This window comes from Labilibacter marinus, assembly GCF_001659685.2.
Classification (GTDB): domain Bacteria; phylum Bacteroidota; class Bacteroidia; order Bacteroidales; family Marinilabiliaceae; genus Saccharicrinis; species Saccharicrinis marinus.
This window is the reverse complement of record NZ_LXYE02000010.1, coordinates 115,343-201,367: the sequence shown is the minus strand read 5'-3', so window position 1 is coordinate 201,367 and position 86,025 is coordinate 115,343. Positions and strand designations below refer to the sequence as shown.

The window sequence follows — 86,025 nt, the reverse complement described above, 5'->3', positions numbered from 1 at the left end:
AACAACAAATGGAATCATAACAGATCCAACTTTCACTCCTATTAATGAAGCTACAGACATCACTCTCAAACCAACTTTAACCATGGTATTTGATGCGCACACGACAGCTATAATTGAAGAAAATGAAACCATCATAAGCATAGTAGATATTAATAATACATCAAACAAGATTGAATTAAAAACAGGTGGTGGAATTGACACCCAGGACACACGCATTTCTTTCTCTGGTAGTACTATAGCAATAGACCTTTCTAAAGGAAGTGAATCGCTAGTATCAAATACAAATTATGCAGTATACATTAAAGATAACACTATACAAGTAGACGGCGGCCTATATTATAATCAACTTGAAAACCTAACAACTTGGACTTTCACCACAGGAGAATACAGACAATGGGTTGGAACAACTTCTGATTTTAATGAACCAACGAACTGGTTGGGCAACGGAACCAACTACATCATAACAACAAGTGGCCTTAGTCCTATTGTGTCTGAAGACATCGTCACAGATATTATTATCATTAATGCTGGTGCTTCATTAACAATCCCTTCAGGAATAACATTAACTGTTAATGCATCTCTCACAATAGAATCCTCTACAAACTCAAGTATAGGTAACGGAAATTTACTTGAAGAGGGAATATTGAATTCAACAGGAGCAACTATCAATATTGAACAAAATATCGAAAGAGATTTAGAAGGACTTTATATATCTAGCCCTGTTATTGGCGCAACCCAAAATAACTCAAATATTTCATCTGGCATGTACAGACGAAACACTAGTGCCTCAGGATGGGAAGTTCATGGAACAACAGAAGAGCTGGAAGCAGGAATTGGATACCTTGCATATGGATATGCTCACGAAGTTATAAAATTCAACGGTGTACCTAATAGTAGTGATGTAGGTCCACTACCAACCATCAACTCGGCAGATCCTATCAATTATGGATGGAACCTAGTTGGAAACCCCTTCCCTTGTAGTATAGATTGGCTAGATATCATAACAAACAACATGGATGACGAATTCCAAATCTTAAATCAAGACACGGAAATATACGGTGTTTATAATTCAGGAATTGGAGTTAACCTTAATCCAGACCCAGACAAACTAACTCACATACCTTCGTGTCACTCATTCTGGGTTCAGGTAGCTAAAGAACAAACAAATGGTAACATTACAATACCAGCCGAAGCAAGAGTAACCTCAAATTACACATACTTAAAGAGTGCATCTGCAACTCAAAAAACAAAAATTAGATTTTCAGGAATTAACGAAAGTAACATAGAGGACGAGCTATTATTATCATTTAATCCCGATGCTAATGACGGAGATGATGTACGCGATTCTGAAAAACGCTTCTCGTACAACAATAAAATCATACAGCTATACACCATTCACTCAAACAGAAAGTATGTTATTGATTCATATGAGAATTATACTGATGCCAAAACCATTAAACTTGGATACAAAACAGGTATAGCTGGAACATATAAAATTAGATTAAAAGAGTTCGTTAATGATGATGAAGATATCACCATACAGCTAGAAGATCTCACAAATACGGATCCTGCTAAAACAATGAACATCGATGATGAATATAGCTTCACAACAGCAGCTGGTTCTTTTGAAGAGAGATTTTTGATACATATCTTACCATCTGGAACAACCGATATGACAAATACAGATAACGATAACTTACAGATAAATATTCACGCATTTGAATCGTACATCTATATTAAAATCCCTGAACTAACGAAACCTTTATATAAAATATACTCCACCACAGGAAAAATTTTACAAACAGGAACATTAAGTGCAGGCTTTACGAATAAAGTTCTTTCACAAAACGAAGGGATAGTTATTGTTCAGATTATTTCAGATGAAAAAACGACAAGTCAAAAGGTTTTTATAAAAAAATAGTATATTTGCTGTGACTATGGAGAAGAGAATATACACTAGACCTGAGCTTTCTACAACTTCTATTGATAATGAAATTTCTCTTATCATGATGACAGATTGGGAAACACCTCCTGATAAGCCTACGGGGCCACCTTCAGCAACTCAACAGAGTGGGGAATCTAGTCCTACTCAACAGAACAATTTTAACGATAATCCTTTTGGAGAATAAAATACAAAGACCGTCAAATTAATGACGGTCTTTTTTTTATCTTTGCAGCCTGACCGGTACATCCGGAGCAAATCATAAAACACTATTGTCAAGCTAAGTTTATCAACAAACATGCTTGTTTTTTTTACACTTTTAGTTGAGTTATCGTGGGAAGATCCAGAAAAAGAAAACCTCTGTTTGAGGAAGTTGAAATAATAGATGTGGCAGCTGAAGGCAAAGCTCTTGCCAAAATAGAAGATAAGGTACTATTTGTTCAAAATGCAGTTCCTGGAGACATTGTTGATGTTCAAGTAAATAAGAAGAGGAAAAATTATTTTGAAGGGTACGTAACAAAATACCACAAATTATCTGACATACGTGTAGAACCTTTTTGTGAGCATTTTGGAAAATGTGGAGGCTGTAAATGGCAGGCATTACCTTATAGCGAACAACTTAAGTTCAAACAAAACGAAGTGGAGAATAACCTTAAACGATTAGGTAAGGTTGAACTTCCTGAAATTGCCACAATTATTCCTTCTGAAAAAGATCAGTACTACAGAAATAAACTGGAATATACTTTCTCGAACAAGCGATGGCTAGAACCTGAAGAAATGCAAATAGAAGATGGCTCTATTGAACGTTACGGCCTAGGTTTTCACATTCCTCGTATGTTTGACAAGGTGATTGACATCAAAAAATGTTACTTACAAGAAGAACCATCTAATAGTATTCGCTTAGCCATTAGAAAGTATGCATTAGAAAACGAATTAAGTTTTTTTGACATCAGAAATCAAGAAGGTTTTTTAAGAACTCTAATCATTCGAACCACTTCTACAGGAGAGATAATGGTGATTGTTTCTTTTTATCATGAGGATGTTGAAAAACGAGAAGGTTTATTAAATCACCTGAAAGATACATTTCCTGAAATAACTGCATTAATGTATGTTATCAACGAAAAAGGAAATGACACTATTGGCGACCAAGATATCATTTGTTTTAATGGTCGTGAGTTTATTGAAGAAGAAATGGAAGGCCTTAAATTTAGAATTGGTCCTAAATCCTTTTATCAAACCAACTCTGAGCAGGCTTACGAGCTTTATAAAATAACCAGAGACTTTGCTGGACTTACAGGAGATGAGATTGTATATGATTTATATACAGGTACAGGTACCATAGCAAACTTTGTCGCTTCAAAAGCAAAAAAAGTAGTGGGCGTTGAATACGTACCTGAGGCTATTGAAGATGCAAAAATCAACTCAAATAATAATAAGATCACCAATACAAGCTTTTATGCTGGAGACATGAAGGATGTGCTTAATCCTATTTTTATTGAAGAAAATGGCACTCCTGATGTAATGATTGTTGATCCCCCAAGAGCTGGTATGCACGAGGATGTAGTTAAGACTATCTTAAAAACAGATGTTAATAGGATTGTATACGTCAGCTGTAACTCTGCCACTCAGGCCAGAGACTTAAACATCTTAGATGAAAAATATAAGGTAACTAAAGTTCAACCTGTAGATATGTTTCCACATACACATCACGTTGAAAACGTAGTACTTTTAGAACTTAAATAGAACGGAGCAACCATGGAAAATTTTGACCAATTAGGTGTAAGAAGGAAATTTGTTAGTGCCATTAAGGAAATGGGCATTAATACACCCACAGAAATACAAGCTCAGGTAATCCCTTTGCTATTAAAAAGCAATACCGATTTAATTGCTCAAGCACAAACAGGAACAGGAAAAACTGCAGCTTTTGGATTACCTCTATTACACAAAATTGATCCAAAAAGAAAAGAAGTACAAGGATTGATTCTTTGTCCCACAAGGGAACTAGGGCAGCAAATTGCCAAACAGATATTTAAATTCACAAAGCACTCGGACAAGATATTTACAGAAGCTGTTTTTGGAGGTGCTCAGATAGAGCCTCAGATGAGCGCCCTACGTCGACCAACTCACATTGTTGTAGCCACTCCCGGACGTTTAATTGACTTGATAAAAAGAAAAGCTGTTGATTTACGCAAAGTAAGAACTGTTATTTTAGATGAAGCAGATGAGATGTTAAGCATGGGATTCAAAAAGGAATTGGATGAAATACTTAGTTCACTTCCTGCAATTCAAAACAAATGGTTATTCTCAGCAACCATGCCCAATGGAATTAAAAACATTGTTCAAAAACACCTTTCTGCTAAAGCAATAAAAATAGAGGTCAGTAAAAAGAAACAGGTTAATAAGAACATTGACCACCAGTTTTTAATCTGTGAAGAAAAAGAAAAACTTCACGTATTGATTCAAATGCTTAATTCGGATCCTACCGCTAGAGGTGTTGTTTTTTGCAAGACAAAAGCTACAGCTCAAACTCTAGCCAAACAATTACAAGCTAAAAACATTCCTACGGATGCCATTCAAGGTGACTTGAAACAAATTGAGCGTGATAAAGTAATGCGTGCTTTTAAGAATGAGAGTTTAAGAATTTTGGTTGCCACCGACCTAGCAGCCAGAGGCATTGACGTAGAGGGTTTATCTTTTGTAGTGCACTATCAACTTCCAGATAAGGATGAGTATTACACACACCGAAGCGGTAGAACTGCCAGGGCTGGTAACAGAGGAATATCTTTGGCGCTAATCACTTCACCTGAAATTAAACAAATCAGATGGTTTGAAAAAACTTTAGGCATTAGCTTTAAGCAAATTAGAAGATCGAAATAATGAACAAAGGAGAGCTGGCTGAGAAGTTATACCATGGGGAAGAAGGATACAATTGTGCTCAAGCCATTTTTAAAACCTTTCAAAGCGAACTTAAAATTGATGAGCAAACCATCTTAGAAGCTAAAAATAGCGGAAGAGGAAAAGCTGATGGAGGAACCTGTGGTGCACTTTATGCAGCCCTAAAACTAACAACATCTGACGAAGTCAGAAAGAAGCTAGAATCAACCTTTATTAGCAAAGCAGGCAGTACGTTATGCAAAACAATAAGAGCAAACAGAAGACTAAGCTGTAAAGGTTGCGTAAGAGTAGCGGCAGAGACTACCCATCAGAACTTTTAAGTACTTCCTGAATTATTCGTATTTAAATCACCTATATTCTATAAAACACAAAAGGGTCGGCAAATTGCCGACCCTTTCTTATATATCTGTACTTAATACTAGCAGTTAAATAATAACTCACGGTATTTTGGTAACGGCCAGATTTCATCATCAACGATCAACTCTAATTTGTCGATATGGTAACGAATCTTATCTAAATATGGACGAACCTCGATATCATAAGCCTTAGCCTTATCAAATCCATCATCCATTTTGTTACACTTCTTACGAGCATCAATCATTTCTTTTCTCATTGACTTAATAGCCGATGTATGTTCAGAAATTTCTTTGATTAACTCAAGACGAGAACCTGCCATAGTTTTGTACTCGTCATCAGAAAATAAATCTTTTAAGCCTTGTACGTTTTGGATTAATTGAGTTTGATACTTAACCGCAGTTGGAACAATGTGGTTAATAGCAAGATCTCCAAGAACACGAGCTTCGATTTGAATTTTGTAAACGAATTTCTCTAAGTCAACTTCAACACGAGCTTCAAGCTCTTTTTCACTCATGATACCACCATCAACTAATACTTTTTTAGCTGGAGCATCAAGATATGTTGCTAATGACTCAGGTACACTAGTGATGTTAGTCAAGCCACGCTTAGCAGCTTCAACTTGCCATTCATCAGAGTAACCATCACCGTTAAAACGGATAGGCTCACAAGCAATGATATATTTCTTAAGTACTTGGAAGATAGCTTCATCTTTCTTAACACCTGTTTCGATGATAGCGTCAACCTCTACTTTAAATTCTTTTAATTGATCCGCAACTGCAGCACTCAACATAGTTGTTGAAACGGCAGCATTTGAAGCCGAACCTACAGCACGGAACTCAAAACGGTTTCCAGTAAATGCAAACGGAGAAGTACGGTTACGGTCAGTATTATCTAAAATAATTTCAGGAATACGTCCGATACCTAACTTAAGCGCTGTTTTCTCATCTGGAGTCATTTTGTGATCTGGTACCTCAGCAACAATTTTATCTAACATTGCAGAAACTTCAGTTCCTAAGAATGCAGAGATAATTGCAGGAGGAGCCTCATTAGCACCTAAACGGTGACTGTTAGAAGCTGTAAGGATAGATGCACGTAATAAATCCTGATTTTTATATACAGCCATTAATGTGTTAATCACAAAAGTTAAGAACTGTAAGTTTGATTTAGGATTTTTTCCTGGAGCATATAATACAACACCAGTATCAGTACCTAAAGACCAGTTATTGTGCTTACCAGAACCATTGATTCCTGCATATGGCTTTTCGTGAAACAATACACGGAACTTATGACGACCAGCTACACGCTTCATCAAGTCCATCATAACTTGGTTATGATCGTTACCTAAGTTAGCCTCTTCATAAATTGGAGCCAACTCAAACTGAGAAGGAGCTACCTCGTTATGACGAGTTTTAATAGGCATACCTAATTTATGCGCTTCAATTTCAAGCTCAATCATAAATTTAGCTACACGCTCTGGAATAGAACCAAAGTAGTGGTCATCTAATTGTTGATCTTTTGAAGAAGAGTGTCCCATTAAAGTACGACCTGTTAAAGCAAGGTCTGGGCGAGCTTGATAAAGAGCTTCATCAATTAAGAAATACTCTTGCTCCCAACCCATGTTGGTGTGTACTTTAGTAACATTTTTATCAAAATACTGACAAACAGCTGTAGCAGCTTCATCAATAGCAGCTAACGATCTTAATAAAGGAGTTTTATAATCAAGTGCTTCGCCTGTATAAGAAATAAATACAGTAGGAATACATAAAGTAGTACCTACGATAAACGCTGGAGAAGAAGTATCCCAAGCAGTATATCCACGAGCTTCAAATGTTTGACGAATTCCACCATTAGGGAAAGAAGATGCATCTGGCTCTTGCTGAGCTAATAACTTACCTTCAAAGTTTTCGATGATACTTCCATCATCACCATAATCGATAAAACCATCATGCTTTTCAGCTGTTCCATCAGTTAATGGTTGAAACCAGTGCGTGTAGTGGGTAGCACCGTTTTCAATAGCCCATGTCTTCATTCCAGAAGCAACACCATCAGCCTCTTTGCGGTCAATACTTCCACCTTTTTTGCTGGCAGCTTTTACTGCTTTAAAAGCATCTGAAGAAAGATACTTTCTCATCGTGTCTTCGTTGAAAACACTTTGTCCGTAATAATCAGTTACCTTGTTTGATGGTAACGTAACATCTTTAGGTGCTCTTGAAAGCAACTCATTTAATGCTTGAAATCTTAATGTTGCCATAATAGTATAAAATATTTATGTTTTTTCTTTCGAGTTAGCGGCTCAAAAATAAGTAATTCTAAATTAAAACCTCAAAAAAAGATGATTTTTTTCATAATTTTAAGAGTTACTCCACCAAAAGTCCACTTTTCAGCAACAAACAGCAGTTTTTTTACACCAAACCCCTACAATTTTCAACTTTTCATAACTTTATATACCAAAAGACACATCAAGACTGTTTTAATTGAAAGTATTTTCAATATTTAAATAACAATTCGTAAGCTCTCACGGGTAGTTTTGTTTTTATTTTCAGCCTCCATCGAATATTTAACCCAATTCCCAACTAAAACCCAACAAAAAAGCCAGCCTTATTTTAAAGCTGGCTATATATATATTATAAATAAATGATACTACTTTTTCAATTCTACATAGTTCTCGTAAAAATATGGAATTGCTTCAATACCCGTGAAGAATTGCTCTAAAGGATAGTTCTCGTTTGGTGAATGAATAGCATCCGACTCTAAACCAAAACCCATTAGAATGGATTTTACACCCAATATATCTTCGAAAGTAGAAATAATAGGAATAGAACCTCCACTACGAACAGGCACAGGCTTTCGATTAAAGACTGTTTCATAAGCTTTTTCAGCAGCTTGATATTCTGGTAAATCAATCGGACAAACATATCCTTGTCCTCCATGAAGACTTTTCACCTCTACCTTAACACTACCTGGAGCGATTGATTCAAAATGTGTTTTAAATAAATCTGCAATTTTATGATGGTCTTGATTAGGAACTAACCTCGATGAAATTTTAGCATAAGCTTTTGATGGCAATACCGTCTTTGCTCCTTCGCCTGTATATCCTCCCCAGATTCCGCAAATATCAAACGATGGACGAATACCCGTTCTTTCACTCGTAGTATAACCTTTTTCACCAGATAGCTCTTTTACATCCAATGCTTCTTTGTAATTTTCCTCATCAAATGGAGCCTGAGCCATTTTTTGGCGTTCTGCAGGTGTTACCTCAATCACATCATCATAAAAACCAGGAACAGTAATTTTCCCTTCCTCATCCGTCATTTGAGCAATCATCTTGGTCAGTACATTAATTGGATTAGCTACTGCCCCTCCAAATAAACCTGAATGTAAATCGCGGTTTGGTCCAGTAACTTCAACCTCCCAATAAGCCAACCCTCTTAAACCAGTAGTAATAGATGGAATGCCCGGAGCAATCATAGAGGTATCTGAAACCAAAATCACATCACTCTTCAACATCTCTTTATGTTCTTCGCAAAACTGAGGTAGATGAACAGATCCTACTTCTTCTTCCCCTTCAATTAAAAACTTAACGTTACAAGGAAGCTGATTAGTTTTTACCATAAACTCAAAAGCCTTGGCATGCATGAAACTTTGCCCCTTATCATCATCGGCACCTCGGCCAAATATTTTACCATCTTTAATAGTAGGTTCGAAAGGTTTTGAATCCCACAATTCAATCGGATCAACTGGCATTACATCCATATGTGCATAAACCATTACCGTTGGCAACTTAGGATCAATAATCTTTTCTCCATAAGTAATTGGATTGCCTGCCGTTTCAAAAATTTCAGCTTTATCTACTCCCCCATCAACCAATATCTTCTTCCACATTTCTGCAGCTTTGTACATATCAGGCTTATGTGATTCAATACTACTGATAGATGGAATGCGAAGTAAATCGAATAACTCCGCTAAAAATCTATCTTTATTTTCACTTATATATGTCTTTAATCCTTCCATATTCTATTTTATTATCATTTGTAGAAAAACGATACAAGATACAAAAGGTTTATAGGGGAAAGCATGAAGCATATCAGTATTTAGGGTTGGTCTTTCAATACAACACCAATATCAAGTGATTACTACTTAAAGTTTACCACAAAGCTACGTTGAGAATCTCTGCCTGGCGATAATTTTTCTTTGAATGGACTTGTACGCTTTAAATAATCAATGATATCAAAAACATTGTTTGCGTTGGCCATTTTACTATGCATCAAATAGCTTCCTGCCACAGTACCCGTTCTGCCAACTCCTCCAACGCAATGAAAATAAACAGGTTTATCCTGAGCTAAACTATCATCAATAATTTGGGCTATTTCACGCATGGTTTCAACGGTAGGAATTGACGCATCTTCCACTGCTTTTCTATGCATCGTGGCATTTTCCTTTTTTAACCTCTCGTTATAATTAAAAATGGCAGAACCATCTTTTTGCGTTTCATTTTCCTTGGTAAGATTCACAAAGGTTTTAATACCCAATTTTACTAAGGCATCAATATCTTCCTGTGTATTCGGATACCTTCCTGCCAATAACTTACCCGGAATAATCCAATAACTATGTTCAAACGGTAATATATTCATCAGTTTAGATTTTATAATGCACAAAAAAACGGTTTAATAGTTAATTACTCACTACAACTAAACCGTTCTTAATAAATTAATAAGGTAAATGCTTTTTATTAAAGCATACCCTTTTCTTCTAATATCTTTTCTGCTTCCTCCATTTCATGATAAAAAGCTTCTCCGTATTTTCTGATTAAAGGTTCCTTTAAAAATTTATATACAGAAACACCTTCTTTTTCACCTAAAGTACGCGCATCATTACAAATAGGCCAAACATCATAATTCAAGGCCTCTCCCTGACTCAGCTTTTTGGTTCTAATAGGATATAAATGACAAGAAATAGGTTTTCTGAAATCGACCAAGCCTTGCTTCCAAGCCATTTCTATAGCACAATGTACACCACCCTTATTATCGAAGTAAGTATAAACACATTCTTTACCATGAATGATTGGCGTGACTAACTCATCTTCAAAGTCAATAACCGAAGTTCCTTCCTCCTCAATTGTTTTAATAGCTTCTGGTGATAAAAGATGTTTTACCTTAGGGTATATCTTTTCAATCTCCTTGGCCTCATCTTCTTCTAAGGGAGCACCGGAATCACCTTCAACACAACAAACACCATGACATTTAGCTATATTACAAATAAACTTATTTTGGAATAACTCCAGACTTAATATTTTATCATCAATTTGAATCATCTTATACGGCGTAGACTATTTATAAAATTTGGTACAACAGAAAAAAAGCAGCAACCCCAGAAGGATTACTGCTCCATAATTATTGTGAGAAACAATTATTTTAGATCAATTAAGCACTTTCCAGTCATATCAGCTGGTTGCGCAACACCCATTAATTTTAAAATAGATGGAGCTACATCTGCTAACACACCATTATTAACCTCACCATTTTGCTCAGTTACCCAAACAAATGGAACTGGATTAAGTGAGTGTGCAGTATTTGGAGAACCGTCGCTATTCACAGCATTATCAGCATTACCGTGGTCAGCAATAATGATAACCTCGTAATCATTAGCTTTAGCTGCTTCAACAACACCTTCTACACAAGTATCAACTGTAGCAACTGCTTTTTCAATCGCTTCGTAAATACCAGTATGTCCTACCATATCACCGTTAGCAAAGTTTAACGCGATAAAGTCATATTTTTTATCGCTTAATTCTGCAACTACTTTATCTTTTACTTCAAAAGCACTCATTTCAGGTTGTAAATCATAGGTAGCCACCTTTGGAGAGTTTACTAAGATACGATCTTCACCTTCGAATACTTCCTCGCGACCTCCTGAAAAGAAGAAAGTTACGTGAGCATACTTTTCAGTTTCTGCAATTCTCAACTGCTTAAGTCCTGCATTTGCAACTACTTCACCAATAGTATTCTGAACATTTGCTTTATCAAAAAGAATGTGCATGCCTTCAAACTTAGCATCGTAAGGAGTCATTGTACAGTAGTGTAAAGGAATAGTTTTCATTCCTTCTTCTGGCATATCTTGTTGCGTTAACACTTGCGTTAACTCTTTAGCTCTATCATTACGGTAGTTGAAGAATACGATTACATCACCTTCTTCAATTTTACCTACTGGATTTCCTGCAGCATCCACTTTTACAATTGGCTTGATAAACTCATCAGTTACATCAGCATCGTATGAAGCTTGAATAGCAGCAGTTACATCAGTAGTAGACTCTTCGCCTTGACCAGCAACCATAGCATCGTAAGCTATTTTAATACGCTCCCAACGTTTATCACGATCCATTGCATAGTAACGACCAGTTGCAGTAGCTACCTGACCAACAGATTTAGCCATGTGCGCTTCTAACTCAGTCATAAAACCTAAGCCACTCTTAGGGTCAGTATCTCTACCATCCATAAAAGCATGTACAAATACATCTTTTAATCCACTGTTGTTAGCCACATCTAATAAGGCATGAATATGTGCCTGGCTACTATGAACACCACCTTGAGACATTAATCCAAGAAGATGAACTTTTTTATTATTTTCTTTAGCGTATGCGTAAGCTTTTATAAGCTCAGGATTTTCTGCAAGAGAACCATCTTCGCACGCTTTGTTAATTTTTACAAGGTCTTGAAAAACCACTCTACCCGCACCAATGTTAAGGTGACCTACTTCAGAGTTACCCATTTGCCCATCAGGCAAACCAACAAACTCTCCAGAAGCCTCTAACTGAGAAGTTGGATACTTAGCAACTAAGCTATCCCAATAAGGAGTATCAACATTAGAAATTACATCAGATTTTGATTTGTCTCCAAATCCCCATCCATCAAGAATAACAAGAATCGTTTTCTTATCCATGGTTTAATATATTTTGTTTTTATTATAAACTATTTTGACTTATTCTAAATTAAGGCGCAAAAATATCTATTTAAAAGCTAAAAAAAAAGTTTATACTCTTATAGTTAGGTTAAACTAAGCTTATATTTTAACGATTATTTGTGAAATTTTATCTGAACATTAAGTATATTGCTGATTCAAGTGATAAACTGTAAGCTACCTTAGCCATCATATTTTAGTGTTTATTAAGCTTCCTTAAATAAGCTAAACAAATTACTATTGGTTTGAGTTATAGATTTGTGGAGCAATAAGCATATATGCATCATCAACATGGAACAAAACAACGACTATATACAATCTCAGAATAAGTATCTATTACAATCACTGCACGATAGCGAGGATAAGTACAAAATTCTATCTGAAACCATTTTTGAAGGCATCTTTATTACCAAAGATGGTCATTGTATCGAAGCCAGTGAGTATGGGTGTGAAATGTTAGGTTATACACGAGAAGAAATAATCGGTATTTTTTCTCTTGACGTAATAGCTGAAGAACATAAAGAAATTGCCTTAGAAAGACTTCAAAATCCGAGCGATTCTCCTATAGAAGTATCTATGATTAGGAAAGATGGCTCTAAGTTTCAGGCACAGATAAGAGCAAAAACACAGGTTAAAGATGGAGATAACCTAAGAATTGTTGTGATTCGAGATATTTCTGATTTTAAAAAATCGATTAACCGCGTTGTTGAAAGTGAGCATAAATACCGCGCCATTATTGAGAATGCTGCCGATGGAATTTTAATTGGCAACACCAAAGGCGAAATGATTGAAATAAATAATGGCTTTTGCCAGATGACAGGATTTTCGCAAGAGGAGCTACTCAACAAACATATTTCAAGCATTTTTGATCCTGAATCGCTGAAGGAAAGACCGCTACGATTCGACTTAGTTAACGTTGGTCAAAATGTAATTATTGAAAGAGATATTGTGGCTAAAAATGGAGAACTCATCCCCATTGAAATGAACTCTAAACGTCCTGCGGAGGAATATTACCTTGCCGTTGTTAGAGATTTAAGAGAAAGGCACCAAGCGGAGGAAGAATTGAAAAGAAGAAATGAAGAACTGGAGCTGGCGAAAGAAAAAGCGGAGGAAAGTGATCGTCTGAAATCATCTTTTTTGGCTAATATGAGTCATGAGATACGGACTCCAATGAACGGTATCATTGGCTTTGCCGAACTATTAAAAACAGCAAGCCTTACCCCAGATCAACGTCAGGACTACTTAAATGTAATTCTATCGAGCGGACAGCAATTGCTGAATATCATTAATGATGTACTTGAAATTTCGAAGATAGAAACTGGCCAAATAAAAGTTGAATCTGTTCCGTTTGACATATTGAGTATGCTTAGGGAAATCATCACATTTTTTACGCCAGTAGCCGAAAGAAGCAACAATAAAATCACCTTAAACACTTCTAAATGTAATTTTGCCATACTGAGTGGCGATCCTGCTAAAATTCAGCAAGTATTAACCAACCTTATCAACAACAGTTTAAAGTTTACCGAATCAGGTGAGGTAGAAATTGGTGTAATTACCTACTCTTCTGAAACACAATTTTACGTTAGAGATACAGGCATTGGTATTCCTGATCAATATATGCATACTATATTCGATCGCTTTACGCAAGCTCAGCACGACGGCGTAAACAAGCAAAAAGGTACTGGCCTCGGGTTATCTATCTGCAAAAAACTAGTCGATATCATGAATGGTTCCATCTGGGTAGAATCTGAAGTTGGCAAAGGTTCTACCTTTTATTTTGAGGTTCCGTATTTGATTTACTAAGCAACATACCTAGCGCCGACTTCGCAATCACAAAACCATTCCCAATGGTGTCTTTGAATGCATCATCCTTTATAATAAAGGGGAAGATAAGATAATGTGTTCTTGTAATTTCAACATAATTTAAGCAAATAAATTTGTCTGCTTCAATACCATAGCTTACTTTTGCGGGCTGAAATATTAAATATCACACAAAATGAAAAACGGAAACCCCGCGGTAGTTGGTTTAGCAGGATTTGGCTTAACAACTCTTTTATTACAATTCCATAACCTAGGATGGATGGGAATTGGACCTGTATTAGCTATGGGAATTATCTTTGGAGGACTTGCACAAATGATTGCTGGATTCCAAGAGCAAAAAATGGGTAACAACTTTGGTTACAGCGCCTTTGTAGGATACGGTTCTTTCTGGATTGGTTTAGGAATTATCTGGCTAATCAATCACTTTGGCATCTACAAAGCTTCCCATACTGATGTTGGCTTTTTCTTAGTAGCATGGACACTTTACACTGTTATTTTATTCATTGCTTCTTTCAGAGTTCACACAGCTATGACTTTTACTTTTGCTACTTTATTAATTGGATTTATCCTTTTAGATTTAGCTCACTTCGGATTTCCGCAATTAACTAAAGCTGCTGCATGGGATTTAATTATCTGCGCAGGTGCTGCTTGGTATATGATGGCTGGAATCATCATTAACGATTTAGCTGGAAAAACTGTTTTACCAATGGGTAAAAGAATTATAGAATAGTTTTTACACTATAAGATATATAGGTTTACTGACCTACCATTAAAGCTGCTAAATGTACTAGCAGCTTTTTTTGTACCCTAATGTGTATACTTTTCAACTCCGACTAAACAATAACAGCATCATTTACTGTACTAAAGCCACAAAGGCTTCCGTTTTGACCCGAAACAAGTCCTTCCTTTTTCTTCAGTAAAAAAGGAAGCAAAAAATCCGTTGGCTAATGCCGAGAATAAACAATAAAGACCTATCATTTATGGGAAAATATCTAGAGTGCGATTAATTTAAAAAGAAAATACGACTACTTTAAGATAAAAGCGTATGTATTTATCCAAGAAGAATGATCTCATTATTAAAATTTATAAGCTATTATTACTATTATTTATCTCCATAACTAAATGAATTTATAGAGATTTAAATAATAGTAATTGTATGTACTTACACTAAATTCATATTATAACCACACTACTTCTGCTTATCAATAATGCTTTTCTTATTTTCTGATGTATTCCTACAATTATATAATAGATTAATCATTTTATTTTATAGATACCTACTTTAATAATATAGAATACTACTTTCTAGATTAAGATACCTACTATTAACTTTACTCTAACATCATTTATATTACAGATAAAATCATTTATATTTTATAAATCTATTATTCATATAACGATAATAAAAAAGGCTCTGTATCGCGTTCGATACAGAGCCTTTACGTTTGGAACTCCTAGAATAAATCTAGGTACTCATCAAGTATTAATGAATTACTTTAACTTTTATAACTGCCTTAGTCGCTTCTCCTTTAAACTTTAAGATATATAAACCAACTGGCACTTCTTCCAGATGAAGAACTCCGTTGCTTTGATACACCTCTTGAGATAACACCAAAGTTCCTACTGCATTGTATAAATTAACTACACCAGCCTCCTGATTACTCATATAAAGCACATCAGAAGCAGGGTTTGGATATACACTAAATTCGTGCGACACTTCCTCATCCTCTACAACATCCGTTGTGAGGTTATTGATAGAAACCACATATTCTTTATATGTCGATTCATCTTCAGACACCACCATGTAGCTCACATCACCCATAAAATCAACATTATCAACACCTGAATGCTGCATTCTATCTTCAATAGTAATTGCAGCACCTGCAGACATAGAAAACGAAGGAATTAAATTAGTCACACCAAATGGCACATCATCCACTACAATAGCGCTTCCATTAATCACACCCACTAAATCATCAGTAAGTTGAGGATTTAAAGCGGCTTCAATCAAGAAATAAGTAATTTCTGCCTCGTTGTTGGCATTGCGCGTCACTTCTACCATATAATAGTTCACCGTTACACCATCTTCGGCCACCACTTTTAGCATAAATGGTTTTGAATGATCCAGTTTAGATACACCAGAGCTCAACATTTCATCTCCCACATAAGCTTTCGCTCTAGCGGATAATTCAAATTCTACCTGTAGCGCTTTAAAAGGAGCTTGTGGTGCAACACTAGCCGACACAGCAAATCCATCTAAATCAGAAGTCTCCTCTTCAATACTATACGAAAGCAATAATGCTTCAGTATTAATTGGGTCCTGAACAACAATAGTATAATTCTCTGTTACCAATCCATCCATAGACACAACGGTAAAAGTAGAATTGGCGACTAAATCCACTACCTGACCATTAGAAACACTACTCCTAGCAAATTGAGCCGAAGCTCCTGGTGATAAAGCAAAACTAATTGACACATTAGATACATCTGTTCCCACAGCAATAGGAAGACTAATTACTTTATTCGCTTCATCAATTTCTGCCTGCATAAAGCTACCCGTAACATTAAAAGCCGTTACTCTAGCTAAAGATTTAGAAGTAGCTTCAGAATATTCAACTGCATAACACAAGGAACGACGCAAATCATTATTCATCTTAACCAAGGTAGAAACACCCGTTGAGGTATTGATTTTTCTGACTTCGTAATCGTCAGTTGTAGCCGTCACATTACACGAAGCCAAGTATAACTCTCCATTATTATGATCGAAGAACATCGCTGGATGCGGCGTACTTCCAGGTAATATTCCCACATTACCAATTTCGGTAGCTTCCCAGGTGGTTTTATCAACATGATATAACATACCTACATTATCGATACCGTACATCTTACCTGTAATATCACAGGCTATTGTTTGAATAGCTGGCACAGAAATATTACCTACCAATACAGCTGTTCCTGTTTGTACATTAATTTGGTACACTTGCGACACAGGCGTAAATCCATCGCTTAACATCCTACCATAAATAACATCCTCTGCAGGATCGTAGGCCATATCTCTGATAATATATCCTGAAGCACCAATATAAGTCACCTCTCCCGTTTCTTTATCAATTGAAGATAAAGTACCGCCTGAACTTTGCACTAGCCATCTATCGCCAGCCATGGTACCGCAATAAGGGTAAAAACCACTCATTTCTAACACCATGTTAGTCTGTGCAACATTTTCTAAATTAAATTTAAAAGAACCCGAAGCTACTCCGCCAGAACCAATAATGCTATAGGCATATACAGGAGTAATTGGCATAGCTTGTATTTGCATAGCGTAGGTATTGTTAGCAAGTAATTCATCACTTGCTAAAGTAGCTTCAACTGAAACCTCATATTCTCCTTTCGCTAAAACAACATCGTTAAATGTAACTGTAGTGGATGCTCCTGCAGCTAAATCAACTACTTGCTGAATACCCGAATACACATTTCCGATTTGCATACTCACCGGGAACGACTGTGTAGTTGTTGAACCATTAGTAACGAATACACCAATAGTATTTGCACCTTCATTAACCACATTATTAATATCTAATCCATCAATGGCAATATCAATACTTGGAGGTGTACCCACTAAGTTGATGGTATAATCTTCAACCTCACCAGAAATATGGAAACCAGTAGGATCCATCTCACCAAAAGTAGTCACACGAATTCTGATTCTCTTTTTTCCTGGCGAAACATGGTTTGGCGGTGTAATAACACTTTTGGCCATTGCTCCATCAGCACCCTCAAATAAATAAGCTTCATCCTCACTAAAGGTGCCATCATAATTCCAGTCAACCCAATATTTACCGCTACCAATCACATCGTTTTTAGTTACATATAAGATGTACGACTCGCCATACTCCATGGTAGCCTCTAAATCTGAATGATTTTCGTACATATTATCACCAGAGCTGTAGTTAATATCACCCAGCGTTACATTGGCAATATGCAATCCATATCCCATTCCACTTGCACTTGTGTAATCTGATTTTACTGTAACAGATGCACTGTTATTATATTCAACTTCATCTCCATCAAGTACAATATAAGCCTCTACTAAATATTCTTTTCCAAATACAGAGAAGTCCTCTTGTTTATAGAAAGTTACATATTTAGAACCTCCAGCTCGCAATGGGGTAGTAAATTCTAACTCAGTAGGCTCGCCTCCATTAACCGTATAGGCCACTTTGTATGACGCCACCTCATTGGCTCCGTAGTTGGAAACCGTTACTCCAACCAACTCGCTTGAAGAATTATCTCCACCAGCCACTGGGTTTGTAATTTCGGCAATACCGATATCAATGGCATTTGGGTTATCTGCCAAAGAAACATTAGCAATCCATCCTGTTTCGTTAACAGCAGCATCAGAAACAAACAATACCGTTAACTGTCCGTATAGCGCCGTAGAAATAAATTCAGTTTGCTCTATATCGGCCAAAGCACCATTTAGCACAGCCATAGGCTTACCAGCCGCTTCACTTCCTGCAAACAGATATAAATAATCGTAATCTTTTTCCAGGCTTAATTCAGAGAAAGAAATCTTCACTTTTTTACCCATTTCAGAAGGCGTAAAAGTATACGAGCTTCTGGTATTATCTGGGTAATTGAATACACGTGTACCTCCATCCGTAAATATCAAACCTTCCGCTGGCACCTCTCTTGTTCCTGAAGTACCATTATAGGCCATAGGAACAATATTACCGTAATTATAACTACTATACGATTTGTACTCGTTATTGCTTTCATCTGCATCTGCACTTCCGAACACTGTTGCAATCACGTAATACTTAACATCCTCTGTACTTAAATCAGCAGGAGCAGTAAAGCTATACGACATCACACCCATAGAACCTATGGTGGAAGCAATTCTTTCCTGAACCGTTTCCGCTTCGGTTCCATCTTCAAATAAAGTAAAGGCCACATCAACATCACTAATTGGTGATTCTCCCAGATTAGCTACTTTTAAAGTGATGATTTCCTCACCTAAATTCAATCCGCTCCAAGGAAACTCCACATCTAAAATAGCGATATCTTCAGCAGGCTTTTCGTACAATTTAATATTATCAATATCTATCACATCTCCTTGTGCAGCGCCAGGTATAGCTCCCATTGGATAATGACACATCCCTTTAAACTCCACCTCAATATCAGTACCAACAAACTTGCTTAAATCAAAATATCTTCTTCGGCTTCTATCGTAAGAAGGTGTTTCTGGCTGAAATACATCACTTCCTAATACATCCGTCACCTGCTCACCGTTAACAAATACCTTTAGGATATTATCATTAACATCGATACAATACGTTTGCTTTAAATCGAAAGCCAATACCAAAGAGCTTAATCCCGTAGTATTTTCTGAAGTAAATTTAGCCGTAGAGATATGAGTTGGGTTATATCCCCAAACTTCATCTACTGAACCAATATAAGAATAAGTAGCGCCACTTACTGTTCCTTCAAACTTTAAGAATTTACTCTCCCTATCCACATCGTATCCAATAGCCAACTGCCCTTCTTCTGGCTGAATTAAAGTGATATTATCGACTTCTTCTCCTTCAAAGTCCTCCTCAAAAGGAAAGCTTGAAACATTAGAAATTGGGCGAAGCTTGATGGCCTTCGATCGCATACTCTCGATACCATTGACCGTATTTACCGCAGCCACAGCATACCAATTGTCCTCATCCAACACTCTACTATGCAAAGTATAGGAAGTTTCTGTAACCTGCTCAACCAATACAGCTTCTCCATCCTGTAATTTATACACCTTATAAGCATCAGCTCCATCAACCGCGTCCCAAGAAACACTAGACACCGGTAACTCAGGATCTATTCCTTCGATTACAGGTCTATCAATTACCGAAAAAGCTTCATTTGATTGATCGAAATATTTACCAGCAATTACACGAATTTTCGCATTACCAAAAACATCTGATCCAAGTTCCCAAACATAAGCTCTTTGATCAGCTTCTACCTTACCAATAGTTGTATACGACTGTCCACCATCCTTTGATAACTGAATAGTAAATACTTCTTGATTAGTATCTGGTGCCGACCAATAAACCATAGTACGAGTATTTGGCATAAAAACCTCTCCTCCTACAGGCGATAACATATTAATATTATCCTCATCGAAAGCATACACCAAAGCATACTCCTGATCGGGCACAGCAATAGCAGTTCCTTTTATATATACATCATAATAACCTGGCGTTGGCGTTTCAACCACCACTTGCTCAATGTTATTTAAATGATCTTCACCTTTAGTCGCTAGTTCAATAGGCGCAGTTGGATTAAGTACATAAGGTAAATACTCAGTACCCTTAAAATCCACACTTAAGTCTAAGTCATTAATCAAAGCCCTTGCACCCCATTGCGCTGCTTCCGGATCAGTCCATGCCAACATAAACTTTACCTGACTCACACCTGCAGGTACATAAACCGTAACCTTTTGCTCTTCTTCATTAGCAATTTGATCGATAAAATATTGTTCTTTTTCAATTAACGCTGCAGCATCACTCGCCACTACACTACCAAAACCAAAAGAAAAATCAGGCCCTTTATTTCCTAAATCGTGTGCTGTATTACAAAGCACTGCTTTAATTAAAGACGACTTTGGATTTTCACCACCATTTTGACTTTTATATAACTCATACAACTGAGCAGCAATACCTGAAACAACTGGCGTAGCCTGTGAAGTACCAGTCATATCTGTATAATCGTTATAATAAGAACAAGAAATTGCATCCACCCCATTTGCTACAACGTGAGGCACTAAACGACCATCGTGAACTGGACCCCAACTTGAGAAATCCGTCATACGATTATACATATCAATGGCACCTACAGCAACAATATTTTTAGCCGCATGCGAAACTGTTTCGTAAGTGTAAGTGCCACGCGAGTTTCCCGCCGCAAACACATGTAATAAATAAGGAAAGTCGTATGCTACTTTATCTAAATTCACATCGTTATCTAAGTAAAACCAGCTAAAGCCACCATTATGAGGAATACCATATGAGTTTTGAGTGATGACAATACCATAATCCCTGGCACTTAAATACATTTCTTCACCATTACTCATTTTATTGCTACCTATATTAAAGTTCCATGTTTCCATGGTAGCCTCCGTAGCCACTCCTTTTGTTGTAGGATCAATAATTCCTGCACCAGCCATGATACCTGACACATGAATTCCATGAGATGTTTCATGATATTCATACTCACGCTGAGTAACACGTCCTTGAAAATCGTAATGATGCTCTACATCACCATCCCAAACACCAATATTAATATCTTTTCCAGTTAAAGATTTATCAGCTCCTGCAGAACCATTTATTACACTCGCCCCCATTTGACGGGTTGCCTGCATATCAAAAGTCTCGAATTCTGGCGCCACTGGGGCAGCATATTTTAACCAATCAATACCATTTAATTTCTCTACCTGAGCGGTTGGCAAAATGCAAGTTAAACGCTCAAAGAAAGGAGAAATTCTAATTTCTGAAGCACCTATGGCTTCTAAATCGGCAGTAATTTTTTCATCCCCTGCACTTCTGAAAAATGAGACCACCAACTCCACGCTATGGTTAGGTTTCATAGCACATTTAGGAATTTCGCCTTTTTGCAATTCTGCAGAAATCTTAACAACTTCATTTAACGAAACAACCGACCTCACATCAGAACTTGCACTTTTTAAAGAACTCGTTGATAACTCAACCAAGTATGCATTACTCCCCAAGTATTCGTTCAGTTTAATTCCTTTTTCTAAAAGAGATTGACGATCTTCTTTACTTGGAAGATCAAAGAACTGCATGATAACATAATTCACGCCACCAGCACTCTTCAGTGTTTGATAGCTTTTAGCATTCTCTTGTAATTCAATGTTTTTCCCATTATAAACAACAGAATTTGCCGCCTCTTTTTGAGCATATGAAAGCACAAAAAAAGACCATACCATTAGTATGGATAAAATCCTTTTCATATAAAATATTTTATTGTGTGATTCGTTTCTAAATCCGAAAAATGAAAGGAGTCGCAACGATTGTTCCCCCGAAAAATCATTGCGACTTATTATAAAACCTATAATTATTTCTTAATAAACACTTCTTTATAGTTGGCCTCTGCAGATTCTACAACCAAGCAATACCAACCATTGGGCAAGAAATCTAACTGCAATGCGGCTTCCACTCCAGATAGTTGTTGTGTGTAAACCACGCTACCTAATTGGTTGTAAACTTTAGCAACATTCTCTGCCGAATCAGGTAACTTAACATTTAAAGTTCCACTTGTAGGGTTTGGAGAAACCACCATTTTACCTTTTGCTTGTGAACCAAGATCTGTAGTTGTAGTTTCTTTCATAGCCACCTCATCTACAATCAATTTATAAGCAGACACATCTGAAATGGCATGTAAAGCGATAAAATAATCCCCATCAACATCTACTTCAACAATAGCAGTTATATCTTTCCAGGTATCATTATCTGTAAAATCAGATATTAAAACTGCTGACTCCAAAGATGATGAGTGATAATCGTTTCCAATCAATACTTCAATCTCTTCGTAATGAAACTGACTAGCCACATCACGTATGGTATGCATTTTAAAAGAAAACTCATACTCCTTACCGGCTTCTAAACTAAAAGCTGGGGTATATAAATAATCATCCTTTTCGTTGGCCGTACTGTAATCGGCAAATACAGCCGCCTCTCCCATCACCATTTCTGGTACGCTTACATCAGTAGTTAGTAAATTCCAAGTTTTAGCATCCGCATGTACATCCTCAAAGCTCCAACCTAAGGGTAAGCAAACTTCATCCTGAACATAATTAACAAGATCAAAATCCTCTGAATAAGGCAATGAAGTTATCGTTGGATCAGCCATGGTTGTAAAGGACCATAAAGCTGGCTCCGAACAATCACCAAAAGCATTATATGGAGTCACTTGCCAATAATATGTAGTTGCATACTCCAATGCTTCATCCAACAAATACGAAGTAACAGAAATATCAAAATCCTCATCCACAATCACATCAGTTAAAGCCTCATCCTTAGCCACTGTAAGCTTAAATCCGGTTGGTGCATTCCCGCCATCTTTCCAACTTAATGCAATAGGCATATAATGGTTCACATCTTGCTTATCATTTACTGGAATACCATCAACAGCAGCATTAGGTTTAGCATTGCTCAGGTTCTCCCAAATAATATCATCAATATAAACTTTGGTATAATCATTCATTGCATTTCGGCGAAAAGCAATATATGGAGCTTCTTCATCCTGACTAAACAGAACACTATACTGCACATACTCCGATGATAAATTAATTGACTTCATCAACTTAAAAGTACTCGGATCGGTAGGATCCAACATGGTTCCAACTTCAATAGGAAGATCCTCAGTAACTCCCAATGATTTCTTAGCTTGAAAAACTAATCGATTTACATCAAAGTTTCTAACACCTTCCGTAATTAAAAACATTGGATCAGTTTTATTTGAGGATCTATTCATAACAACACTATAGGAACCACTGTTGGCACTATTATCCCAGGATGCTGAAGGCACCTTGACATAAGATGAAGCATCTGACTCAATTTCAATGGTCAACCAATTTTCCGGCATCAATCCATCATCAAAGTTATGCGAGAATTCTGCAGAAGGCAGATAAGCGCTTGCTGTAGCAGAAACCTTAAAGCTCCCTTCGGGTGTATTACAATCAAATACCACATCGTTTTGGTAATTTCCTTCTGCTGTTGGTTTAAACTTCACCACTAAATCTTGCGATTCTCCTGGCGCTACTGTTCCCACAAAATCACAAGAAAAAGGACCAGTACTACTACATCCCCTCACCACTAAATCAGAAAGTCCGGCATTGCTCACATTTACAATTTGAGACAACTCACTACCCACACAAACCTCTGGATATTGAAGCTTATCGGTACTGGCAATAGCTTCAGGGCTGTTACTTAATTCGGATATCTTAACAGCATCTAATGCAAAATACTGTGATGAGTACGACCAACCAGAATGTCTGTGTCTCCATCTAATAAATACATTATCACCACTGTAATTTTTTAAAGAAATTGACTCTATCTGGTACTCCTGAGCTCCCTCATATTCAAACTCCTTTAATTCATCCCAATTTTCACCACCATCTGTAGAAATCTCAAAATAAGTATTCACACTGCTTGAATAAGCTCCATCTTTTTTCCAGGCAAAAGAAATTTTATGATTTTCTGGCAAATTAATTCTTGGCGTCATTAAGGATGAATTTCCATTACCCGTTAAGCCAACTTGCGCTGTACCTTCACCCATATAAATCACATCCGGAAAATCAGCCAACCAGCTTACTTTCCAATTATTATCATATGTCCAGTCACTCTCTAAAGGAGCACCTCTATTAATAATATCAGAAACTTTAGCTCCTGTTGCAGATCCAATATGGAAAGCTTCGAAACCACAGTTAAACGGGAAATCTGTAATTACTTTTTGAGTTGTAAAACTATAAACAGGAGAAGACTCCTCAACTTCACCTAGATAAGCAATCACTTGAAAATAATACTTGGTTTTAGAAACTAGATTTGAAACAGGATTATAAGAGAAAACACCATCCTCCGTCACTACAACATCATCCTCAACCAACTGCAAATCATCCTCCTGCGTTCCAAAATACACATCATATTTATCCGTATTACCTAAAGAAAACTCTATTGCAGCATCTACCGATACTTTAACTCCATCATTGGAAGGAGACATTAAGGTAGGTGTTGCAGGCTTAGAATCATCCCCTGGAGAATAAACCCTCATATTAGGCCTTACTGGGTTCGCCTCTCTCCATGCGTCTGTAGCAGGAAAAGAACTATCGCCACCTGTAGCTACCTGATAAATTTGATCTACAGAAGATCCGTAAAACATATTTAAACTAGCATAGCTAGCACCTGAATGATTTTCCCAATGAACAATCAAATTGCTGGTTCCATCATACTCAAAGTCATCCACCTCTATAATCATCCAATCTGCGCCATTGGCAGGATAAGAAACGGTTCCTTCGAAAACTTGCGTATAGTTATCCAACACCATATCAGGATAACTTGTTCTAACCATAGGTTCAGTGGTAAGTTTCAAATAGACTTTTTGATTTAAAAAATCTTTTTGATACCCACCAAAGTTTTTGGCTCCGAAAAAAGCTATTTTATCAATGGTTTTGGCATCACCCATTTCGGCAGAAGTAAACATGAACGAGGTCCACGAATAATTATGGTTGAAAAAAATTGGGTAATTAGTACCTAAAGTACCATCTCCAATTTCGATAAAAGACTGTGCCCTAGTAGGGAAAATGGACAGTCCTAAAAATGTGATTAATAGTAAAATGTTCTTCATAATATATTGCTTATATGTTAAGACAATATTACTCCGAACCAAATTCTGTTAGAATAGGGGTTTTCCCTCAATTATGAATCACCCCTCATTTTTAAGCACTTTTATTAGAATTATAAAGACAATTCAAAAACCAACCCCAGTAAAATAAAATGGACCTGTTATTTTTTTAGCAATTTTGAATATACAACCTATTCTCTATAGCAAAACAAAGCAGACCATTACTGCCATCCACGCCTAATTTCCTACAAATATTATATCGATGATTCTCAATAGTTTTAACACTATTGAATAAAGTTTCTGCAATATGCGATGTTGTTTTACCCTCTGCTATTTGCTTTAAAACCTTCAATTCACTCTTTGTTAAATCATTAAAAACAGCATCTAACTTTTCAAAGTTTTCAATCTCAGCTTTGTTGGCTTCAATAAAATCCGACACTCCTTCCCCTAGATATCTTTCATCTTTCTGTACTCTTTGCAAACAGCCTTCCAACTCATTTAAAGCGCTTTCTTTAAATAGAAAACCAGAATAATCAAGTTCTATAGCCTTCCTAAATGTATCTAGATTAACATGACTTGTTAAAAAAATAACCTTAACCCAATTATAGTTATCTTTTAACTCCCTGACCATCTCAACCCCGTCTTTTTCTGGCATATCAATGTCAGCCACCACTATATCTGGTGTTTTACCTAAACAAACAGCCAAACCTTCTTGACCATTTACCGCAGTACCCACCACCTCATAATCAGCAATCTTTTTTATTACCTGAACAACACCTTCCAGAATGAAGGGATGGTCATCAACAACCACTATTGACTTTTTACTTGAGTAGCTCATACTTCGCTTGAATTTTTAGAACGGGCAAAATACTTATTTTTACCTAGCCATAAAAGTCATCAAAAGCAATAAACTCTTTCATTTTTAGAATTCACCCCTTAAATTGATAACTCCTTCCTCTAAATTAAATACTTTTTTATCCTATTTTTGCAAAAACCGCACACAAATAGATTCCATGCTCAAATATATTATTACTCTATTTATACTATGGAGTGGCACCATACACTCCGCTCAATTGCTCGCTGAGAATAACTCCATCAAGAATACCAATACACCAACCAAAGTTGTTGAAAGCTACCTGGATTTATCTAAGCAATATTTGCAGGAAAATAAAAACACCATCGCCCTAGACACTTTATATAGTGCATTAATTTATATAAATGACATACCCACAAAGCTGGCAAATTCTCTACTTAGCTCAATTGGTAAAGCTCATTACGCCTTACAAAACGATACGGTATCGTTCAGAAAAGTATACTTTGACCTGGAAGACGAAGCTTCCGTTATTAAAAACTGCCAGCTCTTACTTGTACTAATAGACTTTTATACACGCAATCATAATTACAAGAAAGCCGCTGAAAGCGTACAAAGAGCGACTGTACTTAGTTCGAAAGTAGATAAGCCTGACTTACAAATGAAAATTCTGCAGAAGAAAGGTATCGTACAGTTTCATCTTAATTATTACGATAGGGCTCTGGACTCTTTTAAAGAGACTCTACCATACTTTAAAAACAATAATTACCCAAACCTCCATGCCGAGGCTTTAAGATATACCGCTGAAATTTATTTTAACAAAACAGAATACAACACATCCGCTAAACTATTTCATCAATCGTTGCAGATTGATAGCGGCAACCACATTAGGGTTTTGAAAAGCCTTGCTAAAATCAACCAAATTGATGACAAACACAAAGAAGCAATCAATCTACTCTCTGAAGCACTCAAAAAAACAGACATAAAAGATATATCAGAAAAGGGAGAAACATTCTACTTATTAGCTGGGTCATATTTTATGTTGCGAGAAATTGAAAAATCCAAAGCCATATTTGATTCATCCATACACTATGCAAAAGAATATCGAGATTTTCACCTTTTAGGAAAAGCGCTTTCTGGCAAATCGAAATGCTATTCTCAGGAAAAGGATTATAAAAATGCAGCCTTCTATTTAAAAAATGCCTATTTAGCTATTGAAGAAAGCTTTGAACAGCGAATTGAAGATTCTTACGCTAAAGAAAATGCTTACTACAATAATATATATCACTCTGCGCAAATTAAAGACCTCAGAAAAGATCAATATATAAATGAACTGGAATTATCCCACAGTAAAAACCAGAATCTTCTTTTACTCACTATTATTGCTGGCATTTCTATTGGCCTTGTACTTACCATGCGCTTATACATCGTAAACAAACGCTTTAACAAACAGTTGAAAGAAAAGAACACCATTATCGATAACAATAACCAAGAATTACAAACCATCAACTCTGCACTGACTAAATCGCAACTTAGCTTATTAAACGCCAATAAAGTTAAAGATCGCATGTTCTCTATTATTACACATGATGTAAAGGGAGCATTAACATCTATTCGCGCTCAGCTAGAAAATATAGATCAACGCGATACACAGAACCGTTCTCAATTCGAGAATATTGTAAACTCAGGTAAAAACTTAATTAACCACACCATCAAACTAATTAACCATCACATTACATGGGCTATTAAACAAAGTAATGATATTAAAGTAGATAAAACCACTATTGAAATTGAGAAAAGCATCATAGACAAAAACATTGAGCTCTACCAAGCCATTATCGATTCAAAAGACATAAAAATCACAAAAAACATAGCGCCAGACTTAAAAGTAAATTCTGATATTAAGATGGTTAATTTAATTTTCAGAAACCTTTTATCCAACGCAGTTAAGCATTCTCCTCTTCACCAAGAAGTCTCAATTTCTACCGTTAAAAATAAAAATACAACTATCATATCGGTAGAAGATAATGGAAATGGGATTGAGGAGAGCAAGCTGTCGGAACTATTCTCTCTTCATCAAGAAAAAGACAACCTAACGCATCCTCACGAAGGCGGATCGGGATTATACTTAAGCTATCGATTTGCAAAATCGATGGGAGGAAAACTATGGGCCGAAAACAAGAAAAATTCTGGCTGTATCTTTTACTTAGAAATACCGAACCAATAGGAAATAAAAAAGCCGAAAGAATTTCTTCTTTCGGCTTTTAGAGGTGGTGCCACCTGGGATCGAACCAGGGACACATGGATTTTCAGTCCATTGCTCTACCTACTGAGCTATGGCACCCCGTAATGTTTTGAGGTCTGTTTTACCAGAATAGTATTGTGAAGAATGTGGTGCCACCTGGGATCGAACCAGGGACACATGGATTTTCAGTCCATTGCTCTACCTACTGAGCTATGGCACCTTCATTTATTCTCAATACCTCAATCTCCTTGTTAGAGGAGAACCTTTTCGTTTAAGGCGGTGCAAATATAATCAAAGATTTTTTCCTGCAAAACCCTTTTTGTATTTTCTCATTTAAATTTATCATCCAAAGCATTGAAATACGTTGTAGTTTAGTACTTTTGCACTCCAATATTTTTTTCATGGAATTTTATACACATACCTTAAATAACGGAATACGCATCATACATAAGCCAGAAAAAGGAGAAGTTGCCTATTGTGGGATGATTATTAATGCTGGTTCAAGAGATGAAAAGGAGAAAGAACACGGTATGGCTCACTTTATTGAGCATGTAGTTTTTAAAGGCACTAAAAAACGTAAGGCTTTTCACGTTTTAAGCAGACTTGAAGACGTTGGTGGCGAATTGAACGCTTTTACATCTAAGGAGGAAACGTGTATTTATGCCACCTGCTTAAAGGAAGACTATGAAAGATCAATGGAACTTATTTCCGACATTACTTTTCATTCAGTATTTCCTGAAAAAGAATTAATAAAAGAAAAGGAAGTTATTGTAGATGAAATTAACTCATATAAGGATTCTCCTGCAGAATTAATTTTTGATGACTTTGAAGAATTGCTTTATCCCAATCATCCAATCGGCAGAAATATATTAGGAACTCCAGAAACCCTAAAATCGTTTACACGAGACGATATTTTTAGCTTTACGGATAACAACTACCACACCGACCATATGGTTTTTTGCTCCGTTGGTCAGCAAGAGTTTAAAAAGGTTGTTAAACTGGCCGAGAAATATTTTGGCGATATAAAGGAAAACAGACGAGAAATAAAACGCCAGCCAATAGTAACAGGTGCTCCACAAATTATTCGAACCAACAAAGACACCTACCAAAGCCACGTTATTATCGGAGGAGCTGCTTACGATTACAACCATCCAAAACGATTGGGTTTGCATCTACTTAATAATTTATTGGGTGGACCCGGGATGAATAGTCGTTTAAATATGTCCTTACGCGAAAAAAGAGGGATTGCCTATAATATCGAATCAAGCTATACGGCTTTTTACGGCACTGGCGTGTTCTCCATTTATTTTGGTACCGATAGAAAAAATGTGGACAAAAGCCTAAAAATAGTTTTTACCGAATTAGATAAGTTAAGAAACCAACATCTGGGCACATTGCAGTTGCAAAAAGCCAAACGACAGCTAAAAGGTCAAATTGCTATCTCATCAGAAAACAAAGAAAGCCTCATGTTAAACCTGGGCAAAAGCTATTTGCTATACAACAAGGTGGATTCCCTAGAGTATATTTATAAAAAGATAGACGAACTAAGCGCTTCCGATCTTGCCGAGATTGCTAACGAATGCTTTAATCCTAAGGACTTGTCTCAACTGATTTATTTGTAAGCTCATGTTTAATCAAAATATAGACCTCGAAAATTACATTTTAGAACACATCAGCCCCGAAGATGAACTTTTGTATGAGCTGAATAGAAAAACCCATCTTCACATCCTTCGTCCTCGAATGTTATCTGGGCACTTGCAAGGACAAATACTAAAAATGATGTGCCAAATGATTCAACCCAAAAACATATTAGAGATTGGAACATTTACAGGTTACTCATGTATTTGCATGGCTCAAACGTTGCCCGACGATGGTTTTATAGACACCATTGACATTGATGATGAGATAGAACCCTTTACACAATCTTTCTTCGATAAATCGGGCTTAGCTCATAAAATTAAAATGCATATTGGCGATGCACTTGATGTAATGCCAAAGCTTAAAAAAAAGTACGACCTAATATTTATGGATGGTGATAAAAGGCAATATCCTAATTATTATAAACAAGTGTATGATATGCTCAACCCTGGAGGATATATTTTAGCAGATAATATACTTTGGGATGGTAAAGTGATTGAACCCGTTGACCCGAATGACACTTATACGCAAGGTATTTTAGAATTTAATCAAATCGTAAAAAATGACCCTAGAGTAGAAAAAGTTATTTTTCCTTTTAGAGATGGCATTTTTGTAATTCGCAAAAAATAAAGACATCGCATAAACCTTATCTAAACGTAGGTGTTAGAATTGAAATAAGAATAAAAACTATGAGTAAAACAGGCATATTTTATGGTTCATCAGTCGGAAACACTCGCTTTGTAGCGGAGAAGTTAGCAGATTTACTTCCTGAAGCAGAACTGAATCCCGTTGAACAAGCTGAGCAATCAGATATTGAAAAGTATGATTTCTTAATTCTTGGTACTTCCACTTGGGGAGTAGGTAATTTGCAAGATGACTTTGAAACTTTTGTAGACACTTTGGTCAATACAGACTTGGAAGGTAAAACCGTAGCTTTATTTGGCCTGGGCGATCAATTTACCTACCCAGATACATTCTGCAATGGAATGGGAAAACTCTACGACTTAATTAAGGATAAGGGCTGTAAATTTGTTGGTGATTGGCCTATCGATGAATATGATTTTTCGGAATCGATAGCTGTAGTAGATAATAATTTTGTGGGCTTAGCGCTAGATGAAGATAACGAACCCGATTTAACAGATTACAGATTAAAAGAATGGATTAAAAAAATTAAATCTTAATCTTATCCATATCCTTTTTATCAAACAAAGTTGGGTAGTCTTCTAAGAAATGATCCATCACTGTTCGCATTAAAGTCTCTCGCATAAACTTAGACTTGTTGCGAATTTTGTTCTTTTTGCAGTAGCTTTCAATGGCCTCTTTCTCTTTTTCATTCAGTAAAAAAGCAGTACGATGCTTTCTTCGTAACGATGATGAAACAGTAGAACCACTTCTGGATACACCTGCTTTAGTATTCTTTTTTTTAGCCATTAAATTTCCAACAGTGAATTTAGCGCAAAAGTAGCAAAAAATAAGAGCATTACTAGAGCCACCCTTGCAAAAACAACTGAAATACTGCAATAAAGCTCAACTGTAATCAAGCTCCTATATATAACCACATATTTACATTAACAAGCTTTAACTTATTTTCAAGTTCTTTCATTAAAGAATCACCTACATTTGTAATGTAGATTTTTTTTCATAGATTTAGATTTAACAAAGCTGATTTTAAGGGTAAAGGATAGATGTTTCCATCTATCCTTTTTTTATGCCCATATCCCTCCTCAATTTACTTGCGCTTTTAAGATTTTCTCGCTATATTTTATATCAAAATAACCTTATAACCAGTACACCATGGATAATGTGTTTTTAAAATATATGAGAGAACGAGTTGGCAAAGGCGATGAGCAACAAATCATCAAGTCTGAAGGTCCCGTTATTACTATATCCCGAGAATATGGATGCCCCGGAAAAAGGATTGGTAAATACCTTGCCGAGGTGATTTCTGAAAAACTAAAGCGAGAAGAGAAAACAGAAGAATGGAAATGGTTGAGTAAAGAAATTATTGAAGAATCTGCCCGAGAGCTAAAATTAACCCCTTCATTAGTTAAGGATTTATCTGAGTATAAAAACAGAAGCTTTTTTGAAAACTTAGCTTTATTCTTTTCGGACACCTACTACCCAAGTGATGCGAAAATAAATAATACTATTGCCAACTTTATTCATACAGCTGCCTCTGAGGGGAACGTTGTCATTGTAGGTAGAGCTGCTGAGGCTATCACAAAAAACTTTAAAAAATCATTTCATGTTAAATTGATGGCTCCGTTAGAGTGGCGAGCTGAAATTATAAGTAATACCTACGGAAAAACTATCTCTGAAGCAAAAAGAGAATGTCAAGAGATGGATAGAAGAAGATTTTTATTTAGATCATACTTTGAAAAAGGTGTACCCGATGTTGAGTTTTATGATGCCTGTTTTAACTGCAAAGAAATGACAGATGACGAAATTGTGGAGCTGATGGTTATAATTGCAGAAACCAGAGGTTTTATATAAACAGAAATCCCTACTATACAAAGTCCGCTCGAAAAGGCGGACTTTTTCATTGATAATACCGCATTAAATTAATGGCCTGACTATAATATGACGATCCGAACAAATTAAGATGATTTAGAACATGATATAATAAATAGATCTTTTCGCGATGCTCATAGCCCTCTTTTAATGGGTAAGTTTGATGATAACCTTCGTAGAACTCCTCCGAAAAACCACCAAATAACTTTGTCATAGCCAGGTCCGCTTCGCGATGGCCATAATAAACAGCAGGATCAATTAATACCGCGTCTCCGTTCTCACCTATTAAATAATTTCCTCCCCACAAATCTCCATGCAATAAAGAAGGTGCTTCTTCACTTCCCTTTAGTATACTATTCAAACGCTTTTCAAGCCCTTTAAACAAAGAGCGAAATACCTTATCTACAAAACCATTCTTCTCGGCTAATTTAAATTGAAACAATAACCTATTCTGAAAGTAAAAATCACTCCATTGCGGCATTTGGGTATTTACCTGATTATTGGAGCCAATAAAGTTATCTTCGTAAAATCCATAGGACTCATTTTCATACTGGTGCATAAAAGCAAACTTGCAGCCAAAGTTAAACATCGATTCTTGTGACTTTAGTCCTTGATTCAAATACTCTAGCAAAAGAAAATCCTTTTCAATTATAATTAACTTGGGCGTTTTAATCGATTGGGATTTTTCAATCTCTTTTAATCCGTTTGCTTCACAGCTAAAAACACCATTACTAAAACCTTGCTTCAAAAAATACTTTGTTCCTGATCTTGTTTCAATAATTTTAGAATCAGCAATACAGCCGCCACCAACAGAAGCACCTGAAATAACCTCATCATTTAAATGTGCTTCTATTATGTTCTGAACAGCTTTATTCATCTTCCAACTTCGAGATTAATCCATCGCAAGCATCCTCTAACAGATCAAGCACTAACTCAAATCCCGCAGCGCCACCATAATAAGGATCTGGTACCGAATCATGAGTGAACTCAGTGCAATAGTCCGTCATCCTACTCAGTTTTGCCAAGTCTTCAGCAGAAGATGCCATTGCTTCCAAATCGCTCATATTTTGTGCATCCATACCAATGATGTAATCAAAACGCTCATAATCCTCCCCTGCTTCTACAGGTCGACTAATACTCGTTAAATCATATCCTCGCTTTAAAGCATGCGTTTGCATTCTCGCATCCGCAGAATCGCCAGCATGATACCCCGTAACACCTGCAGAATCGATAAAATAATTATGCTCCAAGCTATATTCTTTCAATTTAGCTTTCATTACAGCCTCTGCACTTGGAGATCTGCATATATTGCCCAGACATACGAATAATATACTCTTTTTACTCATTTTTATTTTTTATTGGTAACCATACAAAAATATCGAATTATACCAATTTTACTTTTGGGTTTGCCTTAAACATTTAAATAATTTGGAATTTAGCATCGGCCTGCACTAAAAAAAGAAAGCCTGTCTTAGAACAGACAGGCATACGGAAACATTCTAAAAAACTAACCTAAACCTCACACACATTTTGAATGTTCCTATTATTGGGGACCAGGAGAGCATTTTATGTAACTACAAATTACAACCATAAGGGAAAGATGTCAATACATATTTATATCACAAGGTATCTTTTAACATCCATTAACACTTCGACGCCTTAATCAAATACCTCCTACACACTCAACTACTGCACATTACAATCACCAACTACGAATACTAGAACAACATATCTATTTAACAAAACCCTAAAACGTGCCTAAAAATCATGTTTCTTACCTATTAATATAGAGGTTTTGATGATGGTTATCATTGAGAATAGCCCTTACTCCCCTTAATTTTATACAAGTATTTTTCACTATTAATCCGCATTAAATTGAAAAAGACACTAATAAAAAACATTAAAGAATTAGCTGGGATCATTTTAAAAAGTGACATACCTTTTTTAGCAGGAAAAGACATGGCGAACATCACCTCCATAAATGATGCTTTTTTAATTATTAATGATGGTAGCATCCAGGATTTTGGCTCCATGAAAGATTTACCTTCTATAAACTTTGATATAGAAATTGATGCTAAAGAAAAAACAGTTCTTCCTGCTTGGTGCGATTCTCATACCCATTTGGTATTTCCAAAAACTAGGGAGGTTGAGTATGTGGATAAAATAAAGGGCCTTTCCTACGAAGAAATTGCAAAAAGAGGAGGCGGAATTTTAAACTCTGCTAAAGCCATGCGTAACGCTTCCGAAGATCAGCTTTATTACGAAGCTATGGTTAGGCTGGATGAAATTGTAAAATGGGGAACAGGAGCTATTGAAATAAAAAGTGGTTACGGCCTTTCAACCGAAAGCGAATTAAAGATGCTTAGAGTTATTAAACGACTGAAAGAGAATAGTCCACTAACTATTAAATCTACTTTTCTGGGAGCCCATGCCATCCCTACCGAATACAAAAACAAACGAAACGCTTATATCAAACTTATTACAGATGAAATGCTGCCCAGGATTGCCGATGAAAATCTAGCTGATTACATCGATGTTTTTTGCGATAAAGGTTTTTTTACTATTGAAGAAACCGATCGCATTTTAAATGTTGGAGCTAAATATAATTTACCTCCAAAAATTCATGCTAACGAATTAGATTATTCAGGTGGTGTTCAGCTGGGTGTAAAACACCATGCCCGCTCGGTAGATCATTTGGAGTTTGTTGGCCAAGATGAAATCGAATCTTTATTACAATCCACAACAATGCCTACTATTTTACCTGGTGCTGCCTTCTTTTTAAACATGCAATACGCACCCGTTCGGGATATGATTAAAGCAGGCTTACCTGTAGCTTTGGCTACCGATTTCAACCCAGGCTCTTCTCCATCGGGGAATATGCAGTTCATCATCTCCATGGGAAGTATACTCTATAAAATGCTACCTAACGAGGCCATTAACGCAGCTACAATAAACGGAGCCTATGCCATGGGTGTAGAGCAAAAACTGGGCTCAATTAGTAAAGGCAAAAAAGCCAACCTCATCATCACCAAAGAAATTCCTAATTTGGAATATATCCCTTACTACTATGGAGAGAATAAAGTTGACCAAGTAATCATCAATGGAAATATTGTAAAATCTTAAATATCAGCTCATGCAACAATTAATAGAATGCGTTCCCAATTTTAGTGAAGGTAGAGATATGAATATTATCCATCAAATTACCGATGAGATAAAAAAAGTAGAGGGTGTTAGTTTAATAGATGTTGATCCAGGTAAAGCCACTAATCGAACAGTGGTAACCATGGTGGGTACTCCCGATCAGATTGTAGAAGCAGCTTTTCTCGCTATAAAAAAAGCCCAAGAACTTATTGACATGCGCAAACACAAAGGCGCACACCCAAGATTTGGCGCTACTGATGTTTGTCCATTAGTCCCTGTGGCTAATATCACTATGGAGGAAGTTATTCAGTATGCACACCAATTGGCTAAAAGAATTGGGGAAGAATTAAACATTCCTATTTTTTGTTACGAGCATGCAGCGCAAAAAGAAGAACGCAAAAATTTGGCTACTTGCCGACAAGGCGAATATGAAGCGCTAGGCGAGAGAATTACCAGCGAGGAATGGAAACCTGATTTTGGTTCATTCAAATGGAATGAAGAAACACAAAAATCAGGTGCAACTGCTGTAGGTGCCAGGAATTTTCTCATCGCCTATAACATCAACCTAAACACAACCAGCACCAGAAGAGCCAATACGGTGGCTTTTGATATTAGAGAGCGAGGCAGAGTCAAACGCGAAGGAGGTTCATTAACAGGAAAAATAATTAAAGATAAAGATGGAAACCCCATCAACGAACCAGGTTTATTAAAAGCCACAAAAGGCATTGGCTGGTATATTGAGGAATATGGTATCGCACAAATTTCTTTAAACCTCACAGACATTACCGTAACGAGTATGCATCAAGCATTCGACACAGCTTGCCAAAGAGCTACAGTTGCTGGTTTGCGCGTTACAGGATCAGAACTAGTTGGTGTCATTCCCCTAAAAGCCATGTTAGATGCTGGTAAATACTTTTTAAAAAAGCAAAACAGATCGGTAGGTATTTCAGATAGAGAACTGATTAAAATTGCAGTTAAATCTTTAGGCTTAGATGAACTTTACCCTTTTGACCCCGACAAGAAAATTATAGAATACATTCTGGAGAAAGAGAATAAAACCACAAAGAAATTGGTTGATATGAGTCTGACTGATTTTGTTTTTGAAACCGCCAGTGAATCTCCTGCTCCCGGAGGAGGTTCAATCTCGGCATACCTTGGAGCAATGGGCGCTGCATTAGGTACGATGGTAGCCAACTTATCTTCGCATAAAAGAGGTTGGGACGATAAATGTGCAGAGTTTTCCGGTTGGGCTGAAAAAGGCAAACACTATCACGATGAACTTTTAAAAATGGTAGATGAAGACACCAATGCTTTTAATAAAATTATGGATGCCTTTCAACTTCCAAAACAATCTGAGAGCGAAAAAGTCATCCGAAAACAAACTATAGAAGATGCCACCAAGTATGCCATTGAGGTACCCTTTAAAACCATGGAACTCTGCTATAATTCAATGGAAGTAATGTTTGAAATGGCAAAAATAGGAAACCAAAACTCTATTACGGATGCAGGAGTAGGTGCTATAAGTGCCCGAAGTGGAGTTTTAGGCGCATGGTTAAATGTTAAAATTAATGCCAAAGAGCTAAACGATTTAACTTTTGTAGATAACATCCTAAAAGATGGCCAGTCAATAGTAAAAAAGACAACTCAACTAGAAAAAGATATACTAAACTTAGTTGACCAGTCGATTAATTCATAATTTATAGGTCATACTCCATATTTAAAGCACAGTAATATTTACTTACTGTGCTTTTTTATTTACATTGCAATATGTATGAATAACCCGTTGAAGCAACTGGTTGAAATTTGGAAAATAACGAATGAAAGTATTAGTATTATATACCAATAGCTTTGCTTATACTCCTCAAGTAAAAAATTTAGAAAGTGCACCAGAACCTGATCAAGGACAAAAATTTGAAAATTGCATTTTAGCCTTTATCCATGTCGAAGTATCGGATGAAGAAAAAAGTGTAATCAGTAGAGAAAAAAAACTAGTGAATCATTTAAAATGGACTGCTAGAAAAAATGATACCAAAAGTGTAGTGTTACATTCATTTGCACATTTATCCGAATCAAAAGCATCCTCTGCATACACTAAAGAGTTATTAGATGCTGCTCAAGCAAGGCTCGAAAATGCAGAATTTGAAACAGCACAAACACCCTTTGGCTATTTTTTAGATTTAAAGATTGACGCTCCGGGAAATTCTTTGGCGCGTATTTGGGCAACACTATAAATAAACAAGATAACATTGAAAAGAATACTTATATATATAACTTTTTTATTATTTATTTTTGCACTAGCAACAAAAGCAAACGACACAATTAGGGTACAACTAAAGTGGACACACCAATTTCAATTTGCTGGATTTTATGCTGCTGTTGAACAAGGATATTACGAAGAAGAAGGGATTTCTGTGAATTTAATTCCGGCAGGAGAAGACAAGGACTTTGTTCAACATGTAGTCTCTGCAAAAGCTGATATCGGGGTTGAATCGCCCTTACTTTTAATTGAAAGAAATAAAGGCAAACCAGTTGTATTGTTAGCTGCTATATTTCAGCATTCCCCCGAAGCGTTTATTACGCTAGCTAAATATAATATTAATTCAATTGAGGACTTTCCTGGTAAAACCGTACGCATTTCCAGCAATGATTTACCTTCTACAAAAGCCCTTATAAAACAAGAAAACCTATCTGAACTTATTACGCTTTCAGATACAGAAAGTAGAATAAAAGGCCTTATTGACGGCAGTCATCAAGTGATTGACGGTTATTCTATCGACCTGCCATATCAAATTAAAAAATCAGGTTATCACCCTGTAGTTATTTCACCACTAAAATATGGTATCGATTTTTATGGTGATTGTATTTTTACCTCAGAGAATTACTTAGATAAGAATCCTAACCAAGTTGATGCTTTCTTAAAAGCTACTTCTAAAGGTTGGCATTACGCCATGAATAACAAGGAAGAAATCATTGAGTTAATCATTAAAAAATACGCCAGTCAATATACAAGAGACGAACTTATTAACGAAGCCAGAGAAATGGAAGGACTCATTCTGCCTAAGTTTGTTGAAATTGGCTACACTCACAAAGAGCGATGGAAACATATTGGTGATACGTATGTAAGTTTGGGCTTATTAGATGCGGACTATTCTCTTGATGGCTATCTATATGAAGATTACCAACAAAAACGACAACGAAGACACAGCAGGCTTACTTTTATTTTTATAGTAGCATTTACGCTACTTGCCCTCACGTTATTATTGGTTTCATTCTTTAATCGTAAATTAAGACGTGAGGTAAATAAGCAGACCAAAGAGGTATTGGAGACAAACCAAAATCTCAGAAATGAAATTAAGGATAGAAAAGCTATTTATACCGATTTAATAGAAACTGCGAATGAACTAAAAACAGCGAAAGGAAAAGCAGAAGAGAGTGATCGATTAAAATCTGCTTTTTTATCTAATATGTCGCACGAAATAAGAACACCCATGAACGGCATCATTGGCTTCTCCGACTTATTAAAAGAGCAGGATTTAACCACAGATGAAAAGAAAAAATACATCCAGATAATAGAAGAAAATTCAGTTCAATTATTACGAATTATATCCGACATTATCGATATTTCTAAAATTGAGGTTGGAGAATTATCCATTCAAAAGGAACCTATTAAAATTAAAGAGTTATTCGAAAATTTATATTTTAACTTCTCTTTAAAGGCGAAGGAAATTAAGGGAGATAGAATCAATATCGAATACCATATAAATAGTGATGTAGACCCAATTATCAATACTGACCCTATCAGGTTGAAGCAGATATTGAGTAACTTAATTGAAAATGCGATTAAATTCACCAATAAAGGAAGTATCACTTTTTCTGTAGAGAAAGAAAATTCTCACTACATATTTACGGTTAAAGATACTGGAATAGGTATTTCTCAAGAAAAGCTCGAAAGTGTTTTTATTCGATTTTTCAAAGATAGTCAACAGCACTACAATGCCATGGGTGGCACAGGACTAGGGCTTTCCATTGCTAAAAATATGGTTGAACTACTAGGTGGTAAAATAAGTCTCAGCAGCCAAACTGACGTGGGAACTGAATTTAAATTCACCCACCCCTCTTAATGAAGGCTATAAATCGTCTATTTGCTCCAGCTGATCGTCTGATAAGTTTCTTTCGTCATTTAAAAGGTTAGTAATAAAGGTCATTTTAGCCGCATTTTCTAATACCTCTATCCTATCAAAAGCCTTTATCATTTCTGACCCAATCGCTGTAACTCCGTGATTTTCCATAATCAGCACTTTGTTCTCAGCAAATGTTTCACTTACGTTTTTGGCCAATTCCGCCGTACCCATTAAACCATAAGGTGCTACAACAGGCTCTTTAATAATCATTCTGGATTCAGCTATAAGGTGGGCATTAATGGGCACATCCATGGCCGAAAAAGCCGAAGCAAAAATACTATGGCAATGCACTATAGCATTAATAGTTGGATGGTCTTTATAAATTTGGATATGCATCGAAGTCTCCAAACTAGGCTTTAAATGAGGGGTAAGATTCTGACCATAGAAATCAACAATAGCCACTTGTTTCTTTTTCATCATCCCTTTATCAACTCCAGTTGAAGTAATCACAATATGATCACCAACCCGTTTACTAACATTGCCTCCAAGTGTTGTAGTAAGTCCCTTTGAATATAGCCTTCGCATAAAGCGAGCCACTTCTTTTCGCTCCTCTAAATAAAGATCTTTAGTATCCATAGCAGTATAAATGTTGTGATTAAAGCTACAGGATTTCAACTTATTATAAAAGAAATCTGAAATAAAAAAGGGTAATTATTTATCAATGACAAACAATTACCCTCGTATATTATAAAATATTGTATAAGCTATTTTGCCTCGTAATCTTTACAAGCCGCTAGTATTCCATCAAACAATTCCTTAGCATCAGATGCTGCCATAGCCGAAAATGCTACACGTAAAACATTGTTTAAATTAATGATTCCAATACTATACTTCTCAATTAAAATGGCTCTGATAGCCTCTCCATCCAACCCTTTTTTTAATTGCACACACATAAAGTAACCCGAATTGTATGGTAAAGCTGTAAAATATTGAGCATACTTATCATCTTGCAATACATCTTTTATGGCCTCATAACGAGTACGCATAATCACAAACTTAGAATGCTTTTGTTCTTGGTAATCTGGCGCTTCAAATGCATGTAATAACAAGGACTGACTTAAATTAGATGAGTTGGATATATTTCCACGAACAGCTCCAGCCGTTTTCATTTCTAAGGCCTGATACAATTCTGCATCTCCTCCTTTAATAGCATAAGTCACAAAACCCACACGAAAACCCCACACGTAATCTTCCTTGGTTGCTCCATCAATTTTAACTGCCAATACATTTTCATGTAGATCGGATAAATAAGCAAAAATAGATTGCGTTGCAATACCTTCTTCAAACACCAATCCAAAGTAGGCATCATCCGTTAATGCGGCAATTTTTTTACCCGCTTCAGCAGCCTCTTTTACAACAGCAGTAATATCCTCCATCTCCTGAATAGTCGGTGTATAACCTGTTGGGTTATTAGGGAAGTTTAAAATCAATACTTTCTTCTCTCCTTCCGACATAAGGCTTGCTCTTAAAGCCTCCGTATCAAAACCACCATTTTTAAACAAATTAAACTTAGACAGCTTTGCACCATAAGCATTTATCAATGCTAAATTATAATTACCCCAAAATAAATCTGGAACAATAACCTCCTGCCCCTCATCCATAAACAAATAACCAGCCATACTGATACCGTGCGTTAAGGCACTTGTAACAACAGGTAAACTTAATTCTTGTCCTTGAAGCTTATCGTTTTTCTCATAAATCATTTCCTTCCATTTACTGCGAAGATCTGGACGACCAAAACTAGGCGCATATGGAAATGAAAGAGATGGATCCAAGTCAATTTTAGAAGCAATAGACTCTAATCGCATAGGCGTTCCGTCATCCTCGATTGCAGCTCCAATAGTTGCATTTATCTTCGTTCCTTTAGCTTCAGCTGTTTGACCAAGGATACCTTTTTTTGGGAAAAAGATATTTTTACCCTTATCAGACAATAAATCAAATACTACAGGATTTTTAGAAATGATAACATCATTTAATTCTTGCGCTTGCGGATTCATCTTTTAATATGATTTGTGTGTATAAATATGAATGACCAAAAGTCATCACTTGCAAAATTGCTAAAAAAACATCAGTTTATTAACAAATCAACAGTATAAAGGTTGAATTTTTTGAAGATTATCTTTTTAAGAGAAAAATGACAACAAATTATTTACAATTGCCAGTGCGCCTTAATAATCTTTTTGATAGAGTCGGCACAAACTAAATTCCAATCTAAATTATCTTTATTCACGAATTTAACATCTGAAATATCGTCTTGTATTTTCATATTCTCCCAACCTTTTACGCGACATCTAAATGCTAAATCGCAGGTATAAACCGTGTAGCCAGAGAAGATGTATTCGTTAGGAAAGGAAACCAAAAAATCTATTTTTTCCACATCTAGATTGAGCTCTTCTTTTATTTCTCGATACAAGGCATGCTCTGCCGATTCGTTAGGATCAACAAAACCTCCAGGTAAATCTAACATGCCTTTGTTAGGATCAAAGGCACGCACACTCAGCAAAAGTTCTCCCTTTTCATTCTCGATTAATGCAGCCACAGCAGCAGCTCCATTAATAAAGAAATGAAACCCACAATCCGCACATTTAAATGAACGCTCTCCTTCAAACTCAAATTTAGATGAGCCACATTTAGGGCAATACTTAAGTACGTTTTGTGGTTTTGTCATTTCGCAGTTTATTAGTAAATGGTCATTAATCAATAGTTTTCACTAATGACTAATGACCTTATTTAAATGACTTATTACTATCCCCAAAGGTTTGAAGGATAAACTCCGTTATCAATTAATGTTTGTAGGCTTTTTTGAACGATAGGTTTGTCTTCTTGATAAGTAACCCCAAACCATTTTGCATCGCTCGAAAGTACTTTAGTTGTTGCTCTTCCTGCTTTAATCATTTTATCCACTAAAGCATTAAAATAAAATTCAGATTTCATTTCGCTTCCTTTTTCCTCCAAAAACGCTAAGAAACCCTCTTCTAATGCAGAGAAAAATGAATTTTTAAATGCCCAAAAGTTCATCGACACAGGCTCTTTACCAGTCAGCTCAATTGTTTCGTCTCCTTCGTAAAAAACAACTTTACCATCTAAATATCCAATTTTTGTGCGCTCAACAATATCTACCAAGTTATCATTAACATCAGTATCACATACACCTCTAGATACTGTTCCATGCTCCGACAATGTATTATCTAATGCATAACCAACCATGGCATACTCAGTATCAGAAGTACTTTGACCAACAAAATCAACCACTGCCAGATAAGCTTCACGACCATAAAAATCATCGGCATTAATAATGGCAAACGGTCCTGTTATAGCTTCTTTAGCCATTAACATAGCATGCCCAGTACCCCATGGCTTCTCTCTACCTTCTGGAATTGAAAAACCTTCTGGTAATTTATCTAATTCTTGGTATACATATTCCACTTCAATTTTACCTGCCAATTTAGGGTCGAATCTTTCTTTAAACTGATCGGCAAAAGAATGACGAATGACAAAAACCACCTTCTCGAACCCTGCTTGAATGGCATCGTAAACTGAATAATCAATGATTGATTCGCCATTGGGTCCTAAAGTATCCAATTGCTTTAATCCTCCGTAACGACTTCCCATTCCTGCTGCGAGTACTAATAATGTTGGCTTCATGCTATTATAGTTTTATTATTTCGGTTATTATTTATTTATCAAAGATAAACACAGATATAAAAACACACCTGACCATTTATCAAATTTTATTATTTATTTGCTTTAAAATCATTCAACAAACCTTCGTACATCCAATTAGCTAATGCTTGCCGATTGTTTTCCAGTATAAAACGTTGCTGATCTCGATAATTTCGGATATTACCTAACTCAACAAATACAGCCGTTGGGTAAGTTTTTCGGAGCAGGTATAAATTTCTACTATTTATAACACCAGAATAACCACGCGAAGGTTGATGTTGGCCATATTTGGTATCAAATACATTTAATATAGCCTCAGCCGTTTTTTTACCCGAATTACTCTTAGGGGCATGATAAAAGAAAACATCGATAGCTTTTCCTTTACTTCTTGAATCTACATGAATAACAACGCAACGCTGAAAAGCAGGCTTATTTTTAATGTATTGACGATTGACCTCTTCGGTTCGCTGCTTCAAACGATTAATCTGCTTTAAAGGAATTTCTTTACCATTACAGGTCTCATCTTTATCCATTGCTAAATAAGAAGCATCTCGAATTCCATCATTCTTATCTTCAATAATCATATTCACCTTAGCTCCATTTTCCTGAAGCTTTTTGGCTAAGCGTAATGTTATATCGTAAGCGTATTCATCCTCAGCCAAAGTCTTGTCACCATACTTTCCCAATGCTCCCGGATCTGGGCCTCCATGACCACTAACCAGATGAAATACAGCTCCACTTAAGTCATCCGAATCAGGTTTAAATTTAGCGCGTTCTTTTCCGTATAAGGGTTCATTTATATAAACATCAGCCGTTGGGATTTTATACTTAACGCCAATCAACAAACTATTATTTTTTCCTAAACGAGATTTATTTAATGCTAAAAACTGAGATTTAAGGTCATCTGATTGAACATCATTTCGCTTTAAAAATGCCCACAGACCTTCGCCATTTTTTGGGGTAGAGTATTTTACCGGAGCTATTTCCTGAGCTTCCGCCACCAGAAACATAAACCCCATTAACAGTATTAACAAACTTTTAATTGTCATTCCTTCACTTTTACATTCATCTGCAAATTGCACCTATCAATCAGTCAATGCATTTACGAGCACAAAAATAAACCTTTTTACAAACTATAAAAGCCTAGCTACAGGGAGTTTTCAGATAAATGCACATTTTATTTAGAATTAATCTAAAATTAATTTGATATTTTATTAAGCTTACTTAACTTTGCACCAAAGCAAACTAAATTAAATGAATTCAATTTCGGTAGAAAACTTTTTAAAAAACATTTTCACCCTACAAAATGACGAAGGAGAAAAAGCTTCCACCAGCATTATGTCGGCAAGGTTAGGCATTTCTGGACCCGCTATTACCGACATGGCCAAAAAGCTTTCAGCAAAAGGTTTGATTACCTATCAGCCCTATAAAGAATTGGAGCTTACAACCGAAGGAAAGGCCATAGCTATTAAAGTAATTAGAAGGCATCGCATTTGGGAAATGTTTTTACATCAGGTACTAAAAATGGACTTGAGTGAGGTTCACAATGAAGCGGAAATGCTAGAACACCAGACTTCGGACAACCTTTTGGAGAAGATGGATACCTTTTTAAACCATCCTAAGTTCGATCCACATGGAGACCCTATTCCACACGAAGATGGAACTATTCAGCGACATAAAAATGCTGTAAAAATGGAAGACCTAAAAGAAGGTGACAATTGTAAAATTGTACGTTTAATTTATTCAGACGAAGAGGTTCAGCAGCTTTTTAATCATTATAACATAGAAACCAACCTTAGTATTAAAATAATTAAGGTGTTTAAACTAGATAAATCGATGGATGTAGAATTAAATGAGCAAAGAATACATTTGCCTGCCGCCATTCAAAAACGAATTTTTTGCCAACACATTTAGAACCAATATAACAATGGAAGATATAGCATTTGAACAAGTACTTTGGGCATTTGGACTAACCTTATTTGCAGGTTTAGCTACTGGAATTGGTAGCGCAATGGCCTTTTTTGCAAAAAGAACCAACACCAAGTTTTTATCCATATCACTAGGTTTTTCAGCTGGGGTAATGATTTATGTTTCCTTTGTAGAGATATTTTTGAAAGCCAAAGACAGCTTAATAGAATCTTATGGAGAGGTGTCAGGCACGTGGATAACGGTTGCTTCATTTTTTGGAGGTATCGCTTTAATAGCCCTCATCGATAAATTTATCCCTTCGGCAGAGAATCCGCACGAACTGGAAAAAATTGAGGATATGACGGATGAAAATCGAAAAGCGGGGAAAAAGAAAAATTTGATGCGCATGGGTATGTTTACGGCATTGGCCATCGGCATACACAATTTCCCAGAAGGATTGGCCACTTTTACAGCAGCCCTAACTGATCCGAATTTAGGTATTGCCATTGCGGTTGCTATCGCTATTCACAACATCCCAGAAGGTATTGCTGTTTCCGTACCTATTTATTACGCTACTGGAAGTAGAAAAAAAGCCTTTAAACTTAGTTTTCTTTCGGGACTATCTGAACCAGTTGGTGCCTTAGTTGGTTATCTCATCTTAATGCCGTTTTTAACTCCTGCCATGTTTGGAATTATCTTTGCCGGCGTTGCGGGCATTATGGTTTTTATTAGTCTGGATGAGTTATTACCTGCTGCTCAGGAATACGGTGAACACCATCTATCCATTTACGGATTAGTTGCAGGAATGGCAGTAATGGCTATCAGTTTATTAATGTTTTTATAAAATAGCTCTAAGAGCCTAAAGTAGAAGACAAAAGAAATGAATAAATATATCATATCAATTATAATAGCCTGTTTTACCATCTCACTTTCTGCACAAGAATCGGATGCTAACATATTCGGAGATGTTCAGGCAGATGGAGAACACTTGCCCTTTGTAAGTATCTATATTAAAGGAACCAATAAAGGAACTGCTACAGACTTAAGTGGCCACTACATGTTAACCAACCTGGAGCCTGGCAAGCAGATTATTGTAGCTAATAGCGTTGGTTATAAACCTGTAGAAAAAGAAATTACTGTAATTGCAGGAAAAAGTATGGAAGTTAACTTCTCATTGCAAGAAGAAATAATGGCTATTGACGATATAGTTGTAACGGGTACCAAAACCTTTAAACGCAAAACAGATTCTCCAGTTATTGTAAACGTAATGGAAGGTAAAAAGCTTGAGATGATTCAGGCCAATACACTGTCCGAAGGTTTGGTTTTCCAGCCTGGAATACGCTTAGAAACGGATTGCCAAACGTGCAATTACACGCAATTAAGAATGAATGGATTAGGCGGCGGATATTCACAAATATTAATCAATAGTCGTCCCGTTTTTAGTCCGCTAACTGGTTTATATGGTTTGGAACAAATACCTACCAACATGATTGATCGCATTGAAGTAGTGCGCGGTGGAGCTTCGGCTTTGTATGGTGCAGGCGCCATTGGCGGAACAGTAAATGTAATCACAAAAACGCCAGATAGATCTTCTTTTGCTGTGAATACAAGTAATGGTATTATCAACGGAGATGCCAGCGACTTCCAGTTGAGTGCGAACACAAGTATGGTAACCGACCGTCGCAATGCCGGACTTTCGCTTTTTGCGTCTCATCGTAACAGGGATTCATACGATCATAATGAGGATGACTACAGCGAAATGGCTCATCTTAAAAATAACTCTTTTGGCTTAAATGCTTTTATCTTGCCTTCTCACAATCAAAAAATTGAGTTTAGTTTATCATCTATGTATGAGTACAGATATGGAGGAAACAAAGAAGATGGCCCTGCCTTTTTAGCCGACCAGAGTGAAGAAAGAACACATAATGTATTAATTGGAGGTATTGATTACAGCCTTAACTTCAACGATAATCTTTCGTCATTAGCTGTCTTTTTTGCTGGTCAAAATACCGACCGCGATCATTACACTGGTATCATGCCTGACGAAGATGATCAGCCCTCTTTCGATGAGCATTTCAAAAATCCGGCATACGGAATTACAGATAACCAAACTTACATTGGTGGTTTACAGATAAACCATATGCTAACCAACTTTATTACGGGCAAAAACAACCTCACATTTGGTACAGAATACAACTACGATTATGTGTTTGATGAGATTGAAAAATATGATTATTTGATTGATCAAACGACCAAAAACACAGGATACTACCTACAAAGTGACTGGGCAATAACGCGATCGTTTACACTATTAACAGGTGTTAGAGCCGATTATCACAATCTTGTTGATAATTTAATTTGGAGCCCAAGAGTATCTGCACTATACAAAAACGATTACTGGCAGGTTAGAGGTAGCTGGTCTACTGGTTTTAGACCACCGCAAGCATTTGATGCAGATATGCACATCGCTTTTGCAGGAGGTGAAATTCAAAAAATTCAATTAGCCGATGACTTGCAAGAAGAAAAATCACAAAGTTTGAGTGGATCCATCAACTATGACTACCCTAGCGAACATTTCATTTTTGGATTTACCGCAGAGGGTTTTTACACTCAATTAACCAATGCCTTTATTATTGAGGAAGCGGGTACAGATGATCAGGGCAATATGATTATGGAAAAAAGAAATGGCTCAGGCTCTACCGTGCAAGGAGCTACTTTTGAGTTTAGAGGAAATTACGATAGAAGAATTCAATTAGAAGCTGGCTTAACCATTCAAACTAGCCAATACGATGAAGAAGTATTTTGGTCTGAGAATTTAGAAGGAACAAAAGATTACTTGAGAACACCAGAGGAATATGGTTACTACACTTTAACCTACACGCCTCGTAGCGGATTTTCCGCCGCCCTATCTGGTGTATACACAGGATCTATGCTAGTGCCTCATTATGGTTTAGCAGGAGACCCTGGTACGCCTAAAATGGACGAACTATTTAAAACATCCTCATTTTTCGAGAACAATATTAAACTAGCTTATGAATTTAGTTGGTTAGAAAAAGGAGTTGGCTTTGAAATTTATGGTGGTCTGCAAAACATCTTCAATCAATATCAGGATGACTTTGATTCTGGAAAAAATAGAGATAGTGGATATATTTACGGTCCATCAAGACCTAGAACCGTATTTTTTGGAATTAAGCTAATGAGCCTATAAAAAAGGTAAAGAGTAAAGAATACTCAAATCATCAAACACTCGGTTACTCATTTTATCATAAAATCAAATTAACAATAAAAGATGACTAAAAAGGAACGTTTTGAAAAGATCATTGAATGGTTTCAGAAAAATATGCCCATTGCCGAAACAGAGCTAGATTACACCAATCCATATGAGCTTCTGGTGGCGGTAATTCTATCTGCTCAATGTACCGATAAAAGGGTCAATATGATTACTCCTGATTTATTCAAGCGTTACCCTTCGGCCAAAGAATTATCCGAAGCTGAACCTGGCGAAGTATTTGACTATATTCGTTCGTGTACTTATCCAAACAATAAAAGTAAACACTTAGTAGGCATGGCTAAAATGCTACTAGGCGATTTTAACAATATTGTTCCTGATGATATTAAAGAGTTGCAAAAACTTCCTGGCGTAGGTCGTAAAACAGCCAATGTAATTGCCAGTGTAGTTTACGAAAAACCCGCCATGGCAGTAGACACCCATGTTTTTCGTGTTTCAGATAGAATAGGATTAACTACCAACGCAAAAACACCTTTAGAAACCGAAAAGCAATTGGTTAAATATTTTCCTGAAGAGTTACTTCCTATTGCTCACCATTGGCTCATTTTACACGGTCGCTACGTTTGTATTGCACGCAGCCCTAAATGTGCAAAATGCGGGTTACAGGATAATTGTAAGTTTTATCAGAAAAGTTTAAAAGCAAAAAAATAAGCTCTGCGTTTTTCATGTCACAGAAAAACACAGAGCTTACTTCACAATATAACATTGAGGTTATTTAGGCAGATATTTACTATAATCCTCCATCTTTACATCTTCTTGAGGCTTCTCTTCGGTAGTTAGCATTTCCTCTTTAATAACTGGCTGAGGCGTTGAGAATGCTTTGAGTGCAACCATCTCCTCCGTTACCAATCGCGCTATTCTTCTAATTAACCTAGGATGCGTAGAAACCTTTTCAGCAAACCAAGTCCAAAAACCACCATCAGTTTCCTTTTGCTGAATAAATGCACTTACATCTACCTTTGGATATAGCTTTTTGCCCGAAGCCAACAACACCAATCCTGTAACAGCACCTTTGGGACATAAAACCGCACCTATATTATCGCAGGTATATTCACAAGCTCTAGAGTAAGCCTGACTTAGAAACGGTACAAACAATGCAGGAAATAGCCATATATCCTTTTGCATGTGTTTTCTCTTTATGTGCCCCAACTCATGGGCAATAACAAACTCTACACTTTCTAAATTATTTTCATAGGCTTCCTCCATTATATCTGCATAAAGCACCACATAATTACGTCCCATAAAACGAGCAGCAAAAGCGTTTAACAAACCACCAGCTTGCAGTAAATAAACATCTGGTACTTTCTTTAAGCCTAATTTACCCGATTGCGACTTAATGATATGGTAAATATCTGGAAACTGAGCTTCTGTTATTTTAACCGCATTACCACGCAAGTAACCAACAATCAATCCCATTCTAATCATTAATAACAGCATAATAACTAGCAAGTACCCAATAATGATTATCACCGCTTGGTTAACTTCAGCAATTCCTGTTTTCCAAATAAAAAAAGGAAAAGTGTACACAAACAAGCTAAATATAAGTTTTATAACAAAATAGAAAATCTCTTTAGGATGCACTTGGTAAGAAATAGATTCATTCATTTTATAAATTTTGACAGTAAATAAAAATCCCCTTTACGCAGCAAATATAATATTTTATACGTCTTGGTGATAGACGATTTAATGTCATAATCAAGGTATATATACTATACATTATTAAAACCTTTATTCTAACAACTGAATTTTCATACAATAAATTCATAAATTCTACATCTTTATAAACAACCCAAACCATGCTAAACAAAGCTTCTAAAATATTAGCCCTAATAACACTGCTCAGTTTATCCAAACATACCAATGCCCAAGAATACGTCAATGGATTTAAAGGTCTATGGTGCACCTTAGGGCAATATGGTCCATATGGGGATAAATATTCAGGAGGCTTGGGTACCTACACAGCCAAGCATTTGCCTTTAGCTGTATATTCAGAAAGTGCACAAAAAACTTTTTTCACCTACGGAGGGACCACAGGGTCAACTGATGATCATTTATTAATTATGCTTTCTTATTACGATCATGAAACAGAACAATTAGCACGCCCTGTAATTGTTTATGATAAAAAAGGCGTAACAGATCCGCATGACAATGCAGCTATACAATTAGATTCGGAAGGTTATATTTGGGTATTTATAAGCGGTAGATATTCTGCGCGTAATGGATATATCTTCAGAAGTGATCACCCACATGATATAAGTGGCTTTTCGGAGGTTTTAAACGAACCTTTTAATTATCCTCAACCTAAATACATCAATGGCAAAGGTTTTGTGCTACTGATGACCAACTATGGCAATGGTAGAGAATTATTTACCCAACGAAGTGCTGATGGCTACTCGTGGACCAGAGATAAAAAATTAGTCAACTTTGGCGGCCATTATCAAGTATCGGGTAATACAGATTCGAAAATTGGGTCTGCATTTAACTGGCACAAAGGCGGAGATGTAAACAACAGAACCAACCTATACTACATGCGCTCATTGGACTTAGGAGACAATTGGGAAACCATAGATGGTACGCCAATTTCGACTCCCATTACTCGCTCCTCCAATGCAGCATTAATAAAAGATTACGCAGCATTAAACTTAAAGGTATATTTAAAAGATTTTAGATACGATGAAAATGGCTACCCTGTAATACTTTACATCACCTCACCTAAATATGCAGCTGGCCCAAGTAACCCTAAACGTGAATGGCGTTTAGTTCGTTGGAATGGATCTGAATGGATATTTTCCAAAATAACCAATGCATATCACAATTACGATATGGGAAGTTTATATTTTGATGATGACGGAACATACAGAATTGTAGCTCCTACTGAACCAGGCCCGCAGGAATGGGGTACTGGAGGAGAAATAGCTATTTGGGAAAGCGACAACCAAGGTGCAAACTGGATAAGCTTAGGAACTATCACCGAGAACAGTGTTAGAAACCACACTTACGCCCGACGACCAGTTAATACAAATGCAGATTTTTATGCATTTTGGGCAGATGGAAATACGGATGCTTTCTCAAGATCATATTTATATTTTTCAAACAAGTATGGAGATGTTTACCAAATGCCTTATAGTTTTAGCGATGATTTCATCGATCCGATACCTTTCGGTGAAAAAGAGGAAATATACCCTCAAATTGTTAGCGAACTTGCTTCAACGCAAGGATACCCAGCCATAAAAGCAGTTGATGGTGCCATACACGATGAGTCGAGATGGGAAGCCAGAAGTTTTCCTAAATCGATTGTAATTGACTATGGGGAAGAAAAATCTTTTAACATGGCTAAACTTCAAACCACAAATAACCGCTCGTACAATTATACGGTTGCTTTATCAAACGACTTAAATTTTAATGACATAACAGTAGATAGAACTAACAATACGTCCACTATAAACCCATGCGTTGATAATTTTACCAGAACACTTGCCAGATATGCCAAGCTAACCATAAAGGGGCAAAACAATAGTACCGACCGATACATTAAAATTTCCGAATTTACTTTAAGAGACAGTGACACCAGCACCACAGGAAATCTACACAACCACCCTGCTTTACACGTGTTCCCGAACCCTGTAGTTCAGAATCTATTTTTTGTAGATGGTTTACTACCTCAGGATATCATTGAAATTTACACTAGCAACGGAGTAATGCTCTATAAGCTAGAGGCTACATCTAGCAAAGTCAGCATACCATGCGAAACTTTCCCGAATGGAGTTGTTCTAATTAATATTATTTCAGGAAATTCCAATCATTCCATAAAAGCCGTTATTAATAGATAAAAAAGAAGCACCGTCCTTTTGGGTTTAATATGCAACTACCGATAAAATAGTTCAATAAATATTGCCACATTCTAATTATAGCTTATTTATAAACTTTAAAAACACAAGTCAATCTGTCATTTACAAATACAGGTTTCCCTATAATTTTATATATTGGCAAAAAAAATAAATGCGCCTAACTACCTTAATTGTCTTTTTTATCTTACCTATCTGTGTCATTTCCCAGACAAACAATTGCGAAATAATTAGTTACGATACCAAAGTAGTTTTTAACGGCAATAAAGTAGAAGAAACCCTAAACTTCGAACTACAAATTAACAATGGTGCAGGAACTAAGTACGCAGAGATTTCTATTCCTTTTTCAAAAAACGACCAAGTTATAAACCTCAAGGCAGCTATTTACGATATTTTTGGAAACAAGATTAGAACCTTAAAAAAGAAAGACATTACTATTGAAACACCGTGGAGCAATATAAATTTTTATTCCGACAGAAGATTAAAATCATTTAAATTAATTCATTCCCAATATCCCTATATTCTTAAATATAGTTACACCAACATAACCAACGACTTTATTTCTTTGGCACATTGGAGTCCTATCTACTACAAAAAACTTAAAGTAAAACAAGCCACATTATCTGTCGAAATACCATCCAAAACTAATATACATTTATACCAACACTCTATTGATTCCGCAACAATCACTCAAATAGATAACAAAACTATTTACCAATGGGAAGTAAAGGATTATACTCCTTTAAATGAAGAAGCATTTTCGCCTACCTTTGAATCTTTAAATCCGTGTGTAATTATAATGCCCAAAGAGTTTCATTACGGAGTAGATGGAAGCAGCAACAGCTGGGCAGATTTTGGCAACTGGAAACATCGACTTATATCTAAGAAAGATATAATAACAGAGGAAGAAAAAAATAAGATTCACGCCCTTACTGATACTATTGCTAATGATTGGGGTAAAGTAAAGGCAGTCTATCATTACATTCAAGACAATACAAGGTACATTAATATTTCGGAAGATCTCGGCGGATTAACACCTCATCCAGCCAGTTATGTTTGCACCAATAAGTATGGCGATTGTAAAGCTCTGAGTAATTACACCATGAGCTTATTAAAAGAGATTGGCATTACGGCGTATTACACTACTGTTTACGCTGGAGTAAAACCTATTAAGGTAAAATCTGAAATCCCTACGCATCAGTCTAACCATATTATATTAAGTATTCCTTTAAGTAAGGACACAATTTGGCTGGAATGCACCAATAAAACAGAACCATTTAACTACCTAAGTGCTTATACACAAAACAGATTAGTGCTACCCAATAAAGAAACAGAAAGTCAATTGGTTAGAACGCCGACACATACGCTTGACGACGCTTTAGAAAACTATTCTACAACCGTGAATATGGATAAAGAATATCGTTTTAGCTCAATAGCACATATTAAAGGTTTAGCATACGATTCCTTTAAAGGCTTTGATACCGCACTTTCCGAAAAAGAAAAAAAATCGTACATCGATGGCATGGGTTTTTCTCATAAGGCAGATATACAAAGCTTTAATATAGAAAGGCCTCACAGAGATTCTGCCTTTTTACAACTTAAATTAGAAGGTACATCATCGCCATTGAGTGAAAAAATTGGCAGCAAACTTTTAGTTACTCCGTTTAGAGCAATTAACTATAAACTAACGCCTGTAGAAAAGCGAAAAACTGACATATGGGTATACTATCCTGTTAACAGATGCGATACTATCATTTATAGCTTTGATAAAAAAATTAATAACGTAAGTGGACTTACGCAAGAAGAAAATTCAAGTCCATATGGTCATTACAATCGCACATATACAATTAATGGTAACCAATTAATCGTCCACAGAACTTTTCAATTATATCAGAACGAATACGACTTTGGCGAATATGAAGATTTTTATGCCTTCATATCGCAATCATGTCAATTCGACCATCAAAAAATGATTATATCCTTTTAACCTAGATACATATGAACAAACCAACTTTATTAATTTTACTTGCTTGCTTATTTTTTAGTACCGAACCTAATGCTCAAAATGAAGATTCAGGAATAAACCTAAGCAAGTGCGACTTTGAGTCTGATGCTCCAGCTGTTATCATATTTGACAAAGGGCAAACCGACTTTTATCAAGATCAAGACGGATTCTACATTAATTTTCAGCGTACCAAAAGAGTAAAAATATTTAAAGAATCAGCCTTTGATCAGGCAGAAGTTTCTATTGACTTATATATTGGCGAAACCGATATGGAAAAGGTGTATGATATTAAAGCCGTTACATACAACTTAAATGGAAACAAAATTGAGACAACTCATTTAGACTCAAGACAAATATTTAAAGAACCAGTAAATGATTATTGGTATAGAAAAAAGTTTGCATTACCTAACATTAAAGAAGGCTGTGTAATAGAATATAGTTACACGATAAAAACACCTTTTTTCATGCATCTTCCCGATTGGGAGTTTCAATCGGACATTCCTACTATGTATAGTGAATACACGGTTAGCATGACACCTTTTTACTCGTATATGTACAGGGCTCAAGGATTTAGCAAGTTTGATGTTTATGAAAATAAGAAAAAGGGTAGTGATCGCAGCTTTATAGGAATGAACTTTAGAGATATGATGTACAAATTTGGAATGAAAAACATCAGTTCATTTAAAGATGAATCATATATTTCATCCAGAGAAGATTACATTAAAAAAATTGACTTTCAATTGTCCGAAATAAATTACCCAAGCGGATACTCTAAAAAGTATATGACTACATGGCCAGAGCTTTCGAAAAATTTACTTGAAAGCACCAACTTTGGCAGATACATTGATAAGTCGGAGAAGATAGGAAATAAGCAATTTGAACACCTACTTACTAAATCCGATCAAGAAAAAATAGATGCGGTGCTCGATTATATGAAATCGAACTACAAACCTAATGGTTACACCAACAAATGGGCATCTAAATCTATTAAAGAGTTTAATAAGGAAAAAACGGGTAACACGGCCAATATTAACCTGATGGCATTGGGCATACTTAGAGGTATTGGCATAGAGGCTGAACCAATAATCATTAGCACCCGAAACCACGGTAAAGTAAGCGACCGATTTCCTTTCTCCGACCTTTTTAACAATGTCATTATCATGGCCACCGTGGATGGTAAAAAGAAACTATTTGATGCAACCGATGGTTATTGTCCTAATAATATGCTACCAGCTATGTGCTATAACGGAAAGGGTTATTTGGTTAAAAAAGATAGTGAAACTTGGATACAAATAAAAAATCACAATCTATCTACCATTTCAACAACCATTAAGTATAGTCTCGACCCTGAAAACAATACCCTTTCTGGCTTTGGGGTTGTAAGAAACAGTGGTCATAAATCCATTCACGAAAGAAAAAAGTACAACAAAGATCCTGAGAAATTTAAACAATCGGTATTGGATAAAGGGCTAGCCTTAAAAAATGATTTAAGCGTAAAGGATGCTAATAACGAATCGAAAGTATTCCAATATAAATTTGACTTTGAGAGTAAAGTGGATAATATTGATGGACAAATTATCTTTTCACCATTCTTTAAATTTCCTGATCAAACAAACCCTTTTAAACAAGAAAAACGGGAATTGGCTATAGATTTGATTTATCCAACTGCGGAGAAATATACTGCGGAAATCGAGATTCCAGAAGGTTATAAGATAGAGCATCTGCCAGAACCTTATGCTAAGAATTCGGAAAATACGCAGATGGCATTTAAAGCTCATAAAACCACAGGTAATAAAATTCTTATCACGGCAACAATCTCATTAAAAAAGCCTGTTTATTCTGCTTCAGTTTACCCTGAATTAAAAAGGTTATTCAACAACGCCATTGAAAAACTAAATCAGAAAATTGTAATTGTAAAAGAAGATGTAGTAGCAATGCAATCACTATAATATCTAAAAAACAAAGGAGCTTCATTAAATAACGAAGCTCCTTTTACACAATTAACTAATTTTCGCCCCTTATTATAGGAACATTCTCAAAGTCGTAATAAATAAGATTTGGGAATCATATCAATCATAACTTAGATCGTTTTATTCATTTAAAACAAACCAAACATCAGGATTATTTACACTTACTAGTTTAACCTGAGTCGGATTATTTACATCATCAATTTCTACTTCGTATGGAGAATTATCTGCAATTACATCAACCATACCAACTAGATGCTTATACCATCTCCAATTGAATCCTTCAGAGACCTTTACAATATCAATATAATCTGGTTGCCCATTAACACCATTAAAACCTAAATTATAGTGTGATCTATATGGACCAGGGAATGAAAAGAAAGATATACCATACTCACTTCTAGAGGCACTAGCCTCACCAATTATCATGACAGGCGAAAGCTGCTCTCCCCATTGAGCTTCATTATTTGCATATATTTGCTCCCAATTACTTAAAATAACATCTGACCTGTTTTCTGCTATAGCAACATTCAACACCCATGCTTTTTCCTTTAAATCGATTGGAGGTATAACAATATCGAAATACATATCTCCTGTAGTAGAAATAAGTTTCTTGTTTTCCATATCTAAAGTAAAATCCTTTACGGACTCACCTAATATTTCAACTTCTTCATAAAAAGACACCCCAGTATCTGTAATTATATAAGGAATTTTTACAGAAACTATTTCCTCATCCTCTTCATAGCTAAATGAGAAATTTCTATTCGCCTCAAATACAGAAATCTCTTGGCCTGCGATGTTTGCAACAAAAGATCCTTTGCTTAAATAGTTAACATTTGTTTTTACCTTTGTTAGATACGCTTGAGGTGGTTCATTCAGCTTTATTAACTGCATATTATTACCTGTCTTTGTTCCTCTCAGCTGAATCATATCATCGCTATCTGAAATTAACAGAAACTCATAGTCTCCTCCTTTTGCATTATACTCAGCCGAAGATGGTGTAGCAAAATAATGCATAAATCCATTGTAAGTGTTAAATGTTAAAACGGGTCCTCCATACGACTTTACATCATATAAAGACTCTTGAGAGGTGTTTAAATCAGTAACAGCTTCAAACCAAACAGAAACACTATCATTTTCATCAAAATCAACTACATATGTATATCCTCCATACTTTTGATTATCATCTGGAAAATACTGAAAAATCCACCCTTGCTCACTAGCATTAAGCGCTTCTGTAAATTGCTCTAAAGCCTCTATTTTTCTTTCGGATGCAGTTTCTTCAAAAAGCATATCTGCATCATCATTACATGATATTGCAACAACACTTAAAACGAAAGATACTAACGCTAAATATATATTCTTTTTCATATTTATTCTTCTATTTTAATGTTATCAAGATCCTGTTCATCTAATTCGTCAGCACGCTTCTGAATGGCAGCTCTTAACTCATCAATATCAATATCCCATGATTGACTGAGGTACGAACTTACTATAGCCATTTTCGCTTCAATAACAGCTCTACCTTTTGCACCATCTTTTGCTGCAGCCACCATTTTTTCTTCCCACACTTCAGGAGTGTTCGTTATGTAATGTGCAATTAACTCAACAAAATCTTCATCAGCCTCTTTACTAGAGTAATCACTAATGAACCCTGCTTCAAGCGAAGATTTATCCTCCCAAGCATCATTCCAAGATCCACCTACATATTCAGTTGCAGATATTCTATCAAAATCAGTGGTATAATCCTTGGTCTGATGTAAAATATGAGAGAATTCATGGAAGATAGTTCTAAAATAAAACTCATATAATCTATCAATATCAGTTACATCCAGATTATTAATATCGTATAGAGTTATCTTAAGTCCTCCCTCAGCGGTACCTAAAACTACTGTACCATTATTTCTATAAGCCCCAGAACCTACCATCATCATCATTTTTGGAAAGTAAGCTTCTAGAAAATTATCTGGCGCAACCTCCTCGTAAGCATCTAAACACAGATACTTAACTAGATTAGCCATTCTAATGGAATTTTCATAAACCGCAGGAACTAATTGATAGTTCAAGTCCGATTCAACATCCTCAAACTTATATAAAAACCTAATGTTATAAGGTTTAACAAGAATATGATTCAAATACTTATCAAAATCGTTTGCTTTTCCTTGCTCTACAGAAATTACACTAATACTAGTATCTATACCTTCTTCTTCAGAACAAGCTCCTAAAATGACTGATATCGCAAAGATGATCAGCCCGTATAATATTTTATTTTTCATCATTAATCAGTTATACGTTTATTACTTACGAGGATTGGCTTCGATTCCAGCAGCGATAACATCTTGTGGAATTTGCAAAGCTCTTCGTTTATCATCTTTTACTAATATATCTAATACTTTTACAGAACCATCAGATTGAACTTGATGACGAGGAACCTCAATACCATAACGTTTTACATCAAACCAACGTAATCCTTCATGTAAAGTAAGAACTCGTCTGCATTGCAATACATAATGAATCAGATTTTCTTTTAATCCAGCTTCCACTGTGAATCCTGGGTGTAGAACTTTTTTAGTGGTAGTTGTTTCAGGAGTTGAATACGCTATACTATTATAAAACGCATCAATTTCATCCAATGTAGTTTCTGCACCTTTATAAAATGCCCTAGTCCATATATTCAAATCGGCTAATGCTTCTGAATTTTTATTCAACATTACATTGGCTTCTGCTCGCACTAGCAATACTTCATCTGTAGTAAATGGTACAGACACTGTTTTACGGTATCCTACCTGAGCAACAGGATCTGTATACTCAAAGAAATAAGCCATCTTATAAAATAATGTTTTATCAAGATTGGATCCTGAATAAACAAAAGGTGCAAATTCGTAATTACTTCGAGCAATTCCTCCTGTTGCCCAAGGTGTTGCAGCCCATAAGGTTTGTAAACTAGCAATTCTTGCAGGGTGATTGTAACGAGAACCATAATAATACGCTCCAAAATACAAACCAACCGAAGAAGTAGAAGCTGTGGCTAATAAATTAGCCCTATCATCCACATATGCTCTAGAAACAACTTCCGGATCCTGTGGTAATTGACCTAGTGCATTCCAGTTTCTAATACTCGATGCTGGATTTGCTCCTAAAGCAAGAGTTGCATATTCTGCCGCCTTTTCCCAATTTTCGTAATATAGATTAAAACGAGCCGCAAAACCATAGGCAGCTTTAACCGTAAAGTGATATGAAGCAATTTCGTACATATCATCACTAATTAAAGGAAGCGCAGCTTCAATATCCCTACTTATCTTTTCATAAGTCTCCTTAACCGTACCTCTTTCGTATTGCGGATTTAAGGTAGTTTCCGACTCTTCCATATAGGTTATACCTAAATCCGTTGAACTCGTCGCAGAATTATAATGCTGGCTAAAAATATTTACCAATACAAAATGAGCATAAGCACGAGTAATAAGCGCCTCTCCCTTTTCTGCCAACAATTCTTCTTCTCCTAATTTTTCAATGGCATTTAAGGCTTCATTTGAATGTGCAATAGCCCCATAGCATCCTTCCCAAACAGTTTTTAAATCATCATTGTCCGTTTCTGTAACATCTACCCAACTAGCTAACTGTTCGTGAAAACGTGTTGTATTAGGGTTAGATTCTCCAGTATCTTCAATGTTATCTGATGATAGTTCACACGCTAAGGTTGGGTTACCACTAGGATAAGCCGAAACAAGAAGTTTCCTTATCTTAATTTGACTATCTACTTCTGCTCTATTATCAGGTGTTTCATCTAAATAATCTTCACATGAAACAGCTAACAAGGCCAGCAGTACGATATATAATATTTTAATTTTCTTCATTTGTAAATATTTTATTCTTTAAACAATGCGACATACACCTCATTGTATAAAAGACATGAATACCAATTTAATGCACTAATTATAAACTTAATTTTAATGTAAAAGTAAATTGCTTAGGCACTGGTGTTGCAACACCTCCCGTATTAAAAAACTCAGGATCCTGTCCGTTTAGTTTTTTATCAGAATAAATTAAGAACAAATTGGTAGCCTGCACCCTAAGCGATAAAGCATTTACTCCTAAGGCACTAGTTAATTGAGGAGAAAAATCATATCCAAACGAGATTTCTTTCATTCTTATAAAGTCTCCTTTTGCAATCCTAGCTGATGAGTAATTATAAGCGTTGTATGCAGTTGACAAATCGCTAGCTCCAATATTATTCTCTTGTCTAACAGTAGCTATAACAGGAACATCCGTATACTTTTCATCACCTGGCCTTACCCAACGATTTTTGAATTCACGTGGTAAAGCTGCTAAATCTGAATACGAACTGCTAAATATAGGATCTAATCGTACCACATTACCAAAAGCATATGTCATAAACACATTTAAGTTAAACCCTTTGTAACTAAATGTATTGTTTAAACTTCCTATATCCGTTGGGTCAGCCGATCCTGAATACTCAAGAAAATCTAAATTTTCGCGTTCCTGAAAATAAATATCACTCACAGTAACATCTCCATTCTGGTTTAAGAAAGTAGGTAAACCTTCATCATTTAATCCTTCAAATGGGATAGAGAAAATAGATCTTACTGGATAACCTTCTTTTGCAAAACCATTGCCGCTTACCATATCAATAACCCTAGAGGTTGTTTGCAAATCTGTCACCTCATTTTTCACCTTAGAATACACAAAGCTAGTACTCCATTTAAAATCTTGTGTTTTAATATTTAAAGACGATAATGAGAATTCATACCCATTCGATTTCATGGAGGCCACATTACCATACTTTTCAACTTCTCCTCCTAAACCTTGAGTAGTAATAATACCTATTAGGTCAAAGTTATCTCGTTGATAAATATCAAATGTTGTATTGATTCTATTACCAACAAAACCAACTTCTGCACCAAAGTTAATTTCATGTTTCTTTTCGTATGTTAACTCACTATTTTCTAGCGACTCGATATACAAAGCACTTTCTTTAACCCCGGCAGTCGGTCTCCATGGCGTTCTACTGCGTATATCAACCAAAGAGTTGGTTACATTATACGGACCTCTATCCGCTGTTAAACTATACGATGCCTTAAGGGTTAAGTGCGAAATTGCAGGAGTCCATCTTTGAAAGAAGTTTTCTTCATGGGCATTCCACGCTCCTGATACATTCCAAGTAGGTAACCAACGAGCACTTTTTGATTTTCCTAACTTATTAGATCCCTCATACCTTAAAGTTCCATTAACAATATATTTTCCTCTAAACGAATAGGTTGTATTTCCAAAGAAAGCTAAATTACGATACCTTGTATTACTTAACTCATAATAAAGATTATTCTCCTCTATACCTTTTTTAAACAGTTCATACGTATAAAAAGGAGTTTCTCCCATAGAATACTGCATCCCCCAACCCGTATTTCTGGTTTTTTTACGATCTGCCGAGTTCATTTCCATACCTCCATACATATTTAAAATATGTGTATCATTAAACACATCTTTATACGACGCGGTTGTACGAAGGTCATATCCTAACATAGAGTAATCGGTACGGGTATAAATACCTCCCTGAGGTAGAACTGTAACAGGCAATGCATAAGGATCATCTGGGTTAGTATATAGAAATGCATTTCTATCTCTAATAGTTGTATTACCTGCTGCCCTGTAAGCTTGAGCCTGATTTGAAAACTCGGTTACCTTATGTTCTTGAGAAGTAGATGAATATTTAACTGCTCCTAAAGCACTTAACTCTAGTTTAGATAAAGGTTTCCACTTTAATTCCGATTGAAATTTAACATCTACCACATTTAAATCAATATGATTTTCTTCCAATTCCTCTTTAATATTAAAGGGTGCATAGTTTCTGGTATAATAAAGATCAGGATCGAGCGTTCTAGATGAATTAAGTGCAAACGAAAATGGGTTAATATCAAAATCTCGCTTTACTTCTCCAGTTACAGCATCAACATCTTGAGATAATGTTCCTGGTGCTTTTTGCTTTCTATAAGAGGCATTACTTATCGTTGTAAGGTTTAAATTATCACGAATTTTAAAGTTGGTATTAAAATTTGCAGTATAACGATTTACCTTACTTTCTTTTGTCCAACCCGGATCTACTAAAGCACTAACAGAAGCATAGTAACTAGACTTTTCGGTACCCGACGACATACTTACAGAATGGTTCTGCATTACATTTGAATTGAATAATTCCTCAAACCAATCTGTATTTCTGTATTCTGCCTGTCGTAAATATCCAGCCATCGCTTCCTGCGTATGCGCTAGAGAAAAATTACCATTGGCATCTAGCTTATTGAGCTGTTGATACATTCTTCCATAAACACCACTTTCTGCCGCATTGGCAATATCTGCGTAGTTTAGCCAACCTCCCTCTCGCATTTCTTCATAAACAGACATTTGCTCTTGCGAGTTCATGATATTGTAATCATTATATGAAGGCTTTAATCTATATGTATACTCGCCGGTATAAGAAATGCGGCTAACTCCAGCTTTTCCTCTTTTAGTGGTAATTACAATTACCCCTGCCATTGCGCGAGCTCCATAAATAGAAGTTGCAGAACCATCCTTCAAAATGTCAAAGCTTTCAATATCATCTGCATTTAATCCTGCTATTGCAGAACTAATAAGTGTTTTTGCATCTCCAGATGAAAGATCATCAGAACTCATCTCAACTACATCTTCCATTATAATTCCATCCACTACCCATAGTGGCTTTGAACTTCCATAAATAGAAGTAGCACCCCTCACTCTAATCTTTGGAGCCGTACCAAAAGTACCAGATACGTTTTGTACTGACACCCCTGCAGCTCGCCCTTCCAGACTTCGACTTACATCAGCAATACCAGCTAACTTTGCATCCTCTGCTTTAATTCTTTGACTCGCTCCTGTAAATAGTCGCTTATCCGTAGTAACCATACCTGTAACTACAACTTCGTCTAAACTCGTTAAGTCAGAAACCAAAGTTACATCAACCTCTTGTCGGTTTGCCACATCAATCTCCTGTGTTTTCATACCAATGTATGAAATCACTAATGTAGTATTGTCTGCAGGTACATTAATTTGGAAAACACCATCAATATTTGTAACGGTTCCTATTTGTGTTCCCTTAACCATAACAGCCACTCCTGGTAGAGTAATACCTTCAGTATCCACAATTCTACCTTTCACGGTTTTTGTTTCTTGCGAACCATCAACAATTTCGACATGATTTTTAGGTTTAATAACGATATAATCGTCTTTAAGCTCATAATCTAAAGCTTGATCTTTTAATACATGTTGCATTAAATCATTAAGCTCCATACTACCCTTAGGCACGCTAACAACATGGTTCTTGTCTAACTTGTTGTTGTTGTAAATAACTGTTAATCCTGTTTGCGTTTTTAATTCTTCAAACAAGTTTTCTACAGTCCAACTTCCTTTTTTAATAAGTACATTTCCTTGTGCAACAGCAAAAGCTGAAACATTAACAATCAACAATATAACAATGATTGTAAACAATCGAATTGGGATGTACTTTTCCCAATACCTACTCTCGGGGAGAGTAAGCTTACTTTTAAAAAGCTTCTTCATTGGCTAGTTTTAAATTATATAGTTATTAAATCAATTTTACTTCTGCGAAATAATAATTTGGGATTCTTGGTACTGAAAACTAAGGTTGGTTGTTTTCTCCAGTACCTTTATAAAATATTCTATATCATGATCTTTACGTATCATACCCGTAAAGCGCTGAGCTGACACATGTTCATTTTCAAATATAAACTCTACTTCAAACCATTTCGTTAATCTAAGAGACATGTCCTTTAACGACATATCATGAAACTCAAACACGCCTTCTTTCCAAGAAATAAAGTGATATGGATTTACACTTTTAATCTTATACCCCTCTTCATTTTGTACAAATTGCTCCCCTGGCTTAATTTTATGTAAATGCCCATTTACATTCACACCAACTTTACCTTCTACTAAAGTCACTGCACTTTCGTATTCATGTTTATAACTATAAACATTAAACTTTGTCCCTGTTACCTGCACAACAGAATGATGGGTTTTAATATAAAATGGATTTTCAACATCCGATCTTACTTCAAAATATGCTTCACCAGTTAATTTTACTTCTCTCTTACCATCAACAAAATAGTTTGGAAACGAAAGCTCGGAGCAGGCATTCATCCATATTTGAGTACTATCAGATAGTACAACGTAATAATCTTTACCTTTTGGCACCTTAATAGTACTCCAATGTTGTTCTATCTTATTATTGTTTTCATCATCCTTAGCAAGAACCCTTAGATTACTTCTATTTCCTACAATTTTTAAATCCTGCTTATTAAGACTAATATCATTTTCAGACAAATCATAGGTTTTATCTCCTTGCTCTAAAACAACAGAACTCAACACTTCTTTACCCATTTTTTTCATAAGCTTTGAATCTGCTACATACGGGCTAGTCATTGTTTCACCTGCAACTAAAAACCACAAACCTGTACCTAAACCAACTAATAATATTGCACTCGCGGCAATTTTTAACTGTGTGAAACGATCTGAAAAACGACTTTTATTAATATAATACGGCTCTTCACTTAAGCTCTTCTTATATGATTCGTCTGCACTAAAAGCATTCGCCCAATGTTGTTGCAACCAACTCTCCACTTCTTCATCCTGATCAAAGCTTTCAACAAAATTCTCAAGTTCTTCGAATTCATTTTTCCTAACCCTATTGGAGCCAACAATTCTTTTTATTTTATTTAATATTGACATAAAATGCTTCATACAATTAATTAATACGCACAAGAGAGTATGTTCCGTGAATCGAAACTTACTTTTTTTCTATTTTTTTTATCATACAGGGTATTTGCTTAAGGTTATAAGCAAAAAATAAAGGAAGAAAAACGAACAAACCCCTCTTTTAAGAAACCAAGCGCTTTGCGAATATGAGTATCTACAGTGTTTTCAGAAATATTCATCAGCAGCGAAATTTCCTTATATGTTTTCCCTTGGAATCGACTTAACTCAAAGGCGGTTCTTCTTTTTTCGGGCAACATTCCAATCAACTGCCTTATTACTTTATCCGTTTCTCTATAGTTAACTATCTCCTCTAACTGATTACTTTCGAAGGAATTTTCAAGAATTATTGATTCAATGTACTTTTTTTGGCTTAATACCTTACGTAGAAAATCCTTTATTTGATTTTTAGCAATAGTAAACACAAACGATTCAAAAGACTTATCTAGATCTATATCTTGATGGGACTTCCACAATTTCAAGAAAGTTTCTTGTACAATTTCTTCCGAATCTTCCGAATTAGATAAAGCATATTTTACAAATCGAAACAAGCGAGCATAAAGAAGCTCATAGATGCCTTTAAAAGCATCTTCATCGCCATTCTTTAAAGCCGCTATAAGGCTTGGATCAATTTGTAATTTATCTTGAGTCATAGAAAAATATACCTAGCACTCGCAAAAGTACTTTTAAACAAAAGGTTTAAATATTCGGGATTTTGATAAAAAAATAACCCTTAATGGGTTTAATGTTGTTGAGACAACATTATTAATATAGAATATTCATTGATATATTCCTGCAGCAAATTAAGCATTTTAATTTTACACCCCCAAATAATTAAGCTAGGATAGATATATTATCAATTTATTTTTTGACAAACCCACCATTCTTAACACCTAGCAGCAATATTTCAACAACAAGCAATTACTCTTTTACCTCAGCAGTAATTGGATTCAAAAGTCCTACAGCATCCACAAAAACAGCTTTAACTGAGCCCACCAATACTTTTGCCTCCACAACAATAGGAACCCGAGCTTCGTCATTGGTAACCCAAACGGTCATATCTTCGCCAGATTCAAAGATGGTACCTGCTACCAGAAGAGGAGAAAACTTTAAACATTTAAAACTTCGCCCGTCTCTATTTTTAATGATTTCTTTGCCCAAATATCGGATATATAAATCATGAATTTTATTATCCACAATCATTCGAATAGGTATTTTCTCGTTGACTTGATATTTTGAATAATCGATATTGCGTGCCTTATAAACCATTGTCAGCAAATCGGAAGTACAATCTTTTAAGGTGATGACACTATCTTTATAAAGACCAACTTCTCCTTTTTTAGTTTTGGTCTGCACCAAGCTATCTTTATAGTTAAACCAATATTGATGATGACCAACTGTACTTCCTTCTTTAGTTACTCGATTAAAATGCAATGGCTCAAACCTATCCTTATCCACGTAAACCTCAAAGGTATCACGAACCTTCATAAACTTATCGTAACCACTATAGGTCCGTCCATAAGCCGATAAAAACCAGGCATCAGATTCCTCATACTGGGCTTCTTTTACAGAAAAATGGACGATGCCAGCATTTATCCAGATAAAATGCCAGTTATAATAAGCATGATAAGTAACAACTTCCCCACTCCTAAAAGTAGAATTCTCTATATTACACTGGGCATTTATTGATTGAATACCAATATATAAAAGCAATACAGCAAAGAAAGTCTTATAGATAATAGACATCGATTACGAATTAACCTTACCTATTTTATTCTCGATAGAATCAATTTTCGATTTCATACGCCCAAGTTCACCTTTTCTGGCATCAATAGTAATGGTGGTATAAATACGGTCGTGGTCCTTTTCTAACAAAGCATAAGCCCCGTTTATAATATCCATAGCTTCTGGCATCGTATCTGTTTCAATGGTTGTACCCATTGGCCCAAGCTGATATGTTACACCGCTATTTTTTATAAAATCGATTACCCTGCTAACTGGTGCACTTTTACTCACACCAGCATCTGTTGGGAACATAGCAAAATTTACAAGTACGGACATATTACAATCGTTTATTGGTTATTAATCATTGGTCAATAATACCAAACAAGTTATTTATTGACACGTGACAACTAACTATTAATTTTCTTCTCTTTTCTTAGGCTTACGATTTTTCTCTACAAAATCATATATATCAAACTCCTCCAGCTTCCATTCCACTACATGATCCCATGTTGCTCTTAAATCTATCTTACCCGGATAATAAAAAACTTGTTCTGGTTGAATCTTCAGTTCATAATTACCAGTATCCCACTTCTCATTCATATTTTTATCCATTACCAGCTTTATTTTATAGGCTCCTGGATTTAAATTTTGGAAAGCTAACTTACCTGAAGTTGGAACATATTTCTGTCTGATTATTTCATCCGAATTATTGAGCAATTGAATCAACCACTCATCTCCGCCATGGCCAATATTTAAGAGAATCATTCCGTAGGAATCAAGGTCTTTAACTGTAAATTGTTTACCAATGGAATCACACTTCAATCCATACACATCTTCTATGGAGGCCGAATCTATCACTAAAGTGTATTTTGCTCCTGGTGTCCACTTTGTTTTTACAGAATAACGACGCTTAAATGCAGAATCCTGCACAAATGTATAGTCTCTTTTTTCCATTAAAGTATCAACCTGCTCAAACAATTGCATACCCTCCTGATTGAAGGATTTTATCGGAGTTGGCATAATAAAATTAAAACTACCATACACATCAACACCACTTGAAGACTTACCCATTTGTAAAGTCGGCACAACCTTCTTTTTCTTCTTTTTACTCCTTCTGGTTTCTCGCTGTGGAGGCAACTTAAAATGATACATTCTTACCGTATCGTTTATTAATGCAGGATTATCCAAGGTATCTAAACCCATATAGCTATAAGCCATTTTTAAAGTGTCCCTTCTGTACAACGCACTATCTGTTATCCAAATAAACATGGTATCATTCTTAGACGAAGGTTCCAAAATGGCCCAATCCTCAGTAACAGGCGTTTCTGTAATAGGTTCTATATTGAATTCTTCTAAAGGCAAATTAAAGTAAAAAGCCATGGTATTTGAATCCTTGCGCTCTTCACCCATTGAATACTGCTCAGTTTCTTCTTCCTTAAACATGAATAGTTTCAAATCATTGGGAGAATAAACCAATTCCTCTCTAAAAACTACTGAATCCGGCGTAATACTATCAGGCATTTCAACATATTCCATCGATGGAGAAATAATTGTATCAATCCAAGCAATATGCTCACCAGGCTGATCGAACATATAATTCCTGTTTCCATCTTCAATGGCGTAAACCCTATACTCCCCAGGACTCAGGTTTCGCAAAGCAAAATGCCCTGTATTATCCGTTTTAGCCAGTCGAACAGGAATATCGTGTGTAAATGCCGTATCGTTAAGGTTTTTATGCGCCAAAACTATAGCACCTTCAATAGGTGCCAAGTCAAGTGCTTCCCAAACATTTCCTAGTATGGCAAATGAATCAACCACCTCACCCGTAGAAAAAGAAAAAACGAAGGATTCCAACGCATTACCTTCATTGTTATCGGTAATTGCATCGGCAAAATCTAAAGTGTAAGTTGCATTATCTTGAAGCACTTCGTCTTCATCAAACCTAACACTTAATTTATTAGCTCTAGCTTCAATCTTAGGTCGCTTTTTTAAAGGAGGAGAAACTACAAACTTCTGATTAACATCTTTCAGCTTAATGATTTCATCGAACTCAATAATTACTTTATCCTCTTTATAGTTTAGAGCATTAGCGGGTGGTGTAGATTTTTTTACAACAGGAACACTTTCATCTTTAGGACCTCCTGTTGGGTAACCTGGGTTAGCGCACGAATAAATAAGCATAAATAATGCTGCAAGGGCTAATATATAATTTCGCATTTAAATAAAATATCTTAGTTCAACACTTCGTTAACATTTATAATCATCAAATTTTTAATTGATTAAACACTCAAAAATACATCCTATTAAAAGATTATCTTAAGAATTTTATTAATCACATAAATAACGAACAATTATAAACTAACGAGCTATTATTAGTTTAATCAATACGCAAATTTAATTCAATTATATGTTACTCCTCTTAAATGAGGAAAATAATATGATATTATTGCTACCGAATTATAAGTAATACTCTAAAAATTCTAAATTTGTCATCAAAATAAAATCGCACACCTTATAATATGAGCACAACAGAAACAAATAAACCACATAAATCGCACCAAACTACTATTATTGTCGGTGCAGTATCCTTAATAGTAATTATTGTATTAGGCTACCTTTATTACCAAAACAAAACTCAAATGCAAGTTATGGTAGATGAAATGGTAGAAGAAAAAGACATGCTAACGACTGAGTTTGAAACTTTAATATTGGATTATGACTCTCTTCAAACCAATAGCGATACTTTAAATACCATGCTTGAGATGGAGCGTGAAAAAATTTCACAACTGATAGAGGAAATACAAACCATTAAGGCAACTAACTCATCTAAAATACGAGAGTTTAAAAAAGAACTTACCTCATTACGTAAAGTGTTAAAAAACTATGTGGTACAAATTGACTCACTGAATCAATCCAATAAAGCATTACAAGAAGAAAACAAGCAATATCGACGGAAGGTAAACAACATGGAGAACACCTACCATGAACTCGAAGAGGTAAAAGAAGAACTAGTGAAAAAAGTTAAAATCGCCTCTAAACTAGAGACTTTTAATATGGAAGCCTCTGGTTTAAATTCAAAAGGACGAGAAACTACCAGAAGCTCTAGAGTAAGTAAAATTAGAATATGCTTTTCCATTCAAAAAAACATTACTGCCGAAATAGGAGAAAAAATTGTATTCTTAAGAATATTACGTCCTGATGGAGCTTTACTTTACCATAGTAAACAAGATCTGTTTAAATACGAAAGCCAAGAAATAAACTACTCTTCAAAACGAACGATTGAATATGGTGGTGAAGAACTAGATGTTTGTATTTTCTATGATGTTGATGCAGGAGAACTCACTGAAGGCGAATATATAGCAGATATTTTTGCGGATGGCAGAAATATTGGAACAATGACCTTTAAATTAAAGTAGAAAGGTAAGTCTTAGGAGAATTTCAATTTGCTTTTTTCGATTTGCTAAAACGAATCACTTCAAAAAAGGAATTGACAAATAAAGGATATACAGATGAAGTTAAACTTCCGAATTGCATATTTAAAGCCAATGTTGACTACTCTGTTTCTGGGTATAACGCTTTTTGTTTGCGCACAAGACAATAGTATTCCTCAGTTTCCTGAATGGATGATTGAAAAACGGATGAAGGCGTTGAATTACAAAACGCCCATTCAGCTGGACTATAACGAAAGCGTACAAGCATATATTGATGTTTATACCGTAAAAAGAAGAGAGCATCTATCCAACATAATCAGTCGTTCTAAACTTTACTTTCCTTTATTTGAAGAATACCTAGATAAATATAACTTGCCGCTAGAGTTAAAATATTTAGCTGTTATTGAATCAGCACTCGACCCGAGAGCTAAATCAAAATCGGGAGCTAAAGGACTTTGGCAATTCTTGTATCATGCGGGTAGCATGTTTGAGCTGGAGGTAACCACCTATGTGGATGAAAGAAGCGACCCTATACTTGCTACTGAAGCAGCCTGCAAATATTTACAATATTTACATCGTATTTTTGGAGACTGGCAACTTGCTTTGGCTGCGTACAATGGTGGTGCTGGAGTGGTTCGAAAAGCCATTGAACGTTCAGGTGGCAAAACCAACTATTGGGAACTAAGACCTTACCTTCCTGCTCAGGTAAAAGGTTATGTACCTGCTTTTATAGCTGCCAACTATGCCATGGAATATCATTCGAATTACGATATTGTTGGAGCAGAAGTAAAATACAACTTTAGCGAATTAGATACCGTTTTTATTCAACACCCTATTTCCTTTAAAAAGATATCGGATGTAGTAGGAATTAGTATGGAAGACCTGTCTTTTTTAAACCCAGTATTCACCAAACAGACTATTCCGGTAAACGATACTCCCGTTCGTTTATTTTTACCTCATAAATATAGTTCCGAGTTTGTAAAAAGCGAACCTCTGTTATATGAGTCTGCAGCAAGAACAATATCTATAACTAAAAACAAAAATGTAACTAAGCATATTCACATCGTTGCAAAAGGTGAATATTTCCATAAAATAGCCATTCAACACGAATGCACTATTCATGATATTATGAAATGGAACGGAATGTCAAATCGAAATCTTCACCCAGGCCAAAAACTAATTATCTGGAAAAAGGAATATCCCGAAAAATTCTTTTTTATTAAAGATGAAGTGGATAACTTGGCAAAACTAAATAAACAATAATTACTCAATTAGATACAAGTAATACTTGTTCACGATAATAGCATATACTAAAATGAGAAATACAATTTACTTTTTACTGACTCTCTTGATTACTTTAAGTGCATGTAAAACCAAACCAAATGCTCACAAACCAAACCCTTCTGGTGCAGCTGGGGTAATGATTATTGTGATGAATGATGCGGTTAAAAAAACTGAAGCGGGTAAAACGCTTTGGGACATGATGGTTCAACCTATGGTTGGCTTGCCGCAAGAAGAACCTATGTTTGACGCATCTGTTATTCCACACAGATCTTTATCTGATTTCATTAAAACATACCGTAATTTAGTGGTGGTTGAAGTAGATCAATCTGTAAAAGAAAATAAAATTAAATACTACAAAGGAACTTGGGCTAAACAACAAGCCTTAGTTAGGATATATGCCAAAGATACAGACAGCATGCTAGAGATGGTTAAAGAAAACGAACTTAAACTAGTAGGTTTCTTTACCAGAGCTGAACGCGATAGATTATCGGCTTATTTTAAAAGCACGTTTAATTCGGAATTAAAGAAAAAAGTGGAGAATAAATTCAAGCATTCTATCAACGTTCCTCTTGATTTTAAATTGAGAAAAGATACCACAGACTTTTTATGGATGTCGCACGAGACGAGTACATCTAGTCTCGGGCTAATGGTGTACTCAGTGGATTATGTTGGAGAAGGTAGCTTTTCGAAAGAGTACTTGCTTAATAAAAGAAATGAGATTTTAAGAAATCAAGTTCCTGGTCCTAGCAAAGGTTCGTATATGACAACAGAGCAAATGTTCCCTGTCAATTATCAGGTAATTAAAACACCAACCGACCCAAATGCAGTTGTACTACGAGGACTTTGGAAAGTGCAAGGAGATATGATGGGAGGTCCTTTTATTAGTATGGCTCATCACGATAAAGCTAGTAACAAGGTAATTGTTACCGAAGGTTATTCTTTTAACCCTGAAAAACCAAAGAAGCGAAATATGGTTCGTCAACTTGAAGCTATTTTATATTCTTATACACCTCTTAAAAAGGATAAATAATGAGTTACCCTGCTACATCTCGAACTGATCTTCAGGAAGCATCTCGTAAAAACGAACTTATTGTAGAAACAGGAAGACAAATTCAAAAAGATTTTGGCGAATTTGGACTTGATATAAGTTTCTCTGGTAATGCAGAATTTTTCTACGACGAACTGTTTGATCAGATGAAAGATCATGTGGCTAATATCATCACTGATAGCCTGGACAGGTTTATGCATTTTTTATATCGTATAGATATCAGCGAGCAACAAATAATGATGTACGAGCGAGAAATGCCCGAGAATAATTACAGTGAAGTTCTTACTGAACTCATTATTCATCGTGAACTTAAAAAGGTTATTACTAGAGATTATTTCAGGACTCAAACCAACAATAACGATAAAAAGCAATTAGATTTTTAGTTATCTTAAAGCAATAACAGTAAAACAATATTCAAAGTCATACTGTTCCCTTTGCAACTAAATAATATATTGCTATCAAATAAATTATTATGCGCCCAATTATAAAAAAAGCTATCGACATAAATCACGAAGGAAATCTTGTTTTTTTAGTAAATGATGTAGCTATATTAAATGATTTTAAATTCTCAGAAGAGGAAATTGAATACATTAAAAGCAAAACCAATAAAGAGCAATCCCTTGTTCATTTAAATAGATTAAGCCAGCAAGTTTTCATCAGATTTACAAGCCAAAGTGGTAACGAAGAGAACGAAAAGATAAGAAAAGATGGTCATGCTATTTTCAAAAAATATAAGTCGGAAGAGGTTGAGAAGTTTGCATTAATTGATACTATTGGAAGTAAAGAACAAACTATTGCCCTAGCCGAAGGTATTGCCTTAAGTGCATACACTTTTGTAAGATATAAAACAGAAAACAAGGATAAAGAATTCGAACTAAGCGAAATAAATGTAGCCAGTGCTGCCGTTACGGGTTGTGAATTAAATGAACTGAATAACGTTATTGAGTCTGTTTACATCACTCGCGATTTAGTCAATGAACCAGTAGACCGATTAAACGCTACTCAATTGAGTGATTTTATCACAGCGCAATCGAAAAAGGATGGCTTTTCAGTGGAAGTGTTTAATAAAGCAAAAATTGAAGCTTTAAAATTCGGCGGACTTATTGGCGTTAACAAAGGAAGCATTGACCCTCCAACATTCTCAGTAATGGAATGGAAACCTGAAAATGCAGTAAATGAAAAGCCTTATGTTTTAGTAGGTAAAGGTGTTGTTTTTGATACTGGTGGCATTAACTTAAAAACGCCTCCAGGCAGCTTAGACACCATGAAGTGTGATATGGGAGGTGCTGCTTCTGTGGTAGGAACAATGGCGGCTATAGCCAAAAACCAACTACCCGTGCACGTGATAGGTTTAGTTCCTGCTACCGATAATAGGCCAGGAGAAAATGCTATAGTGCCTGGAGATATTTTAACCATGCACAATGGGCTAAGTGTAGAAATCATTAATACAGATGCTGAAGGAAGACTAATATTGGCTGATGCTTTAAGTTACGCCAATAAATATGAGCCTGAGTTAGTAATAGATTTAGCAACATTGACTGGTTCGGCGGTAATGGCCATTGGTGAATATGGTACTGTTGCCATGGGTACGGCCGATGATGAGACTTTTAAAACACTTGAAGATACTGGTTTTGAGACTCACGAAAGAGTTGTTAAATTTCCGTTTTGGAGCGATTATGATGAATTGATTAAGTCGGACATTGCAGACATTAAGAACCTTGGAGGACGAGAAGGTGGTTCGATAACGGCAGGTAAATTTTTATCTAAGTTCACCAACCACCCATGGATTCATTTAGACATTGCAGGTCCTTCATTTCACTTATCAGAAAGCAGCTACAGAGGTAAAGGAGGATCAGGAGTTGGCGTTAGATTATTATACCATTTCTTTAAGTCAAAAGTAAAAAATTAAGCATATCAACGTATTGTTTCACAAAAATGGCGATATTTAAAGCCTATCAATAAAGTTGGAGAGCTACAATAGCCTTTAAATTTATGATTTGAGCTTATCAAATTAAATAGAACACATGAGGACAGATAAAATAAGGTTGGGAATTACCCACGGTGATATAAACGGCATTGGATACGAAATTATTTTTAAAGCATTAAGCGACAGCAGAATGTTTGACTTTTGTACACCAATCGTTTATGGTTCTTCTAAAGTGGCAGCTTATCATCGTAAAACATTAAATATTTCAAATTTCAGTTTAAATAATATTAAGCAAGCGGATGAAGCTCATCCTAAACGCGCTAATATTATTAACTGTGCCGATGATAACATTAGAGTAGAATTAGGCAAAGCAACCGCCATGGGTGGAGAAGCTGCCTATGCTGCACTAAAACAAGCATCGGCTGATTTAAAAGAAAATAAAATTGATGTTTTAGTAACGGCTCCAATCCACAAAAAAAACATCCAATCCGACGATTTTAAATTCCCGGGTCACACCGAATATTTAGAATCTGAATTTGGCACCAATGGATCGTTAATGTTGTTAATTAGCGATGTTTTAAAAGTGGGCGTTGTTACAGGACACATTCCATTAAACAAGGTTTCAGAAAGCATTAGCAAGGAAAAAATTGTTGCTAAACTTAAGATATTAAACAAGTCCTTAAAAGAGGATTTTACCATTAGAAAACCTCGTATTGCGGTATTAGGACTAAACCCACATGCTGGTGATGATGGGCTGATGGGAACAGAAGAACAAGACATTATTATTCCTGCTATAGAGGAGGCCAAAAACAAAGGCATCATGGCACTAGGACCATATCCTGCTGATGGACTGTTTGGATCGAATAACCTATCCAAGTTTGATGCTATTTTAGCCATGTATCACGATCAGGGATTAGCTCCTTTTAAAACCATTTCATTTTCATCGGGTGTTAATTTTACGGCAGGACTTCCTATCATAAGAACTTCGCCAGACCATGGTACAGCTTTTGAAATTGCTGGTCAAGGAGAGGCGGATGCAGAATCATTTAGACAAGCTATATATTCGGCCATCGATATTTTCAAGAGTAGAGATCAATATAAAGAAATATCTAAAAATCCACTGAAGTCATACGACATTAGTAAAATGGATGATAAACTAGATGATAGATTACCTAGAGAAGAGAAAGAGAAAGCTTCTGAATAAATAAAGAAGATTTTAAAATATTTAACCGGCTATCGAAAGATGCCGGTTTTTTTATTTAGATAAAATAGTAAATGAAAAACGAGTACCTTTTTCTAACTCCGACTCCAGCCAGATCTTACCTCCTAGCAACTCTACATAAGCTTTTGTAATCGTTAGACCCAAACCAGTACCTCCGCCTCCTTGCGAATTTCTACCCACTTGCCAAAAACGGTTAAAAATTTGCTTCTGGTCCTTATTACTTATACCAATACCTGAATCTTTTACGAAAAATTTAAATTCATTTTCTACTTGATATTGGCACCCAAAGGCAACACACCCCTTCGAAGTGAACTTAACGGCATTACCTATTAAATTAGAAAGTACCTGCTTCAGTTTTATTCTATCTGACTTTAAGAAGACATCATCGGCCAATGGTGATTCAACTTTGAGACAAATACCTTTTTGCTGAGCAATACCACCATAAAACAACGACAGTTCTTCCAACAAATCCTTCAAACTAAAAGCTTCATAATTGGCCTCAATTTGACCTGCCTCAATTTTTGAAATATCAATAATATCGTTAATAATATGCAATAGCTGATTAGAGCTTTCCTGAATGATAGAAATATAGCTGTCCCTATCCTCAGGCGCCAGTTCTGGTCCTTGAATCAATTCAGTAAAACCTACAATACCATTCATTGGTGTTCTTATCTCATGCGACATGTTGGCCAAAAAGGCACTCTTTAGCTGGTCACTCTCCTCTGCTTTTTCTTTGGCTTTGGCCAACCTATTTTCCATACGTTGATGAGCCTTTATTGCTTTAGCCAACTTAAGGTTATTATATGCCAAATTAGAAAGTTCATTAGCCAACACTCGCAGCAAATGCAATGAGCTCTCAAACTCCTTTCTTCCTATTCTTTTTTGCTGATTAAAAGCAGTACTCAAATCTTCGCTTTTCAACCCGAGCTCATTCCCGAATTTCATTACTCTATTGATATCCGCATCATGAGGTAATGCTCGGCCAATCCACCAACTACCTACCAATTCATTATTTACTACAATTGGAGCGGCTGCATCTAAAAATGAACAGCTTAAACAATGTTGCCATTCAGGCTGAAGACTTTCTTGCAATCTTGTATTCAACATTTCGTCGGATAACTTACAGACTTCTAATCCTTTTTTGGTGCTCCTAAATAACTCACAAACCTCATTATTGGTTAAAACGGAAGTAATTTGATTTCCATCTTTATCCAGAATAGCAGAAGCTAAACCTGTTGCATCAGAAAACGCCTTAGCTAACTTTGATAACTGTTCTTTATTTAATAAATCGAGTAATTTAACCTTAGATATTTTTTGCTTAGGCGATAATATCACATCTAACTTAGACTCTAAGCTTTTCTGTTTTTTCAGTAACTCCTCATGTCTTTGCATCTGATCTTTAATGTCTTTAGCACTAACAGCTAAATACATCACACCATCAAATTCAAAGGTTTGAAATGTGAGTTCAACCCGTTCAACACTTCCATCCATCGCTCTAACATCCCATTCACTTACAGGATTTTCTCCCTGAACACTTCTAGAAATCAAGTCTTTTAACTTACGCTCTACAAGCTCAACATTAATATCTTTGGCATAGGATAAATCATATATGCTCTTGCCTAGCACCTCGTGTTTTTTGCCCTTTACCAGAGCAAGTGTTTGATTGTTGCAATCCACCAATATTTCGTCCTTAAAAATGGCAATGGCCCAGGTAGATTCTTCAAATAATAAATTCGCAATGGAGTCTTGAAAATTTTTACGTAAGTCGGAGCGTTGCTTTACTTGTATATTACCTATTAACGAACTAAATAAGCTCAACTGCTCAATCTCATCTGCCGTCCAAGAGCGTTCTTTCGAAACCATATCAATACCAACAAATCCCAGCGTATGGTTTTTCTCTTTAAAAGAAACCAACAGCACAGACTTCACTCCTTCTGTCATCATCCCATTTCGCTCAGCTATAGCAGAATCTGGAATATCCATCATAGTATTGATGCAATATGCTTTGTTATGAAGCAAGTGCCCTCCTACATGGCTAAAATGTACCAGTGGTATATCCTTCCATTCCGAAAAAGGTATTACTCCCTTTTGAGCCCATTGCTGCTTCATAGAAACAAATTGCTCATCATCGGAATAATTAAAAATATAAGCTCTTTCACACTTAAAAAACTTAGCAATCTGCGCCAATGATTCTGCTATTAGATGATCGTATTTATGAAAGGCTAATTCATTCACCCCTTCAATCATACAATTCATCAACTCTAAAAATTTAAATGAAGCATTCTCTTTTCTAGAAATGGAATCACCCTGAATGGTATTTATTTTAAAAATCACTATAGGATCTTCTGTAGTGTATTCTAAAATACAATCCACCATTTTACCATTCAGTTCTATATCACACTCATTACATTGGCCAGGCTGTAGTGGTTTAATTACATCTAATACATGTTTGTTGTATGGTTGTCCATTAAACACATTAAGCTCCTCAAGGTAAATAGACGCCTTACCCGTTTTTATTAATTGTGGAAATACTTGTTTGGCACTTTGGTTGGCATACTTAATTAATCCCGACTCCTTCTCTACTAAGAAAACGGGTTCTAAAGATTCATCAACTATATTTTTCCAATTATGATTATCCACCAAGGCTTTTTAGAGTTTGAACGAAATATGCATGTAGATTAGAATAAAAACAAAAGACACTGGCAACACAAAAAGGCACCTATAATCCCTAGCTGTTTATTAAATATGAATTACATACACATGAAATATAGCGAAAAAACTTTAATTATTTCCGTTTTAACTACAACAAAAAGGCTTTTGAGAACGTATTCTTTTTACACAACAACACAACAATTTAAATTATTTCAATATTTTCGTGAGAATATTGGAAAGCCATTAAAATCGGGGACATATCATGAAGAGAAAAAACACAACGGGGTACATTAAAGTATTATCTATTTCAACAAGTATTATTGCCATTTACATAGTTACCCAACTATTTACTTTTTCAGCAGAACCAATCATCATTGTAGATCAGGCACCATCCTTCAATAAGGATTATTCTATTTTTAGTTTAAAGATACCTGAGAACATTAATTTTGCAGGCGAAAAGGTACCTGTCGAAAAACATTGGGTAAAGGAAAGTTTAGACAGAGAACTACTTGTAAACACTTATTGGCAGTCGCAAACAGTATTATTTGTAAAACGATGTAACCGATACTTCCCTATTATAGAGCCCATTTTAAAAGAGCAAGGTGTACCTGATGATTTTAAATACTTAGCAGTAATAGAAAGCGGATTAATGCCTCGATCAGTTTCTCCTGCAGGAGCAGCGGGCATTTGGCAATTTATGAAAGCTACAGGTATCGAGTATGGTCTTGAAATTAATAACGAAGTAGACGAACGTTATCATTTAGAGAAAGCTACCGTTGCGGCCTGTAAGTATTTCAAAAAATCGTATGCAAAATACGAAAACTGGACTTTAGTAGCAGCCTCATATAATGCTGGTAAATCAGGCATAAGCAAACAACTTAATCGCCAGCAAGCATCCAATTATTACAACCTATTACTGGGCGAAGAAACAGGTAGATATGTATATCGAATCATCGCATTAAAAGAAATTCTTTCCGAACCTAAGGCATATGGTTTTCATGTGGATAGCGAAGATTTATATCCTGTTATAGAAACACAAAATATTCAGGTAGATAGTACAATTAGTAATATTGCTGGTTTTAGTAAAGAGTTTAATATTTCTTATAAGGAATTAAAAGATTTAAACCCTTGGTTAAGGGATAACAAACTAACCAACAGCAGAAAAAGAACATATAGCATTCAACTTCCAGCAAATACGGCTATGTTGGAAAAAATAGAACCAAATCAAATTACCAAAGAGAATATAAAACCTAGCAGCATCAGCAAAAACGTACCGCTTCAAACTAAAGGATTAAGCATTAATTAATTATTGCACAATAAGATAAAATAATACAAAAGCTGTTCCTTAAGGGCAGCTTTTTTTTATTCCTTCAATGTACATATGGTATAAATCAATAATGTTCTATACAAATTGGTGCTTCGTCCAAACCTGGTTTACTCTCCTTTCCTTGATGAAAGAAAGTTAGCAAAGAAAATCAAGGCTGCTTAAAAAGACAAATAGACCATAAACACCTCATCTACAGCCAAAACCACAAATGTTAAAATAAACCGTTTAGGACGCTATTGGGTAGTCGTTATATGTAATGTAGTCCATAAATCCAGAAACTTTGTTTGAATAGCTTCTATATTTTGATGCGTTAATGTCATTTTTCAGTCTCAACTTTGGGACGAAATTCTCCTTTCGCACCAAAGTTAAAACTGATTCGATACAGCTTCGATATAAAGCCTGTATAATCTCACACTAAACTCAGACCAAACTCACAATTATGTGAGTTTGGTCTGAGTTTAGTGTGACTTTTATCAGAATTACTCCCGCACCAGTTTCGCATCAGAATTGAAGTAATCCCCCGTAACATTACGTCTAACATTATCATAGTAAAACCAACTCTTATTTATTATACTGAGCATGAATAATAAAGTGATTTGTTTGTTATATTTGTTTGCTTATAAGCAGAGTAAAAAATGGGCACAAGCAAAGATAAAATTGAAGATTCAGAGGTAGATTTTTTAGAGGACGGAACGGTTTCTGTGATGGGAGCTAGAGTGCACAACCTACAAGATATAGATATTGAATTCCCCAGAAACAAGCTGGTTGTAATTACTGGCTTAAGTGGTAGCGGAAAGTCTTCCTTGGCTTTTGACACCATTTATGCGGAAGGGCAACGTAGATATATTGAGACTTTTTCAGCTTATGCGCGACAGTTTTTGGGTAATATGGAACGCCCCGATGTGGATAAAATAACAGGGCTAAGTCCGGTTATCTCCATTGAGCAAAAAACCACCAATAAAAACCCTAGATCTACCGTAGGAACCATTACCGAGATTTATGATTTCCTGAGACTTTTATATGCTCGTGCCGGAGATGCTTTTTCCTACAATACTGGGGAGAAAATGGTGAAGTATACCACCGAAAAAATATTATCGCTCATCACCAATAACTTTAATGGCAAAAAAGTAATGGTATTGGCGCCTTTGGTGCACAACCGAAAAGGACATTATAAAGAGCTGTTTGAAGGGATTAGAAAAAAAGGATATTTATATGCCCGTGTAGATGGCGAAATAATTGAACTGGAGCACGGCTTTAAAGTGGATAGATATAAAAACCACACCATTGAAATGGTGATTGACCGACTTAAAGTTTCTGAGAAAGAAAGTAAACGACTATCCGATTCGGTTGATTTGGCCATGAAAAATGGTAAAGGGATAATGATGATTTTGGATGTAGAAACGAACGAAGCTAAATTCTACTCGCAAAAACTGATGTGCCCTACCACAGGTATTTCATACAACGAACCAGCTCCGCACTCATTCTCATTTAACTCACCACAAGGCTCTTGTAATAAATGTAAAGGTCTTGGCTCCATCAACATGGTGGACCTTGAAAAAGTAATACCCAACGATAAGTTAAGTATTCATGCAGGAGGAATTGCACCTTTAGGCAAATACAAAAACACGCTTATTTTTTGGCAAGTAGAAGCCTTGGCCGAAAAGCACGGTTTTACTTTAAAAACACCCATTAAAGATATTCCTGAAGAGGCATTAGATACCATTTTAAATGGAACGAGCGAACCCATCACTTTAAAAAACACCCCACTTGGTACAGCATCTAACTATTTTATCAGCTTTGATGGTGTTATTAAATATGTGCTTCAGCAGCAGAAGAACGATACCAGCAAAAAAGCTAAAAAGTGGGCTGGGCAGTTTGTTACTTCTTCTATTTGCCCAGAGTGTGATGGACAACGCTTAAATAAAGAAGCATTACATTTTAAGCTAAATGATAAAAACATTGCCGATTTAGCTAAGATGGATTTAAGCTTATTGGCAGAATGGTTTAGCGACATTGAAAAGCACTTAAGTGAAAAACAAAAAGCTATTGCCATTGAAGTATTAAAAGAAATTAGAAGCAGATTAGGCTTTTTATTAGATGTAGGTCTTAGCTACCTATCGTTAAATAGGAGTGCGATGACCTTATCTGGAGGAGAAAGTCAGCGTATTAGACTGGCCACTCAAATTGGTTCTCAATTAGTAAACGTACTTTATATTTTAGATGAACCCAGCATTGGCCTACATCAGCGCGACAACCATAAACTCATTCAATCTTTGCATCAACTACGAGATACAGGTAATACCGTATTGGTAGTTGAGCATGATAAAGATATGATGATGCAAGCCGATTACCTGATTGACATGGGGCCTTATGCAGGAAGGCATGGTGGAGAAATTGTGGCCCACGGAAAGCCTTTGGAAGTTATTCAGGAGAATACCTTAACTGCGGATTACTTAAACAATAAAAAGGCCATTGAAATTCCTAAAGTAAGAAGGAAAGGCAATGGTAAAAAACTCGTTTTAAAAAATGCAACGGGCAATAACTTAAAAGGTGTAACGGCTACATTTCCATTGGGAAAATTGATATGTGTAACGGGTGTTTCGGGTAGCGGAAAATCTACCTTAATTAACGAAACCCTCTACCCTATTCTTAATCAACATGTGTACAAATCGGTTAAAGACCCTATGCCTTACAAAAAAATTGAAGGGCTTGAACATGTGGATAAAGTGGTAGATGTAGATCAATCTCCCCTAGGAAGAACACCTCGCTCTAATCCTGCTACCTACACCAAGGTGTTTGACGAGATTAGAAAACTATTCACCGGATTACCAGAGTCAAAAATAAGAGATTACAAGCCAGGCCGTTTTTCATTTAATATGGCAGGCGGACGCTGTGAAACTTGTAAAGGTGGCGGTGTTCAGGTAATAGAAATGAACTTTTTACCCGATGTAATGGTGGAGTGCCCAGAATGCCATGGTAAACGCTACAATAGAGAAACGCTTGAAGTTAGATATAAAGGAAAGTCCATCAGCGATGTGCTAGACATGACCATTAATCAAGCGGTTGATTTCTTTGAGAACATACCGCAGATTGTTCATAAGTTAAGAGTGATAAAAGAAGTTGGACTGGGTTACATTACACTGGGGCAGCCATCAACTACACTTTCTGGAGGAGAATCGCAACGGGTAAAACTGGCTTCGGAATTAGCTAAAAAAGATACAGGTAAAACCATTTACATACTGGATGAACCCACAACAGGTCTTCATTTTGAAGATATCCGGGTTTTATTAGATGTATTAAACCGATTGGTGGATAAAGGCAACACAGTGATTGTAATTGAGCACAATTTGGATGTTATAAAAGTGTCGGATTACGTTATCGATATTGGAAAAGAAGGTGGACGATTTGGAGGAGAAATACTTTGTTCAGGAACACCTGAGCAGGTGGCTAAAAACAAAGAAAGCCACACTGCCCATTATCTGAAACTCGAATTAAAATAAACAAACCTTAAAAAGAATCTATATGAGTCAGCAAATTGAAATCAAATGTTTAAACAACCATTTATATAAAAGTTATAACCGAGGCATTACTTTAAAAGAGGTTGCCAAGGATCAAAATATAGAAACCAGAAGCGAAATTCTAGGTGCCCTAGTCAACAATAGTTTAGAGCAATTACCATTTGAATTATTCCATCCAAAAACGGTTGAATTTATTGACATTACGCATCCCGATGGCATGCGCATGTACATCCGAAGCTTATCGTTTTTATTGTATTATGCGGTAGAAAAGATTCTTCCTGGAACCAAACTACGTGTAGAGCATTCGGTTTCTAAAGGGGTATACTGCGAGCTTGATGGCCCCGATGATGTGAGTTTTGAACAAATAACAAAGCTAGGCGAATACATGCGCACCTTGGTTCAACGCGACCTACCCTTTGAGTATTTTCAAAAAGAAACCGAAAAGGTTATCGAATTATTTAAAGAGCAAGATTTTGAAGATAAGATTGGCTTGATCGAAAGTCGTGGTCAAAACTACACTTCCTATTATCAGCTAGAAGACACAGTGGCTTCCTTTTATGGATATTTAGTGCCCTCAACGGGATACTTAAAAGTATTTGACGTAAACAAATACTACAACGGTATTCTTTTGCAGATACCTAAACGCTTTCAGCCAGAAGAGGTGGAAGACTTAGTGATTCAGAATAAAATGTTTGAGATTTTTCAGGAATATGGCCACTGGAATAAAGTTTTAGATGTTACTAATATTCATGATTTAAATAACCTTCAGTCTCAACAAAAAGCCGAAAGCTTAATTAAGGTTTCAGAAGCTTTTCATGAAAAGAAAATCGGTCATATTGCGGATATGATTTCTGACAAAAGCGATCATGTCAGAATCATATTAATCAGTGGCCCTTCATCTAGCGGGAAAACCACTTTTAGCAAAAGATTGGCTATTCAACTTATGGTGAATGGACTAAAACCACATACATTGTCATTAGATAATTATTTTGTGGATAGAGAAAAAACACCGCTAGATGAAAATGGAGAATACGACTTTGAGGCGCTTGATGCTTTAGATATTGAACAGTTTAATCAAGATTTATCTCTTTTATTAAAAGGTGAAGAAGTGGAACTTCCTAAGTTCTCCTTCGAAACTGGAAAACGTTATTACGATGGTTCCAAAACTCAGTTAAATGATAAGGATATATTGGTAATTGAAGGAATCCATGGTCTAAACCCTGAGTTAACCAGAAACATTACAGACTCATTCAAATTCAAGATTTATGTTTCTGCCTTAACCTCAATTAATTTAGATAATCATAATCGCATACCTACAACAGATAATCGTTTAGTCAGAAGAATTGTACGTGATTACAATTATCGCAGCTATTCGGCACAAGATACTTTATCCAGATGGCAAAGCGTACGACGCGGAGAAGACAAGCATATTTTCCCATATCAGGAAGAAGCCGACGTTATGTTTAACACTGCTTTACTATTTGAACTGGCTGTATTAAAACCGCTGGTTGAACCGATGTTGCTTGAAGTTGCACATAACACACCTGAATATGCGGAGGCAAGTAGGCTTCTTTATTTCTTTAGTCACTTTAAATCCATCAATGAAAAGAGTATACCTCCAACCTCTATCATTCGTGAGTTTTTAGGGGGAAGTAGCTTCAAATACTAAGTAGTAAAAAAATAACCCTTACTGTATTTATTCCGCGCGAGAATTTATTTTTCTTCACAATTTCATTAACTTATCGCAAATTAATGAAATTGTGAAGAGCTATCTACTATCTTTTATTTTATGTTTATTTTTCTTCTGGCCTCAACAACTACGAGCGCAAGGTGAGGTTAAAAACATATTATATATCAATTCATATAATGTAGGGTACCCATGGACGGATGAAGTAACCGAAGGGTTCAAGCAAGTGATTGATTTTAATCCTAACATCAATTATTTTGCTGAATTTATGGATACCAAACGTTTCAGTCGTATTGTTGTATTTCCTTCTTTTTACAATTATCTAGATGCTAAATACGATTCTTCTAACTTTGACTTAATTGTTGCATGCGACAACGACGCTGTAGATTTCTTTCTTGCGCATCAAGATTCAGTGTTATTCAAAAACAAACCACTTATTTTTTGTGGCATTACCAATATTGAAGAGTATCCGTTTAAAAATATAGAGGCCTATGGCGTTGTAGAAGGAAGAAACCTACAACAGATTTTCCATAGTATGCACCGTTTATTCCCGCAACGAAAAAACGTGTACGCTATCTTTAACGAAACGGTGAGTGATTCTATTTACAAAAGTACGGTCAGCAAATTCATGCTAGATTACGAAAGTTCCGATTTAAAAACAGTAAGTAGCGATAATTCAGACTCCATTGTTCGCTTATTACAATCGTTAGGCGAGGAAGATATTGTGTATTTATTTAACCGAACTTTTGAGAAAAAGGGCTTATTTAAACCATATAGAAGTATACTGAATCATATAACTCCTCCATACCACGTGCCTGTTTTTTCGGATATGGCC

60 protein-coding genes and 2 tRNA genes (1 of these 62 running past the window's edge) are annotated in these 86,025 nt (G+C 35.9%); 33 read left to right on the top strand and 29 right to left on the bottom strand.

Annotated elements, in window-relative coordinates:
- The 5 genes from A8L32_RS05090 to A8L32_RS05070 form a co-directional block, all read left to right on the top strand.
- A partial coding sequence (locus A8L32_RS05090) for a T9SS type A sorting domain-containing protein (RefSeq protein ID WP_066628389.1) occupies positions 1–1,921 on the top strand: 1,921 nt, incomplete at its 5' end.
- Positions 1,922–1,937: 16 nt separating this feature from the next.
- On the top strand, positions 1,938–2,129 hold the full coding sequence (locus A8L32_RS05085) for a hypothetical protein (protein ID WP_066628386.1): 192 nt from the start codon (positions 1,938–1,940) through the stop codon (positions 2,127–2,129).
- A gap of 146 nt (positions 2,130–2,275) precedes the next feature.
- Positions 2,276–3,685, top strand: a complete 1,410-nt coding sequence (gene rlmD / locus A8L32_RS05080) for a 23S rRNA (uracil(1939)-C(5))-methyltransferase RlmD (RefSeq protein WP_066628384.1) — start codon at positions 2,276–2,278, stop codon at positions 3,683–3,685.
- 12 nt (positions 3,686–3,697) lie between these two features.
- Positions 3,698–4,819: a DEAD/DEAH box helicase gene (locus tag A8L32_RS05075; protein ID WP_066628382.1), complete on the top strand. Its 1,122-nt coding sequence runs from the start codon at positions 3,698–3,700 to the stop codon at positions 4,817–4,819.
- On the top strand, positions 4,819–5,157 hold the full coding sequence (locus A8L32_RS05070; protein WP_066628380.1) for a C-GCAxxG-C-C family (seleno)protein: 339 nt from the start codon (positions 4,819–4,821) through the stop codon (positions 5,155–5,157). The genes A8L32_RS05075 and A8L32_RS05070 overlap by 1 nt, the downstream gene beginning before the upstream one ends.
- A 98-nt stretch (positions 5,158–5,255) precedes the next feature.
- Here A8L32_RS05070 and A8L32_RS05065 read toward each other — a convergent pair whose 3' ends face one another.
- The 5 genes from A8L32_RS05065 to gpmI all read right to left on the bottom strand — a co-directional run bounded on the left by A8L32_RS05065 (position 5,256) and on the right by gpmI (position 12,130).
- Positions 5,256–7,445 (bottom strand): glutamine synthetase III family protein, encoded by a 2,190-nt coding sequence (locus A8L32_RS05065; protein ID WP_066628378.1) that lies wholly within the window; start codon positions 7,443–7,445, stop codon positions 5,256–5,258.
- A gap of 389 nt (positions 7,446–7,834) precedes the next feature.
- On the bottom strand, positions 7,835–9,205 hold the full coding sequence (locus A8L32_RS05060; protein ID WP_066628375.1) for a dipeptidase: 1,371 nt from the start codon (positions 9,203–9,205) through the stop codon (positions 7,835–7,837).
- A gap of 122 nt (positions 9,206–9,327) precedes the next feature.
- Entirely contained in the window at positions 9,328–9,825 is a 498-nt protein-coding gene (locus A8L32_RS05055) for a protein-tyrosine phosphatase family protein (protein ID WP_066628372.1), read from the bottom strand.
- Positions 9,826–9,923: 98 nt separating this feature from the next.
- Positions 9,924–10,505 (bottom strand): DUF3109 family protein, encoded by a 582-nt coding sequence (locus tag A8L32_RS05050; RefSeq protein WP_066628369.1) that lies wholly within the window; start codon positions 10,503–10,505, stop codon positions 9,924–9,926.
- Positions 10,506–10,600: 95 nt separating this feature from the next.
- Positions 10,601–12,130 (bottom strand): 2,3-bisphosphoglycerate-independent phosphoglycerate mutase, encoded by a 1,530-nt coding sequence (gene gpmI, locus A8L32_RS05045; RefSeq protein ID WP_066628367.1) that lies wholly within the window; start codon positions 12,128–12,130, stop codon positions 10,601–10,603.
- Positions 12,131–12,439: 309 nt separating this feature from the next.
- Between gpmI and A8L32_RS05040 the strand changes: the two genes are divergently transcribed.
- Complete coding sequence (locus tag A8L32_RS05040; RefSeq protein ID WP_066628365.1) at positions 12,440–13,951, top strand: PAS domain-containing hybrid sensor histidine kinase/response regulator; 1,512 nt, start codon at positions 12,440–12,442, stop codon at positions 13,949–13,951.
- Positions 13,952–14,144: 193 nt separating this feature from the next.
- Entirely contained in the window at positions 14,145–14,699 is a 555-nt protein-coding gene (locus A8L32_RS05035) for an acetate uptake transporter (protein WP_066628354.1), read from the top strand.
- A 753-nt stretch (positions 14,700–15,452) separates the two neighbouring features.
- Here A8L32_RS05035 and A8L32_RS05030 read toward each other — a convergent pair.
- The 3 genes from A8L32_RS05030 to A8L32_RS05020 form a co-directional block, all read right to left on the bottom strand.
- The gene (locus A8L32_RS05030) at positions 15,453–21,977 is read right to left on the bottom strand and encodes a S8 family serine peptidase (RefSeq protein ID WP_075590193.1); all 6,525 of its coding nucleotides are present in this window, start codon (positions 21,975–21,977) and stop codon (positions 15,453–15,455) included.
- A 104-nt stretch (positions 21,978–22,081) separates the two neighbouring features.
- Positions 22,082–25,369 carry a T9SS-dependent choice-of-anchor J family protein gene (locus A8L32_RS05025; protein WP_066628347.1) on the bottom strand — a complete coding sequence of 1,096 codons (3,288 nt, stop codon included), beginning with the start codon at positions 25,367–25,369 and terminating at the stop codon, positions 22,082–22,084.
- A gap of 166 nt (positions 25,370–25,535) precedes the next feature.
- Positions 25,536–26,204: a response regulator transcription factor gene (locus A8L32_RS05020; RefSeq protein WP_066628344.1), complete on the bottom strand. Its 669-nt coding sequence runs from the start codon at positions 26,202–26,204 to the stop codon at positions 25,536–25,538.
- Positions 26,205–26,379: 175 nt separating this feature from the next.
- Between A8L32_RS05020 and A8L32_RS05015 the strand changes: the two genes are divergently transcribed.
- The gene (locus tag A8L32_RS05015; protein ID WP_066628342.1) at positions 26,380–28,404 is read left to right on the top strand and encodes an ATP-binding protein; all 2,025 of its coding nucleotides are present in this window, start codon (positions 26,380–26,382) and stop codon (positions 28,402–28,404) included.
- A gap of 44 nt (positions 28,405–28,448) precedes the next feature.
- Here A8L32_RS05015 and A8L32_RS05010 read toward each other — a convergent pair.
- A tRNA-Phe gene (locus A8L32_RS05010) sits at positions 28,449–28,521 on the bottom strand.
- Positions 28,522–28,569: 48 nt separating this feature from the next.
- Positions 28,570–28,642: transfer RNA gene (locus A8L32_RS05005), tRNA-Phe, on the bottom strand.
- 181 nt (positions 28,643–28,823) lie between these two features.
- On the opposite strand from A8L32_RS05005, the gene A8L32_RS05000 reads away from it, so the two are divergent.
- From A8L32_RS05000 to A8L32_RS04990, 3 genes are read left to right on the top strand one after another with little or no spacing between them, the layout of a single operon-like run.
- The gene (locus tag A8L32_RS05000) at positions 28,824–30,044 is read left to right on the top strand and encodes a M16 family metallopeptidase (protein WP_066628335.1); all 1,221 of its coding nucleotides are present in this window, start codon (positions 28,824–28,826) and stop codon (positions 30,042–30,044) included.
- Between the two features lie 4 nt (positions 30,045–30,048).
- Entirely contained in the window at positions 30,049–30,690 is a 642-nt protein-coding gene (locus tag A8L32_RS04995; protein ID WP_066628332.1) for an O-methyltransferase, read from the top strand.
- Between the two features lie 59 nt (positions 30,691–30,749).
- Complete coding sequence (locus A8L32_RS04990; protein ID WP_066628331.1) at positions 30,750–31,241, top strand: flavodoxin; 492 nt, start codon at positions 30,750–30,752, stop codon at positions 31,239–31,241.
- Here the strand turns inward: A8L32_RS04990 and A8L32_RS04985 are convergent.
- Positions 31,231–31,491, bottom strand: a complete 261-nt coding sequence (locus tag A8L32_RS04985) for a hypothetical protein (protein ID WP_066628328.1) — start codon at positions 31,489–31,491, stop codon at positions 31,231–31,233. The genes A8L32_RS04990 and A8L32_RS04985 overlap by 11 nt on opposite strands.
- A 387-nt stretch (positions 31,492–31,878) precedes the next feature.
- Here A8L32_RS04985 and A8L32_RS04980 point away from each other — a divergent pair, with 387 nt between their 5' ends.
- Entirely contained in the window at positions 31,879–32,553 is a 675-nt protein-coding gene (locus A8L32_RS04980) for a cytidylate kinase-like family protein (RefSeq protein WP_233145454.1), read from the top strand.
- Between the two features lie 46 nt (positions 32,554–32,599).
- On the opposite strand, the gene A8L32_RS04975 is transcribed toward A8L32_RS04980, so the two are convergent.
- Entirely contained in the window at positions 32,600–33,448 is an 849-nt protein-coding gene (locus tag A8L32_RS04975; RefSeq protein WP_066628324.1) for a fructosamine kinase family protein, read from the bottom strand.
- Positions 33,441–33,917, bottom strand: coding sequence for a low molecular weight protein-tyrosine-phosphatase (locus A8L32_RS04970; protein WP_066628322.1), 477 nt, complete (start codon positions 33,915–33,917; stop codon positions 33,441–33,443). The genes A8L32_RS04975 and A8L32_RS04970 overlap by 8 nt, the downstream gene beginning before the upstream one ends.
- Positions 33,918–34,446: 529 nt before the next feature.
- On the opposite strand from A8L32_RS04970, the gene hutI reads away from it, so the two are divergent.
- The 4 genes from hutI to A8L32_RS04950 all read left to right on the top strand — a co-directional run bounded on the left by hutI (position 34,447) and on the right by A8L32_RS04950 (position 39,833).
- A complete protein-coding gene (hutI, locus tag A8L32_RS04965; protein ID WP_066628320.1) occupies positions 34,447–35,694 on the top strand; it encodes an imidazolonepropionase in 1,248 nt (415 codons plus the stop codon).
- 10 nt (positions 35,695–35,704) lie between these two features.
- Complete coding sequence (gene ftcD, locus A8L32_RS04960; RefSeq protein WP_066628318.1) at positions 35,705–37,408, top strand: glutamate formimidoyltransferase; 1,704 nt, start codon at positions 35,705–35,707, stop codon at positions 37,406–37,408.
- A 121-nt stretch (positions 37,409–37,529) separates the two neighbouring features.
- A complete protein-coding gene (locus A8L32_RS04955) occupies positions 37,530–37,943 on the top strand; it encodes a threonyl-tRNA synthetase editing domain-containing protein (RefSeq protein ID WP_066628316.1) in 414 nt (137 codons plus the stop codon).
- Between the two features lie 15 nt (positions 37,944–37,958).
- Positions 37,959–39,833, top strand: coding sequence for an ABC transporter substrate-binding protein (locus tag A8L32_RS04950; RefSeq protein WP_066628314.1), 1,875 nt, complete (start codon positions 37,959–37,961; stop codon positions 39,831–39,833).
- 6 nt (positions 39,834–39,839) lie between these two features.
- Here the strand turns inward: A8L32_RS04950 and A8L32_RS04945 are convergent, their stop codons facing one another.
- The 5 genes from A8L32_RS04945 to A8L32_RS04925 form a co-directional block, all read right to left on the bottom strand.
- Complete coding sequence (locus tag A8L32_RS04945) at positions 39,840–40,469, bottom strand: class II aldolase/adducin family protein (protein WP_066628311.1); 630 nt, start codon at positions 40,467–40,469, stop codon at positions 39,840–39,842.
- A 128-nt stretch (positions 40,470–40,597) separates the two neighbouring features.
- Positions 40,598–41,890 carry an aminotransferase class I/II-fold pyridoxal phosphate-dependent enzyme gene (locus A8L32_RS04940; protein ID WP_066628310.1) on the bottom strand — a complete coding sequence of 431 codons (1,293 nt, stop codon included), beginning with the start codon at positions 41,888–41,890 and terminating at the stop codon, positions 40,598–40,600.
- A 152-nt stretch (positions 41,891–42,042) separates the two neighbouring features.
- Positions 42,043–42,561: an NUDIX hydrolase gene (locus A8L32_RS04935; RefSeq protein ID WP_066628306.1), complete on the bottom strand. Its 519-nt coding sequence runs from the start codon at positions 42,559–42,561 to the stop codon at positions 42,043–42,045.
- A 77-nt stretch (positions 42,562–42,638) separates the two neighbouring features.
- The gene (locus A8L32_RS04930; RefSeq protein ID WP_066628304.1) at positions 42,639–43,538 is read right to left on the bottom strand and encodes a nucleotidyltransferase family protein; all 900 of its coding nucleotides are present in this window, start codon (positions 43,536–43,538) and stop codon (positions 42,639–42,641) included.
- Positions 43,539–43,627: 89 nt separating this feature from the next.
- A complete protein-coding gene (locus A8L32_RS04925; protein ID WP_066628402.1) occupies positions 43,628–44,605 on the bottom strand; it encodes an N-acetylmuramoyl-L-alanine amidase family protein in 978 nt (325 codons plus the stop codon).
- 205 nt (positions 44,606–44,810) lie between these two features.
- Here A8L32_RS04925 and A8L32_RS04920 point away from each other — a divergent pair, with 205 nt between their 5' ends.
- The 4 genes from A8L32_RS04920 to nth all read left to right on the top strand — a co-directional run bounded on the left by A8L32_RS04920 (position 44,811) and on the right by nth (position 49,404).
- Positions 44,811–45,470 (top strand): metal-dependent transcriptional regulator, encoded by a 660-nt coding sequence (locus tag A8L32_RS04920; protein WP_066628301.1) that lies wholly within the window; start codon positions 44,811–44,813, stop codon positions 45,468–45,470.
- A gap of 13 nt (positions 45,471–45,483) precedes the next feature.
- Entirely contained in the window at positions 45,484–46,308 is an 825-nt protein-coding gene (gene zupT, locus A8L32_RS04915) for a zinc transporter ZupT (protein ID WP_066628298.1), read from the top strand.
- A gap of 36 nt (positions 46,309–46,344) precedes the next feature.
- A complete protein-coding gene (locus A8L32_RS04910) occupies positions 46,345–48,672 on the top strand; it encodes a TonB-dependent receptor (protein WP_066628295.1) in 2,328 nt (775 codons plus the stop codon).
- Positions 48,673–48,753: 81 nt separating this feature from the next.
- Positions 48,754–49,404 carry an endonuclease III gene (gene nth / locus A8L32_RS04905; protein ID WP_066628292.1) on the top strand — a complete coding sequence of 217 codons (651 nt, stop codon included), beginning with the start codon at positions 48,754–48,756 and terminating at the stop codon, positions 49,402–49,404.
- A gap of 60 nt (positions 49,405–49,464) precedes the next feature.
- On the opposite strand, the gene A8L32_RS04900 is transcribed toward nth, so the two are convergent.
- Positions 49,465–50,358 (bottom strand): M48 family metallopeptidase, encoded by an 894-nt coding sequence (locus tag A8L32_RS04900; RefSeq protein WP_066628290.1) that lies wholly within the window; start codon positions 50,356–50,358, stop codon positions 49,465–49,467.
- 191 nt (positions 50,359–50,549) lie between these two features.
- Between A8L32_RS04900 and A8L32_RS04895 the strand changes: the two genes are divergently transcribed.
- The 3 genes from A8L32_RS04895 (at position 50,550) to A8L32_RS04885 (ending at position 56,552) form a co-directional block, all read left to right on the top strand.
- On the top strand, positions 50,550–52,583 hold the full coding sequence (locus tag A8L32_RS04895) for a BNR-4 repeat-containing protein (protein WP_066628288.1): 2,034 nt from the start codon (positions 50,550–50,552) through the stop codon (positions 52,581–52,583).
- A gap of 169 nt (positions 52,584–52,752) precedes the next feature.
- Positions 52,753–54,585, top strand: coding sequence for a DUF3857 domain-containing transglutaminase family protein (locus tag A8L32_RS04890; RefSeq protein ID WP_066628286.1), 1,833 nt, complete (start codon positions 52,753–52,755; stop codon positions 54,583–54,585).
- 11 nt (positions 54,586–54,596) lie between these two features.
- Entirely contained in the window at positions 54,597–56,552 is a 1,956-nt protein-coding gene (locus A8L32_RS04885) for a DUF3857 domain-containing protein (RefSeq protein WP_066628283.1), read from the top strand.
- Positions 56,553–56,693: 141 nt separating this feature from the next.
- Here A8L32_RS04885 and A8L32_RS04880 read toward each other — a convergent pair whose 3' ends face one another.
- The 9 genes from A8L32_RS04880 to A8L32_RS04840 all read right to left on the bottom strand — a co-directional run bounded on the left by A8L32_RS04880 (position 56,694) and on the right by A8L32_RS04840 (position 69,311).
- Complete coding sequence (locus tag A8L32_RS04880) at positions 56,694–57,941, bottom strand: DUF4302 domain-containing protein (RefSeq protein ID WP_066628281.1); 1,248 nt, start codon at positions 57,939–57,941, stop codon at positions 56,694–56,696.
- Positions 57,942–57,943: 2 nt separating this feature from the next.
- Positions 57,944–58,846 carry a zinc-binding metallopeptidase gene (locus A8L32_RS04875; RefSeq protein ID WP_066628280.1) on the bottom strand — a complete coding sequence of 301 codons (903 nt, stop codon included), beginning with the start codon at positions 58,844–58,846 and terminating at the stop codon, positions 57,944–57,946.
- Positions 58,847–58,867: 21 nt separating this feature from the next.
- Entirely contained in the window at positions 58,868–60,424 is a 1,557-nt protein-coding gene (locus A8L32_RS04870; protein WP_066628279.1) for a RagB/SusD family nutrient uptake outer membrane protein, read from the bottom strand.
- A gap of 79 nt (positions 60,425–60,503) precedes the next feature.
- Positions 60,504–64,157: a SusC/RagA family TonB-linked outer membrane protein gene (locus A8L32_RS04865; RefSeq protein ID WP_083631187.1), complete on the bottom strand. Its 3,654-nt coding sequence runs from the start codon at positions 64,155–64,157 to the stop codon at positions 60,504–60,506.
- A 36-nt stretch (positions 64,158–64,193) separates the two neighbouring features.
- Positions 64,194–65,357: a FecR family protein gene (locus A8L32_RS04860; RefSeq protein ID WP_083631186.1), complete on the bottom strand. Its 1,164-nt coding sequence runs from the start codon at positions 65,355–65,357 to the stop codon at positions 64,194–64,196.
- Positions 65,358–65,449: 92 nt separating this feature from the next.
- Positions 65,450–66,022, bottom strand: a complete 573-nt coding sequence (locus tag A8L32_RS04855; protein WP_066628277.1) for an RNA polymerase sigma factor — start codon at positions 66,020–66,022, stop codon at positions 65,450–65,452.
- 268 nt (positions 66,023–66,290) lie between these two features.
- On the bottom strand, positions 66,291–67,115 hold the full coding sequence (locus A8L32_RS04850) for a DUF3108 domain-containing protein (protein ID WP_066628274.1): 825 nt from the start codon (positions 67,113–67,115) through the stop codon (positions 66,291–66,293).
- 3 nt (positions 67,116–67,118) lie between these two features.
- A complete protein-coding gene (locus A8L32_RS04845; RefSeq protein WP_066628271.1) occupies positions 67,119–67,430 on the bottom strand; it encodes an MTH1187 family thiamine-binding protein in 312 nt (103 codons plus the stop codon).
- Positions 67,431–67,508: 78 nt separating this feature from the next.
- Positions 67,509–69,311 carry an Ig-like domain-containing protein gene (locus tag A8L32_RS04840; RefSeq protein ID WP_066628263.1) on the bottom strand — a complete coding sequence of 601 codons (1,803 nt, stop codon included), beginning with the start codon at positions 69,309–69,311 and terminating at the stop codon, positions 67,509–67,511.
- Positions 69,312–69,613: 302 nt separating this feature from the next.
- Here A8L32_RS04840 and A8L32_RS04835 point away from each other — a divergent pair, with 302 nt between their 5' ends.
- The 6 genes from A8L32_RS04835 (at position 69,614) to pdxA (ending at position 75,988) form a co-directional block, all read left to right on the top strand.
- On the top strand, positions 69,614–70,510 hold the full coding sequence (locus A8L32_RS04835) for a hypothetical protein (RefSeq protein WP_066628260.1): 897 nt from the start codon (positions 69,614–69,616) through the stop codon (positions 70,508–70,510).
- Between the two features lie 93 nt (positions 70,511–70,603).
- Positions 70,604–71,788 carry a lytic transglycosylase domain-containing protein gene (locus A8L32_RS04830; RefSeq protein ID WP_075590192.1) on the top strand — a complete coding sequence of 395 codons (1,185 nt, stop codon included), beginning with the start codon at positions 70,604–70,606 and terminating at the stop codon, positions 71,786–71,788.
- Positions 71,789–71,840: 52 nt separating this feature from the next.
- Positions 71,841–72,839: a DUF4837 family protein gene (locus A8L32_RS04825; protein WP_066628256.1), complete on the top strand. Its 999-nt coding sequence runs from the start codon at positions 71,841–71,843 to the stop codon at positions 72,837–72,839.
- On the top strand, positions 72,839–73,240 hold the full coding sequence (locus tag A8L32_RS04820) for a hypothetical protein (RefSeq protein WP_066628254.1): 402 nt from the start codon (positions 72,839–72,841) through the stop codon (positions 73,238–73,240). The genes A8L32_RS04825 and A8L32_RS04820 overlap by 1 nt, the downstream gene beginning before the upstream one ends.
- Before the next feature lie 89 nt (positions 73,241–73,329).
- Positions 73,330–74,766, top strand: a complete 1,437-nt coding sequence (locus A8L32_RS04815; RefSeq protein ID WP_066628252.1) for a leucyl aminopeptidase family protein — start codon at positions 73,330–73,332, stop codon at positions 74,764–74,766.
- A 115-nt stretch (positions 74,767–74,881) separates the two neighbouring features.
- Positions 74,882–75,988: a 4-hydroxythreonine-4-phosphate dehydrogenase PdxA gene (gene pdxA, locus A8L32_RS04810; RefSeq protein WP_066628248.1), complete on the top strand. Its 1,107-nt coding sequence runs from the start codon at positions 74,882–74,884 to the stop codon at positions 75,986–75,988.
- Positions 75,989–76,039: 51 nt separating this feature from the next.
- On the opposite strand, the gene A8L32_RS04805 is transcribed toward pdxA, so the two are convergent.
- Complete coding sequence (locus A8L32_RS04805) at positions 76,040–78,646, bottom strand: PocR ligand-binding domain-containing protein (RefSeq protein ID WP_066628245.1); 2,607 nt, start codon at positions 78,644–78,646, stop codon at positions 76,040–76,042.
- 274 nt (positions 78,647–78,920) lie between these two features.
- Between A8L32_RS04805 and A8L32_RS04800 the strand changes: the two genes are divergently transcribed.
- The 4 genes from A8L32_RS04800 to A8L32_RS04785 form a co-directional block, all read left to right on the top strand.
- Positions 78,921–79,964, top strand: a complete 1,044-nt coding sequence (locus A8L32_RS04800; RefSeq protein ID WP_066628242.1) for a lytic transglycosylase domain-containing protein — start codon at positions 78,921–78,923, stop codon at positions 79,962–79,964.
- Between the two features lie 656 nt (positions 79,965–80,620).
- Positions 80,621–83,485 carry an excinuclease ABC subunit UvrA gene (gene uvrA / locus A8L32_RS04795; protein ID WP_066628239.1) on the top strand — a complete coding sequence of 955 codons (2,865 nt, stop codon included), beginning with the start codon at positions 80,621–80,623 and terminating at the stop codon, positions 83,483–83,485.
- Between the two features lie 22 nt (positions 83,486–83,507).
- The gene (locus A8L32_RS04790) at positions 83,508–85,172 is read left to right on the top strand and encodes a nucleoside kinase (protein WP_066628232.1); all 1,665 of its coding nucleotides are present in this window, start codon (positions 83,508–83,510) and stop codon (positions 85,170–85,172) included.
- A gap of 91 nt (positions 85,173–85,263) precedes the next feature.
- Positions 85,264–86,025 carry the 5' portion of a sensor histidine kinase gene (locus A8L32_RS04785; protein ID WP_066628230.1) on the top strand. 1,128 nt of this gene lie beyond the right edge of the window, so the window shows 762 of its 1,890 coding nt (coding positions 1–762); it begins with the start codon at positions 85,264–85,266; the stop codon falls past the right edge of the window.

What these genes read in the sequence shown, in the direction of transcription:
- A8L32_RS04925 (WP_066628402.1), bottom strand. Translation starts at nt 44,605, where the DNA reads ATGACAATTAAAAGTTTGTTAATACTGTTAATGGGGTTTATGTTTCTG.
- A8L32_RS05060 (WP_066628375.1), bottom strand. Translation starts at nt 9,205, where the DNA reads ATGGAAGGATTAAAGACATATATAAGTGAAAATAAAGATAGATTTTTA.
- A8L32_RS04845 (WP_066628271.1), bottom strand. Translation starts at nt 67,430, where the DNA reads ATGTCCGTACTTGTAAATTTTGCTATGTTCCCAACAGATGCTGGTGTG.
- A8L32_RS04930 (WP_066628304.1), bottom strand. Translation starts at nt 43,538, where the DNA reads ATGAAGCCAACATTATTAGTACTCGCAGCAGGAATGGGAAGTCGTTAC.
- A8L32_RS05085 (WP_066628386.1), top strand. Translation starts at nt 1,938, where the DNA reads ATGGAGAAGAGAATATACACTAGACCTGAGCTTTCTACAACTTCTATT.
- A8L32_RS05040 (WP_066628365.1), top strand. Translation starts at nt 12,440, where the DNA reads ATGGAACAAAACAACGACTATATACAATCTCAGAATAAGTATCTATTA.
- A8L32_RS04935 (WP_066628306.1), bottom strand. Translation starts at nt 42,561, where the DNA reads ATGACAAAACCACAAAACGTACTTAAGTATTGCCCTAAATGTGGCTCA.
- A8L32_RS04900 (WP_066628290.1), bottom strand. Translation starts at nt 50,358, where the DNA reads ATGAATGAATCTATTTCTTACCAAGTGCATCCTAAAGAGATTTTCTAT.
- A8L32_RS05070 (WP_066628380.1), top strand. Translation starts at nt 4,819, where the DNA reads ATGAACAAAGGAGAGCTGGCTGAGAAGTTATACCATGGGGAAGAAGGA.
- A8L32_RS04990 (WP_066628331.1), top strand. Translation starts at nt 30,750, where the DNA reads ATGAGTAAAACAGGCATATTTTATGGTTCATCAGTCGGAAACACTCGC.
- gpmI (WP_066628367.1), bottom strand. Translation starts at nt 12,130, where the DNA reads ATGGATAAGAAAACGATTCTTGTTATTCTTGATGGATGGGGATTTGGA.
- A8L32_RS04825 (WP_066628256.1), top strand. Translation starts at nt 71,841, where the DNA reads ATGAGAAATACAATTTACTTTTTACTGACTCTCTTGATTACTTTAAGT.
- A8L32_RS04815 (WP_066628252.1), top strand. Translation starts at nt 73,330, where the DNA reads ATGCGCCCAATTATAAAAAAAGCTATCGACATAAATCACGAAGGAAAT.
- A8L32_RS05000 (WP_066628335.1), top strand. Translation starts at nt 28,824, where the DNA reads ATGGAATTTTATACACATACCTTAAATAACGGAATACGCATCATACAT.
- A8L32_RS04920 (WP_066628301.1), top strand. Translation starts at nt 44,811, where the DNA reads ATGAATTCAATTTCGGTAGAAAACTTTTTAAAAAACATTTTCACCCTA.
- A8L32_RS04945 (WP_066628311.1), bottom strand. Translation starts at nt 40,469, where the DNA reads ATGGATACTAAAGATCTTTATTTAGAGGAGCGAAAAGAAGTGGCTCGC.
- uvrA (WP_066628239.1), top strand. Translation starts at nt 80,621, where the DNA reads ATGGGCACAAGCAAAGATAAAATTGAAGATTCAGAGGTAGATTTTTTA.
- A8L32_RS04875 (WP_066628280.1), bottom strand. Translation starts at nt 58,846, where the DNA reads ATGAAAAATAAAATATTATACGGGCTGATCATCTTTGCGATATCAGTC.
- A8L32_RS04850 (WP_066628274.1), bottom strand. Translation starts at nt 67,115, where the DNA reads ATGTCTATTATCTATAAGACTTTCTTTGCTGTATTGCTTTTATATATT.
- A8L32_RS04860 (WP_083631186.1), bottom strand. Translation starts at nt 65,357, where the DNA reads ATGAAGCATTTTATGTCAATATTAAATAAAATAAAAAGAATTGTTGGC.
- A8L32_RS04980 (WP_233145454.1), top strand. Translation starts at nt 31,879, where the DNA reads ATGAGAGAACGAGTTGGCAAAGGCGATGAGCAACAAATCATCAAGTCT.
- A8L32_RS04885 (WP_066628283.1), top strand. Translation starts at nt 54,597, where the DNA reads ATGAACAAACCAACTTTATTAATTTTACTTGCTTGCTTATTTTTTAGT.
- A8L32_RS04880 (WP_066628281.1), bottom strand. Translation starts at nt 57,941, where the DNA reads ATGAAAAAGAATATATATTTAGCGTTAGTATCTTTCGTTTTAAGTGTT.
- A8L32_RS04800 (WP_066628242.1), top strand. Translation starts at nt 78,921, where the DNA reads ATGAAGAGAAAAAACACAACGGGGTACATTAAAGTATTATCTATTTCA.
- zupT (WP_066628298.1), top strand. Translation starts at nt 45,484, where the DNA reads ATGGAAGATATAGCATTTGAACAAGTACTTTGGGCATTTGGACTAACC.
- A8L32_RS04995 (WP_066628332.1), top strand. Translation starts at nt 30,049, where the DNA reads ATGTTTAATCAAAATATAGACCTCGAAAATTACATTTTAGAACACATC.
- A8L32_RS05015 (WP_066628342.1), top strand. Translation starts at nt 26,380, where the DNA reads ATGCTCAAATATATTATTACTCTATTTATACTATGGAGTGGCACCATA.
- A8L32_RS04835 (WP_066628260.1), top strand. Translation starts at nt 69,614, where the DNA reads ATGAGCACAACAGAAACAAATAAACCACATAAATCGCACCAAACTACT.
- pdxA (WP_066628248.1), top strand. Translation starts at nt 74,882, where the DNA reads ATGAGGACAGATAAAATAAGGTTGGGAATTACCCACGGTGATATAAAC.
- nth (WP_066628292.1), top strand. Translation starts at nt 48,754, where the DNA reads ATGACTAAAAAGGAACGTTTTGAAAAGATCATTGAATGGTTTCAGAAA.
- A8L32_RS05075 (WP_066628382.1), top strand. Translation starts at nt 3,698, where the DNA reads ATGGAAAATTTTGACCAATTAGGTGTAAGAAGGAAATTTGTTAGTGCC.
- A8L32_RS04895 (WP_066628288.1), top strand. Translation starts at nt 50,550, where the DNA reads ATGCTAAACAAAGCTTCTAAAATATTAGCCCTAATAACACTGCTCAGT.
- A8L32_RS04975 (WP_066628324.1), bottom strand. Translation starts at nt 33,448, where the DNA reads ATGAATAAAGCTGTTCAGAACATAATAGAAGCACATTTAAATGATGAG.
- A8L32_RS04940 (WP_066628310.1), bottom strand. Translation starts at nt 41,890, where the DNA reads ATGAATCCGCAAGCGCAAGAATTAAATGATGTTATCATTTCTAAAAAT.
- A8L32_RS05035 (WP_066628354.1), top strand. Translation starts at nt 14,145, where the DNA reads ATGAAAAACGGAAACCCCGCGGTAGTTGGTTTAGCAGGATTTGGCTTA.
- A8L32_RS05020 (WP_066628344.1), bottom strand. Translation starts at nt 26,204, where the DNA reads ATGAGCTACTCAAGTAAAAAGTCAATAGTGGTTGTTGATGACCATCCC.
- ftcD (WP_066628318.1), top strand. Translation starts at nt 35,705, where the DNA reads ATGCAACAATTAATAGAATGCGTTCCCAATTTTAGTGAAGGTAGAGAT.
- A8L32_RS04840 (WP_066628263.1), bottom strand. Translation starts at nt 69,311, where the DNA reads ATGCGAAATTATATATTAGCCCTTGCAGCATTATTTATGCTTATTTAT.
- A8L32_RS04790 (WP_066628232.1), top strand. Translation starts at nt 83,508, where the DNA reads ATGAGTCAGCAAATTGAAATCAAATGTTTAAACAACCATTTATATAAA.
- A8L32_RS05050 (WP_066628369.1), bottom strand. Translation starts at nt 10,505, where the DNA reads ATGATTCAAATTGATGATAAAATATTAAGTCTGGAGTTATTCCAAAAT.
- A8L32_RS05030 (WP_075590193.1), bottom strand. Translation starts at nt 21,977, where the DNA reads ATGAAAAGGATTTTATCCATACTAATGGTATGGTCTTTTTTTGTGCTT.
- A8L32_RS05055 (WP_066628372.1), bottom strand. Translation starts at nt 9,825, where the DNA reads ATGAATATATTACCGTTTGAACATAGTTATTGGATTATTCCGGGTAAG.
- A8L32_RS04870 (WP_066628279.1), bottom strand. Translation starts at nt 60,424, where the DNA reads ATGAAGAAAATTAAAATATTATATATCGTACTGCTGGCCTTGTTAGCT.
- A8L32_RS05025 (WP_066628347.1), bottom strand. Translation starts at nt 25,369, where the DNA reads ATGAAGAACATTTTACTATTAATCACATTTTTAGGACTGTCCATTTTC.
- A8L32_RS04865 (WP_083631187.1), bottom strand. Translation starts at nt 64,157, where the DNA reads ATGAAGAAGCTTTTTAAAAGTAAGCTTACTCTCCCCGAGAGTAGGTAT.
- A8L32_RS05065 (WP_066628378.1), bottom strand. Translation starts at nt 7,445, where the DNA reads ATGGCAACATTAAGATTTCAAGCATTAAATGAGTTGCTTTCAAGAGCA.
- A8L32_RS04955 (WP_066628316.1), top strand. Translation starts at nt 37,530, where the DNA reads ATGAAAGTATTAGTATTATATACCAATAGCTTTGCTTATACTCCTCAA.
- A8L32_RS04830 (WP_075590192.1), top strand. Translation starts at nt 70,604, where the DNA reads ATGAAGTTAAACTTCCGAATTGCATATTTAAAGCCAATGTTGACTACT.
- A8L32_RS04910 (WP_066628295.1), top strand. Translation starts at nt 46,345, where the DNA reads ATGAATAAATATATCATATCAATTATAATAGCCTGTTTTACCATCTCA.
- A8L32_RS04820 (WP_066628254.1), top strand. Translation starts at nt 72,839, where the DNA reads ATGAGTTACCCTGCTACATCTCGAACTGATCTTCAGGAAGCATCTCGT.
- A8L32_RS04855 (WP_066628277.1), bottom strand. Translation starts at nt 66,022, where the DNA reads ATGACTCAAGATAAATTACAAATTGATCCAAGCCTTATAGCGGCTTTA.
- A8L32_RS04985 (WP_066628328.1), bottom strand. Translation starts at nt 31,491, where the DNA reads ATGGCTAAAAAAAAGAATACTAAAGCAGGTGTATCCAGAAGTGGTTCT.
- A8L32_RS04890 (WP_066628286.1), top strand. Translation starts at nt 52,753, where the DNA reads ATGCGCCTAACTACCTTAATTGTCTTTTTTATCTTACCTATCTGTGTC.
- A8L32_RS04970 (WP_066628322.1), bottom strand. Translation starts at nt 33,917, where the DNA reads ATGAGTAAAAAGAGTATATTATTCGTATGTCTGGGCAATATATGCAGA.